This window comes from Streptomyces sp. NPDC058221 (genome assembly GCF_042882365.1).
Classification (GTDB): Bacteria; Actinomycetota; Actinomycetes; order Streptomycetales; family Streptomycetaceae; genus Streptomyces.
In genome coordinates, this window is sequence record NZ_JBHVWF010000018.1 from 1 (window position 1) to 83,972 (window position 83,972).

74 protein-coding genes and 1 pseudogene are annotated in these 83,972 nt (G+C 69.6%); 38 read left to right on the forward strand and 37 right to left on the reverse strand.

Going from position 1 to position 83,972, the window contains the following annotated elements:
• Window positions 1-56: 56 nt before the first annotated feature.
• A complete protein-coding gene (locus ACFVW8_RS08640; protein ID WP_389687497.1) occupies window positions 57-1,829 on the reverse strand; it encodes a purine-cytosine permease family protein in 1,773 nt (590 codons plus the stop codon).
• A gap of 226 nt (window positions 1,830-2,055) precedes the next feature.
• Window positions 2,056-2,808 carry a GntR family transcriptional regulator gene (locus tag ACFVW8_RS08645; RefSeq protein ID WP_389687499.1) on the reverse strand — a complete coding sequence of 251 codons (753 nt, stop codon included), beginning with the start codon at window positions 2,806-2,808 and terminating at the stop codon, window positions 2,056-2,058.
• A 244-nt stretch (window positions 2,809-3,052) separates the two neighbouring features.
• Here ACFVW8_RS08645 and ACFVW8_RS08650 point away from each other — a divergent pair, with 244 nt between their 5' ends.
• Both ACFVW8_RS08650 and ACFVW8_RS08655 read left to right on the forward strand, forming a co-directional pair.
• The gene (locus tag ACFVW8_RS08650) at window positions 3,053-4,165 is read left to right on the forward strand and encodes a threonine synthase (RefSeq protein WP_389687501.1); all 1,113 of its coding nucleotides are present in this window, start codon (window positions 3,053-3,055) and stop codon (window positions 4,163-4,165) included.
• A 302-nt stretch (window positions 4,166-4,467) separates the two neighbouring features.
• Window positions 4,468-7,194 (forward strand): discoidin domain-containing protein, encoded by a 2,727-nt coding sequence (locus tag ACFVW8_RS08655; protein WP_389687503.1) that lies wholly within the window; start codon window positions 4,468-4,470, stop codon window positions 7,192-7,194.
• Here ACFVW8_RS08655 and ACFVW8_RS08660 read toward each other — a convergent pair.
• A complete protein-coding gene (locus ACFVW8_RS08660) occupies window positions 7,181-8,083 on the reverse strand; it encodes a DMT family transporter (protein WP_389687505.1) in 903 nt (300 codons plus the stop codon). The two genes, ACFVW8_RS08655 and ACFVW8_RS08660, sit on opposite strands and share 14 nt — an antisense overlap.
• A 39-nt stretch (window positions 8,084-8,122) precedes the next feature.
• On the opposite strand from ACFVW8_RS08660, the gene ACFVW8_RS08665 reads away from it, so the two are divergent.
• Window positions 8,123-8,653, forward strand: a complete 531-nt coding sequence (locus ACFVW8_RS08665; protein ID WP_389687507.1) for a MarR family winged helix-turn-helix transcriptional regulator — start codon at window positions 8,123-8,125, stop codon at window positions 8,651-8,653.
• A 117-nt stretch (window positions 8,654-8,770) separates the two neighbouring features.
• On the opposite strand, the gene ACFVW8_RS08670 is transcribed toward ACFVW8_RS08665, so the two are convergent.
• Window positions 8,771-9,433 carry a TetR/AcrR family transcriptional regulator gene (locus ACFVW8_RS08670; RefSeq protein ID WP_389687509.1) on the reverse strand — a complete coding sequence of 221 codons (663 nt, stop codon included), beginning with the start codon at window positions 9,431-9,433 and terminating at the stop codon, window positions 8,771-8,773.
• Between the two features lie 112 nt (window positions 9,434-9,545).
• Here ACFVW8_RS08670 and ACFVW8_RS08675 point away from each other — a divergent pair, with 112 nt between their 5' ends.
• The 3 genes from ACFVW8_RS08675 to ACFVW8_RS08685 are packed head-to-tail and all read left to right on the forward strand — an operon-like array spanning window position 9,546 to window position 11,990.
• Window positions 9,546-10,589, forward strand: a complete 1,044-nt coding sequence (locus ACFVW8_RS08675) for a medium chain dehydrogenase/reductase family protein (protein ID WP_389687511.1) — start codon at window positions 9,546-9,548, stop codon at window positions 10,587-10,589.
• 5 nt (window positions 10,590-10,594) lie between these two features.
• Window positions 10,595-11,323, forward strand: coding sequence for a TetR/AcrR family transcriptional regulator (locus ACFVW8_RS08680; RefSeq protein ID WP_389687513.1), 729 nt, complete (start codon window positions 10,595-10,597; stop codon window positions 11,321-11,323).
• Window positions 11,324-11,333: 10 nt separating this feature from the next.
• Window positions 11,334-11,990, forward strand: coding sequence for an ABC transporter permease (locus tag ACFVW8_RS08685; protein WP_389687515.1), 657 nt, complete (start codon window positions 11,334-11,336; stop codon window positions 11,988-11,990).
• A gap of 64 nt (window positions 11,991-12,054) precedes the next feature.
• Here ACFVW8_RS08685 and ACFVW8_RS08690 read toward each other — a convergent pair whose 3' ends face one another.
• The 4 genes from ACFVW8_RS08690 to ACFVW8_RS08705 form a co-directional block, all read right to left on the reverse strand.
• Window positions 12,055-12,708 carry a response regulator gene (locus ACFVW8_RS08690; RefSeq protein ID WP_389687517.1) on the reverse strand — a complete coding sequence of 218 codons (654 nt, stop codon included), beginning with the start codon at window positions 12,706-12,708 and terminating at the stop codon, window positions 12,055-12,057.
• A 4-nt stretch (window positions 12,709-12,712) separates the two neighbouring features.
• Window positions 12,713-14,275: a sensor histidine kinase gene (locus ACFVW8_RS08695; RefSeq protein ID WP_389687519.1), complete on the reverse strand. Its 1,563-nt coding sequence runs from the start codon at window positions 14,273-14,275 to the stop codon at window positions 12,713-12,715.
• Window positions 14,276-14,355: 80 nt separating this feature from the next.
• Window positions 14,356-15,645, reverse strand: a complete 1,290-nt coding sequence (locus tag ACFVW8_RS08700) for a hypothetical protein (RefSeq protein WP_389687521.1) — start codon at window positions 15,643-15,645, stop codon at window positions 14,356-14,358.
• A 126-nt stretch (window positions 15,646-15,771) separates the two neighbouring features.
• Window positions 15,772-16,374 (reverse strand): TetR/AcrR family transcriptional regulator, encoded by a 603-nt coding sequence (locus tag ACFVW8_RS08705; RefSeq protein ID WP_389687523.1) that lies wholly within the window; start codon window positions 16,372-16,374, stop codon window positions 15,772-15,774.
• A 148-nt stretch (window positions 16,375-16,522) separates the two neighbouring features.
• Between ACFVW8_RS08705 and ACFVW8_RS08710 the strand changes: the two genes are divergently transcribed.
• Window positions 16,523-17,095 (forward strand): hypothetical protein, encoded by a 573-nt coding sequence (locus tag ACFVW8_RS08710; protein ID WP_389687525.1) that lies wholly within the window; start codon window positions 16,523-16,525, stop codon window positions 17,093-17,095.
• Between the two features lie 155 nt (window positions 17,096-17,250).
• On the opposite strand, the gene ACFVW8_RS08715 is transcribed toward ACFVW8_RS08710, so the two are convergent.
• Window positions 17,251-17,892: a TetR/AcrR family transcriptional regulator gene (locus tag ACFVW8_RS08715; RefSeq protein ID WP_389687527.1), complete on the reverse strand. Its 642-nt coding sequence runs from the start codon at window positions 17,890-17,892 to the stop codon at window positions 17,251-17,253.
• A 112-nt stretch (window positions 17,893-18,004) separates the two neighbouring features.
• On the opposite strand from ACFVW8_RS08715, the gene ACFVW8_RS08720 reads away from it, so the two are divergent.
• A complete protein-coding gene (locus ACFVW8_RS08720; RefSeq protein ID WP_389687529.1) occupies window positions 18,005-18,943 on the forward strand; it encodes an alpha/beta hydrolase in 939 nt (312 codons plus the stop codon).
• A 180-nt stretch (window positions 18,944-19,123) separates the two neighbouring features.
• Here ACFVW8_RS08720 and ACFVW8_RS08725 read toward each other — a convergent pair whose 3' ends face one another.
• Together ACFVW8_RS08725 and ACFVW8_RS08730 are read right to left on the reverse strand one after the other, a co-directional pair.
• Window positions 19,124-19,492 carry a recombinase family protein gene (locus tag ACFVW8_RS08725; protein ID WP_389687531.1) on the reverse strand — a complete coding sequence of 123 codons (369 nt, stop codon included), beginning with the start codon at window positions 19,490-19,492 and terminating at the stop codon, window positions 19,124-19,126.
• 84 nt (window positions 19,493-19,576) lie between these two features.
• Window positions 19,577-20,035, reverse strand: coding sequence for an ATP-binding protein (locus ACFVW8_RS08730; RefSeq protein WP_389687533.1), 459 nt, complete (start codon window positions 20,033-20,035; stop codon window positions 19,577-19,579).
• Window positions 20,036-20,352: 317 nt separating this feature from the next.
• Here ACFVW8_RS08730 and ACFVW8_RS08735 point away from each other — a divergent pair, with 317 nt between their 5' ends.
• The 3 genes from ACFVW8_RS08735 (at window position 20,353) to ACFVW8_RS08745 (ending at window position 22,359) form a co-directional block, all read left to right on the forward strand.
• Window positions 20,353-21,219: a helix-turn-helix transcriptional regulator gene (locus tag ACFVW8_RS08735; RefSeq protein WP_389687535.1), complete on the forward strand. Its 867-nt coding sequence runs from the start codon at window positions 20,353-20,355 to the stop codon at window positions 21,217-21,219.
• Complete coding sequence (locus ACFVW8_RS08740) at window positions 21,216-21,467, forward strand: DUF397 domain-containing protein (RefSeq protein ID WP_389687537.1); 252 nt, start codon at window positions 21,216-21,218, stop codon at window positions 21,465-21,467. The genes ACFVW8_RS08735 and ACFVW8_RS08740 overlap by 4 nt, the downstream gene beginning before the upstream one ends.
• A gap of 82 nt (window positions 21,468-21,549) precedes the next feature.
• On the forward strand, window positions 21,550-22,359 hold the full coding sequence (locus ACFVW8_RS08745; RefSeq protein WP_389687539.1) for an SAM-dependent methyltransferase: 810 nt from the start codon (window positions 21,550-21,552) through the stop codon (window positions 22,357-22,359).
• Window positions 22,360-22,460: 101 nt separating this feature from the next.
• Here ACFVW8_RS08745 and ACFVW8_RS08750 read toward each other — a convergent pair whose 3' ends face one another.
• Entirely contained in the window at window positions 22,461-23,561 is a 1,101-nt protein-coding gene (locus ACFVW8_RS08750; protein ID WP_389687541.1) for an SPFH domain-containing protein, read from the reverse strand.
• Between the two features lie 29 nt (window positions 23,562-23,590).
• Complete coding sequence (locus ACFVW8_RS08755) at window positions 23,591-24,025, reverse strand: NfeD family protein (RefSeq protein ID WP_389687543.1); 435 nt, start codon at window positions 24,023-24,025, stop codon at window positions 23,591-23,593.
• 645 nt (window positions 24,026-24,670) lie between these two features.
• Here ACFVW8_RS08755 and ACFVW8_RS08760 point away from each other — a divergent pair.
• From ACFVW8_RS08760 to ACFVW8_RS08770, 3 genes are all read left to right on the forward strand, one after another.
• Window positions 24,671-24,940 (forward strand): type II toxin-antitoxin system Phd/YefM family antitoxin, encoded by a 270-nt coding sequence (locus ACFVW8_RS08760; protein WP_389687545.1) that lies wholly within the window; start codon window positions 24,671-24,673, stop codon window positions 24,938-24,940.
• A complete protein-coding gene (locus ACFVW8_RS08765; RefSeq protein ID WP_389687547.1) occupies window positions 24,933-25,196 on the forward strand; it encodes a type II toxin-antitoxin system RelE/ParE family toxin in 264 nt (87 codons plus the stop codon). The genes ACFVW8_RS08760 and ACFVW8_RS08765 overlap by 8 nt, the downstream gene beginning before the upstream one ends.
• Window positions 25,197-25,301: 105 nt before the next feature.
• Window positions 25,302-26,609, forward strand: a complete 1,308-nt coding sequence (locus ACFVW8_RS08770; RefSeq protein ID WP_389687549.1) for a hypothetical protein — start codon at window positions 25,302-25,304, stop codon at window positions 26,607-26,609.
• 125 nt (window positions 26,610-26,734) lie between these two features.
• On the opposite strand, the gene ACFVW8_RS08775 is transcribed toward ACFVW8_RS08770, so the two are convergent.
• Window positions 26,735-27,841, reverse strand: a complete 1,107-nt coding sequence (locus tag ACFVW8_RS08775) for a tyrosine-type recombinase/integrase (RefSeq protein WP_389687551.1) — start codon at window positions 27,839-27,841, stop codon at window positions 26,735-26,737.
• A 391-nt stretch (window positions 27,842-28,232) separates the two neighbouring features.
• On the opposite strand from ACFVW8_RS08775, the gene ACFVW8_RS08780 reads away from it, so the two are divergent.
• Window positions 28,233-28,499 carry a hypothetical protein gene (locus ACFVW8_RS08780; protein ID WP_389687553.1) on the forward strand — a complete coding sequence of 89 codons (267 nt, stop codon included), beginning with the start codon at window positions 28,233-28,235 and terminating at the stop codon, window positions 28,497-28,499.
• Window positions 28,496-28,888 carry a PIN domain-containing protein gene (locus ACFVW8_RS08785; protein ID WP_389687555.1) on the forward strand — a complete coding sequence of 131 codons (393 nt, stop codon included), beginning with the start codon at window positions 28,496-28,498 and terminating at the stop codon, window positions 28,886-28,888. The genes ACFVW8_RS08780 and ACFVW8_RS08785 overlap by 4 nt, the downstream gene beginning before the upstream one ends.
• A 166-nt stretch (window positions 28,889-29,054) precedes the next feature.
• Here the strand turns inward: ACFVW8_RS08785 and ACFVW8_RS08790 are convergent, their stop codons facing one another.
• The 6 genes from ACFVW8_RS08790 to ACFVW8_RS08815 form a co-directional block, all read right to left on the reverse strand.
• Window positions 29,055-29,801 carry a hypothetical protein gene (locus tag ACFVW8_RS08790; RefSeq protein WP_389687557.1) on the reverse strand — a complete coding sequence of 249 codons (747 nt, stop codon included), beginning with the start codon at window positions 29,799-29,801 and terminating at the stop codon, window positions 29,055-29,057.
• 441 nt (window positions 29,802-30,242) lie between these two features.
• A complete protein-coding gene (locus ACFVW8_RS08795; protein ID WP_389687559.1) occupies window positions 30,243-31,886 on the reverse strand; it encodes an N-6 DNA methylase in 1,644 nt (547 codons plus the stop codon).
• Window positions 31,883-33,328, reverse strand: a complete 1,446-nt coding sequence (locus tag ACFVW8_RS08800; protein WP_389687561.1) for a restriction endonuclease subunit S — start codon at window positions 33,326-33,328, stop codon at window positions 31,883-31,885. Before ACFVW8_RS08800 ends, ACFVW8_RS08795 begins: the two co-directional genes overlap by 4 nt.
• Window positions 33,325-36,927, reverse strand: coding sequence for a DEAD/DEAH box helicase family protein (locus ACFVW8_RS08805; protein WP_389687563.1), 3,603 nt, complete (start codon window positions 36,925-36,927; stop codon window positions 33,325-33,327). The genes ACFVW8_RS08800 and ACFVW8_RS08805 overlap by 4 nt, the downstream gene beginning before the upstream one ends.
• A gap of 267 nt (window positions 36,928-37,194) precedes the next feature.
• Window positions 37,195-39,339 carry a DUF262 domain-containing protein gene (locus ACFVW8_RS08810; protein WP_389687565.1) on the reverse strand — a complete coding sequence of 715 codons (2,145 nt, stop codon included), beginning with the start codon at window positions 39,337-39,339 and terminating at the stop codon, window positions 37,195-37,197.
• A gap of 177 nt (window positions 39,340-39,516) precedes the next feature.
• Window positions 39,517-39,870 (reverse strand): hypothetical protein, encoded by a 354-nt coding sequence (locus ACFVW8_RS08815; protein WP_389687567.1) that lies wholly within the window; start codon window positions 39,868-39,870, stop codon window positions 39,517-39,519.
• A gap of 402 nt (window positions 39,871-40,272) precedes the next feature.
• On the opposite strand from ACFVW8_RS08815, the pseudogene ACFVW8_RS08820 reads away from it, so the two are divergent.
• Window positions 40,273-40,476, forward strand: a pseudogene (locus tag ACFVW8_RS08820) (ABC transporter ATP-binding protein); the annotation flags it as partial.
• 108 nt (window positions 40,477-40,584) lie between these two features.
• On the opposite strand, the gene ychF reads toward ACFVW8_RS08820, so the two are convergent.
• A complete protein-coding gene (gene ychF, locus ACFVW8_RS08825; RefSeq protein ID WP_389687569.1) occupies window positions 40,585-41,673 on the reverse strand; it encodes a redox-regulated ATPase YchF in 1,089 nt (362 codons plus the stop codon).
• A gap of 350 nt (window positions 41,674-42,023) precedes the next feature.
• Between ychF and ACFVW8_RS08830 the strand changes: the two genes are divergently transcribed.
• Window positions 42,024-42,584, forward strand: a complete 561-nt coding sequence (locus ACFVW8_RS08830; RefSeq protein ID WP_389687642.1) for a DUF6542 domain-containing protein — start codon at window positions 42,024-42,026, stop codon at window positions 42,582-42,584.
• Window positions 42,585-42,662: 78 nt separating this feature from the next.
• Here the strand turns inward: ACFVW8_RS08830 and ppgK are convergent, their stop codons facing one another.
• Both ppgK and ACFVW8_RS08840 read right to left on the reverse strand, forming a co-directional pair.
• A complete protein-coding gene (gene ppgK, locus ACFVW8_RS08835) occupies window positions 42,663-43,400 on the reverse strand; it encodes a polyphosphate--glucose phosphotransferase (protein WP_389687572.1) in 738 nt (245 codons plus the stop codon).
• A 101-nt stretch (window positions 43,401-43,501) separates the two neighbouring features.
• Window positions 43,502-44,491, reverse strand: a complete 990-nt coding sequence (locus tag ACFVW8_RS08840; RefSeq protein ID WP_389687575.1) for a 4-hydroxy-3-methylbut-2-enyl diphosphate reductase — start codon at window positions 44,489-44,491, stop codon at window positions 43,502-43,504.
• A 236-nt stretch (window positions 44,492-44,727) separates the two neighbouring features.
• Here ACFVW8_RS08840 and ACFVW8_RS08845 point away from each other — a divergent pair, with 236 nt between their 5' ends.
• The 4 genes from ACFVW8_RS08845 to ACFVW8_RS08860 all read left to right on the forward strand — a co-directional run bounded on the left by ACFVW8_RS08845 (window position 44,728) and on the right by ACFVW8_RS08860 (window position 48,516).
• Complete coding sequence (locus ACFVW8_RS08845) at window positions 44,728-46,107, forward strand: APC family permease (RefSeq protein ID WP_389687577.1); 1,380 nt, start codon at window positions 44,728-44,730, stop codon at window positions 46,105-46,107.
• Between the two features lie 90 nt (window positions 46,108-46,197).
• Window positions 46,198-47,409 carry an exodeoxyribonuclease VII large subunit gene (gene xseA, locus ACFVW8_RS08850; RefSeq protein ID WP_389687578.1) on the forward strand — a complete coding sequence of 404 codons (1,212 nt, stop codon included), beginning with the start codon at window positions 46,198-46,200 and terminating at the stop codon, window positions 47,407-47,409.
• A 106-nt stretch (window positions 47,410-47,515) separates the two neighbouring features.
• Window positions 47,516-47,782: an exodeoxyribonuclease VII small subunit gene (locus ACFVW8_RS08855; RefSeq protein WP_389687580.1), complete on the forward strand. Its 267-nt coding sequence runs from the start codon at window positions 47,516-47,518 to the stop codon at window positions 47,780-47,782.
• Between the two features lie 143 nt (window positions 47,783-47,925).
• Window positions 47,926-48,516 carry a malonic semialdehyde reductase gene (locus tag ACFVW8_RS08860; RefSeq protein ID WP_389687582.1) on the forward strand — a complete coding sequence of 197 codons (591 nt, stop codon included), beginning with the start codon at window positions 47,926-47,928 and terminating at the stop codon, window positions 48,514-48,516.
• Window positions 48,517-48,610: 94 nt separating this feature from the next.
• Here ACFVW8_RS08860 and ACFVW8_RS08865 read toward each other — a convergent pair whose 3' ends face one another.
• Window positions 48,611-49,129 (reverse strand): DUF4245 domain-containing protein, encoded by a 519-nt coding sequence (locus ACFVW8_RS08865; RefSeq protein ID WP_389687584.1) that lies wholly within the window; start codon window positions 49,127-49,129, stop codon window positions 48,611-48,613.
• A 142-nt stretch (window positions 49,130-49,271) separates the two neighbouring features.
• Here ACFVW8_RS08865 and glpX point away from each other — a divergent pair, with 142 nt between their 5' ends.
• Window positions 49,272-50,303, forward strand: coding sequence for a class II fructose-bisphosphatase (gene glpX, locus ACFVW8_RS08870; protein ID WP_389687586.1), 1,032 nt, complete (start codon window positions 49,272-49,274; stop codon window positions 50,301-50,303).
• Between the two features lie 135 nt (window positions 50,304-50,438).
• Here the strand turns inward: glpX and ACFVW8_RS08875 are convergent, their stop codons facing one another.
• Window positions 50,439-50,810, reverse strand: a complete 372-nt coding sequence (locus tag ACFVW8_RS08875; RefSeq protein ID WP_389687587.1) for a WhiB family transcriptional regulator — start codon at window positions 50,808-50,810, stop codon at window positions 50,439-50,441.
• A gap of 160 nt (window positions 50,811-50,970) precedes the next feature.
• A complete protein-coding gene (locus ACFVW8_RS08880; protein WP_389687589.1) occupies window positions 50,971-51,636 on the reverse strand; it encodes a DUF1707 domain-containing protein in 666 nt (221 codons plus the stop codon).
• A gap of 219 nt (window positions 51,637-51,855) precedes the next feature.
• On the opposite strand from ACFVW8_RS08880, the gene ACFVW8_RS08885 reads away from it, so the two are divergent.
• The gene (locus tag ACFVW8_RS08885) at window positions 51,856-53,523 is read left to right on the forward strand and encodes a fumarate hydratase (RefSeq protein WP_389687591.1); all 1,668 of its coding nucleotides are present in this window, start codon (window positions 51,856-51,858) and stop codon (window positions 53,521-53,523) included.
• Between the two features lie 763 nt (window positions 53,524-54,286).
• Window positions 54,287-55,588 (forward strand): M18 family aminopeptidase, encoded by a 1,302-nt coding sequence (locus ACFVW8_RS08890; protein ID WP_389687593.1) that lies wholly within the window; start codon window positions 54,287-54,289, stop codon window positions 55,586-55,588.
• Between the two features lie 54 nt (window positions 55,589-55,642).
• On the opposite strand, the gene ACFVW8_RS08895 is transcribed toward ACFVW8_RS08890, so the two are convergent.
• The gene (locus ACFVW8_RS08895; RefSeq protein ID WP_389687595.1) at window positions 55,643-57,169 is read right to left on the reverse strand and encodes a ricin-type beta-trefoil lectin domain protein; all 1,527 of its coding nucleotides are present in this window, start codon (window positions 57,167-57,169) and stop codon (window positions 55,643-55,645) included.
• Window positions 57,170-57,272: 103 nt separating this feature from the next.
• Here ACFVW8_RS08895 and ACFVW8_RS08900 point away from each other — a divergent pair, with 103 nt between their 5' ends.
• The 3 genes from ACFVW8_RS08900 to ACFVW8_RS08910 all read left to right on the forward strand — a co-directional run bounded on the left by ACFVW8_RS08900 (window position 57,273) and on the right by ACFVW8_RS08910 (window position 61,737).
• Window positions 57,273-58,679, forward strand: coding sequence for a class II fumarate hydratase (locus tag ACFVW8_RS08900; protein ID WP_389687597.1), 1,407 nt, complete (start codon window positions 57,273-57,275; stop codon window positions 58,677-58,679).
• 44 nt (window positions 58,680-58,723) lie between these two features.
• On the forward strand, window positions 58,724-59,443 hold the full coding sequence (locus ACFVW8_RS08905; RefSeq protein ID WP_389687599.1) for a DUF402 domain-containing protein: 720 nt from the start codon (window positions 58,724-58,726) through the stop codon (window positions 59,441-59,443).
• A gap of 386 nt (window positions 59,444-59,829) precedes the next feature.
• A complete protein-coding gene (locus ACFVW8_RS08910) occupies window positions 59,830-61,737 on the forward strand; it encodes a SpoIIE family protein phosphatase (protein ID WP_389687601.1) in 1,908 nt (635 codons plus the stop codon).
• Between the two features lie 136 nt (window positions 61,738-61,873).
• Here ACFVW8_RS08910 and ACFVW8_RS08915 read toward each other — a convergent pair whose 3' ends face one another.
• Entirely contained in the window at window positions 61,874-64,177 is a 2,304-nt protein-coding gene (locus tag ACFVW8_RS08915; protein ID WP_389687603.1) for a transglycosylase domain-containing protein, read from the reverse strand.
• A gap of 222 nt (window positions 64,178-64,399) precedes the next feature.
• On the opposite strand from ACFVW8_RS08915, the gene ACFVW8_RS08920 reads away from it, so the two are divergent.
• The 5 genes from ACFVW8_RS08920 (at window position 64,400) to ACFVW8_RS08940 (ending at window position 69,350) form a co-directional block, all read left to right on the forward strand.
• A complete protein-coding gene (locus ACFVW8_RS08920; RefSeq protein WP_389687605.1) occupies window positions 64,400-65,371 on the forward strand; it encodes an SPFH domain-containing protein in 972 nt (323 codons plus the stop codon).
• Window positions 65,368-65,613 (forward strand): hypothetical protein, encoded by a 246-nt coding sequence (locus ACFVW8_RS08925; RefSeq protein WP_389687607.1) that lies wholly within the window; start codon window positions 65,368-65,370, stop codon window positions 65,611-65,613. The genes ACFVW8_RS08920 and ACFVW8_RS08925 overlap by 4 nt, the downstream gene beginning before the upstream one ends.
• 136 nt (window positions 65,614-65,749) lie before the next feature.
• Window positions 65,750-66,274 carry a PadR family transcriptional regulator gene (locus tag ACFVW8_RS08930; protein WP_389687609.1) on the forward strand — a complete coding sequence of 175 codons (525 nt, stop codon included), beginning with the start codon at window positions 65,750-65,752 and terminating at the stop codon, window positions 66,272-66,274.
• Window positions 66,271-66,957 carry an ABC transporter ATP-binding protein gene (locus ACFVW8_RS08935; RefSeq protein ID WP_389687611.1) on the forward strand — a complete coding sequence of 229 codons (687 nt, stop codon included), beginning with the start codon at window positions 66,271-66,273 and terminating at the stop codon, window positions 66,955-66,957. Before ACFVW8_RS08930 ends, ACFVW8_RS08935 begins: the two co-directional genes overlap by 4 nt.
• Window positions 66,954-69,350, forward strand: coding sequence for an FtsX-like permease family protein (locus ACFVW8_RS08940; RefSeq protein ID WP_389687613.1), 2,397 nt, complete (start codon window positions 66,954-66,956; stop codon window positions 69,348-69,350). The genes ACFVW8_RS08935 and ACFVW8_RS08940 overlap by 4 nt, the downstream gene beginning before the upstream one ends.
• 31 nt (window positions 69,351-69,381) lie before the next feature.
• On the opposite strand, the gene ACFVW8_RS08945 is transcribed toward ACFVW8_RS08940, so the two are convergent.
• A complete protein-coding gene (locus tag ACFVW8_RS08945; protein WP_389687615.1) occupies window positions 69,382-70,347 on the reverse strand; it encodes a hydrogen peroxide-inducible genes activator in 966 nt (321 codons plus the stop codon).
• A gap of 184 nt (window positions 70,348-70,531) precedes the next feature.
• Between ACFVW8_RS08945 and ACFVW8_RS08950 the strand changes: the two genes are divergently transcribed.
• The 3 genes from ACFVW8_RS08950 to ACFVW8_RS08960 all read left to right on the forward strand — a co-directional run bounded on the left by ACFVW8_RS08950 (window position 70,532) and on the right by ACFVW8_RS08960 (window position 73,494).
• Complete coding sequence (locus tag ACFVW8_RS08950) at window positions 70,532-72,043, forward strand: recombinase family protein (RefSeq protein WP_389687617.1); 1,512 nt, start codon at window positions 70,532-70,534, stop codon at window positions 72,041-72,043.
• Window positions 72,044-72,398: 355 nt separating this feature from the next.
• Window positions 72,399-72,950 carry a peroxiredoxin gene (locus tag ACFVW8_RS08955; protein ID WP_389687619.1) on the forward strand — a complete coding sequence of 184 codons (552 nt, stop codon included), beginning with the start codon at window positions 72,399-72,401 and terminating at the stop codon, window positions 72,948-72,950.
• Window positions 72,951-72,960: 10 nt separating this feature from the next.
• Entirely contained in the window at window positions 72,961-73,494 is a 534-nt protein-coding gene (locus ACFVW8_RS08960) for an alkyl hydroperoxide reductase (protein ID WP_018550318.1), read from the forward strand.
• A gap of 105 nt (window positions 73,495-73,599) precedes the next feature.
• Here ACFVW8_RS08960 and ACFVW8_RS08965 read toward each other — a convergent pair whose 3' ends face one another.
• From ACFVW8_RS08965 to ACFVW8_RS08980, 4 genes are all read right to left on the reverse strand, one after another.
• Entirely contained in the window at window positions 73,600-75,018 is a 1,419-nt protein-coding gene (locus ACFVW8_RS08965; protein ID WP_389687622.1) for an AI-2E family transporter, read from the reverse strand.
• Between the two features lie 136 nt (window positions 75,019-75,154).
• Window positions 75,155-75,859, reverse strand: a complete 705-nt coding sequence (locus ACFVW8_RS08970) for a lytic transglycosylase domain-containing protein (RefSeq protein ID WP_389687624.1) — start codon at window positions 75,857-75,859, stop codon at window positions 75,155-75,157.
• Between the two features lie 391 nt (window positions 75,860-76,250).
• Window positions 76,251-77,573 carry a PhoH family protein gene (locus ACFVW8_RS08975; protein ID WP_389687626.1) on the reverse strand — a complete coding sequence of 441 codons (1,323 nt, stop codon included), beginning with the start codon at window positions 77,571-77,573 and terminating at the stop codon, window positions 76,251-76,253.
• A 405-nt stretch (window positions 77,574-77,978) separates the two neighbouring features.
• Window positions 77,979-78,740 (reverse strand): isoprenyl transferase, encoded by a 762-nt coding sequence (locus tag ACFVW8_RS08980; RefSeq protein ID WP_389687628.1) that lies wholly within the window; start codon window positions 78,738-78,740, stop codon window positions 77,979-77,981.
• Window positions 78,741-78,930: 190 nt separating this feature from the next.
• Here ACFVW8_RS08980 and mgrA point away from each other — a divergent pair, with 190 nt between their 5' ends.
• Window positions 78,931-79,971 carry an L-glyceraldehyde 3-phosphate reductase gene (gene mgrA / locus ACFVW8_RS08985; RefSeq protein WP_389687630.1) on the forward strand — a complete coding sequence of 347 codons (1,041 nt, stop codon included), beginning with the start codon at window positions 78,931-78,933 and terminating at the stop codon, window positions 79,969-79,971.
• A gap of 291 nt (window positions 79,972-80,262) precedes the next feature.
• Here mgrA and ACFVW8_RS08990 read toward each other — a convergent pair whose 3' ends face one another.
• The 4 genes from ACFVW8_RS08990 to ACFVW8_RS09005 all read right to left on the reverse strand — a co-directional run bounded on the left by ACFVW8_RS08990 (window position 80,263) and on the right by ACFVW8_RS09005 (window position 83,253).
• Entirely contained in the window at window positions 80,263-80,808 is a 546-nt protein-coding gene (locus ACFVW8_RS08990) for a hypothetical protein (RefSeq protein ID WP_389687632.1), read from the reverse strand.
• Window positions 80,809-80,933: 125 nt separating this feature from the next.
• On the reverse strand, window positions 80,934-81,392 hold the full coding sequence (locus ACFVW8_RS08995; RefSeq protein WP_389687634.1) for a hypothetical protein: 459 nt from the start codon (window positions 81,390-81,392) through the stop codon (window positions 80,934-80,936).
• A gap of 69 nt (window positions 81,393-81,461) precedes the next feature.
• Window positions 81,462-82,274 (reverse strand): class I SAM-dependent methyltransferase, encoded by an 813-nt coding sequence (locus ACFVW8_RS09000; protein WP_389687636.1) that lies wholly within the window; start codon window positions 82,272-82,274, stop codon window positions 81,462-81,464.
• A 61-nt stretch (window positions 82,275-82,335) separates the two neighbouring features.
• Window positions 82,336-83,253 carry a prepilin peptidase gene (locus ACFVW8_RS09005; RefSeq protein WP_389687638.1) on the reverse strand — a complete coding sequence of 306 codons (918 nt, stop codon included), beginning with the start codon at window positions 83,251-83,253 and terminating at the stop codon, window positions 82,336-82,338.
• Window positions 83,254-83,356: 103 nt separating this feature from the next.
• On the opposite strand from ACFVW8_RS09005, the gene ACFVW8_RS09010 reads away from it, so the two are divergent.
• Window positions 83,357-83,740, forward strand: coding sequence for a DUF192 domain-containing protein (locus ACFVW8_RS09010; protein ID WP_389687640.1), 384 nt, complete (start codon window positions 83,357-83,359; stop codon window positions 83,738-83,740).
• Window positions 83,741-83,972 lie beyond the last annotated feature (232 nt).

Here is an 83,972-nt window from a genome sequence, read left to right on the forward strand (position 1 = left end):
CAGCCCCGCCCCGGCCTCACCTGCCCGGAGCGGGTCGAACGGGTCCGGGGCCGGGGCTATGCCCGGCTCGTGTTCACTCCCGCGCTCTCCCCCGCCCCGTCGCGCAGCACGGGCATCGGCATGAGGACCGGGCTGTCGGCCGGTTCCTTGCGGCAGACGTCCCCGCACTCCGCGTCCAGCGAGCAGCAGAGCGAGCAGATCGGTCCGGACTGCACGGGGCAGTCGGCGATGTCCGGGAGCTCGTACGCCGTTTCGCAGACGGAGCAGGTGTGAGTGGCGGTGATGTCCGCGACGTCGGCCCCGGGACCGTTCACCGGATTGGGCCGGGCCAGGTAGTACCTGCCTTTCGTCGCCCACGCGATCAGCGGACAGAGGGTCAGCGAAAGACCGGCTGCGATGAAGGTCGAGAAGGCCTCCGCGTACGTACCGAACAGCCCGAAGAAGGCGAGGATCGAGACGGTCGAGGCAGTCACCATCGCACCGAACCCCGCCGGGTTGACCGCGTACAGGTAGGCCCGTTTGAACTCGATGTACGGGGGGCTCAGCCCGGTCCGCTTGTTGATGACCAGGTCGGCGGCGACGGCGGCGATCCAGGCGATGCCGACGTTCGAGTAGAAGCCCAGCAGCTTGTTGAGGGCCGCGAACATGTTCATCTCCATCAGCGTCAGCGCGATGACGAGATTGAGGAAGATGTACCAGACCCTGCCGGGGTGACGGTGGGTGATGCGGGAGAAGAAGTTCGACCAGGACAGCGAGCCGCTGTAGGCGTTGGTCACATTGATCTTGATCTGGGACACGATCACGAAGAGCGCGGCGGCAGGCAGCGCGAACGAGCCGAGCCAGGGCTTCAGCGCCTCGATCTGCGGCGCGATCGGTTCGAGCGCGTGCGTCTTGCCGACCGCTTCCAGGGCGACGAAGGCGAGCAGCGCGCCGCCGAGCTGTTTGGCCGCGCCGATGATCACCCAGCCCGGCCCGGCGGCGAGGACCGCGATGTTCCAGCGGCGCTTGTTCGCCTCCGTCTTCGCCGGCATGAAGCGCAGATAGTCGGCCTGTTCGCCGATCTGGGCAATGAGCGAGAGCGCGACCCCCGTGCCGAGCCCGAACCCGATCCAGGAGAAGCCCGAACCCGCCCCTTCCGTACCGCCGAAGGAGCCGAACGCACCCCAGGCGTCCGGCGCCTCGAAGGCGAGGACGACGAACGGCAGCACCATGCCGATGATCCAGACCGGCTGGGTCCATGCCTGGACCTTGGCCAGGGCGCCCATTCCCCGGAAGACGATCGGGATGACGATCAGGGTGGTGATCAGATAGCCCGCCTCGACCGGCAGACCGATGGCCTGATGCATGGCCTGCGCCATGATCGAGCCTTCGAGGGCGAAGAAGATGAAGGTGAAGGACGCGTAGATCAGCGAGGTCAGCGTCGAGCCGAAGTAGCCGAATCCGGCGCCCCGGGTGACCAGGTCCATGTCCAGGCCGTACTTCGCGCAGGCCCGGGCGATGGGGATGCCGGTGAGGAAGATGATCGTCGCCGCGGCCAGGATGGAGGCGAAACCGCTGGTGAAGCCGTAGGTGAAGACGATCGAGGCACCGATCGCGAAGTCGGCGAGATAGGCGATGCCGCCGAGTGCGGTGCCCGCGACCACGCCGGGCGACCAGCGGCGGAACGAGTGCGGCGCATAGCGGAGGGAGTAGTCCTCGCGGCTCTCATCGGCGGCAAGCTTCGCGTAACTGCGCCTGGGCGGCGGGGATCCGGCGCCGCCCTCCGGGGCTCCTGGGGCGGCATCCGCCTCAAGAGCCCCGGCCGTCTGGGGTATGGCTGTGTCCGTCATCGGCGACTTCCCGTTCGTCAGTCCGGTGTGCGGGTTCGAACGGGAAGGTAGGAGCAGGACATGACAAGCCATCACGGGCGACGATTGCCCGGCGGTTACGGGACCTGGGCGGACGTTAACTTGTCGTCACGGGTGCCGGACGGGCACCACCGGGTATCGGTCACCCGACAGGAACGCCCCTTCCGGGAATCCCTCGCCTGACGGGAACGGCTCCTCCGAAGGCCGGTCATCTGACGGGGAGGTGGTAGGCGATCCGGTAGCGGTCGGCCGGCACCACCACATCGGCGGTCTCGACCGCCCGCCCCGACGCGTAGTACGTGCGCTCGATCACCATCACCACATGGCCGGGCACCCCGCCGAGCGCCAGGAGCTCCTCCGCCAGCCCCGGGCGCGCGCCGACCTGTTCGGCCACGTTGTCCACGACCACATCGATCGCGGCCATCCGCTCGACCACCCCACAGCCGCCCAACGGGCCCTCCTCCGGCAGCATCACCGGCGTGCGCCCCGTGACCGCGAGGTTCTCCCAGGAGGTGGAGAGCATCATCGGCTCGCCGGCCTCCCGAAAGACGTAGCGCGTGCGCATCACGCGGTCGCCCGGCTCGATCCCCAGCCGTTCGGCGATCTCCGGACTCGCCCCCTCCTGCTCGCTCCGGGACTCCCAGGTCCCCCGCGCGCCCTCCGCCGTCTGCTCCTGCCGGAACGGACTGGCGCCGGCCTCGGACCGGAAGCCGGAGCGCGCGATCCGGCGCGGGACCGGGCGCTCGCGGACATACGTACCGGAGCCGGAGCGGCCCTCGACCAGCCCCTCCGCCATCAGCACCTTGCGCGCCTCCAGCGCGACGGTGTCCGAGACCCCGTACTCCTCGCGGATACGCGCCTGCGACGGCAGGCGCGTATGTGGCGGCAGCGAACCGCTGACGATCTTCTCTCTCAGATCGCTCGCAACGCGCAGATAGGCGGGCTGCTCACCGAAAGTCACAGGCCACTCCCCAAGAGGTTGACAGACTGCAACAGCGTCGCAACCGTCGGTTCCGGACCGCAAGCACAGGCCAAAGTTTCACTCGAAGTGATGATTCGCCACCGACGTGCGCATACCCCGGACCGCCTCCACAGGACAGCGGTGAGCCGGTGGCCGCCGTCGGCCGCGCCGCCCGGCGGCAGGGATTCCGCGGCCGGGCGGCCACGACGGTACGGCCGCCCCGCCCCGTCCTCTCCCTGCTGACATGCTGGTTGCCATGGCCACCGCATACCACTGCCCGCAGGACGGGACCCGCGCCGACATCACGTCACTGACCTGGTGCTGTCCGGTCTGCCGCGGCCCCTGGGACCTCGACTTCGAGATCGCGGACCCGCTCCGCCCCGGCGTCCTGCCCGGCCGGGTCAACTCCCTGTGGCGTTACGAGGAGGTGCTGCCGCTCGCGTCCCCCACGACCACTCTGGGTGAGGGCCGCACGCCGCTCGTTCCGATCACCGGCACGGTCTCGGCCAAACTCGACTTCCTCATGCCGACGCTCTCCTTCAAGGACCGCGGCGCGGTGATGCTCGCGGAACTGGCCCGCCGCCTCTCCCCCGAGCGCGTCGTGGCGGACAGCAGCGGCAACGCGGGCACCGCGGTCGCCGCCTACTGCGGCCGCGCCGCACTGCCCTGCACGGTGTACGTCCCCGAGGGCACGTCCCCGAAGAAGACCGAGCAGATCCGGGCCCATGGCGCGCGGCTGGAAATCGTCCCCGGGGACCGCGAGTCGACCGCTCTGGCGGCCCGGGCCGCGGCCGGCACACCCGGCACGTTCTACGCCTCGCACGTCTTCAACCCGTACTTCCTGCACGGCACGAAGACCTACGTCTACGAGATGTGGGAGGACCTCGGCGGCACGCTCCCGGACTCGATCGCCGTACCTGTCGGCAACGGCACCCTGCTCCTCGGCGCGGCGCTCGCCATCGCGGAACTCCGCGCCCAGGGCCTCATCGACACCCGTCCGGCCCTGATCGCCGTGCAGTCCGAGGCCGTTTCGCCACTGGCCGCCGCTTTCCACGCCGGCGCGGATGATCTCCTCGACACCCCCGCCGGTGCGGCCGCCCCCACGCTCGCCGAGGGCATCGCCATCCCGCGTCCGCCGCGGGCCCGGGCGATCCTGGCGGCGGTACGCGAGTCCGGCGGTACCTTCCTGACCGTGACCGAGGATCAGATCCGCGGCGCACAGCTGGACCTGGCCGCCCGTGGCTTCTACGTGGAGACGACCGGGGTCGCCTGCTGGGCCGCGGTCGGTCACTGGACGGACCGCAGCGTCGTCGTGCCGCTGTGCGGCGCGGGTCTCAAGACGGGCCTCGCGGCCTGAGGCCGGAGAACGGGCTCGCGGCCTGAGCCGGGACGGGCCTCGCAGCCTGAGCCGGGGCTCCGTTCTCCGAATTCCGAGCTCCGGCATCCGCCTCCCGCCCGTGCCGGATCCCGCACGTGCCGGGGCCCGCACACGCCGGGAGCCGCATGCCGGGTGGCACATGCGCCGGGTGCCTCACCTGCCGGGCACCCGCACGTGCCGGGCCGCGCACGTGCCGGGCCTCGCACGTGCCGGTGCCGCGTCAGCCGTTCACCCGCGCGCCGTGCACCGCCGCGATGCACCCGTTTCCCTACGTTCGTTCCGTGAGCCTCTCGCGTATCTCTCTTCTCACGTCGCTGCTCGCGTGCGCCCTGGTCGCGCCCATGCTGCCCGGTGCCTACGCCTCCGACCGGGCCTCGCCCACCGCGTCGCCCGTCCGCCCCACCTGGCCCGGGCCCGGCGTGGCCTGCGGTCGCGACACCGACCCCGCCTGGGCGCCGACGTCCACCACGTTCGGCGGGGCCGAGGGCTACGACCCCTATGTCGGCAACGGCTATCTGGGCCACCGCGTGCCCGCCGCCGGCGCCGGATACGCCGAGCGGTCCGAGAAGACCGGCTGGCCGCTGTTCACCCCGCGCTACGACGGGGCCTTCGTCTCCGGGCTCTTCGGCCGCGACCCGGATCTGGCGGCCGGCCGCGAGGTGGCAGCCGCCCTGCCGAGCTGGACGAACCTCGATGTGCGCGTGGGCGACGAGACGTACGGCTCCGCCACCCCGGCGGGACGGATCTCCCGTTACCGCCAGACGGTGTTCCTGCGCTGCGGACTGGTGCGCACATCGCTGCGCTGGACGACCGCCGACGGCCGGGCGACCGACCTGACGTACGAGGTGCTGGCCGACCGCGCCGCGGTGCACTCCGGCGCGGTACGACTGCGCATGACCCCGCACTGGAGCGGCACGGCCACGATCACCGGCCGGCTCGACCCGCGCGGCGCACGCCGGATCGCACTCGCCGACGACGGGACGTTCCGGACTCGGGGCACCGGGACGAAGGGCGCGATCGTGCAGACGATGCGCCAGGCCCCCGGCAGCACGGACCCGGCCACCGGTATCGCGCCCCCGGCAGCCGACAGCACGCCCCCGGCCGCCGGCACCGCGCTCCGGAACCCCGGCGACGTGCGCCGGGGCTCCGCGCACGCGGATTCGTCCCGGATGAGCGCCGGGCGCACGTATACGTTCGAGAAGTACGTCGGGGTCGATACCGCACTCACCTCGCGCGCCCCGCGCACCACCGCCCGGGAGGCGTCCCTGCGCGCGGCGCGGCTCGGCTGGTCGGCCCTCGTCGGCGAGAACGCCGCTGCCTGGCGCCGGGACTGGGCCGCGGACGTCCTGGTTCCGGGCAGCCCGGATCTGCAGAAATGGCTGCGCTCCGCGCAGTACGGGCTGCTGGCCTCCACCCGCGCCGGCTCCCGCGACAGCATCGCCCCGGCCGGGCTGACCAGCGACAACTACGCGGGCATGGTGTTCTGGGACGCGGAGACCTGGATGTACCCCGGGCTGCTCGCCACCCGCCCCGAGCTGGCCCGTTCGGTGGTCGAGTACCGCTACCGCACCCGTGACGAGGCCCGTACCAATGCCGAGAAGCTGGGGTTCAAGGGGCTGTTCTACCCGTGGACGAGCGCGAGCAAGGGCAACCTCTGGTCGGAGTGCCAGAGCTGGAACCCGCCGCACTGCGTCACCCAGAACCACCTCCAGGGCGATGTCTCGCTGGCCGTCTGGCAGTACTACCTGGCCACCGGCGACCGTGACTGGCTGGCCGGCCACGGCTGGCAACTCCTCCAGGGCATGGCGGACTTCTGGGCATCGCGCGCCACCGCGAACGACGACGGCAGCTACTCCGTCAAGGAGGTGGCGGGGCCCGACGAGTACAGCAACGGCGTCACGGACGGGGTGTTCACCAACGCCGTCGCCGCCACCGCGCTCCGCAACGCCACCCGCGCGGCACAGCTCCTCGGCCACCGGGCCCCGGCCGAGTGGAACAAGGTCGCGGACGGATTGCGCATCCCGTACGACCCGAAGCGGAAGCTCTTCCTCCAGTACGCGGGCTACGACGGCTCCACGATCAAGCAGGCCGACACCGCGCTGCTCATCTATCCGCTGGAGTGGCCGATGGAGCCCGGTGCGGCAGCCGCCACGCTCGACTACTACGCGGCCCACACCGATCCGGACGGCCCGGCCATGACGGATTCGGTCCATGCGATCGACGCGGCCGCGACCGGGGAACCGGGCTGCGCCACGTACACCTATCTCCAGCGTGCGGTGCGGCCGTATCTGCGCGGCCCGTACGCCCTCTTCAGCGAGGCGCGCGGCGCGAAGGCCGGCGCGCAGGATCCGCTGTCCGGTTTTCCCGCCGAGGACTTCCTCACCGGTAAGGGCGGCTTCCTGCAGGTGTTCACGCACGGCCTTACGGGGCTGCGACTGCGGGAGGACGGGGTACGGCTGGATCCGATGCTGCCGCCGCAACTGCGTCAAGGAGTCAGGCTGACGGGCCTGCGCTACCAGGGGCGTACGTACGAGATCGCGATCCGCCCCCGCACGACGGAGGTGCGGCTGACCTCGGGCGCCCCCTTCACGCTCCACACACCCGCCGGTCCGCGGCTGCTCTCCACCACGCTGACCCTGCCCACACGCCGTCCCGATCTGACCCCGACCGCCGACGCGTCGCGATGCCGCCCGACGACGGCCACCTCCGAGTCCCCCGGCCTGTACGCGGCCGCGGCGGTGGACGGCAGTACGGCGACGGCCTGGTCCCCGGACGGGGCGACGGGCACGCTGACCGTGGATCTGGGGCGGACGGCGGCGGTCACGGCGATCACGCCGGAATGGACGGACGTACGACCCGCCTCGCACCGTCTGGAGGCCTCCGCCGACGGCCGGCGCTGGGAGCCGTACCGGGCGGGGGCGGTGGCCCGCAAGGTGCGGGTGACGGTCGGGTCGGCGGATGCGGACAAGCCGGCGGGCGTAAGGGAGTTGAGGGTCACCCAGCCGTAGTGCGGGGCTTCTCGTCCACCGGTGCGCGGGTCACGGCGGGCCGTCGGGCCGTCGGCCGGCCCAGCAGGATCCCGCCCAGCACCAGGACGAGACCGCACACCTGCCGCAGGGTGAGCGACTCTTCGGCGATCACGGTCCCGAGCAGTACTCCGGTCACCGGGTTGAGGAGTCCGACCAGGCCGACCGTGGCGGCGGGCAGATGGCGCAGCCCCGTGAACCAGGCGGCGAAGGCGACCGCGGTCGCCACCACGGTGACGTAACCGAATCCGAGGACGGCCGGCCCGTCGAGTGCGGGCGGGGCGCCCTCGACCGCGGCGGCGAGGGGCAGCAGCAGAAGTCCGCCGGCGATCAGCTGCCACGAGGTCGAGGCGAGGACGTCAACGCCCGCGCCCCAGCGCTTGGCGAGGATGTAGCCGAGGGACGACATCAGCATGGCGGCGACCGAGGCCAGCACTCCCCGGACGTCGACGGAGACCGACCCGGTCAGCAGCATGAGACACACCCCGGCGATGCCGGCGGCCGCGCCCGACAGAGGCAGCAGGCCCGGCCGTTCCGCGACCAGCGCCCAGGCGATCAGCATCATGGCCACCGGGGAGCTCGCCATGATCGTCGACGCGGTGCTGGTCGGGAGCAGCTGCGCGGCGACGTACACGAGGGCGAAGAACCCGCCCATGTTGAGGACGCCGAGCACGGCCGCCTTCCACCACCAGGAGCCGCGGGGCAGTTCCCGGCGGACGGCCAGGAGCAGGAGCCCTGCGGGCAGCGCCCTGATCGCCGCCCCGTACAGCGGGGTCCCGGCGGGCAGATAGGCGTGGGTGACGTAGTAGTTGGTACCCCAGGCCACCGGTGCGATCGCCGTGATCAGCACCCATCGCAACGTAGCTTCCATGGAAACTATTATGCCTTCCACGGAAGCTATAGTGAAGTCATGCAGGATCCCCCCTCCCCCGCCCCTGAACCCCTGGACCATGTCGCACGCATCCAGGCGGAATGGCACCGCGAGCGCCCTGACCTCGACGTAAGCCCGCAGGGCGTGATCGGGCGACTGCACCGGGTCGGCGCACTGCTCACCGAGGAGCTCTGCGTGGTGTACCGGCGATTCGGCCTGAGCGAGGGCGAGTTCGACGTGCTGGCCGCTCTGCGGCGGGCCGGGTGCCCGTTCGAACGGGCACCCGGGGAGCTGGCGACGCACACCATGGTCACCACCGGCGCGATGACCAAGCGCATCGACCGCCTGGAACGCGCCGGCCTGGTCACCCGCCGCCGCGCGGCCGGGGACGGCCGGGGCCGGGTGGTCGCCCTCACCGACGCGGGCCGGGAGCTGATCGACCAGGCGTTCACGGAGCACATGCGCAACGAACGCCGCCTCCTCGACACCCTGACCGGGGACGAGGCCGCGGCGCTCGAGCCGCTCCTTGCCGCGTGGCTGGCACGGGTGGAACCACCACAGGAAGGCTGACCCCTTCAGCCTCACCCGCCGGCCTTCGCCTTCGCCTTCGCCTTCGTCTTCGTCTTCACCGGCGGATGAGTCCCCCGTACGGCCTCCCTTGCGACCTCCCGGGCGGCCGCCGGCGGGTCAGGCAGCCGGACCCTTCAGATGGGCGAGCGCGGTGATGACGCGGTCGGCGATGTCCTGCGGCCACGAAAAGGCACGCGTCACGGCGCGCTGATGGGCCAGTCCGTGCAGGCCCAGCCACAGCGCGACCGCGTCGCTGGAGGGGTCGGTGCTGGCGGACTGCCCGGCGGCGGCACATCCGGCGAGTTCGGTCACGAGGATCCGCATCGTGTCGGCACCCAGTTCGGCCAGATCCGACGCAGTGAGGGAGCTGTCGCCGAGGTCCGGCACCCAGAGGCCGCCGAACATCGTGCGGTAGCGCTCGGGGTGGGTCCGCGCGAAGTCCAGATAGGCGTTGCATACGGCGTACAGCCGCTCCCGAGGGTCGGTCCCGGCCTGCTCCAGCATCGAGAGCAGACTGTCGCGCAGCTCGGAGAACTCCCGCTGCACAACGGCCAGCATGATCGCCGGCTGGTCGGGGAAGTGCGGGTAGATCGACGGGGCGGCGATGCCGACCCGCCGGGCGACCGACCTCAGAGTGATGGCGCGCTCGTCGCCCGCTTCGTCGAGGAGTTCCACCGCGGCGGCGATGATGTCCTCGCGCAGGCGGCCGCCCTCGCCGCGTCGATTACGCGCACGAGCCCGCTTCGGTGCGTCCGGGGCCGCTGCTCCGATGTTTTCCATGCCATCACCTTACGCCGTGAAGGTTACGGCCGTACCCCTCTTGCGCACTCGAGACTTACAGCTGTAGCGTTACGTCTGTAAGCAAACGAGCGAAGCCCTTGAGAGGTACGACATGACCGCCAGCACCACCACCCACGTCACCGAGATCGTCCTGCCCGGCGCCGTCGAGCCGGACGGCCTCGAAGTCCGCACCCGCGACCTTCCGGCCCCGGCCGCGGGGCAGGTCGTCCTGCGGATGGAGGCGACCGGGGTCGCGTTCGCCGAGCAGCAGATGCGCCGCGGCAAGTACTACGACCAGCCCCCGTTCCCCTTCGTGCCCGGCTACGACGTGGTGGGTACGGTCACCGCCACCGGCCCGGGTGTGGATGCCGGGCTCACCGGGCACCGGTTCGCCGCCGTCACCAAGACCGGCGCGTGGGCCAGCCACCTGCTGATCGACGCCGCGGAGCTGATGCCGGTACCCGCCGGTGTGGACGCGGCCGCGGCGGAGACCGTGCTCGTCAACGGGATCACCGCCTGGCAGATGCTGCACCGGCTGGCCGACGTCAAGCCGGGCGGGATCATCGTCGTACTCGGCGCCAACGGCGGCGTCGGCTCCACGCTCGTGCAACTGGCCCGGCACGCAGGCATCACAGTGATCGGCACGGCATCCCCCCGACACCACGACACCGTGCGTGAGCTGGGCGCGAGCCCGGTCGACTACCGCGACCCCGACATGTACGCCAAGATCCGGGAGCTCGCGCCGGACGGCGTGGACGCGGTCTTCGACCACGTCGGCGGCGCCGGAGTGGAGCAGTCCTGGCGGCTGCTGCGCCGTGGCGGAACGCTGGTCTCCTACGGCACGGCCGCGACCAAGGACGAAGAAGGGAGCTCGCAGCTGCCGGTGCTGAAGCTGTTCGCGCGGCTTGCGGCGTGGAACGCCCTGCCCAACGGCAAGAGCGCGCACTTCTACAACTACTGGGCCGGGCAGCGGCGTCGGGCGGTGTGGCAGCAGCGGCTGAACGAGGACCTCACACAGGTGCTGCGACTGGTGGCCGACGGTTCTCTCGTCCCGCAGATCGCCGCGGAGATCCCGCTGGCCGACGCCGCGTCCGCACTCACGCTCGCCGAGTCCCGCACCGTCCTCGGCAAGGTCGTCCTCGTCCCCGGGCCGTGACGGCGATGCCCATCGCCACCGACACGTCCGCACCCCGCCGCACCCTCCGTCCTCGGAACCGCCGGGGCGAGGGCAACCACCTGCGGGCAGAGATCCTGGCCGCCGCGACCGACCTGCTCGATCACGGCGACGAACGGGCCGTCACCCTGCGCGCGGTGGCCCGGAGGGCCGGGATCAGCGCCCCCTCGATCTACCCGCACTTCGCCGGCCGGCCGGCCATCGTGCTCGCCGTGATCCGTGAAGCCTTCGCCGACCTCACCGGCCGGCTGGAGGCGGCCGCCGGCGAGGACGCCCCACAGCGTCTGCACGCCGCCTGCCGCGCCTATCTCGACTTCGCCGCCGCCCACCCCGAGCGCTACCGCGCCATGTTCGGTGAGCTCGCCCGTCCCGTTGCCACCGACAGCGGGACGGGCCGGGGCGATCTGGCCACCCTCGGAGCGGACGCCCTGGAGGTCCTCTCCGGCGCCCTCACCGACTGCGTCACCTCCGGACACTCCACCAGCACCGACCCCTGCGCCGACGCAATCGCACTCTGGCTCGGCCTGCACGGGCTCGCCCACCAGCTCGCCATGGCCCACTCGTTTCCCTGGCCCGCCGATCTCGTACGGCCCTTCGTGGCCTCGCTGTCACACCTCGACGCGGCAGACGACCCACCCGCTCCTGCTCCTGCTCCTGCTCCTGCTCCTGCTCCTGCTCCCGAATACATCAGTACAACTCTGAGGAAAAATGCGTAAGTTCACGACCGTGACCTTACTTTCGGCCCAGACTCCGGAGGTTCCCGCCATGTCCGTCGCCGCCCCCGCGCCTGCCCCCGCCGCACCGTCGTTCACCCCCGGGGCCCCGCATCCCGCGACCGAGGTCGACAACCGCGCCACCTACGTCAGCTTCGGACTCGCCTATGTGCTCGGCCACGGCAGCGCCGCGCTCTCCCGGGGCAGCACACCCCTGCTCGACCTGCCGGACTGGCTGCCCATGACGCTCCTGGGGATCGGACTCGCGGTCGGGACGGTCCAGGCAACCGTTGCCGCCATGCGTGCCCAGCGCGCCGCGACCGGACCCGAGGAGGTCCTCTCCGGCAAACTGCTCGGCGCCGCCTGGGTCGTCGCCTTCGCCGCCCTCTTCCTCGCCATCACCGGCCTGACGAACAGTCTCGACCTGCCCGACCTGCAGTCCATGCTCTGGCCCACCGGCTCCGGATTCGTCGTCGGCCTGCTCTACGTCGCCGAGGGCTCCGCACGCCGCAATCTGCTGCACTACGCCCTCGGCAGCTGGCTCGCCCTGATCTCCACCGCGGCACTTCTCCTCGGCACTCCGGGCCTGTACTGGGTCCTCACCCTCGCCGGAGGCGGCGCCTATGCCCTGGCCGCGGTCCTCGAACGCCGCCGCCTCGCCACCCGCTGACGCCAGAAGAGGCCAGGAACAGCCCGCGAAGCGGCGAGCGGTGGCAGACATCCGCGGCGCGGGCTCAATGGCCGGTGAGCAGCCCGGCGTCGTGGGCGAGGACGGCGGCCTGCACGCGGTTGGCGCAACCCGTGCGGGTGAGGATCCGGCTGATGTGGGCCTTGACCGTGCCGGCGCTCAGATACAGCTGCTCGGCGATCTCCGCGTTGGACAGGCCCGTGCCCAGCAGCCGCAGGACATCCTGTTCGGCCGGGGTCAGTTCTCCGGTCCGGCGCAGCGCGGCCTCGGTGTTCCGGCCCGAGTCCACATGGCGTTCCAGCAGTTGCCGGGTGATCCGAGGGGCCAGCACCGGTTCGCCTGCGGCGGCGAGTTGAACAGCGCGGATCAGCTCGGCGGGGCCGGTGTCCTTGAGGAGGAATCCGCTCGCTCCGGCCCGCAGCGCCCGCGTCACGCTCTCCTCCTCGCCGAACGCCGTCAGCATCACGACACAGGTGCGGGGCGAGAGACGGGCGATGTCCTCCGCGGCGGCGATGCCGTCCCTGTCCGGCATCTGGATGTCGAGCAGGGCGACGTCGATGTCCTGGGCACGGCATGCCGCGGCGGCCTCCCGGCCGTCGCCGGCCTCGGCAACCACGCTGATGTCGTCGGCGTTCTCCAGGATCATCCGGATACCCACGCGCATCAGCGCCTCGTCGTCGGCGATCAGGACTCGGATCATCGGCTCAGCTTAGGGCCGCGTAGACCACCAGCACGACGAGGAAGACGGCCGTGGGCAGGATCACGAGCGCTGTCACGCAGCCCGATCCAAGGACTCGCGGCCAGGTCAGGATCTCGTCCGGCAGCGGGGCTCGTGCCCCTCTCGGTTCCGCACCGTTCCATCCGGCACCGTTGAGCACCGCGTCCTTCGGTCCCGCAGCGGCCGGTCCTGCACCTCCGGGCTTCGGTCGAGCCGGGTCCGGAAGGGATTCAGCCGGGGCCTCCAAGAGCGCGGCATGCCCCAGGGGCTCGTTCCCCCGGACGGGCAGCCAGGCGTCCACACGGAATCCGCCGCCGGTCAAGGCGCCCGCCCGGAACGTGCCCCCGAGCAAGGAGATCCGCTCCTGGCAGGCAGCCAGCCCACTGTGGGTTCCCCCGTGGGAGCGGCCGCCGGCAGGGGGCACCTCATTGGTGACGGACACTTCGACACCTCTGTCCGTGCTCCTCACCACCACCGCGGTGGGCGCGCCGGACGCGTGTTTCAGCACGTTCGTCAGGCTTTCGCGGACCACCCGGTGGATCGCCTGACGCGTACGCGGACCGACCTCGGCCGTGTCGGGAACGGACCAGTCCAGCTCGACGGTGCTGCCTGTCTGCCTGGACTCCTCCATGAGGGCGGTGATGTCCGCGCGTGATCCCCTCTCGTCCCCGGCCCGGTCCGTCGTCCCGTCGCCGTCGGTGATGTCCTTGTGCCGCAGGACGCCGAGGATCTCGCGCAGTTCCTCCATGGCCGTACCCGCTGTCGTACGGAGCAGCTCGGCCTGTCCGGCGAGGGCGGGTGCCTGTCGTGCGGCGCCGAGTTCGAGCGCCCCGGCATGCACCGAGATCAGGCTCAGCCGGTGGCCCAGGAGGTCGTGCATCTCTCCGGCGATCCGGGTGCGTTCTTCGAGTCGGGCCGTCGCGGCGGTCAGGGTACGGGCCTGCTCCAGGTAGGCGTTGCGTTCGCGCAACAACCTGACCAGGGGCCTTCGTTGCCCCAGCAGAGTGCCGGCCAGCGCCGGCAGCAGCAGAAGCAGCACCGCTGAGGCCGCGTTGTCCGCCAGCAGCGGCAGCAGAGCCCCGGAAAAGATCAGGGCACGGATGAGTGTCAGGAAACCGACCACGGCGAAGGCCACCCCGACGAGCTGCCACACCCGCCGGGACGGTGTGATGCGGCGGGTGGCGGACAGGACGACCAGCGGCGCAACCGCCAGGGTCCACACGTTGTCACCCACGACCAGCACGGAGGACGCCAGGACCGCGACGCCCGGCCGGCCGCGCCGGGCGGGGACGAGCATCGCCGCCCACAAGGCCTCCAGCACGGCCCACACCATCCGGTGCGGGGGCACCAGCAGCAGGGGTATCAGGCCGATGGCTGCCACCAGGACGCAGAGGAGTGTCTCGGACACGACCCTGCGACGCCCGGCGGCACGCAGCGCGGACCAGCTCTCCGCCGCCTCGGTGCGCAACATCCGCGGTACACCGGCCAGCGCGCGTCCGAGGCCCGTGCCGGGGCCCGGGAGCCGCGTGTGTCCGGGCGTACGGCTCATGTTTCCCCCTTGCTCCGCCTCCGGGTCTCCCCCGGGGCGAACGGTAGCCGCGACGGTCGCCGCACTTCGGGCCCGGGGGGTCATGCACCCAGCCGGAGGTCCAGATCGGCCCGCAGCGCGGCCACGTCCACCTGGCCGGCGGCCAGCAGCCCGGCCACCTCGGCGTCCGTACCCGCCGTGTCCGTACCCGTTCCGTCCGCACCCGCCGTGTCCGTACCCGTTCCGTCCGCACCCACCGTGTCCGTACCCGTCGCCGGCTCGTCGAGCAGCGCGGACAGCAGGTGGACCGTGCCGACTGTGGGCGACCCGTGCTCGGCGGCGGACAGTTGCGCCCGTGCCTGGACCCGCTCGCAGGCCGCGGACCGCCGCACGCGGTTCTCGAGGGGGGCATCGGCGGTCCGGCCCGCCGATGCCGACCGGACCAGGGAGTGCTGTCGTGCACCGTGCCGGCGCAGCAGTTCCGGAGCGGAGTTGGCCTGCTCCATACTCCCGGGAAGCGAGCGCCCGGCCACGAACAGGGCCCGGTCCAGCGCCAGCGTCCCCAGCAGGAGATCCACCGGCCCGACCTCGGTGCGCCCGCACCGTACCGCTTGCCGCATGGCCTCGACGGACACCGCGAACAGAACCGGCGAGCCGTTCACCGCACTCCCCGACGTCCACGAAGTCAGCGCGCGGGTCAGGCGGTTGCCGCTTTTGCCCAGCGTTCCGGCCCGGCGGAGAAGGGTGACGCCGCGCGACTCCGGCTCCTCCTCCCCGGCTGCGGCGCTCGTGTCCAGGAGGTCGAGGGCGGACAGTGCGGCAGCCACGTCCAGCTGCCGCAGCAGCAGGGCTTCCCTCGCCCTGGTGTCCGGCAGCTCCAGCAGCGCACGGGCCACATGCCTGCAGCGCACCGAGATCGTCCCCTCGGCGCGGGCCGACCCGAGCGCAGTCAGCAGGCACGCGCGCAGAGCCCCGCTCATCCCGAGCCGCACCGGGCCGCTGTCCGCGTCCGATCCGCGCGAAGCGGAGACGAGCCGCCACTGCGCCTCGCGCCAGGCGGCATCCACCTCATTCCCATCGGCGTCCTGAGTCTCCGCACCAGCCCCGGGCCCGGCCGGCGCGCCCGGTGCCTCGTCATCGCTCACCCAACCGTCGCCTGACCGGCCGGAGATCAGACCACTGAGCGCTCCGGCCTTCCGCATACCCGGGGCAATCGCCGCACCGGCGTCCGTGTCGCCCAGCACAAGCGCCCCCAGCAGGGTGTCCGTCCCCACGACGGACAACTCCCGCCTGCCCGCACGGTTCAGCGTCTCCACCAAGAGCTCCATGACGTCCGGCTCGAACTCGGTGCTCGCCCCGACCACGGCTGTTCGGTCGGCTGTCCCGGTCATCTCTCGGTGTCCCATCGATGTTCCCCTCAATGCGTGGTGGCCTGGTACGAACGACGCTAGGCGCACCCGTCACGCCGTCGCGCCTGCCGATCGGCCAGACTCCCCGTCCGATCGGCGGGCCAGCCCTTAGGCCGTGCGCGAGCGCAAGATGCCTTCCACGCCCTGCAGGAAGGTTTCGCAGACAAGATCCGCGTCGGACAGACAGCCGGCTGCCATGGCGCCGTCCCGGAGCATGACCAGGTGCCGGCCGGCTGCGTCGGCGGGCACGAAGCCGGTCTGCGCAAGCAGCTCCGTGACGGTGTCCAGGAACCATTGCCGGTGGGCCAGCACCACTTGGTGGATCGGGTGGGCGGGGTCGGGATACTCGGCCGCCGCGTTGAGAAAGGCGCATCCACGGAACCCGGGGGAGCGGATTCCTTCGGCGATGGACCGGCCGACGGCCCGGACCCTGTCCGCCGCCGACTCGCTGCTCGCCTGCGCGGCCGCGACCTGCGTGCGGATCCCCCGGTCGGCCTGGTCGAGGTAGGCGAGGACGAGTTCTTCCTTGCCCGCGAAGTGCCGGTACAGCGTCGCCCGCGTCACCTGCGCCTCCGTGATGATCCGGTCGACGCCGACGGAGTGGATGCCCTCCGCGTAGAAAATCCTCGTTGCCGTACCGAGCAGCCTGGCTCGCGCTTCGGACGTGCTGCCGGTGCCGCCGTTGCTGCCGCCTTCTGTGTCCCGACTCATGGGCCCGAGGCTACCAAACCAACGAGGGAGAACGTTCGGTCTTGACAGTCGTCACCGAGACGCTTTGAATGGCGATGAGACCGAACGTTCTCCCCCTCTCTGGCAATCAATCCACCCCGTATCCGCTCACACCACCGGAAGGCACCCCATGGACACCATCACCTCCACGCCCACCCCCACCAGCGCCTCCACGACTCTGCGGAAGCTGTACTTCGTGCGCTTCGCGTTCGCCGCCGTGTGGGCCGGCCTGCTGTTCACGACCGCCGACACGCTGGGGCCTGCGAGCACGGCGCTGCTGGTGATCTACCCCCTGTTCGACGTGGCGTGCGCTGTCGCCGACATCCGGTCGGCCAACGCCGAGGGCGGCCCGGTCCGCGGCCTGTACGTGAACGTCGCACTCAGCGCCCTCACCGGCATCGGCCTCGCCGTCGCCGCCACATCCGGCATCCCGGCGGTCCTGCGCGTCTGGGGCGTCTGGGCCGTCACCGCGGGCCTGGTCCAGCTCATCGTCGGCGCCGCCCGACGCCGACTGGGCGGCCAGTGGGCGATGATCGCCAGCGGGGCCATCTCCACCGCCGCCGGCGCATCCTTCTTCGCACAGGCAGCGTCGAGCAAGGACGACGCCACCCTGGGCAATCTGGCCGGCTACGCCTTCCTCGGCGGCATCTTCTTCCTCGTCTCCGCCCTCCGCCTGAAGCGCGGCGGCAGCAAGGACGCATGACCCCGCGGACGCAGCGACAGCCGCGCGGCCGTCCCCGAACCCCGCCCTGGGCGGCGTCGACGTCCGGACAGCCCGGAACCGGCCGCGCACCCCCGTACGGCGGCCTCCCCCGTACGCAAGCCTCCGGCTCAGACCGACGTACGCAAACCTCCGGCTCAGACCGAGCGGGCCGCCTGACTCCTGATCCCGTCGAGCACGGCGGCGAGCATCCGGTCGAACTCCGCGACAGAACCGAAGTCGGCCCACCAGGGCGCCAGGGCGGCCATGCCCGGGTACACCTGAGGATCGAACTCGGGCACCGGAGCCGGCCCGTCGGCGCCGCCGCCGGTGCGTGCCAGCAAGTGCCCGTTGAGAAAGCCGAACAGCACCATCGGGGCATCCGCGGCCACTCGGTCGGGCACGCCGGCCGCACGCATGGCGGCGACCAGGCGCTCCAGAGCGGTGATGGCCACCGCCGAGGCCTGAGCGCGGGTGACCAGCAACGGGAACACCCGAGGATGCCGGTAAGCCATGTCGCGGTAGGAGTGCGCCGTCAGCCGGGCGACCTCCTCCCAGTCATGCGGCGCGCCATCGGGAACGGCCACCACCTCGGCGAGCACGACCTCGGAGATCACGTCCAGCAGCGCGGCCTTGCCTTTGACGTGATGGTAGATCGACATCGGATCGACCCCGAGCTCCTCGGCGAGTCGCCGTACCCCGAAACGCTCGAGGCCGTCGCGATCCACCAGCGCGACGGCCGCGGCGGCGATCCGCTCCCGGTCGAGCCCGGCCGAGGTACCCCGTGCACGTCTGACCACACCTGCTCCCCTCTCTCCTGCTTGCCAAATCTACGCCGTAGAACCTAGCGTACGGACTGAAATCTACGTCGTAGGTTTTAAAATGGCCCGCTGAAGGACACGGAGCAGAGACATGAGTGAGATCACCACCGCGGAGCGGCCACCTCAGCCGGAATGGCAGTCCGTGACGGCCGAGAGCCTGGCCGCCTACCGCGTCGCGGAGAACCGCTTCCGGGCATCCGAAGCGGCCCGGTCGATCCTGGGCCGGCCCGATCCGGACGCCACGGCCGACTGGCAGGAGGTGAGGCTGCCCGGCCGCGACGTTCCGGTGCGTGTGTACCGGCCCTCCGGCCTCTCCCAGACCCCTCTCCCCCTCGTACTCCACGTGCACGGAGGGGGGTTCGTGGGCACGGCGACCCAGTGCGACTGGGCCAACAGCCACCTCGCGGCCCAACTGCCCGCGGTCCTCGTCTCCGTCGAGCACCGGCTCCTCGACTGGGCGACGGCGCTTCCCGCGGCCGCCGACGACGGCTGGGAGGTGCTCCAGCACGTGGTGCGGCACGCCGACCGGTGGGGCGTCGACCCGGCCCGGGCAGCCGTCTTCGGCGAGAGCTTCGGCGGACTGATCAGCGCCCTGTCGGCGATCCGGGCGAGGGCGACCGGCCTGCGGCTCGCGGCGCAGGTACTGGTCAATCCCGCGGTCGATGTGACCGGGACGATGTACGAGCACGCCTCGATGGCCGAATACGGCCACGGCCCCGGCCCCGCCCTTGAGCAGCTGCGGCTGCTCCAGCGCCTCGCCCTGCCGCCGGGAACCGATGCGCGCACGCTCTCGCCGCTGTACGCCGACGCATTGGGCGGGCTTGCGCCGGCGCTCGTGGTGGTACCGACCCAGGACTCGGTGGCCGACCACGGCCGCCGTTACGCCGAGCGGCTGCGGGCGGCAGGAACGACAGCACGGCTCACCGAATATCCGGGAGCGGTACACGCCTTCCTCAGCCTGCCGGGGATACAGCCGCAGGCCGAGCCCGCCCGTGCGGAGATCCTCGAGTTTCTCCGCGCGGCCCTGTGACGTGAGGCAGCACGGCAGGCGGCACATCCGGGCCGGATCCCGCGACTCGCCCTTCTCCGGCGGCCCGGTCGTGGCCGGTCCCGGACCCCCGTCCCGGGACCGGCCACTCGGCTCACGTGGCGGCCGACCGGGTGTTCAGCGTCGGCAGCCGCCACGGGAGCGGGTGAGAGGCCGGGCCTTTCAGCCAGTTGCCGACAGGGGCGCCCAGGTGTATTGGACGCGCACGCCCTGGTCGTGGAGCCAGGCGGCCTCGCGGTGCCGGAGTTCGCGGGCGGACTCCGGTGCGATGGCGCTGGGCCAGCGGACGAGTACCGCGGTGACATCGCCCGTCCGGGCCAGCTGTCTCACCCGCCGCCACCCTTGACGCCGGCCCGGGTCGGGCTCACCGAAAGTGTCGGTGACGACCTCGGCGATCGTCAGTCCGCGCTCCTGGGCGTACGCGTGGCCCTCTGTCCGAGCGCGCTGCGTGGCTCCCCCGGGTACGCCCCGGGCCCGGTCGGCGCACACGTACAACACGACGGGAGAGGCGGTTTCATCGTGGGGAGTCATGGGCGCCTTCTGCAGATGGATCGAGGAGGGGGAAGGGATTCCGCCGCGCGAAGCCGTGTCCGGCAGCGCCCGGCTCCCACAGGGTCAAGGGCGGGCCGTCAACTGGGCCCATACGACCTTGCCTTCGGCCCGAGTCGAGCGTGCGGAGCCCCAGCTGTCCGCGAGTTGTGAGACGAGGAACAGCCCTCGCCCGCCCTCCTCGCCGGGGCCGGCGCGGTGCTCGGGCGGACGGACCGGAACGCTGCCCCCGTCGTGGATCTCGATGCGCAGGCACCGCTCGCCGCCGGTCAGCGTGAGACCGCACAGGACATGACCGCTGCCGGTGTGGAGTACAGCGTTCGTGGTCAGCTCGGAGACCAGCAGCACGGCGTCGCTGCATGTCTCACCGGACAGCTTCCAGGCACGGAGCCGGTCGCGCACGGTGTCGCGGGCGGATCTCGCGCTGGTACGCAGGGCGGGCAGACCGAACCAGTACTCCCGGCGCGGCACAGTCCCGGCTAAGGCAGGGGTCGAGGCCGGAGCCGAGGGTGTGGACAGAGTCACGGATGTCGCCTTCCAGCGCCTCCGGGGGGCGGGCGCGGTGAGGGGATGCGGGACTGCAAATCGAGCGGTGAGAGGCGTACGCCGGGGCAATCGCCCAGCTGCGGGGGGCCGACGACGGCATCGACATCACACGCCCTTTCCGGACCTGATCCTGCGCCACTGCTGTGACTTGACCGCTCACACATCCACTATGCGCGTGATAGAGCACGTGCTGCAACCGACTCCCTGATAATTTCAGAAGCGTCGGTATCACCCTGGCGTCAACATCAAATCGCTGTAAGAATGGCGCTATTGACGGTTTCTCAGGAGGTTTGGGCGTGAGTGAAGCCCGTTCCGGCACCAGCGCACCGACAGTCCTGCGCATGATCCTCGGCCGTCGGCTGCAGGAGATGCGGCTCGGCGCCGGTGCCTCGCTGGAGGATGCGGCGAAGGCTCTGCGTGTGACGCCCCTGACGATCCGCCGGCTGGAGAAGGCCGAGGTCGCGTTGAAGCCTCTCTACGCGGAGAAGCTTCTGGAGACCTTCGGCGCGGGCCGCCAGGAGATCGACGAGTTCGTCGACCTGGCCGAGCAGGCCAACAAGCCCGGCTGGTGGCACTCCTATCGCGACGCCGTCCCCAGCTGGTTCACCGCCTACGTCAGTCTGGAAGCCGGCGCCCAGACCCTTCGCACGTACGAACCCCAGTACGTCACCGGTCTCCTGCAGACCCCCGACTACGCACACGCCGTGCTGCGCGGCGGGTTGCCGAACGGCAGCGAGGAAGAGCTCGCACGCCGCGTGGAGCTGCGGCTGCGCCGCCAGAGCCTGCTGGACCGGGAGGACGCCCCCACGTTGTGGGTGGTCATGGAGGAAGCCGTCCTGCACCGGGTGGTGGGCGGCCCTCACGTGATGCGGGAGCAGCTCGAGCGACTCCTGGACGTCTCCGAGCTCGCGCACGTCAGCCTCGACATCGTGCCCTTCACCGCGGGTGCGCATGTCGGAGCCTGTGCCCCGTTCACCTATTTCCGGTTCGAGGAACCCGAATTGCCGGACGTCGTCTACAGCGAACTCCTGTCCGCCTCGGTCTACCTGGACCAGCGCGTGGACGTCGTCTCCCATCTCGAGGCACATTCCCGCATGGCGCTGCTGACGTCGTCCGAGGACAGCAAGGCGCTCCTGAACCGCATGCGCAAGGAGTACTCATGACGGTCACCGACGAGGGCGTCTACAACGGCATGCCGGCCCACCATCTCGGGGAACACGGCTGGGAGCGCCCCTGGAGCGGGCCGAACGGCGGCCAGTGCGTCGAGACGAAGCAGCTCGCCGACGGCCGCGTGGCCGTACGGCAGTCCACGGACCCGGCCGGACCGGCGCTGATCTACACGCCGGAGGAGATCGCCGCATTCGTCCGCGGGGTCAAAGAGGGCCTGGCCGATCACTTGGCCGCCGGATGATCCGACGGTGAGCGGAAGGGACGACGGCACCGGTCGCGTCCCCGGCCCGCGGGCCGACAGACACACGCATGAAGGGGAGAACATGACCACCAGGCAGGCCGGCCAGGATCTCGACACGAGCAAAGCGCACTCGGCCCGGATGTACGACTACTTCCTCGGCGGCAAGGACCACTTCGAGATCGACAAGGAGGCGGCCCTGATCGCCGCCCAGGCCCATCCCGGCCTCTACGTGACCGCGCGCGAGAACCGGGCGTTCATGCACCGGGCCACCCGGGCCCTGGCGCAGGAGCACGGCATCCGCCAGTGGCTCGACATCGGCACGGGCATCCCGACCGAGCCCAACCTGCACCAGGTCGCCCAGTCCGTCACGCGCGACGCCCGCGTGGTGTACGCGGACAACGACCCGCTCGTCCTCAAGTACGCCGAACGCCTCATGCGCAGCACGACACAGGGACGCACGGCGTACGTCCAGGCCAGCGCCACCGACCCCGACGCGCTGATGAGCGCCGTGGAGGACGCGGGAGTCCTGGACTTCGACCAGCCCATCGCCCTCTCCCTCAACGCGCTCATGCACTTCATCACGGACCCGCACGACCCGTACGCCATCGTCCGCCGGCTGCTCGACCCGCTCCCGGCGGGCAGCGCCCTCGCGATGAACCACTGCACGCCCGACTTCGACCCGGTCACCTGGAACAAGGTCGCCGAGGTCTACACGAAGTCCGGGTCTCCGGTGCAGTTCCGTTCGCACAGCGACGTCCGCCGCTTCTTCGACGGACTCGACCTGATCGACCCCGGCATCGTCTGCTGCCACCGCTGGCGCGCCGAAGAGGGCGCGGCGGAGATCGCGGACGCGGAGATCAGCCTGCTGGCAGGGGTGGGCATAAAGCGCTAGCCGGAAGGCCCCGGCTTCGAAGGGTCGTCCCCCTCTCTTCGCTTCTCCGGCTGATGCCTGCCGTCGGTCTCACCGCTCCTCCGGCAGGCGCCTGCCGTCGCTCAATTTCCGGACGTCTGCCCACGGTCCGGCAGCTGGGCCGTGCCCGCGGCTTCGGCCTCGGCCTTCGCGTTGCTCACTGCGGCGGCGGCCTGCTTGGCGACCTCGTCGGCAACCGCGGAAGCACTCTGCGAAAGAGTCGATCCCGCCTCGAGCTCGGGTGCCCCGCCTTCGTCCGACGTATCGGCGGCGGGTGCTTGTTCGCCCGGCGCGGACGCGGGAACGCCCGGCGCCGACTGATCGGCGAACGCACTGGTGACGGCTCGAACCGCCTCGGTCAGCTCGCCTGGGATCACCCAGAACGTGTTGTTCTCGCTCTTCGCCAGATGCGGGAGCGTCTCCAGATACTTGTAGGCCAGCACCTTCGCGTCGGCATTGTTGCGGTGGACGGACTGGAACACGAGCTCCACCGACTTCGCCTCGCCGTCCGCCCGCAGGATCATGGCCTGCTGCGTGCCCTGCGCTTCGAGGATGTCCTTCTGCTTCGTGCCCTCGGCGGTGAGGATCTTGGCCTGCCGATCGCCCTCGGCGTGCAGGATGGCCGCGCGCTTGTCACGCTCCGCCCGCATCTGCTTCTCCATCGCCTCTTTGATGGTGTTCGGCGGATCGATGGCCTTGATCTCGACGCGGTTGACCCGGATACCCCACTTTCCGGTCGCGTCGTCCAGGACGGTGCGAAGCCGGGCGTTGATCTCCTCACGGGAGGTGAGTGTGCCCTCCAGGTCCATGCTGCCGATGACGTTACGCAACGTGGTCACGGTGAGCTGGTCGATCGCCTGCAGGTAGTCGGCGACCTCGTAGGCCGCCGCCCGCGGGTCGGTGATCTGGTAGTAGAGCACGGTGTCGATGTTCACCACGAGGTTGTCCGCGGTGATCACCGGCTTGGGATCGGACGAGTACACCTGCTCACGCACGTCGAGTTTGGTGTTGACGCGGTCCGCCACCGGCAGGACGAAGTTCAGCCCGGGCTGCAGCGTGCGGCGATACCGGCCGAACCGCTCGATGTTGTAGCGGCGCGCCTGCGGAACGATCCGCACAGTGGCGGCCACGAGAAAGACGACAACAATCGCCGCCACGAGAATCGGGATGATGAACGGATCCACGCTTCCTCCCTCGCTACGTGTTCAGCCGATCACGGAAGGAGCTCGCGGGGGTACACGACAGCCGTAGCACCCTCGATCTCCATGACATCCACCATCGCTCCCACCGGGATCACATGGCTTTCGTCGAGAGCGCGAGCGGACCACTCCTCACCGGAAATCTTGATCAGCCCGTGCGTCGCCGTGACCTCCTGCATGACCTCGGCACGCTTGCCGAGCAGCGCGTCACTGCCCTCATATGTGAGGGGTGCCGCCATACTCCGCAGCGCGACAGGACGGACGAGGACGAGGCCCGCTGCCGCTGCCACTCCGAGCGCCACAAGCTGGCCGATGACCCCGACACCCGCACCGGCCACAACCGCGGCAACGAGCGCGGCGCCGGCGAACAAACCGAACACCAGCGTCAGGGTGAAGAACTCCGCGACACCGAGTGCCGCGGCGGCGAGCAGCCATGCGAGCCACGGCATCGAACCAGCCTCCCCGGTCGGGGTTTACCCGGTTACTACCCCCGGAGGCCCGGCCGGAACCACGGGCCTGGACGATGCTTCGGATCTTGCGGCCATCTGCGGCCGTGACTGGCCCGACGCTACGGCGACCCGCCTGATGAGGACGCTCGTGCGGAAATCGGCGTCCCGGTACCCGCGTACGCCAACGGCCATCCACAGAGCCGAGCCGGTGTCGAAGCGCTCGCCTGGTCGGATGCGCACGGCCGGGACTCGAAGAGCGTGTACTTCGCGCGCTAGGAGACCTGGCTCCTGGAGGAGCTCGCCGGCCGGAAGCGCGGCCTCACCCCGGTGAGGGGGTTCCGCGCGAGGCACGAAGCGCCACCCCGACCAGCCCGCCCACGTGCCGGTCGACTACTCGCCCGGCTCGCCGCTCCCGATGTGCTCGGACGAGGTGAGTCCCTGATGAGCGTGCGGCGCAGGCGCGGGCAGACGGCCCGCGTTCGGGTGACGAGGGCGGTTCTCGTTTCGGCCGTCTTCGACCTTGTGCCCCGTGGCTCTCATGGAGCAGGCGCCGGCCGACGTAAGGGTCGGACGGGAGATGGCCAAAAGGGCCAGGGCGATCAACTGGCGTTGTGTACACATGGCACACTTGGTACGCTTGAGCGCATGACGCAGCCGTTGCCCATAGAGACCATTCGCGATGTGCGCGCACACCTGGCCGAGGTCGTGGAGCGGGCCGACCGGGATGACGTACCCACCGTGATCACGCGCAGAGGCAAGCAGGTCGCCGCCGTCGTGTCCATCGAGGTACTTCGGAAGTACCAGGAGTGGGAAGAGCGCGAGATCAACCGGATCATCGACGAGCGCATGGCGAATCCGGCAGCGGGCATTCCGATTGAGGACGTCATGAGGGAGACCCTGGCGCGCAATGAGTGAGTACCGCACCGTGTTCCGGCCTGAGGCTCAGGCCGAACTCCGCAAGATCCCTCGCGACATGGCGCTGCGCATCCTGGCCAAACTGACCGAGTTGGAAAGCGACCCCCTCGGCTTCAGCACCACCGCGCTCGTATCCCAGCCGGAACGCCGCCGGCTACGAGTTGGCGGCTACCGAGTCGTCTACACGATCGACAACGGTGAGTTGGTGGTGTGGGTCGTGCATATCGGGCATCGCTCCACCGTGTACGACACCTGATCCTGAGCCAGGACACCTGTGGTCGGGCAGAATCCGCTGGAGTCAGGGACGCCACCGTGCGCACCAGCAGGCCGGGTTGTCAGTGGCGACTGCTTCTATGACGCCATGAGCACTGTGCACGCGATCACCACCCTCCTTCCCGCCCCGGCCGAACTCCGCGCCCACCTGCGCGCGTTGGCTGTCCTGGAGACTGCGATCGCCGACGATCCGCGGTACTGCCATTACACCTTCGACGCCGCCTGGGGCCCCGGCGAGGAGGCAGCCTTGATGGAAAACGGTTCGGGGGACGAGTTCTCCGTCCTCTTCACCCCGGCAGGCGTGCTCATACGCGGCTTCGACCACGAGTCGACGATGAGCCCCTACGGAACGGACGACGAGCAGGTCTGGCCCGGAGTCATCGACGAAGTGCCCGCCGCACTGCGCCCGCTCCTGGACGAACCCGCCTTCTGCGATGAGGGCATCGACGCCCCTCGGGTCACCGCCTGCCTGTGGCGGGAGACCGGCGACTCGGCCTGGCGCACCGGCTCGGGCATCGACTTCCCGCCCGGCAGCGAGGACCCGGACGGCTCCGGCTTCCTCTTCCACCTCCTCGCCGACCGCTCCCCCGAGGCCGTCCAGGCCCACTTCGAGGACTACTACCAGCGCCCCGTCGCCCCAGAAGCCGTCCGCCACATCCTCGACGGACATCCCCTCACCTCTGCGGTCGCCACAGCTCTCAACCCAGTCGCGCTCTCGGACAACGCCCTGCTCCGCAGGATCACCGCGCATCCGGAGGTCGCTTCCTACCTGGCCGGCGACGGCGAGTTCGACCTCGCCCGCACCGACCCGATCGAGCCGATAGCCCTACCCAACGGCCTCCCGGTGGAGCCTGTCGCCGGCTGCAACGCGGGCGGCACCCACTACCTCTGCGGCCCAGCCGTCCCTGGCGGCCCCCGCCCCGTCCTCTACACCGACTCCGAGGGGCAAGCCTCCCTGATCGCCGAGTCGCTCGCCGAGGCCCTGACCCTCGTCATCGCCCTCCCGCCCTGGCACGACGCACTGGCCGGCTTCCGGCCCCCGGCCCTCAGCTGCGACTACCTCGACGACCACCCGGACCACCCCGCCGTCCGTGACCGTCTCCTCGCCACCCTTCGGCTCCCCCCGGCCACCGAGCAGGAAGTCCTGGACCGCCTCCTCGCCACTGCCGCCCGCACTGTCCCCGACGGCTTCCTCCCGTACGTTCCCGACGAGGAGGACTCCGCCTTCCAGCCGATGCTCGAACCGCTTGCCGACCAAGGCGCTCCAGGACGCACAGGCGACGAAGCGTCAGGAAATCCAGCACACATCCAGCACGGGAACCAGCAAGGGACCGACCCCCGAAAGAGCCGACCCCTTGCCACCTGCGAACTTGACAGCCCAACGAGCTCGCAGTAACGAACTGGTTACACGTTGAAGCGGAACCTTCAACGCAGCGCTCCCACCTGCGGAAACTTTCCCTCAGGTGATCATATCCAGCACCCATCCAGCACCGTCGGGACTCATCCAGCACATCCAGCACGTCAAGCCGCGGAGACAGACTCGCCTGACTCCTCGACCGCCGGACGCATGGCATTCTGCATGACGTCTCGGCAACGACCCCACGCCTCGGGGACCAGGTGCCCGTAGATGTCCACCGTCGTCTTGATCGACTTATGACCGAGCCAGCGCGAGACCTCGCGGATCGGCACGCCATTCGCCAACGCGGTCGAGGCGAAGAAGTGCCGCAGACTGCCAGGCGTGTATTTGGCCTTACCGTCCACGTCGACCACGCCTGCCGCCACGCACGCCTTCTTGAAGTGGTATCCGAAGGTGGAGGCGGTGGGCATCACACCCTTGCCACGCTGGCGCGGGGAGAAGAAGACCTCCAGCCGCCGACGTCTGCCGCGAAGTCCTGTGAAGGCCACGGGCACCGGCGCCCACCGCGACAAGTGACTGTCGATTTCCTGCTCGCCGAACGGAGCAGCCGGGACGTCCCGGTACTCACCCTCCGTCCGGTGCTTGAGCGGCACGAAGGCCGTGCGGCAGTCACCGCGGTGCGCTTTGGCGCTGACCTGCCAGCGGACCCTGACGAAGCCGGATCGTTGGCACTCGGTGGAGAAGGCGAGGGCCTCGCTGGGGCGCTGGCCGGTGCCCGATTGCAGATAGACCGCGAGCCGGTACTGCGGGGCGATGTGCTCCGCGATCAGATCAACCTCGCCCAGCATGGGAATCTCGTCCTCGTCCACCGCGCACGGGGCCGCCCGGGATACCCGGACGCCGCGGGCGGGATTGTGCGGGATGCGTTTCTCAACGACGGCCACCTCTAGCATCGCGGCCACCATCACCAACCGATCGTTGATCGTGGAGACCGCCAACCCGGCACCGGAGGAGTGTAGTTCCTTGGCGAACGCCTCGAAGTCGCGCTGTGCCAGCCCGGCCAGCGTCTTCCGTCCGAGTCGCGGCACGAGATGGTTCTGGATGAACCCTTCGTAGTTGCGGCGCGTCGATTCACCGATGACCCGGCGCTCCAGCCACTCCTGAGCCCAGACCTGCAATGACACCCGCCCAGGCGCAGGATCGAAGCGAACGTCGGCCTTCTTGTCGTTCTCGACCTTGTCGGCGAAAGCGTCCGCACCATCCGAGCCCACCCGCCGGGCAAACGACCTCTCCCGCCGCCGCCCTCGCATACCGCCCGGCTCCCGGTACCGCACCGTCCACCCATGCCGACACCGCGGACGATCACAGGGGAAGTTCCGGTCCCGGACATCCCTCTTGCACCTCTGAAAAACGCTCGCCACCCAACCCCCGATCCTTCGCCTGGCCCGTGCTCGAAACCGTGCACCGCCACCTCGGGGCCGAGCAACACATTCGTCATTAATCCGCCCTTTCCGGCGAATGTGGACCCAGCCCCACCAGCAGCCCCGCGGGCCATCGAGTCGGCGAGGCCCCTCCTCACTGGATGGGCTCACGCCCTCCGCGGCCCGTCGGCAGGCGATCGGCGCATCAGCATCGAAGGCCATACCGCGCTATGGTTGATGTATGGCTACCAAGAAGGTGACTATCACTCTCGACGAATCCCTGGTCGAAGCCCTGGCCGGAGCCGCCGAGCAAGAAGGTATCCCGCTCTCCCGCCTCGTCGCCGGAGCAGCAGAACGCGAGCTGCGCCTGCGGGCTGGCCGCGCCGTCATTCAGGAGTGGCAGGCCGAGCACGGCGCCTTCACCCCGGAAGAGCTCGCCGCCGCCCGCGCGGATCTGGCCGCCGCCGACGCCGACTACCTCAGCAATCCGGGAGCCTCGGCCGCGTGAACACCCCCTACCTGTACGACGCCGGGGTCCTCATCGCCATCGACAATGACGACCGGCGCATGTGGGCCCGACACAGCCTGGCCCTGGAAGACGGCCGGGACATCCACGTCCCGTCCGTCGTCGTCAGCCAGGCATGGCGGGACTCCCGCCGCCAGGTCAGACTCGGCAAGTTCCTCGCCGGATGCCACGTCGTACCCGTCGGCCTCGAAACCGCCAAAACGGCAGGCATCCTCTGCGGCAAGGCCGGCACCTCCGACATCGTCGACGCCACCGTCGTAACCATGGCAGCCAGTCTCGGCGCCATCATCTGGACCTCAGACCCGGACGACATCCGCACCCTCATCGACGCCCAGGACATCAAACCCGCCCTGGTCATCCGCACCGTCTAGCAACCATTGAGCTCCTACGACCGGCCTGCGAGGGGATCCGGCAAGGCAAGGGCTCATGCCCGCCAGGTCGGCCTTGCGCATCAGCCACTCGACCCGTGGGGGCTCACAGCGCGCACCTTCGCAGCTGAGGCACCCGAAAACGAATTCGCAGGGATCGAGATCGCGATTATTCGTTCAACGCCTGGTTGATCTCCACCTGCGCTTCCGAATTCTCGGTCTGAGCCGGGGCCGGAATCGGATCTGCTGGGGGCTTGGACGCCTCCCCCTCCAGCGCATATGCGAGCGCAAGCGCGATCCGCTCGATCCAGTTCAGCGCATCCGTGACATCAGCCTCGCCAATCGGGCGGCGCTGCTTGAGGTCCCCGTCGATCAGATCCGCGTCGTGTGCGATCTGGTTTCGGCGGCGGAGCAGCAGGACGTACTGGCCGCGCAGCCGTTTGTCGTCGTATGAAGTCCGGTACTGGCTCCACCGATTGACCCACTTCGCCGCCTCCCGCCACACCTTGACATCGGTGACGAGCGCCATCACCTTCGCGATGGCGTCCGGGTTCTGCAGGGTCTGGTGGGCGATGTCCTGGCGCACCCGTTCCGCGACCACCTCGGCTGTGGTCGTCTCGCCCCGCTGCACCTGCTCCACGCAGTGCAGCGGCAACGGGTAGTCACGGAGCTTGCGAGGCATGTCCGGGTGGTCCTTGGCAGCTTCCTCGGCGACGCGGCGCAACACCTCTTCCTGTACCCAGTGTTCGAGGGCGGCGATGGACTGCACCCAGGCGGCTCGGTAGAAATCAGCAGTGTCGATGCCCTTGGGGCTGAGCACCTCCAGCGCCTGCCCAGCTCGCACCATCTTGCGCGCGTACGACAAGTTCGTGACGAACGATTCGAACTGACGGGTCTGGGGGTGCGCGATGGCCATGCATACCTCTGTACGGCGTAGGGAGAACGGAGAACTCCGGAACGTGGACTCCTCATGTTCTCTGTACTGCGCAGAGGTAGGTCAAGCGGCTTTTCGGATCACGGTCGGTTTGTGGCTCAATCCGATCGGTTCAGCTCGGGATCCGGCGCTTCACTCCCGTTCTGGGCGATCAGCACAGAGGCCAGGCCACTACTGGAGCCAGAGACCGCGTAGGAGGCTTCGCCGCTGGCACTGTCCCAAAAGAGGTGGCTGGGCCGGCCCAGAGATGTCTGCCGTGGTGGCTGTCGCGACTGCTCCATCATCGAGCCAGTGCATCGTAGGGACTTCGGCATCGCCATCTCTGATGGGATGCCGATAGTAACCGCGCGAGAAAGCCGAGGGCCGCAAGGCACTCGGCATTGCGCCCCTCAGAGCGCGGTGACTCCATGCTTCCGGCCATCGTCAGACCTCTTCGGCCTCCGGTACATCAACATCCGCGCCCAGGGACTTCGCGATGGCCGTGAACTCGGCCAGGGCGGACTGAAGATCGCGCACGATCTCCTCGGCGATGACCTCCGGCTCCAAGTCGCTGTCTGCGTCCTCCAGAGCCGGGTCCTTCATCCACGTGATGTCGAGGTTGACCTTGTCGCGCCCGGTCAAGTCCTCGTACACGTACGACTTCCAGCAGCCGTTCTCGTCCTCGTCCGCGACGCGGGCGGTCAGCGGCTCACCTGCCCTGTACCGGGCGACGAAGTCGTCCAGGTGGGCACGGGTCAGCGGGCGCTGCTTCATGGTGAAGTGCTGGCCTGTGCGGAAGTCGTAGACCCAGGTGACGGCGGTGTGCGGTTTGCCGTCGGCGCGCGGGGGCTTCTTGTCGAAGAACAGGACGTTGGCCTTGACACCGCCCGCGTAGAAGATGCCGGTGGGCAGGCGCAGGATCGTGTGCAGGTCGAACTCGTCGAGGAGCTTGCGGCGAACCTTCTCACCCGCGCCGCCCTCGAAGAGGACATTGTCCGGGAGGACTACGGCGGCCCGACCGTTGACTGCCGTCAACGACATGATGTGCTGAAGGAAGTTGAGCTGCTTGTTGGTCGTGGTAGCCGTGAAGTCGTCACGGTCGTACTGCACGTCCTCCTTCTCCACCTCGCCGTCCTGGCCGATCACGGTGATCGCGGACTTGCGTCCGAAGGGCGGGTTGGCGAGGACGAGGGAGGCATGTCGTCCGCTCGGCTTCTCAGCGAGCGCGTCGCCGACGTCGATCAGGCTCGGGCCGTCGCTCTTGCCGATGCCGTGCAGGAGCATGTTCATGGCGGCGAGGCGGGCGGTGCCGGTGACCAGCTCGTTGCCCCAGATCTTGGACCCGCTGTCGTACGCCTTGCGGGCGTCAATGTCCATGTCCTGGACGTGATGCCGGGTGACGTACGCGTGGGCCGCGATCAGGAAGCCTCCGGTGCCGCAAGCGGGGTCGGTGATGGTGTCATCCGGGCCCGGCCGGGTGACATCCACCATCGCGTCGATAAGCGCGCGCGGGGTGAAGTACTGGCCGGCGCCGGTCTTAGTGTCCGAGGCCCCCTTGGCGAGCAGGCCCTCGTAGGCATCGCCCTTGAGGTCGGTCCCCGTGACCGTCCACTCCTCGCGGCCGATCAGCTCGACGACGAGCTTTTCGAGCAGTGCGGGCTTGGTGATCCGGTTCTGCGCGTCGGCGAAGATCGTGCCGATGGTGGTGTGGGGCTTGCGGCCCAAGTACTCCAAGATGGCGCGGTAGTGCGCTTCGAGCTCGGGACCACGCTTGCTGACGAGCGACTTCCAGTTGTAATCGGCGGGCACAAGGTCGCTGAGGTCGCGGCCACCCCACTCGTCCTTCTCGATCTCGTCGACCATCTTCAGGAACAGCAGGTACGAGAGCTGCTCGACGTACTCGATGGTGGACATGCCGTTGTCACGGAGGACGTTGCAGTAGTTCCAGAGCTTCGCGACCAGCGTGTTGGTCTGCGCGGCAGCCTTCTTGGACTTCGGCGTCTCAGTGAGGGGGACGTTGTCGGCCGAGGGCGTGGCAGCGTCATCCGCGGTGGTCTCGGCGGCGGTATCGGGAGCGAGCGCGGTCACTGGTCGAACAACTCCTGCTGAACGGAGGCGGAGGGGGCGGGGGTTGGAGCGGGGGCGGCCTTCGCCGCCGCAACGGTCGCCTTACGCCGGCGCGCGGTCGGCTTGGCCGCCTTGCGGGCGGGTTTAGCGGCCTCGCGCTCGGCGGCGATGCGGTCGAGGAGGGTGGCGGCGGGCTCGTCGGCGGGGTCCTGCGGAGCCAGGGTTCCGCTGAATGCCTTTCCGAGAATCGCAGAGCGCAATGCGTCAGCCCGTCGAGTGGCGCGATCGACCTCCCGCCCCATTGCCTCGACTCCGGACAACAACTCATCGCATCGCTGGATGAGTTCCTTCTGGATCTCCAGAGGAGGAATCGGAAACTCAACTGCCTTCAGTCGCTTGGACGACAGGTGCGCAATGTTCGTCGTAATGCGAACTTCGCGCATGAACCTGCGGGCATGTAGATGTCGACGGAAAACCATGAGCGCCCATTCGGGAAGCACCCCGGGGCCCGCCTGGAATCGGAGCAGACTATTCGTGAAAGCCACAGCCTCGGGAATGCCCCGATACATCGCCGAGCGCCCCACGAGATGGGGACTCTGCCCCTCATTTAGGAGAATGTCCCCCTTGCGAAGCTTGTACTTGTCGAAGATTCCAGAAAAGTCCATCTCCATGACGCTGGACGTGTCGATCCGATCCTCGAATACGTTCGCCACGCGAAGGTAAGGGTGCATTTCAGGACCATTATGCCAATCCGGGTGCCTGGCGCGCCCCAATTCGACAGTTCCAGCATCGCCGACCGTCGTAACCATCCAGTCAGCAGGAACATGTTCAGGAACGAGCAAGGTGAACACTGACTTGCGGAGCACCTCGACCCGTTTCCGCGACAAAAGCAGCGTCCGCTCAGCCGCGTCGAGCCGGGAGAGCTGCTCTTCGAGGGCCTCGACGATGCGGTGCTGTTCGGCGAGTGGGGGAACCGGAACCGGGATCTTCCTCATGGCTGCCATACCGAGCCGAGGACGCCCCACCCCCTTGATTAGCCCACCCGCGTACGACTGCGCCTTTGGCGCTTGCAGGGCATACAGGAGCCACTTCGCGGAGATCTCTGAATGAGGACGCGCCCTGATGACATCCGCCTTGACGATGGCAGGATCGTCGAGCTTCGGCATCAGCGCAACACGCGGAAGTTTCTCGCCGAGCGAAGCCAGTAGCAGATCACCCTCACACGCCTCATGCGCTCTCAGCGTCTCAAAATGATCAAGACTGACATACGCACGCTCATCACGAAATTCCCCATCTCCAACGTTCTGAAGCCGGATAACTCGAGCGCCTGAATCGGTGTAGTGCGCTGATTTCAAGTTCGACCCGAACGGACCATCCGTAATTGCACGCGACTCACAGGCCAAGGTCTCTTCGAGCGTTGCCCAGGCCCACCCCTCCGGCAACCCGCCCATATCCTCACTCAAGCCAATTCCCGATTCAACTCATCCAACAGTTCCAGCGCCTGGCTCCTGCCGCCGAAGGCGTTCGCGAAACCTGGGCCGCCGCCCTTTTCGGAGAACGGCATGTGGCCGAAGTCCTCACGCTCCATGCCCAGGTCGACCACGATCGCGTCCTTGATCCGGCGCAGCCACCACAGCTGATCATCCGTGAATTCCGCACCCGCCTGACTCTGCCGCAGCAGCCAGCCCTCGAAGCGCTCCTCGACCACCGTACGGTACGGGCGAAGCTGGTCGTCCGCGCCGAGCGTGTAGCGGACGAGGTTCATGAGGTCGCCCAGGCCGGCCGTCTTCGACAACGACTCGGTCGCCTCGCCGACCAGCTCGTAGTGGTCCCAGATGACCTTCGGTGTCCAGGTCCGCTTGGTCGCCTTGATAGAAGCCATCAGCTCCTTCAGGTGGGCCCGCGCCTCTTGCGGCCGGACCCGGGAGCCGCTGCCGAGGATCACCTGGAGGGCGATCGCCTCCGCTGCTGCCTCGTCGCGCTTGCGGCTGTCCAGGAGCTGGCGCCATTCCGCCAGCTCCTTCGCCGCCCGCTCCTCCCTCGGGACCTCGTTCACCTTCAGCGTGACCTCGGTCGTCGCGTCGTACGTGAGGTCGTGCTGCTGTTTGATGCCGATGATCAGCTTCCGCAGTTCCGGGTGAGTGGTCAGAGTTTCGACCGAGTCGTGTACCAGCCGCCGTGCATGGTCCGCGCCGCCCTCCCGGTACGCCCGGTCCTGGGTGTCGACGTCCACCGCATTGGTGATCTTCCGGACCATGTCCGTCAGCGGCACTCCGCCCGATGCATGCTCGATCCGCTCCCGTTCCTCCTTGGTGAGCTTGCGGTCGAGCCGGGCCAGCCGGCGCCCGAGCGTCTCGGCCTGCTCGGCCGTCAGCGAGCGGCTGCCCGCCTTGTCCATCAGCTTGGCCAGGCTGAGACTGCCGCCGTCCGGCGGCAGCATCGGGCGGGTGTCGACCAGCGGCGAGGCGGTCACGCCCACTGCATCGACGAGGACGAAACGGTCCTTGGCGAGGTCGGCGGCCGGGTCCGGGGTGACCGCTTTCAGGTCGTCGGCGTCGATCGTGCGAGCGCCCCGCCCCTTCATCTGCTCGAAGAGGACAGGGCTGCGAACGGCCCGCAGGAAGATCACGCACTCCAGGGCCTTGACGTCCGTACCCGTGGCGATCATGTCGACCGTGACGGCGACTCGCAGCATCGGCGAGTTCCGCAGGTCGTTGACGAGCTGCTCGGGGTCGTCACCCTTGTCCCGGGAGCGGTAAGTGATCTTCTTGGCAAAGGCGTCTCCGCGCCCAAAGACCTCCTTGACCTGCTTGAGCACTTCGTCCGCGTGGTCGTCGCTCGCCGCGAAGACCAGCGTCTTGGGCAGTTCGGTCCGGTCCGGGAACCAGCGCTGCCAGTTGTTCTTGTACGCGGTGAGGACGGCCCGGATCTCGTCCTCGGCGATCACCGTGCGGCCGATCTGGCCGACCGTGTACGTGAAGTCCTCGTCCAGCTCTTCGTAACGCTGGGCGCGGGTCTTGCGGTCGCGGATACGGACCGTCGTCCCCTTGTCGATCTTCGCGCCGCCGTCCTCCCGTATCGAGGAGTCCATGGTGACCACGTCGAAGTCGACGTTGACGCCGTCGGCGACGGCCTGTTCGTAGGTGTACTCGGAGACCATGTTGCCGTCGAAAAAGCCCTTGGTCTGCCGGGTCGGGGTGGCAGTGAGGCCGACCAGGTGGGCGTCGAAGTAGTCCAGGACGCCGCGCCACAGCCCGTAGATGGAGCGGTGGCACTCGTCGATGACGATCAAGTCGAAGGACTCGATCGGGACGGCCGGGTTGTACTCGACAGTGACCGGGCGATCGGTCATGTAGTTCTCGTCGAGGGTAGAGGAGTCCTCGCGGTCCTCTGCCTCGGTGGTGTCCTCCAGCGGCTCCCCCTTGAGGAGCGCGTACATCCGCTGGATGGTGGAGACGACGACGGAAGACGTCTCCTGGAGACCGGACCGGCCGAGCGAGTCGACGTTGTAGAGGTCAGTGAACTTGCGGTTCTCGTCCGGCGCCTTGTAGCGGTCGAACTCGGCCTTGGCCTGGCGGCCGAGGTTGTTGCGGTCGACGAGGAAGAGGATGCGGCGCGCACGCGCATGCTTGAGCAGCCGGTACGACTCGGTGACCGCGGTGTAGGTCTTGCCTGCGCCGGTGGCCATCTGGATCAGTGCGCGCGGCTTGTCCTGGGCGAGTGATCCCTCCAGGCCGACGACCGCCTCTTCCTGCGCGGTACGCAGGTCGTGCGACTCCAGGACCGGCAGCGCGGTACGCAGTGCGGCCCGGAAGGTGGGGGTGTCCGGGTGCTTGGTGGCGCGCTTCATCCAGGCCGCGAAGGACTCCGGGCGGTGGAAGGCGAAGACCGGGCGGGAGCGGGCGTGCGGGTCGAGGCGGTTGAGGAAGAACGTCTCGGCGCCGGTGGTGGCGTAGCGGAAGGCGAACGGTTCCTGCTCATGCCAGACCGCCATGGAGTGTTCCTTGAGAACGCCGCCCGCATACCGCTCGTTCTGCGCGAGGGCGCCGGCCAGGGCGGTACCCTCGCGCTTGGCCTCGATGACGCCGACGATCATGCCGTCGACGTAGAGAACGTAGTCGGCACGGCCGGTGGACAGGGTGAACTCGCGGACCGCGACGCCCTGCGAGGCGAGCGGGTTGAGGGCGCCGTAGTTCTGGACCGTCCAGCCCGCCTGGGTGAGCATCTCGTCGATGCGCACGCGGGCCTGCACCTCGTTGAGCGGCTCGGGCTTCTGGGCGCGCTCGACGATCGCCTCACGGGCATTGACGGTGACCGGCCGGGGCTTGAGGCGCGCCTGGTCATAACGGTCCTGGTAGGCGCGCCGGAGCCGCTCGATTTCGTCCCGGTGTCGGGCTACCTCCGCCTCGGACTCGGCACGGGCCCGCTCGGCCGCCTCGGTCAGCCGCTCGGCCTCCTCCCGGCCACGTCGCTCGGCCTCCAGCCGGTCACCGACCTGGCTGAGGCGGGTTTGAGACTCGGCGAGGGTGCGCTGGTGGTGGCCGAGTGCCTCGCGAAGCTCGGCCAGCTCAGCGGATCCACCCGGCACCTCACTCGGCAGCTGGGGCGGTACGAACGCGGCGATCTCTCGTACGTTGTCGATGGCGCGGGAAAAGAACTGGCCGAGTTGGAAGCAGAGTTCGATGGCCTTGAGGGCCTTGCTGGTGTCGAAGAGATGGTTGTGCGCGGCGTCGTTGCGGCCACGGCGGAGGGTGTCGAAGGCATCTCTGGTGCGGCCGGGGAGCAGGCTGGCGCGCTGGAGCCCAGCCAGCCGGTCGATCTGCCGGGTTCCCTCGATGCGCACCCCGGCCCGCTGCACCAGCTCCGCGGCGAGCAACTCGCCGAACTGGCCGGAGGCGACGTACGAGACGTTGGGGTTGGTGAAGACGGACTGCTCGGCCTGCGCGCCGTAGATGGCCAACAGGGGCTGCATCGCATAGAGCCGCCCGAAGTTGGGCGACTTCCGAGCCGCTGCCTTCAGCTGCTCCGGGACTTGCTCACGACGCCGTTCCTGCCCGCTCATCCGCTGCCGCTCCTCGATTAGGCCGCATCCGGCCCTCCCCTGTGACAAGACCTCTCAGCTTATGTCGAACCGAGCCCTCCACACCGGTAAAGGAAGCGATCACGACAAGATCGACAGCGCTCAGGTCACAGGCGGGCGCCCCGGTGTCAGCCGTGGTGTGCGCCGGACCCCATCTGCGCAAGAAGCCACCGGGCGACGACGGTCCGAGCGCCGCAGCGCCTGCCGGGAGCCGGAGAGCCAGGCGAACCGGCCCTCCCTCGGCAGGTTTCAGACGAGCCCTTTCTCCAGGGCCTCGCGCCTGACCTCGACGAGCGGCACCTCCAGATCACCGATCCGGGTACGCCAGAAGTTCCATCCCGGACAGGACTTCGTCTGCAGGACGAACTCGCCCGCTGCCGACAAGGAACCGAACGTCTCGCCCGAGCCGACTCGGATGCGGCCGTCGTGGAGGACCTCGGCCCGAAACTCCTCGCCCCGCCGTCGGCCCACAAGCCGTGCCCGCGCGGGCAGTGCGCCCTTGGCAATGAGGTCGGTGACAGCCACGTCGTACTTGGCCCGGGTGCGTGTGCGCGACCGGTCCTGGCGCTGGACCGGCCGCGCCAGGCTCCCGAAGGCGGCGGACGGATCCCAGATGATTTCGCACAGGCGCTGGTACAGGTCCTGCCGAGCGCGGATTGCCTTCTTGTCGAACTTCGCGAAAGAACGGAGCAGCCGGTCGAGCTTCTGCGCTTTCACGAACTTGTTGAAACTAGAATTCCGTTCCCGGTGGTTGGAGTGCAGTGCCCCGGCAAGGTGGTTCTGCCGCTGGTAATACTCGACCTTTTCCTCATAAGGAAGGTCCTGGTAGCTGGCGTTGTCCGACTTGCGGAGAAGGAGCAGTGCCCCGAGACGATTGCGGTAGGAGTCGAACTCGGCGCGCGTTCCTGTCTCGGGCTGATACCGGTCGAAGTGATTGGCCCAGACGTGCTCGATTTCGAAGGGCCGTCGACTGTCGAGGTAGCTCCTCATATCGTCACCGCGCTCGCATGCGGTCTCGACGAATCCGGTGAGGCGGGCGAGGAGGTAGCGCACTTGGCGGCTGTTGTTGGAACGCAGGCCGTAGGCATTCATGCCCGTGAAATCGTAATCAAGCGCACTGACTTCTCGCGCAAGGATCTCGCGCAGCCTGCTGGCGCTGACGCCGCCGCGAAGGAGACCGACGAGTCTGACGGCCTCACGATCGAGGTGGACTCCGGAGCACGGAAGGTCGTTGACGAGACGGCGCGCGAAGACGAGGTCCAGGTAACTCGCGACGAGCTTGGCCTTCTCCTTGAACACGGCGGAGTCGTCCCGTTGCTCGACGGCGGCGAGGATGGGTGCGGCCTGGATCGACATCCCATTGTATGAGTTGAAGTAAATGCTGCTGAGTTCCGAGTCGTAGCCGCTGACGACTGCGGCGAGTGTGCAGTACCGGCGGGCGTTGTCCGCTAGGTCGTCAATAAGCTTTCGGTAATCCGAAGAGCGGCACAGCCCCATGTTCTGGGCATTTTCCTTGACCCATGCATGGAAGGGGCCATTGATCCGTTCGACATCCGGAGAGAGCTCGTCGGTTTCCCCGCTCGCGCCAACGTTCGCGAAGCGACCGATCAGATAGGTCTTGAGGAAGTCGCTGGGGGCATTCACGTCGACGCCGGCCAGTTCGGACACCATACGGCGCCAGATGACGTCGGCGCCTCCGGGATCATTGTCGATTTGGGACAGCAGAAAACTCTTCAGGAGGTCGATGGGGCCGAGGCGGACACCTCGATCATTCATCGACTCATAGATCTCCCAGCCCTGTTCCGAGGTGGCGGCCCTGATGCCCACCATGCAGACACCATCGAGGAGCCAGTCGACGAAGTAGGGAAGCGCGTCCCCGCGCAAGTCCTCGGGGAACTCCTCTTGGAAGACCCTGGAGGCGTCCCACAGGCGACGCAGAGCACCCGTGGCGTTCTGAGGGAGCGAGTAGGCGTCGCCGTTGTCCTTGAAGACCTCGTTCAGAAATTGTTGACGTTCCGGGATATCCAGAGTGTGAACCGCCTGTCCGAACCTACGGGTCTGAATGAGTCCGGCAAGTCGGTCGGCCTCGCCGTCGAGCTCCTGAGCCCGCAGCAGCTCGCGCAGGTAGATCAGCATCAGGTGCAGCGTGGTGATGCGTTGCTGCCCGTCCACGAGATAGGTGACGGGCGCTTCTTCGTGATAAACGTACGGCCCGAGGAAGTATGACTGATATCGAGCGACGTGCTCGCGGTCGTGTTCCAGCTGCCAGTTGCTCACGAACTTCTTGCGCAGGTCCGCGACGAGGCGGCCCACATCGGTACGACTCCAGGTGAAGTCCCTCTGGTATGTATCCAGTTGGTAGCGGCGCCCCGTAAAGACCTCCTCGATGGTCATAGCCCTGCTCTGGATCAAGTTCTCCAGCACGTGCCCTCCCCTGACGGCTGCCCTCACCATGCTGTGCTCATGTCCCAGTAAATACCGCCGCTCCGACATCCGGTGCCCTGACCGCATGACGTCGGGTTTAAAGGGCACGTGCGGCTCCTGACATGGTTCGGTCGCGGGGCTGCCGCGTCAGACGCGGCCTTCGTCCGGCACCGGCCCCTTCTCGGGCTCGCCGTCGCCCCCTTCACCACCGTCGCCGTCGCCGTCGCCGGGCAGGGTGATCAGGGTGCGGACCGGGCTGAAGAGCGGCCAGAACGCCGAGGCCACCAGGCCGACGGAGGCCGTGACCATCACCTCGACCAGGCCGAACCGGGTGCCGAGCCAGCCGCCGAGGAGCGCGCCGACCGGCTGGACGCCCCAGCTGATGAAGCGGCTCGATGCGGTGACCCGGCCGAGCAGGTAATCCGGTACGAGCGTCTGCTTGACCGTGCCGCTGATGACGAGGTTGACCACCACGGCGAAGGTGTAGACGGAGACCAGCACGATGGCGGCCGCCCGGTCAGCGCCCGCCGAGAGCGGAACGAGGACCGCGGCGAGCCCCGGGAAGGCGTAGACGAGGATCAGGGCGGGCCCCTGGCCGAGCCTCCGGGTGAGGAGGGGGTGCAGGAGGCCCCAACCAGCCCCGCGCCCCCGCCCGCCATGCTGGTGAGGCCCAGCAGACCGGGGCTGAAGTCAGGACCTTCAGCAGGAACAGGACGTTCACCGCGAAGAACATGGAGTGGAAGATGTTGAAGTGCGCGGCGGCGAGCGCCATCGGCCGCTGGTAGGCGTCGTGCAGCAGGACACGCAGTCCCCTGACCACCTGCGCCCGGTGGGATTCCCCGGAGCCGGCTCCGACGCCGTCCTCGTCGGCCGGGTCGGCCGACGGCGGGGCCTTCGGCCGCCGTGCCAGGGTGCCTGCTCGACGAGCCCACGGACAACCTGGACCTGCACAGTGCGGAGGCCCTGGAGATCCCCCTCGAACGCTTCGAGGGCACCGTCCTCGCCGTCACCCACGACCGCTGGTTCGCCCGGACCTTCGACCGCTACGTGGTCCTGGAAAACGACGGCCGCGTCTGCGAGACGCGCGAACCGTACTGGGGCGGGTGAGCGGAACCGCCCGTGGGCACGCAAGAGGGCCGGGACGAGCTCGTCCCGGCCCCATCAGTCATGTGAACTTTCGGCCTGAACTCCACCACATCAGCAACGTGGTGGAGTTCAGTTGTTGAAGCGGAACTCCACCACATCCCCGTCCTGCATGACGTAGTCCTTGCCCTCCATGCGGGCCTTGCCCTTGGCCCGGGCCTCGGCGACCGAGCCCGTCTCGACCAGGTCGTCGAAGGAGATGATCTCCGCCTTGATGAAGCCCTTCTGGAAGTCGGTGTGGATCACACCGGCCGCCTCGGGGGCTGTGGCGCCCTTCTTGATCGTCCAGGCACGGGCTTCCTTCGGGCCGGCCGTGAGGTACGTCTGCAGGCCCAGGGTGTCGAAGCCGACGCGGCCGAGGGTGGCGAGGCCGGGCTCTTCCTGGCCCATGGACTGGAGGAGCTCCAGGGCCTCGTCGTCGTCGAGCTCGATCAGCTCGGACTCGATCTTGGCGTTGAGGAAGATCGCCTCGGCGGGGGCCACCAGGGCACGCTGCTCGTTCTTGAAGTCCTCGTCGACCAGCTCGTCCTCGTCGACGTTGAAGACGTAGAGGAAGGGCTTGGTGGTCAGCAGGTGCAGCTCGTGGAGGAGGCGGCCCTTCTCGGTGGAGGCCGTGATGCCCGCGTGGAAGAGGGTGTCGCCCGCTTCGAGGATCTTCTGGGCCTCCTCGACCGCGGCCAGGACCGCGACCTTCTCCTTCTGGAGGCGGGCCTCCTTCGTGAGGCGCGGGACGGCCTTCTCGACGGACTGGAGGTCGGCGAGGATCAGCTCGGTGTTGATCGTCTCGATGTCGTCCTTGGGTGAGACCTTGCCGTCGACGTGGACGACGTTCTCGTCCTTGAAGGCGCGGATGACCTGGCAGATCGCGTCCGACTCACGGATGTTCGCGAGAAACTTGTTGCCCAGGCCCTCACCCTCGCTCGCGCCGCGCACGATGCCGGCGATGTCGACGAAGTCGACCGTTGCGGGGAGCAGCTTCTGGGAGCTGAAGATCTCCGCGAGCGTGTTCAGCCGTGTGTCGGGGACACCGACGACGCCGACGTTCGGCTCGATCGTGGCGAACGGGTAGTTGGCCGCCAGCACGTCGTTCTTGGTCAGGGCGTTGAACAGGGTCGACTTGCCGACATTCGGCAGACCGACGATTCCGATCGTGAGCGACACGTTGGCGACTTCCCTAGGGGGTGGGCGGGCTGGCAATGACGTCCGGCCCGGTGGACCGATTCTCCAGTTTACGGGCGGGGGCGAGCGCCCAGCCACGGGTCCCGCCGGGCGTCCCCTCGGGCGCCGGTCCGGTTCCCATTGGGCCGTGTGGCATCGAACTCATCGCCAAGGTCGGCCAAAGGGCGTGTCCCGCACCTGCTTCCTGCCGCCCGGCGACCTACGTTGTCCCGGTGGAGCAGCACAGGACACGTCCCCCGCAGCGCAGCCAGACCCGGCAGGCCCCGCTGTCCCCGTTCGGGACCAAGGGAGCCAAGGGAGCAGTCGGCGAAGGCGCCGCCGTCTATCGGGTGATGAGCACACCCGCAGGCCGGGCCCGACCGGTGGCACCTGCCGTGCTCGCCCTGCGGAGGCTGCCGAACCCCCGGCTGACCGGCATCGGCGCCGGGCTCTTCGCGGCCGCCACCATGTTCGTGCTGGCGTGTGCGGACTGGCTGCTGTTCGACGGCTCGGCCACCGTGTTCGGGGTGCTGTTCCTGCCGGTCAGTGCGCTGACCGCGCTCTGGGTGCGGCCCGCCGACCTGGTCACCGCGCCGATCAGCGTGCCGATCGCGTTCGCCGTCGGCATCATCCCGATCTCGGGCGGCACGGGCGGCTTCGGCGGGCAGACGATGGCCGTCGTCACCGCGCTGGCCGTCCACGCCGGCTGGCTGTACGGCGGCACGCTCATCGCCGGGCTGATCGCGACCGTACGGAAGGTCCGGCTGATGCGGGCCCGGCAGCGGCGGATGCTGCTGGCCGCACAGACCGCACGGGCGGCCGGGCAGCCGCAGGCCCAGACCGCGCGGGCGGCCGGGCAGCCGCAGGCCCCCCGGCCCGCCGGACGGGCACCGCGACGCCCGTCCCAGCGCTAGGGGCTGTCCAGCAGGCCGTGTCGTCGGCCTGCCGCCGTAACGGCAGGCCCCGGAAGCGTCCGCAGAGTCCCGGCGTCGTCAGTGGTCCGCTGCCGCCATGGCCGCGCCCACGATGCCTGCGTTGTTCTGCAGCTCCGCCGGCACCATCTCGGCCCGTACGTGCTCGATCAGCGGCAGGAACTTGTCGGACTTACGGCTGACGCCGCCGCCGATGATGAACAGCTCGGGCGAGAACAGCATCTCCACGTGGACCAGGTACTTCTGCACCCGGTGCGCCCAGTGGTGCCAGCTCAGGTCCTCGTCCTCCTTGGCCTTGGTCGATGCGTGCTTCTCCGCGTCGTGGCCGTTCAGCTCCAGATGGCCGAGCTCGGTGTTGGGCACGAGCCTGCCGTCGATGAAGAGCGCGCTGCCGATGCCCGTGCCGAGTGTCAGCACGATGACCGTGCCCTTGCGCCCCTTGCCCGCACCGAACGTCATCTCGGCGACGCCGGCCGCGTCCGCGTCGTTCAGCACGGTGACCGGCAGGCCCAGCTTGTCGCCGAGCAGCGAGCGGGCGTCCAGGTCGATCCAGCCCTTGTCGACATTGGCCGCGGAGCGGGTGACACCGCTGGTGACCACGCCCGGGAAGGTGATGCCGACCGGCCCCGACCAGTCGAAGTGCCCGACCACCTCGGCCACGCACCCGGCCACGTCCTTGGGTGTGGCCGGGTGCGGTGTGAGTACTTTGTGGCGCTCCTGCGCCAGGTCTCCGCGGTCCAGGTCCACGGGAGCACCTTTGATCCCGGATCCGCCGATGTCCACGCCGAAGATCTCCATGTGATCCACGGTACGGACAAACGGCCCCGCTCACTTCCCGGAACGGAAACCGGGGTGAACGCCGCAGCGGAGCCCGGGGCGCGGATCCGGGCCGGGGGCCGTCATTCGGCGGACAGGGCCGCCGCTTCCGCGCGCAGGTCCCGGCGGAGCTCCTTGGGGAGCGAGAAGATGATGGACTCCTCGGCCGCCTTCACGATCTCCACGTCCTCGAAACCGCGCTCGGAGAGCCAGGCCAGGACGCCGTCGACCAGCACCTCGGGCACGGAAGCGCCGGAGGTGACGCCGACCGTGGAGACGCCCTCCAGCCAGGCCTCGTCGATCTCGTCGGCGGAGTCCACCAGGTGCGAGTCGCCCGCGCCGGCGCCGAGGGCGACCTCGACCAGGCGGACCGAGTTGGAGGAGTTCTTGGAGCCGACGACGATCACCAGGTCGGCGTCCGCGCCCATCTGCTTCACCGCGATCTGGCGGTTCTGCGTGGCGTAGCAGATGTCGTCGCTGGGCGGCGAGATCAGGAGCGGGAACTTCTCCTTGAGCGCGCCGACGGTCTCCATCGTCTCGTCGACCGACAGCGTGGTCTGGGAGAGCCAGACGACCCGGGACGGGTCGCGCACCTCGACGTTTCCGACGTCCTCGGGGCCGTCGACCAGCGTGATGTGCTCGGGGGCCTCGCCGGAGGTGCCGATGACCTCCTCGTGGCCCTCGTGGCCGATGAGGAGGATGTCGAAGTCGTCCTGTGCGAAGCGGACGGCTTCCTTGTGGACCTTGGTGACCAGGGGGCAGGTCGCGTCGATCGTGGCGAGCTTCCGCTCGGCCGCCTCCTCGTGCACGGTCGGCGCGACGCCGTGTGCGGAGAACATCACGATCGAGCCCTCGGGGACCTCCGCCGTCTCCTCGACGAAGATCGCGCCCTTCTTCTCCAGGGTCTGTACGACGTATTTGTTGTGGACGATCTCGTGGCGCACATAGACCGGTGAGCCGTACTGCTCCAGGGCCTTCTCCACGGCGATCACGGCACGGTCCACGCCCGCGCAGTAGCCACGGGGAGCGGCGAGCAGGACGCGTCGGGGTGTCGTAGCAGTCATGCGTCCCATCGTAACGGCCTCCCCCGCGGCAGGGAGCGGACCAGCGAGCGGCGTTCTGCGGCTTCGATTGCAAGGCGGAGGAGGGAATCGATGCGGAGCATCGTTGACCGACGACAACGCCGCAAGCGGAGTCGCAGGGCGTGGGGGCCCGCTCCCTGCCGCGGGGGAGGCCGTAAGGCCGTACCGAACAGGCGCGGGGCAGACGGGGTCGGGAGACTGATCACCACGCGACCAACGGAGGACTCATGGCCGGCAGCGGCAGCGGCATCGGCAGTGGCACGGATTCCGGCAGCACCACCGACCGGGCGGGACTGCGGCGGACCCTGGGCTTCCGGGATCTGGTGGTCTACGGGCTGCTGTTCATCGCCCCGATGGCCCCCGTCGGTGTCTTCGGCACGCTCGACGCGAAATCGGACGGCGCGGTGGCGCTGGTGTACGTCGCCGCGACCGTGGTGATGGCGTTCACGGCCTTCAGTTACGCCCAGATGGTGCGGGTCGCCCCCCTGGCGGGCTCGGTCTTCGCGTATGCGCGCAAGGGCCTCGGGGAGGGGCCCGGGTTCATCGCCGGCTGGATGGCGATGCTGGACTATCTGCTGATCCCCGCGGTCGCCTATCTCTTCTCCGGCATCGCGATGAACTCGCTGGTGCCCGGGGTGTCGCGGTGGGTGTGGACCGCGCTGGCGGTGGTCCTCACGACACTCCTCAACCTCTGGGGGGTACGCGCGGCCGCCCGGGTCGGCTTCGCGGTGCTCGCCATGGAGATCGTGGTGCTGCTGGTGTTCCTGGTGTCCGCGGTGGTGGTGCTCGTGCAGGACGGGGCGCAGCGCGGCTGGCTGACGCCGCTCAGCGGCGATACGGGGTTCTCGGCGACGGCGGTGCTGGGTGCGGTGTCCGTGGCCGTGCTGTCGTATCTGGGCTTCGACGCCATCGCCACGTTCGCCGAGGAGGTGACGGGCGGTTCGGCGAAGGTGGCGCGAGCCCTGCTGTTCTGCCTGGTCCTGGCGGGCGTGCTGTTCGTGGCGCAGGCGTATCTGGCGGCGCTGCTGGAGCCGATGACGTCGGCGGAGCTGGCCGCCGATCCGGTCGCGCAGGGTTCGGCGTTCTACGACACGGTGGACTCCGCGGTCGGGTCCTGGCTGCATGACCTGGTGGCGGTGAGCAAGGCGATCGGTGCGGCGTTCGCGGCGCTGGCCGGGCAGGCTGCGGCGGGTCGGCTGCTGTTCGCGATGGGCCGGGAGCGACGGCTGCCCGCGCTGCTCTCCAAGGTCGACCCGCGCTCGGGTGTACCGCGGATCGCGATCCTGATCGCGGCGGTCGTGACGCTGGTGGCCGCGGTCTGGGCGGCCCGGCGCGACGACGGCCTGGATCACCTGGTGTCGGTCGTGGACGTGGGCGCGCTGACGGCGTTCGTCCTGCTGCACGCCTCGGTGGTGGGCTGGTTCGCGGTACGCCGGATGGAGGGGCCGCCGAGCTGGTGGCGGCACGTGCTGATCCCGGTGGTGGGCGCCGGTGTGCTGATCGCGGTGATCGTGGAGGCGACGGCGAGCGCACAGGTGGTGGGAGCGTGCTGGCTCGTGGTGGGTCTGGTCGTGCTGGCCGTGCAGCAGGGCCGCCGGAGGGCGTGAAGATGCGGAGGGGACGGTTCCGCCCCGGAGCCTGCGGGCTGCCGACGCGGAGCCGCCTCGTTGTCGGTCGTGGCGGATACGCTCGCTCGCATGGCTCTCCAAACATCCGCGGAAGCTCCGCTGCCCGTCGGTGACGTGTCACGGCTCATCGGCGGCTGGATCGACCGGCTCGGCGCCGTCTGGGTCGAGGGGCAGATCACCCAGTTGTCGCGGCGGCCGGGTGCCGGAGTGGTGTTCCTGACGCTGCGCGACCCCTCGCACGACATCTCGGTGAGCGTGACGTGCTTCCGGCAGGTCTTCGACCGGATCGCGGACGTGGTCACGGAGGGGGCGCGGGTCGTCGTCCTCGCCAAGCCCGAGTGGTACGCACCCCGTGGCCAGCTCTCGCTGCGGGCCACGGAGATAAGGCCGGTCGGCATCGGCGAGCTGCTGGTCCGGCTGGAGCTGCTGAAGAAGTCACTGGCCGGTGAGGGCCTCTTCGCCCTCGACCGCAAGAAGCCGCTGCCCTTCCTGCCGCAGCTGATCGGGCTGGTCTGCGGCCGTGCCTCGGCGGCCGAGCGCGACGTCCTGGAGAACGCCCGGCGGCGGTGGCCCGCAGTCCGCTTCGAGGTCCGCAACACCGCGGTGCAGGGGGTCCACGCGGTGAATCAGGTGGTCCAGGCCGTAAAGGAGCTGGACGGCCTCCCGGACGTCGACGTGATCGTCGTGGCGCGCGGCGGCGGCAGCGTGGAGGACCTGCTGCCGTTCTCGGACGAGCAGCTGATCCGTACGGTCGCGGCGTGCCGCACCCCCGTCGTCTCGGCGATCGGCCACGAACCGGACTCGCCGCTCCTCGACCTGGTCGCCGATGTGCGGGCCTCCACGCCGACGGACGCCGCGAAGAGGATCGTGCCCGACGTGGGCGAGGAGCTGGACCGGGTGCAGCAGCTGCGGGACCGGGCGCTGCGCACCGTACGGGGGTTGCTCGACCGGGAGGAGCGGGGCCTGGCGCACGCGTTGGGCCGGCCGTCGATGGAGCACCCGCAGCGGATGGTGGACGAGCGTGCGGCGGAGGTCGACGCACTGATCGGGCGCGGCCGGCGGGTGCTGGGCCACCTCCTGGACCGTGCGGACTCGGAGCTCGCCCACACCCGCGCCCGAGTGGTCGCGCTGTCGCCCGCGGCGACGCTGGAGCGCGGCTACGCGGTGCTCCAGCGGGCGGACGGACACGTGGTCCGCGACCCCGCCGAAGCGGGGGCGAGCGGTGAAGCGCTCCGGGCCCGGGTGTCGGGGGGCGAGTTCGTGGTGCGGGTCGCCGAGTGAGGGCGGGCTTCGGCCGACGGGGGTTGCCGAACCCCGGCCACGACCCCGGTCCGCGTACGTATGCACGCGACATTGACGGACCTGCTCACGCAATAAGGTGGATCACATGACGGACGACGGGACGACGGCCGCGGCCACGGGCACGCTCGGGTACGAGCAGGCGCGCGACGAGCTGATCGAGGTGGTGCGCCGGCTGGAGGCGGGCGGGACGAGCCTGGAGGAGTCCCTCGCGCTGTGGGAGCGTGGCGAGGAGCTGGCGAAGGTGTGCCGGCACTGGCTGGAGGGCGCGCGCGCCCGGCTGGACGCGGCGCTGGCGGGACCGGCCGCGCCCGGGGGCGACGACACCGAGGACTCGGCGGCCGACGCGGGCTGACCGGGTGGGACAGCAGGGCAGAGAAGCGGTCGGCTGTGGAGTGAATCACTCCGATCCAGCTTTAGTTGAAAGTTAACCTAACCTTCCCGTACCGTGGCCGGGTTGCATGATCCCCCGCGTTCGTCCGGAAGGTAATTCGCAAGATGTCCCTCGTTCTTGACCCCGCCGCCCAGGACCTCCTCTTCCGTGAGGCCCGCACCGCCAACACCTTCACCGACGAGCCGGTGACCGAGGAGCAGGTCCAGGCGATCTACGACCTGGTCAAGTACGGTCCCACCGCGTTCAACCAGTCGCCGCTGCGCGTCGTCCTGGTCCGCTCGGACGAGGCCCGCGCGCGCCTCGTCCCGCACATGGCCGAGGGCAACCGGCCCAAGACCTCGACCGCCCCGCTGGTCGCGATCCTGGCCACCGACAACGAGTTCCACGAGGAGCTCCCGGCCCTGCTCCCGCACTTCCCGCAGGCCAAGGACGCGTTCTTCTCCGAGCGCCCGGTCCGCGAGTCCGCCGCCGCGCTGAACGGCGCGCTGCAGGCCGCCTACTTCATCATCGGTGTCCGCGCCGCCGGTCTGGCCGCCGGCCCGATGACCGGCTACGACGCCGCGGGCATCGAGAAGGAGTTCCTGGACGGCGACCACAACGTGCTGATGGTCGTCAACATCGGCAAGCCGGGCGAGGACGCCTGGTTCCCGCGTCTGCCGCGCCTGGCCTACGACGAGGTCATCAAGAGCGTCTGAGCCGCACCGGCCGAAGGCTGTGGCCGAGGCCCACGGGAAAGGCCCTGGAGCACCCGCTCCAGGGCCTTTCCCGTACCCGCGACCCCGAGGGACGTCAGGAGGTCTTGAGCGCGGCCGCCATCTCCGCCAGCCGCTCCGGCGAGGCGGAACCGGTGACGACCGTGGTCGCACCCTTCTCCTGGCGCACGAGGGCGTCGTACTTCGAGCCCTCCCAGTGCTGCCAGGTCTCCCCGGCGACCTGCTGCGTGCGCCCGGTGTTCTTCGCGTCCTGGCTGACCTGGGCGACGTACTTCTTCGACGGTGACGTGGACTGCTCCACCGCGACGTACTTGCCGTCCGGGTCGAGGAAGCCCAGGTGCCAGCTGTTGCCCGCCTGACGCTCGTAGCTGACCGAGGTCGGCTTCCACTTCTGTGCCAGACCGCTGGGGGCGACCACCGGGTACGGGGCCGCGCGCCGCGCCGTCAGGAGCTCGACCCGGTAGTCGACCGGCTTGACCGGGTCGGCCTTGTCGTCGTGCGGAACGAAGATGTAGACGACGCCCGCCACCGCGGCGATCACCGCCAACGACAGGAACATGTCCCGCACTGTCTGCTTGCCTCGCTTGCTTGCCACGGGTCCATCGTCGCATTGGCCCCGCCGGGCCCGACCACAGGGCGGCCCGCTCATCCGTGGCCCGGTCTGCTCATTTTATCGGCCTGACGATAGAGTCACAGCACCCTCATCCGGTCGTCGTCGTACAGAAAGGTGCGCTCCGATGTCCGAGCATCATCTGCCGTCCCAGCTGGAGGTCTCCCCGGAGGCCCCCGACCGCAACCTCGCCCTGGAGCTCGTCCGGGTCACCGAGGCCGCCGCCATGGCCGCCGGGCGCTGGGTCGGCCGCGGGGACAAGATCGGCGCCGACGGCGCAGCCGTGAAGGCCATGCGGACCCTCGTCTCCACCGTGTCGATGAACGGCATCGTCGTCATCGGTGAGGGCGAGAAGGACGAGGCCCCCATGCTGTTCAACGGGGAGCGGGTCGGTGACGGCACCGGTCCCGAGGTCGACATCGCCGTCGACCCGATCGACGGCACGACCCTGAACGCCAAGGGCATGCCGAACGCCATCGCCGTGCTGGCCGCCGCGGACCGCGGCGCCATGTTCGACCCGTCCGCGGTCTTCTACATGGACAAGCTGGTCACCGGCCCCGAGGCCGCCGACTTCGTCGACATCAACGCCCCCGTATCGGTGAACATCCGCCGGGTGGCGAAGGCGAAGAACTCCACACCCGAGGACGTCACGGTCGTCATCCTGGACCGTCCCCGTCACGACGGCATCGTCAAGGAGATCCGGGAGACCGGCGCCCGGATCAAGTTCATCTCCGACGGTGATGTCGCGGGCTCGATCATGGCCGCACGCGATGACACCGGCGTCGACCTGCTCATGGGGATCGGCGGCACACCGGAGGGCATCATCTCGGCCTGCGCCATAAAGTGCCTCGGCGGTGTCATCCAGGGCAAGCTCTGGCCGAAGGACGCGGCAGAGCGGCAGCGCGCGCTGGACGCCGGGCACGACCTGGACCGGGTGCTGTCCACGGACGACCTGGTCAGCGGCGACAACGTGTTCTTCGTGGCCACCGGCATCACGGACGGCGAGCTGATGCGCGGGGTGCGCTACCGCGCGGAGACGGCGAGCACCGAGTCGATCGTGATGCGGTCCAAGTCCGGCACCATCCGGAAGATCGACTCGACCCACCGGCTGTCGAAGCTGCGCGCCTACAGTGCGATCGACTTCGACCGCGCGAAGTGACGTAGGCACGTCCACGTGACGTAGGCACGTCCAACACGAAGGAGCGCCCCCCTGTGCGGTGGGGGCGCTCCTTCGTTCGGTTCTCGTGTTTCGCACAGCCGGACGGACGCCGCGCGCCGACCGGCCGGGCAGGTGTCAGCCGGCTGCGGCGATGCGGCCGGCCGCGCCCGATGCGTTGAGCTCGGCCTCGCGACGCCGGCGGCGGGCGAGTGCCACACGGCGTTCGGCAGCGGTGAGGCCGCCCCACACTCCGTACGGCTCGGGCTGCAGCAAGGCGTGTTCGCGGCATTCGACCATGACCGGACAGCGCGCACAGACCCGCTTCGCGGACTCCTCACGCGAGAGCCGGGCAGCGGTCGGCTCCTTCGACGGGGCGAAGAACAGCCCGGCTTCGTCCCGGCGGCACACCGCCTCCGAATGCCAGGGGCCGGCCTGGTCCTCCCGAGCGGGGGTCCGCTGGGAAGGCACGGCGGCGACCTGCAGGGGCTGATGCGGCAATTGCAGCACGGTCCACTCCTGACGACGGCTTCACGGGCGAGAAGACGATGCATCGTCCCTACCCGCTGTGCGCGCGCCTATGCACTGAGTGGCACTCAGGTCCGGCCTGCGAAATTGCGAACGAGGCTGGTTTCGGCCTGAAACCAGCGCTTCCCGCGACTGCTTCCCGTCAGCGGCCGAGGTGCTTGCGAAGCCGGTCCTGGAGGTCCGTGATGAATTTGCCGCGCTTCGGCTTCGCCTCGACGCTGCCGAACACCGAATAGCCGTTCACGACCACCACAGGCGCCTCCGGATCCCCGGATTCCAGCGTGACCACCTCGAAATTGCCGAAGATTCCCGTGCCGCTGCCGCGCAGCGAGATGTTCTCGGGGACCCTGATCTCGACACTTCCGAAGATGGAAGTCGCATTGATCACAGTCAGACGCTGTCCGAAAAGCGCCTCGGTCAGATCGATCTCCACGCTGCCGAACAACGAGAACGCGTTCGTACGGCCGCCGACCCGCCAACGCCCCTTGCGGGTGGAGCTGCTGAAGACCGCGACCAGATTGTCGGCCGGACCCGCCGGAGCCTCCGGACCGTAGGCGTACGGCCCGCTCGTGGGCCTGGCCGTACCGCCCGGCGCGGGCAGATCCCGTACCAGCGGCTCCAGTTCGCCCACGGTCTTGGCCCGGTAGACCGCGTCGACCCGCTCGCCGTGCTCGTCCGCGGTCAGCCGGCCCTCGGCCATGGCTTCCCGCAGGATGTCCGCGATCCGGTCACGGTCGGCGTCGGAGGCACGGATGCCGTCTGGTTCCGCCCGTGCGGTGGGCTGCTGGGGGTGCTTTTCGAGGTCCACCGGCCCAGCGTACCCAAACGCGATAGATCGCGACTAGGGTCTGGGCTCGACGGCGGGGCGGGTCGCGGGGTGCGTCGCGGGCCGGGGTGCGCCCCCCCGGGCGGGCGCCCGCCCGGGTGAGCCCTACCTCACAGACCCGCCGCCCCGGCGGGGTCCTACCCTGGTGGGTGCGCTGCCCAAGGGAGGTCAGCCGCTGTCACCGAGTGAGGAATGGCCGTAATGCCAGAGTTTGCGTACTCCGATCTGCTCCCCCTGGGAGAGGACACCACGCCGTATCGTCTGGTCACCTCCGAGGGTGTCTCCACCTTCGAGGCCGACGGCCGTACGTTCCTCAAGGTCGATCCGGAGGCGCTGCGCACCCTGGCCGCCGAGGCCATGCACGACATCTCGCACTACCTGCGGCCCACGCACCTGGCGCAGCTGCGGCGGATCGTGGACGACCCCGAGGCCTCGTCCAACGACAAGTTCGTCGCGCTCGACCTGCTGAAGAACGCGAACATCGCCGCGGCGGGCGTGCTGCCGATGTGCCAGGACACCGGCACCGCGATCGTCATGGGCAAGCGCGGGCAGAACGTGCTGACCGAGGGCGGTGACGAGGAGGCCCTGTCGCACGGCATCTTCGACGCGTACACCAAGCTCAACCTGCGCTACTCGCAGATGGCACCGCTCAACATGTGGGACGAGAAGAACACCGGCTCGAACCTCCCCGCCCAGATCGAGCTGTACGCGACCGACGGCGGCGCGTACAAGTTCCTCTTCATGGCGAAGGGCGGCGGCTCGGCCAACAAGTCGTTCCTCTTCCAGGAGACCAAGGCGGTCCTCAACGAGGACTCCATGATGAAGTTCCTGGAACAGAAGATCCGCTCCCTCGGCACGGCCGCCTGCCCGCCGTACCACCTGGCGATCGTGGTCGGCGGTACGTCGGCGGAGTTCGCGCTGAAGACCGCGAAGTACGCCTCCGCGCACTACCTGGACGAGCTGCCCGCCGAGGGCTCCCCCACGGGTCACGGCTTCCGTGACAAGGAGCTGGAGGAGAAGGTCTTCGAGCTGACGCAGAAGATCGGCATCGGGGCGCAGTTCGGCGGCAAGTACTTCTGCCACGACGTGCGCGTGGTGCGCCTCCCCCGGCACGGCGCCTCGCTCCCCGTCGCCATCGCCGTGTCCTGCTCGGCCGACCGCCAGGCCACCGCGAAGATCACCGCCGAGGGCGTGTTCCTGGAGCAGCTGGAGAAGGACCCGGCCCGCTTCCTCCCGGACACCACCGACGAGCACCTGGACGAGGCGGGTGACGTCGTACGCATCGACCTCAACCGCCCCATGGACGACATCCTCGCCGAGCTGACCAAGTACCCCGTCAAAACCCGGCTCTCGCTGACCGGTCCGCTGGTCGTGGCGCGCGACATCGCCCACGCCAAGATCAAGGAGCGGCTGGACGCGGGCGAGGAGATGCCGCAGTACCTGAAGGACCACCCGGTCTACTACGCGGGTCCGGCGAAGACGCCCGAGGGCTACGCCTCCGGTTCCTTCGGCCCCACGACCGCCGGCCGGATGGACAGCTATGTCGCACAGTTCCAGGCGGCGGGCGGCTCCAAGGTGATGCTCGCCAAGGGCAACCGGTCCCAGCAGGTCACCGACGCGTGCGACGCGCACGGCGGCTTCTACCTCGGCTCCATCGGCGGCCCGGCGGCGCGGCTGGCGCAGGACTGCATCAAGAAGGTCGAGGTCGTCGAGTACGAGGAGCTCGGTATGGAGGCGGTCTGGCGGATCGAGGTCGAGGACTTCCCGGCGTTCGTCGTCGTCGACGACAAGGGCAACGACTTCTTCACCGAGCCCGCCCCGGCCCCGACGTTCACCAGCATTCCGGTGCGCGGTCCCGGCCTCGGCTGACGTCCGCACGCATCCGGCAGGGGCGTCCCGGCAGCGGCCGGGGCGCCCTTCGCCGTGCGGGCACTCCCGGCACGGGTCGGGCGGGACGGACTCGGAGCACGCCTCGCCGAAGCTGCGGGCCAGGAACCGCGCCGGTGACTGATGCTGGATGCGCGGGGCGTGATGCGGTTCGTCGGAGAACGGGACGAACGCGCGTCGGGCCCGTGACCGGGCCCGGTACCGGAAGGGTCCGCATACCTCCGGCCCGGTACCGGAACGATCCCCATACGTCTGAATGACGGTCGCTTACGACTGAATCCAGCCAATCCTGCGGAGGCCGGGGCTGCGGTGCCGCGCCGGATCCCGCGGGCGGGCCGGAGCACGGGCCGGGGCGGCGAGCCGCACGCCTGTCGCCGTACGGGAGCCGTACAGGAGCCGTACGCGCGGTACGGCGTCGTGACGGGAAGGTCCGTACCGGCCTCGGGTACCGGTGCCGCACCGCCGCATTCGCGCAGTGGGCCGTCCCCCGGGCTTGCGGGGCGCCGGGCCGATGCGGTGAATTGTCCGCGTCACGGGGGACCGGCTCCGTCCGACCGCCCGGTCCGGGAGCCGCCGCGCCACCCCGGCCGCACCGTCCCCGCCCTCCCTGCCCGATGCCTCAGTCCCCACCCCTGCCCTTGCCGCAGCCGCGCGTCGGCCGGCTCATCGCCTCCCGGCAGCCCGAACCCTCAGAACCCGCACGCCGAACACTTTCACCGTCCCACACCGGAAAGGCGGAGACCGCATGACGCCGGTCCATCACCGCAGCCACGTCGACGATCTGCTCTCCTTCATCAGGGCCAGCCCCTCCCCCTACCACGCCGTCGTGAGCGCCGCCCAGCGTCTGGAGAAGGCCGGCTTCCGTGAACTGCGCGGCACGGACGAGTGGACGGGAGCCACCGGCGGCAGCTTCGTCGTCCGCGGCGGCGCGCTGATCGCCTGGTATGCCCCCGAGGGCAAGCCCGCCCACACGCCCTTCCGGATCGTCGGCACCCACACCGACTCACCGAACCTGCGGATCAAGCCCACCCCCGACACCTCCACCGCGGGCTGGCGGCAGATCGCGGTGGAGATCTACGGCGGGGTCCCGCTCAACACCTGGCTCGACCGCGATCTGGGCATCTCCGGCCGGCTCGCGCTGCGCGGCCCCGGCGGGAGCACCGACACCCGGCTCGTCCAGATCGACGAACCGCTGCTGCGGGTGCCCCAGCTGGCCATCCACCTGGACCGGTCCGTCAACGAGGGACTGGCTCTGGACCGGCAGCGCCATATCGCCCCCGTCTGGTCGCTCGGCGAAGCGGAGGAGGGGGCGCTGCTGCGCCGGGTCGCCGCGGCCGCGGAGGCGGACCCGGCCGATGTGCTCGGCTGGGACCTGATGCTCCATGACATCCAGCCCCCCGGATACCTGGGCGCGGAGCGGGAGTTCGTGGTCTCGTCCCGGCTGGACAACCTGGTCTCGGTGCACGCCGGCGTCACGGCGCTGGCCGCCGCGGCGACGTCGGCCGATGAGCCCGCGTACATCCCCGTGCTGGCCGCATTCGACCACGAAGAGGTCGGCAGCGGCTCCGACACGGGCGCCCAGAGCCCGCTGCTGGAGCGGGTGCTGAGCCGTTCGGTGAGCGCCCGCGGCGGAAGCCAGGAGGACTGGTCGCGGGCGCTGGCCGGCGCCTTCTGCGTATCGGCCGACATGGCGCACGCGGTGCATCCCAACTACGCGGAGCGGCACGACCCCGAGCACCGTCCGCTGCCCAACAGCGGCCCCACGGTCAAGGTCAACGTCAATCAGCGCTACGCCACCGACTCGACCGGCATCGCGTTGTTCGCGTCGGCCTGCGAGCGGGCCGGTGCGCCGTGGCAGCCGTTCGTCTCCAACAACGCGATGCCGTGCGGTACCTCGATCGGCCCGCTCACCGCGGCCCGGCTGGGTGTCCCGACTGTGGACGTGGGAGTCCCGGGCCTTTCGATGCACTCGGCGCGCGAGCTGTGCGGCGCGGACGACCCGGGGCACCTCGCGGCGATCCTGGGCGCGTTCGTGACGTCCGGCTGACCGGTGACGGGGAGAGGCGGCGTGCGCACCCCTCCCCGCGCTTCGGGCCGACGCCTACGCGAAGCGCTGACTCGCGCTCCCGTCGCAGGGCTGGAGCGTCAGCGGGTCGTGGGCGCCCGCCAGCGTCGCGCACAGCCCCGTCGAGGCGGCCGGGCGCAGGGTGCCCGACTGCCGGGCGAACTGCTGGTTGGCCGCGCCTGAGCAGTTGTAGAGGACGAGAGCGGCGCCGGCCCGGTAGTCGGCGCCGGGCACGTCCAGACAGCGGTCGTGGCTGAGTTCCGTACGGACGGTCTTCGTACCGGAGTCGTACCACCAGCCCTGGTTGCGTCCGCCGTGGCAGTCCCAGCCGGTGACTCCGGTGCTGTTGCGGGTGACCGAGGCGGGGACGTCCAGACAGCTGTTCGTGGCCTCACCCCGCAGGGGCTTGAAGACGTCGTCCCAGGCTGCCGTCTGCAGCACGGGTGTGCCGGTGCTCGCCGGGTCGGCGCAGCTCGCCTCGCGCAGGCCCGAGTTGTAGATCTGGGTCAGGCAGGAGGCGAAGGCGCCGTGGCCGGCGGCGTTCGGGTGGAAGGACTGCCGGACGGAGTTGGAGTCCGGCGGGAAGTGCGAGAGGTCGATGTAGAGGCCGCGGGCCCAGGTCGACTCGCTGCACACCTCGTGGCCGTGGAAGAGCCGGGAGTTGTCCAGGTAGACGGCTCCGGTGTCGGCGGCGGCCCTGCGCATGCCGCGCTCGAAGGCGGGTACGGCGGTGTTGCGGCCCCAGGCGGCGTCGGAGTCGTATCCGGCGCAGCCGCCGGGAAGCTTGCCGGGGAAGTTCGGGTTGTCGTAGAAGTCCGGGCCGATCGGGCTCGGATAGCCCATGACGACGAGCTTGTAGTCACCGTCGGCGTAACCGGCGTCGGTCATCACCGTCCGCAGGTCACCCACCGTCTTCTCGACCTTGGGGACGAGGGCGTCGACACGGGCCTGCCAGCCGCCCTCGTACTTCGACTGGCACGCACCCTGGAGGAGGACCCAGCGCTCGACGCAGTCCGTCATGACCGGGCCGAACTGGAGGTCGTCGTTGGCGCCCGCGACCAGCACGATCATCTTGATGCGGGTGTTGCGCGCCTTGATGGCGAGGCTGTCGCTCTGCACCAGCTCGTCGGCGTACTGCTTCGAACCGCCGATGACGATGTTCCCGGTGTACGCGCCGGAGCAGGAGACGTTGTACGTGACGTCGGCCGGGATGCCGGTGCGGTGGATGGCGGAGTCGGGCGAGCGGTGGCACCAGTTGTCGGGGCCGTCGGTGCCCGCCTCGTACGTGCCGACGCCCTCGCCCGAGATCTCGCTGTCGCCGAGCGAGATCAGCCCGGTCTTGCGCTCGGCGAGCGGGCGCTCGGCCGGGTCGCCGTACAGCCGGGTGGCCTCGGCGGCGCGGACGGCCTCCAGTTCGGGCGGCAGGGCGGTGGATGCGGTAGGGGTGGTACCGGGCTGGGCGGCGCCCGCCGGTGCGGCGGCAACGGTCATCCCCCCTAAAGCCGCCGCCATGGCCGCGGCGGCCGCGACCGTACATCGGAGCCGGTATCCGGTGCGTCTCATTGCGCCTCCCGAGTTGTGGTTACCCCGGGTATTTACTGGTCGGTAGGCGACTTGGGAATACATAGAACAAGACAAGTGCTCATCTTTTTCAGGAGGTTGGACGATGACGGACGACGAAAAGACCGACGAGGGCTACCGCGTCGAGCACGATTCGATGGGCGAGGTGAAGGTCCCCGCGGACGCGAAGTGGCGGGCCCAGACGCAGCGGGCCGTGGAGAACTTCCCGATCTCCGGGCAGCGCCTGGAGCGGGCCCACATCGAGGCGCTCGCCCGCATCAAGGGCGCCGCCGCCAAGGTGAACGCCGAGCTGAAGGTGGTCGACCCGGAGATCGCGCGGGCCATCCAGGACGCGGCGGCCGAGGTCGCGGAGGGGCGCTGGGACGCGCACTTCCCGGTCGACGTCTTCCAGACCGGCTCCGGCACCTCGTCGAACATGAACACCAACGAGGTGCTGGCCACCCTCGCCACCGAGCGCCTGGGCCGCGACGTCCACCCCAACGACCACGTCAACGCCTCGCAGTCCTCCAACGACGTCTTCCCGTCCTCCATCCACATCGCCGCGACGGGCGCGGTGACCGGCGAGCTGATCCCCGCCCTGGACCACCTCGCGGCCGCACTGGAGCGCAAGTCCACCGAGTTCGCGACGGTCGTGAAGTCGGGGCGCACCCATCTGATGGACGCGACCCCGGTGACCCTGGGCCAGGAGTTCGGCGGGTACGCCGCTCAGATCCGCTACGGCATCGAGCGGCTGCACGCCTCGCTCCCCCGTCTCGCCGAGCTGCCGCTGGGCGGTACGGCCGTCGGCACCGGCATCAACACCCCGCCCGGCTTCTCGGCCGCCGTGATCGCCGAGGTCGCCCGCGTGACCGGGCTGCCGCTCACCGAGGCCCGGGACCACTTCGAGGCGCAGGGCGCGCGGGACGGTCTCGTGGAGACCTCCGGCCAGCTCCGTACCGTCGCGGTCTCGCTCACCAAGATCTCCAACGATCTGCGCTGGATGGCCTCGGGGCCGCGCACCGGACTGGCCGAGATCAACCTCCCTGACCTCCAGCCCGGCTCGTCGATCATGCCGGGGAAGGTGAATCCGGTCATTCCCGAGGCGGTGCTGATGGTCGCCGCCCAGGTGACGGGGAACGACGCGACGGTCGCCGCCGCGGGGGCCGCGGGCAACTTCGAGCTGAACGTGATGCTCCCGGTCATCGCGAAGAACCTGCTGGAGTCCGTACGCCTGCTCGCAGGCGTCACCCGGCTGCTCGCGGACCGCACGGTCGACGGGATCACCGCGAACGCCGAGCGGGCCAGGGAGTACGCGGAGTCCTCGCCGTCCGTCGTCACCCCGCTGAACAAGTACATCGGCTACGAGGAGGCGGCGAAGGTCGCCAAGAAGTCGCTCGCCGAGCGGAAGACGATCCGCGAGGTGGTGCTGGCCTCGGGATACGTCGAGCGCGGGGACCTCACGGTGGAGCAGCTCGACGAGGCGCTGGACGTGTTGCGTATGACCCGCCCGTGACGTGCGTCGCTGCGACGGGACGGCTCTCTCACTAAGATCTCTCCATGACAGGTACCGGAGAGATCGAGCGCTGGGCGCCGGGTGATCAGATCCTGTGGCGCTACCGCGGCAACGGGCCGCTGCGGCAGGGCCCCGCGCCCGGCCGGGCGCCGAACCCGGTGCACATCTGCCGTCCCGTCACCGTCGTCCAGGACACCGAGGAGCTGCTCGCGGTCTGGGTGGCACCCGGCACCGAGTGCGTGAAGCCGGTACTGGCGGACGGCACCGACGTGCATGCCGAGCCGCTCGCCACCCGGTACACCGCGCCGCGCACCACGGCCCGCTCGCCCTGGCTGGGCAACGGGGTGCTGAAGCTGGCCCGGCCCGGTGAGCCGTGGTCGGTCTGGCTGTTCTGGGAGCGCGGCTGGCAGTTCCGCAGCTGGTACGTGAACCTGGAGGAGCCGCGTACCCGCTGGGCCGGCGGGATCGACTCCGAGGACCACTTCCTCGACATCTCCGTCTACCCGGACCACAGCTGGCTCTGGCGCGACGAGGACGAGTTCGCCCAGGCGCAGCGGGTCGGCCTGATGTCTGCCGCGACCGCACGGCGGGTACGGGCGGCGGGGCGCGCCGCGGTCGGCGTCATCCGCGACTGGGGGGCACCGTTCCGGGACGGCTGGGAGGACTGGCGGCCGGAACCGCACTGGCGGGTTCCCGCGCTTCCGGACGACTGGAACCGGCTTCCGGATGACGGGGACCGTACCCCCTCGGCCATGCCGTCATGAGACCCTTGATGCACCCCAGGGGGACAAACGTAGGATCGTCCCGAGGAGGGCCGATCCGCCCCAACCCACGCGCGTCGCACACGAACTGACCGTAAATCATCAAGTCATCGCACGAGTTGCACGCTTCATGACCCGCATCAGTCGTACGAGTCGCACGAGTTGCCCGCATCGCATGAGCCACTACGAGGGGGTGGAGACGTGCTCGCTGTCCGCCGCTCCACCGCCGGAAACGTTGGCACCCGTCCCGTCGAAGGACGTCCGGTTTCGGCCCGGTGTTCCTGGGCAGGCGGTGTCAGCCGTTGTTATTGCCGCTCCTGCCGGGGCACAGTAGCGCCCCACAAGGTGATTGCCTCATACAACCGGCCCGGACGGACGGAACCCCAAGCGTGACGGAGCACCCCACCTCCCACGAAGGCCGGCAGCCTCTCGCCGCCCGGTCGCAGGAACGCACCCGGCCGCGGCAGCGGGATGCCGCGTCGGCGCCCGCATCGGCGATCCCGGCTCCGGCCAAGGGATCGGGTCCGGCCGCTGCCGGAGCAGGCCCCGCCGCGGGCCCGGACCCGCAGGCGGCAGCCCGTCGCGAGGGCGACCGGCTGCGCTTCGTGGGTGCCGCGACCCGCCGGATCGCCCGCGGCATAGATCTCGACGAGATCGTGCTGGGGCTGTGCAGAGCCAGCGTGCCGACGTTCTCCGACGCCATACTGGTCTACCTCCGCGACCCGCTGCCGGTCGGCGACGAGCGTCCGGTCAACCCGTTCGTGCTGCGGCTGCGCCGCTCCGACCGGCTGCGGCTGAGCGACGAGATCGCCGAGGGCGCCACGGAGAGCGAACGGCTGCGGCCGGCCGCCATCGATCCGCAGACCGATCTGACGCCCGCCGCCGAGCTGTGCGAGGTCCGCCCCGGCGGTGCGCTGGCCGAGGTACTGCGCGGGGTCCGGCCCGTCTTCGGCGACTCCGCCGCGGCCCGTGCCGCACTGCCGGAGCTGCTCGGCGCGGGCCGTACCGTGCCGTCCGGGCACCGGGCGATCCTGGCCCCGCTGCGCGGCCGGCGCCGGGTGATCGGCGCGGCGGTCTTCCTGCGCGGCACGGAACGGCCGCCGTTCGAGGCCAACGACCTGCTGGTCGCCGCCCAGCTCGCGACGCACACCGCGCTCGGCATCGACAAGGCCGTGCTGTACGGGCGCGAGGCCTACATCGCCGACGAGCTCCAGCGCACCATGCTGCCCGACTCACTGCCGCAGCCCACCGGCGTCCGGCTCGCCTCCCGCTACCTCCCGGCCGCCGAGACGGCCCGGGTCGGCGGCGACTGGTACGACGCGATCCCGCTGCCCGGCAGCCGGGTCGCCCTGGTCGTCGGTGATGTGATGGGCCACTCCATGACCTCCGCTGCGATCATGGGCCAGCTGCGCACCACCGCCCAGACCCTGGCCGGGCTCGACCTGCCGCCGCAGGAGGTGCTGCACCACCTCGACGAGCAGGCCCAGCGGCTCGGCAGCGACCGCATGGCGACCTGCCTGTACGCCGTGTACGACCCGGTCGCGCACCGGATCACCATCGCCAACGCCGGCCACCCGCCGCCCGTGCTGCTGCATCTGGGCGGCCGTGCCGAGGTGCTGCGGGTGCCGCCCGGCGCCCCGATCGGCGTCGGCGGGGTCGACTTCGAGGCCGTCGAGCTGGACGCGCCCGCGGGCGCCACACTGCTCCTGTACACCGACGGTCTGGTGGAGTCCCGGCTCCGGGACGTCTGGACCGGCATCGAGCAGCTCCGCGAGCGGCTCGCCACCACCGCCCGGCTGACCGGTCCGGACCACTCGCCGCCGCTGGAGGCCCTCTGCGACGACGTGCTGGACATGCTCGGCCCCGGCGACCGGGACGACGACATCGCACTGCTCGCCGCCCGCTTCGACGGGATCGCGCCCAGCGATGTCGCCTACTGGTTCCTGGAGCCGGAGGACTCCGCCCCGGGCCGGGCCCGCAGGCTGGCCCGCCGAGCCCTCAGCCGATGGGGCCTTGAGGACATGTCGGACTCGGTGGAGCTGCTGGTCAGCGAGGTGGTCACCAATGCCGTGCGGTACGCGGAGCGGCCGGTGACGCTGCGGCTGCTGCGGACGGACATCCTGCGCTGCGAGGTCGGCGACGACTCCCCACAGCTGCCCCGCCAGCGCCGTGCCCGCGATATGGACGAGGGCGGCCGCGGTCTGTTCCTGGTGAACCGGCTGGCCCGGCGGTGGGGTGCGACGCGTCTGTCGACGGGCAAGGTCGTCTGGTTCGAGATGCCGACCCGGGGGCAGTAGCCGGGGCATGCTGCCGGAGGCGGCCCGCGCGGGGTCCGGGGTTTCCGGTCCTCCGGCCTTCCTGGTCGACGACGGTCGTGACAACGGAAACGGGCGGTGTACGAGGATCTCCTCGTACACCGCCCGTTTCCGTTGGTCAGCGCGTCGAGCCGTTGTCGGCGTTGCCGCCGTTGGGCCGGTTGATGCCCGGGTCCACCGGCAGGTTGCTGTCCGAGGGGCCCGGCTCGGTCGACGGACCGCCCGTCGGGTCGCCGGTCGGGTCACCCGTCGGGCTCGATGGAGGCGGTGTCACCGGGGACTCGCTGTCCGTCGGCGGATCGGACGACGGGGGCGGGGTGGTCGCGGTGTCCGACGGCGAGGGATCGTGGGAGGGCGAGATCGTCGGGCTCGGCGGGGTGGTGTCCGGCGGCGGGGTGACCGCCGCGCCCATGTCGGTGTCCAGGTCGAACTCGCCCGGGTCGCCCATGGCCTGTGCGGTGAAGCTCGCCCAGATGTCGGCGGGGAAGCCACCACCGTTGACCCGGCCGCCGCCACCGGCACCCTTGAGGGGCACCTGGGCGCCCTTGCCGATCTTCTTGTCGTCGTCATTCGTGCGGGGGAAGGCGGCCTCTCCGAAGAGACCCACCGAAGTGACCAGGCGGGGGGTGTAGCCGGTGAACCAGGCCGACTTGTTGTCGTCCGAGGTGCCGGTCTTGCCCGCGATCTGCTGGTCGGACAGCCCCTCGGCAGTGCGTACCGCGTCGTGGGCCGTACCGTCGTCCACCACGCCGGTCAGCACGGAGGTCACGGAGTCGGCGGCCTTGCGGTCGATCACCTGGTCACCGATCGCGTCGGGCAGCTCGATCGGCGAGCTGCCCTGCTTCTGGGCCGACTTCACGATCTGCGGGGTGACCTTCTTGCCGTGGTTGTCCAGGGTCGCGTAGACGCCGGCCATCTCCATCGGGCTCGCGCCCATGGAGCCGAGGGTCTGGGCCGGCACCGCGTCGAGCCCCTTCACGTCCATGCCGAGTTCGCCCGCGGTCTGCATGACGCGGTCCATGCCGACGTCCACGCCCATCTGCGCGAAGACGGAGTTGATGGACTTGTTCATCGCGGTCTGGACGGTGACCTGGCCGTAGTCCTGGTCGTCCTCGTTCTCCGGCGAGAACGCGACGTCACTGCCCTTGACCGGACGCTTGCTGGTGCCGTCGTAGCGCGTGTCGGCGGTGATCGGCTGGTCGTCCTGGGTCTGCGCCTCCTGGTCGAGCGCGGCCGCGAGGATGACCGGCTTGAAGGTGGAGGCGGGCTGGTAGTCGCGCCGGGTCGCGTTGGAGATGTAGTGCTCGGTCAGACCGCGCCCGCCGTACAGGGCGAGCACCTTGCCGGTCTTCGGGTCGACCGAGGCCGCACCGGCCTGGACGTCCTGGTCGAGCTTGCGCCCCTTGGTGTCCAGCTTGTCGGTCAGCTTGGTCTTGACCGACTTCTCCAGCTCCTTCTGCTTCTTCCGGTCGATGTTGACGGTGATCGTCCAGCCGCCGGCGTCGAACTGCGCGTCGGTGATGTTCTCCTGCTTCTGCACCGCCGCGCGGGCCGCGTTGACGATGTAGCCCTTCTGCCCGGAGAGCCCTTCCGACGGCTTGGGGTCCTGCGGGACCTTGAACTTCATCCCCTGCCGCTCTGTGGAGTCCAGCCATTGCTCGTCGACCATGTTGTTGAGCACGTAGTTCCAGCGCTCCTTGACGAGCGCCTTCCCGTGGTCGGTGGCGACGGCCCAGTCGTACTGGCTCGGGGCCTGGAGCAGCGCGGCGAGGTAGGCGCCCTCGGGGACGTCCAGGTCCTTGGCGTCCTTGCCGTAGTACGCCTGTGCCGCGGCCTGGATCCCGTAGGCACCGCGGCCGTAGTAGCTGGTGTTGATGTACCCGGCGAGGATCTGGGACTTGGTCTTGTTCCGGTCCACCTTCAGCGAGATGACCAGCTCTTTGAGCTTGCGGGTGACGGTCTGGTCGGCGTCGAGGTAGTAGTTCTTGACGTATTGCTGGGTGATGGTCGAGCCACCCTGCTTGCCCTTGCCGGACACGGTGTTGATCAAGCCGCGGGCGGTGCCCTTGAAGTCGACGCCGTTGTCGTCGTAGAACGACTTGTTCTCGGCCGCCACGAATGTCTTCTGGACGGCCTTCGGCACCTCGGCCAGGCTGACGATCTCCCGGTTGACCTGGCCCGTCCGGGCCAGCAGCGTGCCGTCGGAGTACTTGTAGACGTTGGACTGGAGCGTGGCCTGAGCGTTGCCCTCCGGCACCTGAACGACCATGTACAGCACAGCGAACGCGCCCATGCCCAGCAGGCAGATCCCCAAGGCGGCGCCCAGTAGTTTTCGCCACGTGAAGAGTCTGCGTATGCCGCCGCTCTTCACGGCCCGCCGCGACCCGCGCCGCTGGGCTCGTCGCGCATCCGCTCGACCCATTGCTGTGTTGCTCCCGTTTCTCTGCTCGACCAGATCAGCTCGGACCTGCCAGCTAACACCGTAGGCAGGGACAGAAGGCCAGCGATCCACCCTTTCCGGACGTGACAATCAGCACCCGCTCTCAAGGGAACCGACTCACGAGAGGTGCGCAGGGTTGCGACATCGGTTAATGTGTAATCACATTGCTAGCGACAAGCTAGCCCGTTCAAACGGGGGATTTCCATGACCGAACCACACGTTCCGACCACACCCACCACGCCGTCGGCCGACCTCACCCCGGACGCGCCGCAGATGCCGGAACCGCAGGTCCGCGAGACGACGGCGCACAGCATCGCGGGCGGCCTCGGCCTTCTGCTGACGGTGGTCGGGGTGATCGTCGGCGTAGGTCTCGCGATCGTCGGCGGCGTCGTCGGGTCGAACGGGAACAACGGCGCCGGCATCCCGGTCTGCATCCTCGGCGTGCTGCTCGCCATCGCCTCGTTCGTCTGCATGGGCGGTGTGAAGATGGTCGCACCGGGCGAGGCCCGGGTCATCCAGCTCTTCGGCCGTTACGTGGGCACGATCCGCGCCGACGGTCTGCGCTGGATCAACCCGCTGACCTCCAGCCGCAAGATCTCCACCCGCGTCCGCAACCACGAGACCGCGGTCCTCAAGGTCAACGACGCCTACGGCAACCCGATCGAGCTGGCCGCGATCGTCGTCTGGAAGGTCGAGGACACCGCACAGGCCCTCTTCGAGGTCGACGACTTCCTGGAGTTCGTCGCCACCCAGACCGAGGCGGCCGTCCGGCACATCGCGATCGAGTACCCGTACGACGCCCACGACGAGGGCGGCCTCTCACTGCGGGGCAACGCCGAGGAGATCACCGAGAAGCTGGCCGTCGAGCTGACGGCACGGGTGCAGGCCGCGGGCGTCCGGATCATCGAGTCGCGCTTCAGCCACCTCGCGTACGCCCCCGAGATCGCCTCCGCGATGCTCCAGCGCCAGCAGGCCGGCGCCGTGGTCGCGGCCCGGCAGCAGATCGTCGAGGGCGCGGTCGGCATGGTCGAGATGGCGCTGACCCGGATCACCGAGCAGGACATCGTCGAGCTCGACCCGGAGCGGAAGGCCGCCATGGTGAGCAATCTGATGGTGGTGCTGTGCGGTGACCGCGCGGTGCAGCCGGTCCTCAACACGGGCACGCTCTACCAGTGACCGAACAAGCACCTGGGCGCAAGCCCGCCCGGCAGCCGCAGCAGCGCAAGCAGATGCTGCTGCGGCTGGACCCCGCGGTACACGACGCGCTGGCGCGCTGGGCGTCGGACGAACTGCGCAGCGCGAACGCGCAGATCGAGTTCCTGCTGCGGCGGGCGCTCGCGGAGGCGGGTCGGCTGCCGGGCGGGGCGGCCCCGATCCCCCGCCGGGGACGCCCCCCGAAAACACCCGAAGCGGAGTGACTTCCCCGGGGACCCCACCCCCGGACCTCCGCCGCCACCGCCCAGCGGTACGGGCTCACAGCTGGAGGTACGGGCTCACAGCTGGCGGGAGGGCAGGTATACACAGCAGGTATACACACGGTGTACAGTGCTGTGCATGTCTATCGGCCACACCCTGCTCGGGCTCCTGGAGTCCGGCCCCCGCCACGGCTACGACCTCAAGCGGACGTTCGACGAGAAGTTCGGTCACGACCGCCCCCTGCACTACGGCCAGGTCTACTCGACCATGTCCCGCCTCCTCAAGAACGGCCTCGTCGAGGTCGACGGCGTGGAGGCCGGCGGCGGCCCCGAGCGCAAGCGCTACGCCATCACCGACGCCGGCATCACCGATGTCGCCGCCTGGCTGGCACAGCCCGAGAAGCCGGAGCCCTACCTCCAGTCGACCCTGTACACCAAGGTCGTCCTGGCCATGCTCACCGGCCGCAACGCCGCCGACGTGCTGGACGCCCAGCGCTCCGAGCACCTGCGCCTGATGCGTATCCTCACCGACCGCAAGCGCCAGGGCGATCTCGCCGACCAGCTGATCTGCGACCACGCGCTGTTCCACCTCGAAGCCGATCTGCGCTGGCTGGAGCTCACCGCCGCGCGACTCGGCCAGCTCGCGAAGGTGGTGGCCCCGTGATCCCCGCCGGCTCCCTGCTCGCCGCCCACGACCTGCGCAAGACCTACGGGTCGACGCCCGCACTCGACGGCGCCTCGTTCTCCGTCCACCCCGGCGAGGTCGTCGCCGTGATGGGCCCCTCCGGCTCCGGCAAATCCACCCTGCTGCACTGCCTCGCCGGGATCATCACCCCGGACTCCGGCACCATCACCTACGCCGGACGCGAGCTGTCCGCGATGTCCGACGCCGAGCGCAGCGCCCTGCGCCGCAGCGAGTTCGGCTTCGTGTTCCAGTTCGGCCAGCTCGTCCCGGAGCTGACCTGCGTGGAGAACGTCGCCCTGCCCATGAGACTCAACGGCACCCGCCGCAAGGCCGCCGAGCGCACCGCCCTGGAGTGGATGGAGCGCCTGGAGGTCGACGACATCGGCGCCAAGCGCCCCGGCGAGGTCTCCGGCGGTCAGGGCCAGCGCGTCGCCGTGGCCCGCGCGCTGGCCGCGTCCCCGAAGGTGATCTTCGCCGACGAGCCGACCGGCGCTCTCGACTCCCTCAACGGCGAGCGCGTCATGCAACTGCTCACCGAGTCGGCCCGCTCCGCCAACGTGGCCGTCGTGCTGGTCACGCACGAGGCCCGCGTCGCCGCCTACTCCGACCGCGACATCACCGTCCGCGACGGCCGGGCCCTCGACCTGGAGCACACCGCATGACGCTGCTCGATCAGAAGCGGACCCCGGCCGGGACCGCCCACCCTCCCGAACCGCCGTCACGCACCGCCTCCTGGCTGCGCGACCTCGGGCTCGGCATACGGTTCGCCGCCGCCGGCGGCCGCGAGGGCTGGACCCGCACCCTGCTCACCGCGGTCGGTGTGGGCCTCGGCGTGGCCCTCCTGCTCGTCGCCGCATCCGTACCGCACATGCTCGACGAGCGGTCCGCCCGGAGCCACGCCCGCTCCGAATCGAAGATCTCGGACTCCCCCGACGCGCAGGCGAAGAAGTCGGACAGCACGGTCCTGCGGATCGACGCGAGCACCGAGTACCGCGACCGCTCCATCACCGGCTACCTGATGCGCGCGGACGGCTCCCACCCGGTCCTCCCCCCGGGCATCGACAGCCTCCCCGCCCCCGGCGAGATGGCGGTCTCCCCCGCCCTCGGCGATCTCCTCGGCTCCCCTGACAACGAACTGCTCAGGGAACGGCTGCCGTACAAGGTGACCGGCACGATCACGGACGCGGGGCTGCGCTCGCCCGGCGAGCTGTGGTTCTACGCGGGCAGCGACACCCTGACCGGAGCGACGGGCGGCCACCGGATCGCCGGATACGGCGAACCCGGCCCGACCGACCCGATGTCACCGATGCTCCTCGTGCTGATCATCATGGTCTGCGTGGTGCTGCTGGCCCCCGTCGCCATCTTCATCGCCACCGCCGTGCGCTTCGGCGGCGACCGCCGCGACCGCCGGCTCGCCGCCCTGCGCCTGGTCGGTACGGACATCCGGATGACCCGTCGGATCGCGGCAGGCGAGGCACTCTTCGGCGCCGTACTCGGTCTCCTCATCGGGCTGGCCCTGTTCCTGGCGGGACGTCAGTTCGCCGGCCACATCGAGGTCTGGGACGCCAGCGCCTTCCCCTCCGACCTGGCCCCGGACGCCCGGCTGTCCGTGCTGATCGCCCTCGCCGTTCCGCTCACCGCGGTGCTCGTCACCCTGGCAGCCATGCGCTCGGTCGTCATCGAGCCGCTCGGCGTCGTACGCGACAGCGGCAGCCGGGGGCGCCGCCTCTGGTGGCGGCTGCTGCTGCCGGTCGCCGGGCTCGCGGTCTTCGGCATCACCGGCAAGTTCGAGTCGTACGGACCCGTCAACCCGTTCCCGATCGCATCGGGCGCGGTACTGGTCCTGGTCGGGCTTGCCCTGCTCCTGCCCTGGCTGGTCGAGGCCTGCGTGAAGCGGCTGCGCGGCGGCCCGGTCCCCTGGCAGCTCGCCACCCGCCGGCTCCAGCTGAGCAGCGGAGCGGCCTCCCGCGCGGTCAGCGGCGTCACCGTCGCCGTGGCCGGTGCGGTGGCGTTGCAGATGCTGTTCGCCGCGATGAACGACGACTTCAACAAGGTCACCGGCCAGGACCCCTCCCGCGCCCAGTTCTACGCCGCCTCCGAGATCGTCCGGGGCGACGCCGCCCTGCACTCGATCGAGGAGTTCCGCGCCACCAAGGGCGTCACCAAGGTCATCGGCACCGTCGAGGCCTACGCGACCAAGCCGGGAAAGTACGCGGCCGACGACATCCAGCCCACCACCTCGCTCAGCGTCGGGGACTGCGCGACCCTGCGCGAGCTCGCCCGGATCACGTCCTGCCGGGACGGCGACACCTTCGTCTCCCACCCCAAGGACAAGGAACAGGCCGGCTGGGTCGACCAGACCGCCCGCAAGGGCAAGGTGGTCGAGTTCGACGCCTACGGCCGGGGCAAACCGCTGCACTGGACGCTGCCGGCCGACTCGCGGACCGTCGCGGCCCGGACCGATCCGTACGGCGAGGAGCGCTCAGGCATCCTGGCCACGCCCGGAGCGGTCGACGTCCGGACCCTGCCGGGAGCCGAGACCATCTCGCAGATCCGCATCGACGAAGACGTCCCGGACGCCGCCGAGTACGTACGCAACACGGCCGCGCGGCTCGACCCCGGCATGCGCATGGTCACGCTGAACTCGGTCGAACGCAACCGGCAGTACGGAAGCGTCCAGACAGGTCTCCAGGTCGGCGCGACCGCCACCCTGCTGCTGATCGCCGCGTCCATGCTGGTCTCCCAGCTGGAGCAGCTGCGCGAGCGCAAGCGGCTGCTGTCCGTCCTGGTCGCCTTCGGCACCCGGCGGGTCACCCTCGGCTGGTCGGTGCTGTGGCAGACCGCGATCCCGGTGGTCATCGGGCTCGCGGTGGCGGTGGCCGGCGGTCTCGCCCTCGGCGCCACCCTGTGCTGGATGGTGGACAAGGAGGTGTCCAGCTGGTCGCTGTTCCTGCCGATGGCAGGCGCGGGCGCGGCCCTCATCCTGCTGGTCACCCTGCTCTCCCTGCCACCGCTGTGGCGCATGATGCGCCCCGACGGGCTGCGCACCGAGTAGGGCCGGCCCCGACGGCCGGCCGGACCTGAACTCAGGACCGGCCGGCCGTCGCCACGCGTACCGGCAGCGTCGTCATCGCCCCGCGCAGCGCCGCCGCGAACTCCTCGAACTCCTCGTGCCTGGCCGCCCCCGTCCGCATCCCCAGCGCCACCCGCCGGGCAGGCGCCGGATCCGCGAAGTACCCGGTGGTCAGCGCCTCGTTGCGGGCGGTCTCGACCGTCACCGCGGTCCGCGGCAGCAGCGTCACCCCGAGCCCGCCGGCCACCAGCTGCACCAGCGTGGAGAGCCCGGCCGCGGTCGTGGTGACCGGTGCGCCCTCGGTACGGCCCGCCTCCCGGCAGATGTCGAGCGCCTGGTCCCGCAGGCAGTGCCCCTCGTCGAGCAGCAGCAGCGGCAGCTCCCGAAGCGCCTCGCGCGGGATGTCGGCGCGGCCGCCCAGCCAGTGGCTGCGCTCCATCACCAGCACGAAGTCCTCCTCGAAGAGCGCCAGCTCGGTCACCCCCGGCATGCCGAGCGGCACCGCGAGCAGCAGCAGATCGAGCCGGCCCGCCGCGAGCCCCTCCAGCAGCGAGGAGGTCTGCTCCTCGTGGACCTGGAGGTCGAGGTCCGGGTAGCGCTCATGGACCAGCCGCAGCACGGTCGGCAGCAGATACGGGGCGATGGTGGGGATCACGCCGAGCCTGAGCACCCCGGTGAAGGGCGCCCGCACCGCCTCGGCCTCCTCCATCAGCTCACCGACGGCCTCCAGCACCGCCCTGGCCCGCACCGCGAGCCGTTCCCCTGCGGGCGAGAGCAGTACCTTGCGCGTCGTACGCTCGATGAGCTGGACACCCAGTGCCTCCTCCAGCGCCGACACGGCCCCGGAGAGCGCGGGCTGACTCATCCCGATAGCTGCCGCCGCGTCCCGGAAGTGCAGTTGTTCCGCCACCGCCGCGAAGGCGCGAAGCTGCGAGAGACTGGGCTGCTTGGGCCGGTTGCCCTGGTTTCCCTGCGCCACTGATAGGCACCTCCGATCATCGCGACCGAGTGTAGCCGTATAGTCGATCAATGGGTTTCGCGATCAGTAATCATCACATTGAACCCATACGGGTAATTTCATGTTTTTTTGTCACTTAGCACCCTGCCCTCGCGCTAGCTTCCCCATCAAGTCAACTTCTGGGGAGGGGCCCGAGATGTTCCCTGTGGGCGCGTACGCACGCACGTCCGAGGACAAGGCTCTCAGCGCGGATGCCGCCGACTGGCGTGAGATCGGCGAACAGGTGGCCGAGCAGTTCAAGGACATGGACGAACTGGCGTCCGAGCTGGGTGTCACCATCACACGTCGTTACAACGACAACGACACTCCGGCCAGTGACCCCCACGTCGTTCGCAAGGGCTTTGAATCAATGTTGGCGGACCTTGAAAACGGCACGGTCCGGGGCATCCTCTTCTACCACTCCGACCGACTGGTCCGGCAGGAATACGATGCGGCCCGGATGAACCGGCTCTTCCAACTGAACCCCAAATACGTGGGCCGTGCGGTTGCGGGTGGCACGGATCTGTCCACGCAGGAAGGCCGGTCGATGCTCGCCCTCCAGGCCACCATGGGCGGCATGGAGGTGTACAACACCAAGCGCCGAGTAGCCCGGAAGAACAAGGGGCTGGCAGGCCACGGCCACATGCACGGAGCCCCGCGGCCTTTTGGCTGGGCCGAAGATCGCAAGACGCTCCATGAAACCGAGGCCGAAGACCTTCGGACGGCGATCCTCGCGATTCCCGGCGGCCTCACCGTCGGCGAAGTTCGCAAGCAGTGGATTGACCTGGGGTACGAGCCCACACGCAACAGGAAGAACGCCGGAACACAGAGCATCCAGCACAGCGCTGTTGAGTCCCGTCTCGTGAGCCCCCGCGTCTGCGGCTACAGGACCTACCTGCCCCAGGCCGAGCGCCGTGGCACCAAGCGGCCATGGATGCCGGACTTCATTGTCTACAAAGACGGCAAGCCGGTAATGGGCGACTGGGAAGCCATCGTTTCCCCCGAAGAGTGGCAAGCCTGCGTCACCACCATCGAGGAGCGAAAGCAGGCCAGGAAGGAAGGCCGGGCGGTACACACCACCTCAGCCAAGTACCTCCTTTCCGGGATCGCCCGGTGCGGAAAGTGCAGCTTCCCTCTGATGTCCAACCAGTACTCGAAGGGGACCACTTCCTACGAGCGCTACGGCTACCGGTACGCCTGCCTCACCACGCTCGGCGGGTGCGGTGGCGTCACTCGAGTCGGCCCTCCGGTTGACGAGTTGGTCGAGGAAGCCTTCCTCCTGGAGGTCCGGCGGAGCCTCGGCACGGGGGGCAAGGACGAGGACTTCGACGACACGAAGTACAACGTCCGGCTCGCCGAGCTTGACCAGGAGATCAGCGAGGTCAACGAGCGCCGCAGGGCAAAGCGGATCAGCATGGGGGCGGCACTGGACATGATCGAGGAGCTTGAGGGTGAGCGTGACGAGCTGAACCGGCAGCGCCGCCAACTGGTCGCCGTGAAGGTGCATCGACAGAACGCCTCCCCCACCCTCCTGGAAGAGTGGGACGGGTACGCGGTCGCACAGAAGAAGACCCGGCTCCGTGAATCGGTCCGCGCCGTGATGGTCCACCCCGCGGGGCGTGGCCGGAAGTTCGACCCCTCGCTGATCGAGGTCGTCTGGATCGACGCCGGGCGGTGAACACCAGGAACCCACGGGAAGACCTCGCACGTCCAGTAGTCCTGCGCCAGGCCGAGCCGGAGACCGCGGCGCAACCGTCGGACAGCCAAGCGGGGCGACACAGGCCGCCCCGCGGACACAGTCGGTCAGCCTGCCCATCCAGACAGCGACAGGCGCTACCGAGCGACGACTCCACGTGGCGCCTTCGGTAAGGGGCCTCGGAGCCGGCCACCCACCGAGCGTCCGACGCCTAGCACTGATCACCCCTCTCGATCAATCCCTACGACGTGGCCGATTTCCGTGATCAATGGGACATGTGCGACTCTGCTCACGTCCAGCCCCAAGCAACACAAGCAACACAGGAGTGCCCCGAACCATGCTGACTGTCGGTGACCAGTTCCCCCAGTTCGAACTGACTGCTTGCGTTTCCCTTGAGAAGGGCAAGGAGTTCGAGACCATCACCCACAAGACGTATGAGGGCTGGAAGGTGATCTTCGCGTGGCCGAAGGACTTCACCTTCGTGTGCCCCACCGAGATCGCCGCCTTCGGCAAGCTGAACGAGGAGTTCGCCGACCGCGACGCCCAGGTTCTCGGCTTCTCCGGTGACTCCGAGTTCGTGCACCACGCCTGGCGCAAGGACCACCCGGACCTGACCGACCTGCCGTTCCCGATGCTGGCCGACTCGAAGCACGAGCTCATGCGGGACCTCGGCATCGAGGGTGAGGACGGTTTCGCGCAGCGCGCCGTCTTCATCGTCGACCAGAACAACGAGATCCAGTTCACGATGGTGACCGCCGGTTCCGTGGGCCGTAACCCCAAGGAGGTCCTGCGGGTCCTCGACGCCCTGCAGACCGACGAGCTGTGCCCGTGCAACTGGACCAAGGGCGAGAACACCCTCGACCCGGTCGCGCTCCTCTCGGGCGAGTGAGCTGACCGACATGGCACTCGACGAACTGAAAGCCGCCGTTCCGGACTTCGCCAAGGACCTGAAGCTGAACCTCGGTTCGGTCATCGGGAACAGCGAACTGCCGCAGCAGCAGCTCTGGGGCACCGTCCTCGCCTGCGCGATCGCCTCGCGCTCGCCGAAGGTGCTCCGCGAGCTGGAGCCGGAGGCGAAGGCCAACCTCTCCGCGGAGGCGTACACCGCCGCGAAGTCGGCCGCCGCCATCATGGCGATGAACAACGTCTTCTACCGGACCCGGCACCTCCTGTCGGACCCCGAGTACGGGAACCTCCGCGCGGGCCTGCGGATGAACGTGATCGGCAAGCCCGGCGTGGAGAAGGTCGACTTCGAGCTGTGGTCGCTCGCCGTCTCCGCGATCAACGGCTGCGGCCAGTGCCTGGACTCCCACGAGCAGGTGCTGCGCAAGGCCGGCGTGGACCGTGAGACCATTCAGGAAGCCGTCAAGATTGCCTCGGTGATCCAGGCGGTCGGCGTGACCCTCGAAGCCGAGGCCGTCCTCGCCGAGTAGCACCCGCAGTACCCATGTACGAGAAGGGCCCCGAGGACGACCGACCGTCCCCGGGGCCCTTCTTATGTGTCCGCTCCCATGTGTCCGCTCGGACCGTGGCTCCGCTCAGGCTTGCTTCGGCGCGTCCGCCACCGGCTCCTCGTCGCTGCCGTCGTCGCTCTCCTCCGGCGGCGATCCGGGCGCCGGGGTCGGTGCGGCGTCCAGCGAGGTCGCACCGTGCGGAGGCGGCGAGTGGCGCCGGGACTCCTCCTGCCCGTACTGGCGCAGATAGCCGACCACCGTATTGGTCACGGCGACCAGCGGCACCGCGACGACCGCACCCCCGATGCCCGCGATCATGCCGCCGGCGGCGACCGACAGGACGACGGCCAGCGGGTGCACACGCACCGCGCGGCCCAGGATGAACGGCTGCAGGATGTGGCCCTCGATCTGCTGCACCGCCAGGACCACCACCAGCACCATCAGCGCCGTGAACACGCCCTCGGTGACGAGCGCGACCACCACGGCCAGCGCCCCGGAGACCACCGCTCCGACGAGCGGGATGAAGGCGAAGAGGAAGATGAAGACGGCCAGCGGCACGGCCATCGGCACATTGAGGAAGTAGATCCCCAGGCCGATGAAGATCGCGTCGATCAGCGCGACTATGACGGTGCCCCGCACATAGGCGGTCAGCGTGCGCCAGGCGCGCGGTCCGGCGCCGGCGACGCCCGGGCGCGCCTGGGCGGGCACGAGCTTGAGCACCCAGTGCCAGATGCGTTTGCCGTCGTACAGCAGGAAGAGCGTGGAGAACATCGCCAGCAGCATCCCGGTGAGGAACTCCACCATCACGGTGACGCCCTGGAGTCCGGCCGAGGTGATCGCCTCGGTGTTGGTGCCGACGGTGTCGCTCAGGTTCTTCGCGACATCGTTGATCTGTTTGTCGGTGACGTGGAACGGGCTGTCCAGCAGCCAGTTCTTCAGGTCCTCGATACCCGTGCGCACCTTGTCGGACAGGGTGTCGAGGTTGTCCATCACCTGCCAGACGACGAACCAGCCGACCAGGCCCATGATGACGAAGCCCAGGATCGCGGTCACGGCGGTGGCCAGCCCGCGCGGCAGGCCGTACCGCCTCAGCCGGGCGACGGTCGGCTGGAGCATCGCGGTGACGAGCAGGGCCGCGACGAAGGCCAGCACCACCAGTTGCACCGCGCTGATGACCCGCATCAGCACCCAGAGGGTGCCCGCGAGCACGAGGAGCCGCCAGCCGGCCTCGGCTGCGACCCGCATCCCCCAGGGGATCGCTGCGACCGGATCAGGACGTGCGGCGACCGAGGGCGCGTACGAGGGCGGCGGCGGTACGTGGTCGACCTCGGCGTCGCCCTTCGCGGACCCGCTTCCCGGTGCCGTACCGGACGCCGACGTCGTCCCCTCGTGCGCGGCCTTGTCGTCCTCCGCCGCCGCGTCGACGCGGCGTTGCTCCAGGCGCTCACCCGCCCTGGTCAGTTCAGCACCCAGTTGCCCGAGCCATCCCGGAAGTTTTGACATAACGCTTCCTCTACCCCCGTCCACTCTCCCCACCGCTCCCCCCGGGAACGGTCCCGCATGACCGTACACGCGCGAAGCCCCCCACCGTAGGACGGTGAGGGGCTTCGCGAGGTTGAGACCGAAGCCTCGGCGGCTTCTAGTACCAGTTGTTGGCCTGCCAGAAGGACCAGGCACCGCACGGGCTGCCGTAGCGGCTGTCCATGTAGTTGAGGCCCCACTTGATCTGGGTGGCCGGGTTGGTCTGCCAGTCGGCGCCGGCGGACGCCATCTTCGAGCCGGGCAGCGCCTGGACGAGACCGTAGGCACCGGAAGAGGCGTTGCTCGCCCGGTAGTTCCAGCTCGACTCGTGGTTCACGATGTTGCTGAAGCACTGGAACTGGTCGCCAGGAATCATCTGACGGGCCATCGCCTGGACCTCGGCCACGCTGTACGAGCCCTGGGTGGCGAACGCGGATGCGCTGCGGACCTCGGACCGGCTGGCGCGCTCGGCGGCGTCCTTCTTCTCCTGCCGCTCCTTCGCCAGCTTGTCCTCGGCCGCCTGCTTCTTGGACTTGGCGTCCTTGGCGGCCTGGATACGGGCCGACTCCTCGGCGGACTTCTTCGCCGTCGCGTCGGCTGCGGACGCCTGGGCGTCGGCCTGCTGCGTCAGCGAAGCGGTCTGCACCTGGGCCTGCTGGCCCGCGGGGATGTCGGCGAGCAGCGTGGTGTCGGCTGCGGTGGCCTCGAAGTTGTTGTCGTCGACAGCGGGGGTGCTGCCCGATGCAACGCCTACGACGGCGCCTACGGTGGTCACAGCCGTGGCAGATGCCACAGCGAACCCCCGGACCGAGATCCGGCTCACACGGTGTCCTTCCAGCATCGCCCGCTTAGGTGACCTCGCGGGCGCAATCGTGCCCCTGAACACTGGCCTCCCTACTGCTTGGGTCACGGGAGGCACGGGCCCGATGGGCGACTCCCCGGAGGGAGCGCCGCGTGGTGCTCGCGGGCGGCATACGGACGGCGGTTGTTGAGTTGTGTGGTGCGGTGCACCTCTGGAGGTGCGGGTGTGCCGTATGCGGGGCCTGACGGAAGCAAGACTCTGCCGGACCGGGACGCCGCGAAGCAATTCTCTGTTGCGTGTGAAAGCTCACACCCCGTTTGGAGCAAGCCAATTGCGGAAATGGCACCGCAACACGATGCCGCCCGGCTAAGCTCCTTGGCTCGCCGGGCGGCATCAACTGTCCCAAGCCGTATCAGATCTGGCCTTCCTCCAGCATTTCGGTCACCAGTGCGGCGATGGGGGAACGCTCGGACCGGGTGAGCGTGACGTGGGCGAAGAGCGGGTGACCCTTCAGCTTCTCGACGACGGCGACCACTCCGTCGTACCGGCCGACCCGGAGGTTGTCCCGCTGGGCCACGTCATGCGTGAGCACCACCCGGGAATTCGCCCCGATCCGGGACAACACGGTCAGCAGCACGTTCCGTTCGAGCGACTGGGCCTCGTCGACGATCACGAAGGCGTCGTGGAGCGACCTGCCCCTGATGTGGGTGAGCGGCAGCACCTCCAGCATGCCGCGCCCCAGGACCTCCTCGATGACCTCGCGCCCGGCGACCGCCGAGAGCGTGTCGAAGACCGCCTGCGCCCAGGGGCCCATCTTCTCGGCCTCGGAGCCGGGCAGATAGCCGAGGTCCTGTCCGCCGACCGCGTACAGCGGACGGAAGACCATCACCTTCTTGTGCTGCCCGCGCTCCAGCACGGCCTCCAGACCGGCGCAGAGCGCCAGCGCCGATTTGCCGGTGCCGGCCCGGCCGCCGAGCGAGACGATGCCGACGTCCTGGTCCAGGAGCAGATCCAGGGCGATGCGCTGCTCGGCGCTGCGGCCGTGGATGCCGAAGGCCTCCCGGTCGCCGCGGACGAGCCGGACATTGCCCTCGGCCGTCACCCGCCCGAGCGCCTTGCCGCGCTCGGACTGGAGGACCAGACCGGTGTGCACGGGCAGATCGGCGGCCTCCGGGACGTACAGCGTCTCCTCCCCGAAGAGAAGGTCGACCTGTTCCGCGGAGAGGGCGAGTTCGCCCATCCCCGTCCAGCCCGAGTCGGTGATGGCGAGTTCGGCGCGGTACTCCTCGGCGAGGAGGCCGACCGACGACGCCTTGATACGGAGCGGCAGGTCCTTGGAGACGACCGTGACGTCGTACCCCTCGGCCTGGAGATTGCGCGCGACCGCGAGAATCCGTGAGTCGTTGTCCCCCAACCGGTAGCCGGCGGGCAGTACGCCGGGATCGGAATGGTTGAGTTCGACGCGCAGTGTCCCGCCCAGATCCCCGAGCGGGATCGGGGCATCCAGCCGGCCGTACCGGACCCGGAAGTCGTCCAGCAGGCGCAGGGCCTGCCGGGCGAAGTACCCGAGCTCCGGGTGGTGCCGTTTGGCCTCCAGTTCCGTGACCACGACGACCGGGAGGACGACTTCGTGCTCGTCGAACCGGGACATGGCATTCGGATCGGCCAGCAGGACGCTGGTGTCGAGAACATAGGTGCGCCTGTCGGGCATGCGGCGCTTTGTGCTGGTCACCACGGAAGGACGTACCCCCTCGGACGAGGTTGGGGTGCGACGACGTCGCGGAGCATCCCAAAGGGAGAGGACGGACCGGGCTTCGGCCACCTTGCACGGGCCGAGCGCCGGCCCTCGACGTCAGCCGCACTGTATGTACGGTCCTTCGTGTGCAAAGGGCCTCCCGGGCGAGCGGACTCCATGCCGCTCACTTGGTGACGACGTCCGCCTGGTTTCTGACCGGACGTCGACCTGTCAGGGGTATTCCCTCGAACACGCGAAGCCATGCCGCCCGGGACGGGCGGGGTGCGCGGGAACCGGTGGCCCGGGCCCCCGGGGCGCGGAAACACCACCCGAACGGCTCTGTACTCCGCCGCCGGGCCGGTCGGACCCGTCCGGGGTTCCGGTGCGCCGAAGGCGCCTGTGGTATCAGCCGCCGTAGCGGCGGTGGCGGGCCGCGTAGTCGCGCAGGGCCCGCAGGAAGTCGACCCGGCGGAAGGCCGGCCAGAAGACCTCGCAGAAGTAGTACTCCGAGTGCGCGCTCTGCCAGAGCATGAAGCCCGAGAGGCGCTGCTCCCCGCTGGTGCGGATCACCAGGTCGGGGTCCGGCTGGCCCCGGGTGTAGAGGTGCTCGGAGATCAGGTCGGTGGAGACGATCTCCGCCAGGTCCTCGAAGGACGTGCCCTTCGCGGAGTGGTCGAGCAGCAGGGAACGCACCGCGTCGGCGATCTCCTGGCGGCCGCCGTAGCCGACGGCGACGTTGACCAGTATCCCGTCGACCCCGACCGTGGCCTGCTCGGCCTCCTTGAGGACCGTCTGGGTGTGCGCGGGCAGCAGGTCGAGCGTGCCGACGTGGTGGACCCGCCAGCGGCCGTCCGCGACGAGGTCGCGCACGGTGTTCTCGATGATGCCGAGGAGCGGGATGAGCTCCGATTCGGGCCGGTCGAAGTTGTCCGTGGACAGCATCCAGAGGGTGACGACCTCGACATCGGTCTCACTGCACCAGCCGAGGAGCTCCTTGATCTTGTCCGCACCGGCCTGGTGCCCCTCCGCGGCGGTGCCGCCGGACGCCTTCGCCCAGCGCCGGTTGCCGTCGAGGATGACACCGATGTGCTTGGGCACCTGGGCGTGATCGAGGCGGGCCTCCACCCGGCGGGCGTAGAGCCCGTACACCAGGTCGCGCAAGTTCACTGAGTCCACCTCTCGGTTCCGTGCGGGCCCGCCCGCCGCCTCGCCCGGGGCTGTCCCCCTGGGGATCGTCGCACCGGTAGGGGGCCGATCGCCCCGCCGTGCCGTGGCAGTCCCGAAGCCGCCACATTACTGCGCAGGCGCCGCACCGGCCCAACCCGGCCTGTCACAAGTCCGTGATAAAGAGGGAAACGTGACTGATTCCTCTTCCTATTACCGGGCCGCCGGCACGCGCTATGACTCCATGGAGTACCGGCGCACCGGCCGCAGCGGCCTCAAGCTCCCGGCCGTCTCGCTCGGCCTCTGGCACAACTTCGGCGACGACCGCTCGCTCGACTCGCAGCGCGCCATTCTGCGCCGCGCCTTCGATCTCGGTGTGACCCATTTCGACCTGGCCAACAACTACGGCCCGCCGCCCGGCTCCGCCGAGCTCAACTTCGGGAAGCTCTTCCGGCAGGACTTCGCTCCCTACCGGGACGAGCTGGTGATCTCCACCAAGGCCGGGTACGACATGCACCCCGGGCCCTACGGCGAGTGGGGTTCCCGCAAGTACCTGCTGTCCTCGCTCGACGCCTCGCTGAAGCGGATGGGCCTCGATTACGTCGACATCTTCTACTCGCACCGCTTCGACCCGGACACCCCGCTGGAGGAGACGATGGGGGCCCTGGCCTCCGCCGTGCGGCAGGGCAAGGCGCTGTACGTCGGAGTGTCCTCGTACACCTCTGCGCAGACCGCCGAGGCGGCCCGGCTGCTCAAGGAGATGGGCGTACCTGCCCTGATCCACCAGCCGTCCTACTCGATGATCAACCGGTGGACCGAGGACGACGGGCTGCTGGACACGCTGGAGGCGGCCGGTATGGGCTGCATCTCCTTCGTGCCGCTCGCCCAGGGACTGCTGACCAACAAGTACCTGAAGGGCATTCCGGAGGGTTCGCGCGCCACGCAGGGCAAGTCCCTCAACCCGGACCTGCTCTCCGACGAGGTGGTCCGCCGGCTGAACGGGCTGAACGACATCGCGAAGGGGCGCGGCCAGTCGCTGGCCCAGCTGGCACTCAACTGGGTGCTGCGCGACAGCCGTATGACATCGGCCCTGATCGGCGCGTCCAGTGTGAAGCAGCTGGAGGAGAACGTCGCGGCGCTGACCGCTCCGGCGCTGGCCGCAGGGGAGTTGAAGGAGATCGACACCTTCGCCGTGGACACCGCGGGCACCAATATCTGGGTCGGACGGGCCTGAGAGGCACTCACGTCGGCGGATGCCCGGCCCCGTTGGCGTCGGGGCACAAAAAAACGGGCCGGTCCGTGGGGGGGGGTACGGACCGGCCCGAGGGGGGGTTTCCACCATAACCCTTCGTAAGTGATGCTGCGTGCATCGCCGCCGAATAATTACTCTCCGGATGTGCGGGACTCCGTTGTGGGCATGGAATTCGGGGCTTCGGAGCGGCTGGACCTGCGCGGACGCCCGGGGGCGCCGCCTTGACGCGGGCCCCGCCCACAGGACATGCACAGGATGTGCACATTCCGGTTGTCAGTGGCCGCCGACGGGTTTCACACAGCCGGTTCCTTCCATGTACCGGCCGTGTGCCTCGGCGGTGACGAGCCCGTCGCCCGAGCCGCTCAGCGAGCCGTCCACACAGATCCTGCCGAGTCCGAGGACGAATGTGCTGCCGTGCGGCCCGAGGGTGCCGGTGGAGATGATCGCGCCGGGGGCGTACCCCAGTCCGGTGAGCGCCTTGCGCAGCTGCTTCTCGCCCGGCCCGCGCTCCTGGGCGAGCCCGGCCAGTCCCGCCCGTACCTTCGCCGCCTCGGCCTCGCCCTTGGCCCGGTCCGCCGCCGACAGGTCGAGGGTGGACTGGAAGGCGTGGTTCTCGGCATAGTGCGGATTCGCGTCGCCGGGGCCCTCCTCGCCGTACGGCGTGGGTCCCGCCGGTGAGGGCGGCACTGTTCCCGGGCCGCTCGCGGCGGCGGATCCGGTGTCCTGGGCGTGCTCGGTCCCGCAGCCCGCAAGGGCCGGGAACAGGACGATGAGGGCGGCACCGGCGAGGACCGATGCCCTGTGTCTCGCAGAGGTCATGGGCCGAGTATGGGACAGCGCCCGGCTGACCGCCCCACGGTTCCAGGATCATCCCGACGGAGCGAACAGAGCCTGCCACGCCGGGAAGTGACCGCCTGTATGTACGGGCGGGGCGCCGTCCGCCGTCAGGTCGTCGAAGCCGCGCCCCGGTGGCCCCTGGTGAATCTGACGCCCACGGTGTCACCGCCGGTGACCACGAAACGGCCGCCCTCGCAGCGGATGACGGCCTCGTGCACCTCGCCCCGCTCGTCCCGGCGCTCCTCGGTGCTCAGCACCGTCCAGCCGCCGCCCGGTGGCTGCGGAAGGTTCGCCATCGTGGCGAACTCCCACTGTGCGGCCGGTACGCACCAGCCGGGAAGGTGGGGCCAGGTACCGGCGCCGACGTGCAGGGTGCCGTCCGAGGCACAGGTCAGAATCACCGACTGGCTGTCGGACAGCAGGAATTCGACCGCCTCCGGCTCACCCATCCGCCCCTCCGGGCGGTAGAAGACGCCGAGGACCCCGACGATCCTTGCGCCTCTGAGCCATTCGGAGTTGCCCTGCCGCGGGCTGCGCGTGGCTTCCTCGTCGCCGCCGACCCTCATGGCCTGCTCCTTCCCCGTGCACTCAGCGACCAGAGTGCCATCCTTCCGGCGCGGGGAGGGCATAGGGACTCAGGCCGGGCGCCCCGGTTTACGGGCCTCGACCAGAAAGCGGGTGGTGTGGGCGACGAACGGCCCCTCGGTCTCCAGCCGGTGGTGCAGCGCGGCGAGTTGCGGCCGGTACTGCTCCACGGTGAAGCCGGGCACCATCCAGATCACCTTCCGCAGGAAGTACACGACGGCGCCGATGTCGAAGAACTCGGTGCGCAGCCGCTCCAGCCGCAGGTCGACGACTTCGAGGCCGGCCGCCTCGGCCGCGGTGCGCGCCTGCTCCGGGTCGCGCCCGTTCCGTACCTCCGGCGGCTGCGGGCCGAGGAAGTACTCGACGAGTTCGAAGACGCTGGCCGGGCCGACCTGCTGGGAGAAGTACGTGCCGCCGGGGGTCAGGACCCGGGCGATCTCGTCCCACCATGTGGTCACCGGATGCCTGCTGACGACGAGGTCGAAGGCTTCGTCGCCGAACGGCAGCGGCGGCTCGTCCGCATCCGCGACCACCGCCGCGCCGAGCGGGTGCAGCAGGGTGGTCGCACGGGCGACGTTGGGCGGCCAGGACTCCGTGGCGACGGTCAGCGGCGGCAGCTTCGGCGCGGAGGCGAGGACCTCGCCACCGCCGGTCTGGATGTCGAGCGCGGCGCTCGCCCTGCCGAGGCGCTCCCCCATGGCGTGGGCGTACCCCCAGGAGGGCCGTTCCTCGGTGGCCCTGCCGTCGAGCCAGGAGAAGTCCCAGCCGGCTACGGAGACGGTGTCCGCCTCGGCGACCAGGGCGTCGAACCGGGCGCGCTCGGCCGCCTGTGCCGCCTGCTTGTCTTCGGGTGTTCCGGGCATGCGGAGATGATCTCAGCCGGTCCCCGCCGCGCGCGACCGTAATAAGGGGCCGGGGGCGGCCTCAGGCGGCCAGGCCGCCGAAGAGGATCCCCAGCAGGGCACCGGCGATCATGAACGGTCCGAACGGGATGCCCGTCTTGCGCCCGGCGCGCCGCAGGATCATCAGCCCGAGCCCGTACGCCGCACCGAACAGGAACCCGGCGAAGCCCCCGGCGAACACGACGGCCCAGCCGTACCAGCCCAGCGCCACACCCAGCGAGAGCGCGAGCTTGACGTCGCCGAAGCCCATTCCGTTCGGGTTGATGAGGAAGAGCAGGAAGTAGAAGGCGCCGAGAGCGAGTCCGCCGAGCAGGGCCGACAGCCAGGAGCCGCCATGCTCCGGCAGCAGTACGGCGATGCCCAGGAGGACGGTGACGACTCCGGCGGCCGGCAGCGTCAGCTCGTCCGGAAGCCGGTGGACACGGCGGTCGATGGCCGCGAGAAGTACGGCGACGGGGGCGAGCAGCAGCCATACGGCGAGCTCGGGGCGGGCCCCGGTGGCCGCGGCGAGTGCGGCGCAGCCGAGGGTGGTGACGACGGGGACGAGCAGGGACGGTGCGTAGCGCGGACCGGCCGCGCGGGGTGCCGCACCGGCTCCGTCCGCATCCGGGGCCGCGTCCGTACCGGTCGTGGCGGTGCCCGTATCCGTACCGGTCGTGGCGGCGCTCGCATCGGCGGTGCGCGTGCCCGCGTTCGGGTCGGGCCGGTCCGGGCCGGCTCCGGCAGCCGTGCGTGCGGCGACGGCCCCCACCTCCGCGCAGGTCCTGCAGCGGGTGGAGCCCAGCCAGCCGCGGCCCGGCCCGGTGAGGGCGTGACCGGCGGGGCAGGCGTCCCGCCATGCGTCCTCGGGTTCGACGGAGAACCGGTAGGCGGCGCGCGGAACCAGCAGTCCGGCCGCGGCACCCCAGAGGGCGGCGACCCCTATCAGCATGGCGTACACGTCACCGACCTTAGGCGCCCGGCACACAGGGGGCATGGGCCCAGGGGCCCACTCCGGGCAGATACGGACCCAGAGGTCGTCACGTGGCGCTACCGTCATGGCCATGGCTCGATGGCGCAATGGCACAGGAACGCTCACGATCACGGACCGAGAGGGGGGACAGGAGACGGAGGTACCGCTGCGGATAGCCGCCTCGTACCGTCACCGGAGCCGTGGACTGCTCGGGCAGGACGGCATCGACGGAGCGCTGCTGATCACGCCGTGCGGGAGTGTGCACTCCTTCCGCATGCGGTTCACGATCGATGTGGCCTATCTCGACCGCAAGTTCAACGTTGTGGCGGTGCACACGATGAAGCCGGGACGGCTCGGTCTTCCCCGGCTCCGTGCCCGGCACGTGATCGAGTCGGAGGCCGGCGCGATGGCGAAGTGGGGGCTGCGGCCGGGCGCGAAGGTGGGGATCGCACAGAGCGACGGCCCCGCCGGCTGAACGTCGGCCGCCCTGCGCGGAGATGGGGCCCAGGGCCCAAGACACCGGGGGTTCCCGGCCCCTAGTGTCGAAACATGTCACGGGTGGGGGAAGTGCGTCGTCGTATTCGTCGGTGGTCTCGGGGGTCCGTGCCGCGCACGGATGTGAGGTTGCTGGGTTTGCGGGGCCGTGGCCGCAGGCGTGGTCCGGGTGGTCGGCGTGATCGTGGTCAGGGTGCGCTGGAGTATCTGGG

What these genes read in the sequence shown, in the direction of transcription:
- ACFVW8_RS08640 (WP_389687497.1), bottom strand. Translation starts at nt 1,829, where the DNA reads ATGACGGACACAGCCATACCCCAGACGGCCGGGGCTCTTGAGGCGGAT.
- ACFVW8_RS08650 (WP_389687501.1), top strand. Translation starts at nt 3,053, where the DNA reads ATGCTGGTTGCCATGGCCACCGCATACCACTGCCCGCAGGACGGGACC.
- ACFVW8_RS08660 (WP_389687505.1), bottom strand. Translation starts at nt 8,083, where the DNA reads ATGGAAGCTACGTTGCGATGGGTGCTGATCACGGCGATCGCACCGGTG.
- ACFVW8_RS08665 (WP_389687507.1), top strand. Translation starts at nt 8,123, where the DNA reads ATGCAGGATCCCCCCTCCCCCGCCCCTGAACCCCTGGACCATGTCGCA.
- ACFVW8_RS08670 (WP_389687509.1), bottom strand. Translation starts at nt 9,433, where the DNA reads ATGGAAAACATCGGAGCAGCGGCCCCGGACGCACCGAAGCGGGCTCGT.
- ACFVW8_RS08675 (WP_389687511.1), top strand. Translation starts at nt 9,546, where the DNA reads ATGACCGCCAGCACCACCACCCACGTCACCGAGATCGTCCTGCCCGGC.
- ACFVW8_RS08680 (WP_389687513.1), top strand. Translation starts at nt 10,595, where the DNA reads ATGCCCATCGCCACCGACACGTCCGCACCCCGCCGCACCCTCCGTCCT.
- ACFVW8_RS08690 (WP_389687517.1), bottom strand. Translation starts at nt 12,708, where the DNA reads ATGATCCGAGTCCTGATCGCCGACGACGAGGCGCTGATGCGCGTGGGT.
- ACFVW8_RS08695 (WP_389687519.1), bottom strand. Translation starts at nt 14,275, where the DNA reads ATGAGCCGTACGCCCGGACACACGCGGCTCCCGGGCCCCGGCACGGGC.
- ACFVW8_RS08700 (WP_389687521.1), bottom strand. Translation starts at nt 15,645, where the DNA reads ATGACCGGGACAGCCGACCGAACAGCCGTGGTCGGGGCGAGCACCGAG.
- ACFVW8_RS08705 (WP_389687523.1), bottom strand. Translation starts at nt 16,374, where the DNA reads ATGAGTCGGGACACAGAAGGCGGCAGCAACGGCGGCACCGGCAGCACG.
- ACFVW8_RS08710 (WP_389687525.1), top strand. Translation starts at nt 16,523, where the DNA reads ATGGACACCATCACCTCCACGCCCACCCCCACCAGCGCCTCCACGACT.
- ACFVW8_RS08720 (WP_389687529.1), top strand. Translation starts at nt 18,005, where the DNA reads ATGAGTGAGATCACCACCGCGGAGCGGCCACCTCAGCCGGAATGGCAG.
- ACFVW8_RS08725 (WP_389687531.1), bottom strand. Translation starts at nt 19,492, where the DNA reads ATGACTCCCCACGATGAAACCGCCTCTCCCGTCGTGTTGTACGTGTGC.
- ACFVW8_RS08740 (WP_389687537.1), top strand. Translation starts at nt 21,216, where the DNA reads ATGACGGTCACCGACGAGGGCGTCTACAACGGCATGCCGGCCCACCAT.
- ACFVW8_RS08745 (WP_389687539.1), top strand. Translation starts at nt 21,550, where the DNA reads ATGACCACCAGGCAGGCCGGCCAGGATCTCGACACGAGCAAAGCGCAC.
- ACFVW8_RS08755 (WP_389687543.1), bottom strand. Translation starts at nt 24,025, where the DNA reads ATGCCGTGGCTCGCATGGCTGCTCGCCGCCGCGGCACTCGGTGTCGCG.
- ACFVW8_RS08760 (WP_389687545.1), top strand. Translation starts at nt 24,671, where the DNA reads ATGACGCAGCCGTTGCCCATAGAGACCATTCGCGATGTGCGCGCACAC.
- ACFVW8_RS08765 (WP_389687547.1), top strand. Translation starts at nt 24,933, where the DNA reads ATGAGTGAGTACCGCACCGTGTTCCGGCCTGAGGCTCAGGCCGAACTC.
- ACFVW8_RS08770 (WP_389687549.1), top strand. Translation starts at nt 25,302, where the DNA reads ATGAGCACTGTGCACGCGATCACCACCCTCCTTCCCGCCCCGGCCGAA.
- ACFVW8_RS08780 (WP_389687553.1), top strand. Translation starts at nt 28,233, where the DNA reads ATGGCTACCAAGAAGGTGACTATCACTCTCGACGAATCCCTGGTCGAA.
- ACFVW8_RS08790 (WP_389687557.1), bottom strand. Translation starts at nt 29,801, where the DNA reads ATGGCCATCGCGCACCCCCAGACCCGTCAGTTCGAATCGTTCGTCACG.
- ACFVW8_RS08805 (WP_389687563.1), bottom strand. Translation starts at nt 36,927, where the DNA reads ATGAGCGGGCAGGAACGGCGTCGTGAGCAAGTCCCGGAGCAGCTGAAG.
- ACFVW8_RS08810 (WP_389687565.1), bottom strand. Translation starts at nt 39,339, where the DNA reads ATGACCATCGAGGAGGTCTTTACGGGGCGCCGCTACCAACTGGATACA.
- ACFVW8_RS08830 (WP_389687642.1), top strand. Translation starts at nt 42,024, where the DNA reads ATGAGCACACCCGCAGGCCGGGCCCGACCGGTGGCACCTGCCGTGCTC.
- ppgK (WP_389687572.1), bottom strand. Translation starts at nt 43,400, where the DNA reads ATGGAGATCTTCGGCGTGGACATCGGCGGATCCGGGATCAAAGGTGCT.
- ACFVW8_RS08840 (WP_389687575.1), bottom strand. Translation starts at nt 44,491, where the DNA reads ATGGGACGCATGACTGCTACGACACCCCGACGCGTCCTGCTCGCCGCT.
- ACFVW8_RS08845 (WP_389687577.1), top strand. Translation starts at nt 44,728, where the DNA reads ATGGCCGGCAGCGGCAGCGGCATCGGCAGTGGCACGGATTCCGGCAGC.
- xseA (WP_389687578.1), top strand. Translation starts at nt 46,198, where the DNA reads ATGGCTCTCCAAACATCCGCGGAAGCTCCGCTGCCCGTCGGTGACGTG.
- ACFVW8_RS08855 (WP_389687580.1), top strand. Translation starts at nt 47,516, where the DNA reads ATGACGGACGACGGGACGACGGCCGCGGCCACGGGCACGCTCGGGTAC.
- ACFVW8_RS08860 (WP_389687582.1), top strand. Translation starts at nt 47,926, where the DNA reads ATGTCCCTCGTTCTTGACCCCGCCGCCCAGGACCTCCTCTTCCGTGAG.
- glpX (WP_389687586.1), top strand. Translation starts at nt 49,272, where the DNA reads ATGTCCGAGCATCATCTGCCGTCCCAGCTGGAGGTCTCCCCGGAGGCC.
- ACFVW8_RS08885 (WP_389687591.1), top strand. Translation starts at nt 51,856, where the DNA reads ATGCCAGAGTTTGCGTACTCCGATCTGCTCCCCCTGGGAGAGGACACC.
- ACFVW8_RS08890 (WP_389687593.1), top strand. Translation starts at nt 54,287, where the DNA reads ATGACGCCGGTCCATCACCGCAGCCACGTCGACGATCTGCTCTCCTTC.
- ACFVW8_RS08895 (WP_389687595.1), bottom strand. Translation starts at nt 57,169, where the DNA reads ATGAGACGCACCGGATACCGGCTCCGATGTACGGTCGCGGCCGCCGCG.
- ACFVW8_RS08900 (WP_389687597.1), top strand. Translation starts at nt 57,273, where the DNA reads ATGACGGACGACGAAAAGACCGACGAGGGCTACCGCGTCGAGCACGAT.
- ACFVW8_RS08905 (WP_389687599.1), top strand. Translation starts at nt 58,724, where the DNA reads ATGACAGGTACCGGAGAGATCGAGCGCTGGGCGCCGGGTGATCAGATC.
- ACFVW8_RS08915 (WP_389687603.1), bottom strand. Translation starts at nt 64,177, where the DNA reads ATGGGTCGAGCGGATGCGCGACGAGCCCAGCGGCGCGGGTCGCGGCGG.
- ACFVW8_RS08920 (WP_389687605.1), top strand. Translation starts at nt 64,400, where the DNA reads ATGACCGAACCACACGTTCCGACCACACCCACCACGCCGTCGGCCGAC.
- ACFVW8_RS08930 (WP_389687609.1), top strand. Translation starts at nt 65,750, where the DNA reads ATGTCTATCGGCCACACCCTGCTCGGGCTCCTGGAGTCCGGCCCCCGC.
- ACFVW8_RS08940 (WP_389687613.1), top strand. Translation starts at nt 66,954, where the DNA reads ATGACGCTGCTCGATCAGAAGCGGACCCCGGCCGGGACCGCCCACCCT.
- ACFVW8_RS08955 (WP_389687619.1), top strand. Translation starts at nt 72,399, where the DNA reads ATGCTGACTGTCGGTGACCAGTTCCCCCAGTTCGAACTGACTGCTTGC.
- ACFVW8_RS08960 (WP_018550318.1), top strand. Translation starts at nt 72,961, where the DNA reads ATGGCACTCGACGAACTGAAAGCCGCCGTTCCGGACTTCGCCAAGGAC.
- ACFVW8_RS08965 (WP_389687622.1), bottom strand. Translation starts at nt 75,018, where the DNA reads ATGTCAAAACTTCCGGGATGGCTCGGGCAACTGGGTGCTGAACTGACC.
- ACFVW8_RS08990 (WP_389687632.1), bottom strand. Translation starts at nt 80,808, where the DNA reads ATGACCTCTGCGAGACACAGGGCATCGGTCCTCGCCGGTGCCGCCCTC.
- ACFVW8_RS08995 (WP_389687634.1), bottom strand. Translation starts at nt 81,392, where the DNA reads ATGAGGGTCGGCGGCGACGAGGAAGCCACGCGCAGCCCGCGGCAGGGC.
- ACFVW8_RS09000 (WP_389687636.1), bottom strand. Translation starts at nt 82,274, where the DNA reads ATGCCCGGAACACCCGAAGACAAGCAGGCGGCACAGGCGGCCGAGCGC.
- ACFVW8_RS09010 (WP_389687640.1), top strand. Translation starts at nt 83,357, where the DNA reads ATGGCTCGATGGCGCAATGGCACAGGAACGCTCACGATCACGGACCGA.